87 protein-coding genes, 1 other RNA gene and 1 pseudogene (2 of these 89 only partly in view) are annotated in these 115,343 nt (G+C 72.0%); 39 read left to right on the forward strand and 50 right to left on the reverse strand.

Translation table 11 applies throughout. The annotated features are described in order from the left end of the window. Nucleotides 1-214 carry the 3' end of a nicotinate phosphoribosyltransferase gene (locus tag ACF1A1_RS20045; RefSeq protein WP_392001455.1) on the forward strand. It extends 1,133 nt beyond the left edge of the window, so only the last 214 of its 1,347 coding nucleotides appear in the window; its start codon lies beyond the left edge, outside the window; it ends in the stop codon at nucleotides 212-214. Nucleotides 215-330: 116 nt separating this feature from the next. After that, complete coding sequence (locus ACF1A1_RS20050) at nucleotides 331-918, forward strand: isochorismatase family protein (protein WP_392001457.1); 588 nt, start codon at nucleotides 331-333, stop codon at nucleotides 916-918. 91 nt (nucleotides 919-1,009) lie between these two features. Here ACF1A1_RS20050 and ACF1A1_RS20055 read toward each other — a convergent pair whose 3' ends face one another. Both ACF1A1_RS20055 and ACF1A1_RS20060 read right to left on the reverse strand, forming a co-directional pair. Then, nucleotides 1,010-1,342, reverse strand: coding sequence for a hypothetical protein (locus ACF1A1_RS20055; protein WP_392001459.1), 333 nt, complete (start codon nucleotides 1,340-1,342; stop codon nucleotides 1,010-1,012). Nucleotides 1,343-1,499: 157 nt separating this feature from the next. Next, on the reverse strand, nucleotides 1,500-3,848 hold the full coding sequence (locus ACF1A1_RS20060) for an immune inhibitor A domain-containing protein (RefSeq protein ID WP_392001460.1): 2,349 nt from the start codon (nucleotides 3,846-3,848) through the stop codon (nucleotides 1,500-1,502). Nucleotides 3,849-4,198: 350 nt separating this feature from the next. On the opposite strand from ACF1A1_RS20060, the gene ACF1A1_RS20065 reads away from it, so the two are divergent. Further along, nucleotides 4,199-4,468 (forward strand): hypothetical protein, encoded by a 270-nt coding sequence (locus ACF1A1_RS20065; protein ID WP_392001462.1) that lies wholly within the window; start codon nucleotides 4,199-4,201, stop codon nucleotides 4,466-4,468. Nucleotides 4,469-4,528: 60 nt separating this feature from the next. On the opposite strand, the gene ACF1A1_RS20070 is transcribed toward ACF1A1_RS20065, so the two are convergent. Next, complete coding sequence (locus tag ACF1A1_RS20070; RefSeq protein ID WP_392001463.1) at nucleotides 4,529-5,221, reverse strand: RDD family protein; 693 nt, start codon at nucleotides 5,219-5,221, stop codon at nucleotides 4,529-4,531. Between the two features lie 99 nt (nucleotides 5,222-5,320). Continuing rightward, complete coding sequence (locus tag ACF1A1_RS20075) at nucleotides 5,321-7,102, reverse strand: RDD family protein (RefSeq protein WP_392001464.1); 1,782 nt, start codon at nucleotides 7,100-7,102, stop codon at nucleotides 5,321-5,323. A 250-nt stretch (nucleotides 7,103-7,352) separates the two neighbouring features. On the opposite strand from ACF1A1_RS20075, the gene ACF1A1_RS20080 reads away from it, so the two are divergent. Beyond that, nucleotides 7,353-7,829 (forward strand): SsgA family sporulation/cell division regulator, encoded by a 477-nt coding sequence (locus ACF1A1_RS20080; protein ID WP_392001465.1) that lies wholly within the window; start codon nucleotides 7,353-7,355, stop codon nucleotides 7,827-7,829. 14 nt (nucleotides 7,830-7,843) lie between these two features. Here ACF1A1_RS20080 and ACF1A1_RS20085 read toward each other — a convergent pair whose 3' ends face one another. Further along, nucleotides 7,844-9,250, reverse strand: coding sequence for an FAD-binding oxidoreductase (locus tag ACF1A1_RS20085; RefSeq protein ID WP_392001466.1), 1,407 nt, complete (start codon nucleotides 9,248-9,250; stop codon nucleotides 7,844-7,846). Nucleotides 9,251-9,342: 92 nt separating this feature from the next. Between ACF1A1_RS20085 and ACF1A1_RS20090 the strand changes: the two genes are divergently transcribed. Then, nucleotides 9,343-10,806, forward strand: coding sequence for a tetratricopeptide repeat protein (locus ACF1A1_RS20090; RefSeq protein ID WP_392001468.1), 1,464 nt, complete (start codon nucleotides 9,343-9,345; stop codon nucleotides 10,804-10,806). A 7-nt stretch (nucleotides 10,807-10,813) separates the two neighbouring features. Here ACF1A1_RS20090 and hppD read toward each other — a convergent pair whose 3' ends face one another. Then, nucleotides 10,814-11,959 carry a 4-hydroxyphenylpyruvate dioxygenase gene (gene hppD / locus ACF1A1_RS20095; RefSeq protein ID WP_392001469.1) on the reverse strand — a complete coding sequence of 382 codons (1,146 nt, stop codon included), beginning with the start codon at nucleotides 11,957-11,959 and terminating at the stop codon, nucleotides 10,814-10,816. Nucleotides 11,960-12,081: 122 nt separating this feature from the next. Between hppD and ACF1A1_RS20100 the strand changes: the two genes are divergently transcribed. The 5 genes from ACF1A1_RS20100 to ACF1A1_RS20120 all read left to right on the forward strand — a co-directional run bounded on the left by ACF1A1_RS20100 (nucleotide 12,082) and on the right by ACF1A1_RS20120 (nucleotide 16,279). Continuing rightward, a complete protein-coding gene (locus ACF1A1_RS20100; RefSeq protein ID WP_392001471.1) occupies nucleotides 12,082-12,585 on the forward strand; it encodes an Lrp/AsnC family transcriptional regulator in 504 nt (167 codons plus the stop codon). A gap of 5 nt (nucleotides 12,586-12,590) precedes the next feature. Further along, nucleotides 12,591-13,238, forward strand: a complete 648-nt coding sequence (locus tag ACF1A1_RS20105) for an ABC transporter permease (RefSeq protein ID WP_392001473.1) — start codon at nucleotides 12,591-12,593, stop codon at nucleotides 13,236-13,238. Next, nucleotides 13,231-14,469 carry a betaine/proline/choline family ABC transporter ATP-binding protein gene (locus ACF1A1_RS20110; protein ID WP_392001475.1) on the forward strand — a complete coding sequence of 413 codons (1,239 nt, stop codon included), beginning with the start codon at nucleotides 13,231-13,233 and terminating at the stop codon, nucleotides 14,467-14,469. The genes ACF1A1_RS20105 and ACF1A1_RS20110 overlap by 8 nt, the downstream gene beginning before the upstream one ends. Before the next feature lie 71 nt (nucleotides 14,470-14,540). Continuing rightward, a complete protein-coding gene (locus ACF1A1_RS20115) occupies nucleotides 14,541-15,329 on the forward strand; it encodes an ABC transporter permease (protein WP_392001602.1) in 789 nt (262 codons plus the stop codon). Beyond that, entirely contained in the window at nucleotides 15,326-16,279 is a 954-nt protein-coding gene (locus ACF1A1_RS20120; protein WP_392001477.1) for a glycine betaine ABC transporter substrate-binding protein, read from the forward strand. The genes ACF1A1_RS20115 and ACF1A1_RS20120 overlap by 4 nt, the downstream gene beginning before the upstream one ends. 137 nt (nucleotides 16,280-16,416) lie before the next feature. Here the strand turns inward: ACF1A1_RS20120 and ACF1A1_RS20125 are convergent, their stop codons facing one another. The 5 genes from ACF1A1_RS20125 to ACF1A1_RS20145 all read right to left on the reverse strand — a co-directional run bounded on the left by ACF1A1_RS20125 (nucleotide 16,417) and on the right by ACF1A1_RS20145 (nucleotide 22,839). Further along, complete coding sequence (locus ACF1A1_RS20125) at nucleotides 16,417-17,208, reverse strand: PDZ domain-containing protein (RefSeq protein ID WP_392001479.1); 792 nt, start codon at nucleotides 17,206-17,208, stop codon at nucleotides 16,417-16,419. Nucleotides 17,209-17,595: 387 nt separating this feature from the next. Continuing rightward, nucleotides 17,596-18,237 carry an IclR family transcriptional regulator gene (locus tag ACF1A1_RS20130; RefSeq protein ID WP_392001480.1) on the reverse strand — a complete coding sequence of 214 codons (642 nt, stop codon included), beginning with the start codon at nucleotides 18,235-18,237 and terminating at the stop codon, nucleotides 17,596-17,598. 327 nt (nucleotides 18,238-18,564) lie between these two features. Then, complete coding sequence (locus ACF1A1_RS20135; protein WP_392001482.1) at nucleotides 18,565-20,367, reverse strand: DEAD/DEAH box helicase; 1,803 nt, start codon at nucleotides 20,365-20,367, stop codon at nucleotides 18,565-18,567. Between the two features lie 142 nt (nucleotides 20,368-20,509). After that, entirely contained in the window at nucleotides 20,510-21,970 is a 1,461-nt protein-coding gene (locus ACF1A1_RS20140) for an MFS transporter (protein ID WP_392001483.1), read from the reverse strand. A 116-nt stretch (nucleotides 21,971-22,086) separates the two neighbouring features. Beyond that, nucleotides 22,087-22,839, reverse strand: coding sequence for a helix-turn-helix domain-containing protein (locus ACF1A1_RS20145; protein WP_392001485.1), 753 nt, complete (start codon nucleotides 22,837-22,839; stop codon nucleotides 22,087-22,089). Nucleotides 22,840-23,060: 221 nt separating this feature from the next. Between ACF1A1_RS20145 and ACF1A1_RS20150 the strand changes: the two genes are divergently transcribed. Genes ACF1A1_RS20150 through ACF1A1_RS20160 form a run of 3 tightly spaced genes read left to right on the forward strand, consistent with a single transcriptional unit; the run spans nucleotide 23,061 to nucleotide 25,507 of the window. After that, nucleotides 23,061-23,732, forward strand: a complete 672-nt coding sequence (locus ACF1A1_RS20150; protein WP_392001486.1) for a DUF4097 family beta strand repeat-containing protein — start codon at nucleotides 23,061-23,063, stop codon at nucleotides 23,730-23,732. Nucleotides 23,733-23,747: 15 nt separating this feature from the next. Beyond that, nucleotides 23,748-24,719: an ATP-binding cassette domain-containing protein gene (locus ACF1A1_RS20155; RefSeq protein WP_392001488.1), complete on the forward strand. Its 972-nt coding sequence runs from the start codon at nucleotides 23,748-23,750 to the stop codon at nucleotides 24,717-24,719. Then, on the forward strand, nucleotides 24,716-25,507 hold the full coding sequence (locus ACF1A1_RS20160; protein WP_392001490.1) for an ABC transporter permease: 792 nt from the start codon (nucleotides 24,716-24,718) through the stop codon (nucleotides 25,505-25,507). The genes ACF1A1_RS20155 and ACF1A1_RS20160 overlap by 4 nt, the downstream gene beginning before the upstream one ends. A gap of 334 nt (nucleotides 25,508-25,841) precedes the next feature. On the opposite strand, the gene ACF1A1_RS20165 is transcribed toward ACF1A1_RS20160, so the two are convergent. From ACF1A1_RS20165 to ACF1A1_RS20215, 11 genes are all read right to left on the reverse strand, one after another. Next, a complete protein-coding gene (locus ACF1A1_RS20165) occupies nucleotides 25,842-27,020 on the reverse strand; it encodes an SUKH-4 family immunity protein (RefSeq protein WP_392001492.1) in 1,179 nt (392 codons plus the stop codon). Between the two features lie 293 nt (nucleotides 27,021-27,313). Next, nucleotides 27,314-27,451, reverse strand: coding sequence for a hypothetical protein (locus tag ACF1A1_RS20170; RefSeq protein ID WP_392001493.1), 138 nt, complete (start codon nucleotides 27,449-27,451; stop codon nucleotides 27,314-27,316). Further along, nucleotides 27,448-29,757 (reverse strand): xanthine dehydrogenase family protein molybdopterin-binding subunit, encoded by a 2,310-nt coding sequence (locus tag ACF1A1_RS20175; RefSeq protein ID WP_392001495.1) that lies wholly within the window; start codon nucleotides 29,755-29,757, stop codon nucleotides 27,448-27,450. Before ACF1A1_RS20175 ends, ACF1A1_RS20170 begins: the two co-directional genes overlap by 4 nt. After that, complete coding sequence (locus ACF1A1_RS20180; protein ID WP_392001497.1) at nucleotides 29,754-31,463, reverse strand: (2Fe-2S)-binding protein; 1,710 nt, start codon at nucleotides 31,461-31,463, stop codon at nucleotides 29,754-29,756. Before ACF1A1_RS20180 ends, ACF1A1_RS20175 begins: the two co-directional genes overlap by 4 nt. Continuing rightward, nucleotides 31,460-32,353, reverse strand: a complete 894-nt coding sequence (locus ACF1A1_RS20185; RefSeq protein ID WP_392001498.1) for an FAD binding domain-containing protein — start codon at nucleotides 32,351-32,353, stop codon at nucleotides 31,460-31,462. Before ACF1A1_RS20185 ends, ACF1A1_RS20180 begins: the two co-directional genes overlap by 4 nt. 308 nt (nucleotides 32,354-32,661) lie before the next feature. Then, on the reverse strand, nucleotides 32,662-34,341 hold the full coding sequence (locus ACF1A1_RS20190) for a beta-N-acetylhexosaminidase (RefSeq protein ID WP_392001499.1): 1,680 nt from the start codon (nucleotides 34,339-34,341) through the stop codon (nucleotides 32,662-32,664). Nucleotide 34,342: 1 nt separating this feature from the next. Then, nucleotides 34,343-35,200 carry a carbohydrate ABC transporter permease gene (locus ACF1A1_RS20195; protein WP_392001500.1) on the reverse strand — a complete coding sequence of 286 codons (858 nt, stop codon included), beginning with the start codon at nucleotides 35,198-35,200 and terminating at the stop codon, nucleotides 34,343-34,345. After that, a complete protein-coding gene (locus ACF1A1_RS20200; RefSeq protein WP_392001502.1) occupies nucleotides 35,197-36,147 on the reverse strand; it encodes a carbohydrate ABC transporter permease in 951 nt (316 codons plus the stop codon). Before ACF1A1_RS20200 ends, ACF1A1_RS20195 begins: the two co-directional genes overlap by 4 nt. A gap of 86 nt (nucleotides 36,148-36,233) precedes the next feature. Next, the gene (locus ACF1A1_RS20205; protein WP_392001503.1) at nucleotides 36,234-37,526 is read right to left on the reverse strand and encodes an extracellular solute-binding protein; all 1,293 of its coding nucleotides are present in this window, start codon (nucleotides 37,524-37,526) and stop codon (nucleotides 36,234-36,236) included. Nucleotides 37,527-37,745: 219 nt separating this feature from the next. Next, complete coding sequence (locus ACF1A1_RS20210) at nucleotides 37,746-38,027, reverse strand: DUF3039 domain-containing protein (protein WP_392001505.1); 282 nt, start codon at nucleotides 38,025-38,027, stop codon at nucleotides 37,746-37,748. A gap of 29 nt (nucleotides 38,028-38,056) precedes the next feature. Continuing rightward, nucleotides 38,057-38,629, reverse strand: coding sequence for a YqgE/AlgH family protein (locus ACF1A1_RS20215; RefSeq protein WP_392001506.1), 573 nt, complete (start codon nucleotides 38,627-38,629; stop codon nucleotides 38,057-38,059). A 269-nt stretch (nucleotides 38,630-38,898) separates the two neighbouring features. Here ACF1A1_RS20215 and murA point away from each other — a divergent pair, with 269 nt between their 5' ends. Beyond that, nucleotides 38,899-40,245 carry a UDP-N-acetylglucosamine 1-carboxyvinyltransferase gene (murA, locus tag ACF1A1_RS20220; protein ID WP_392001507.1) on the forward strand — a complete coding sequence of 449 codons (1,347 nt, stop codon included), beginning with the start codon at nucleotides 38,899-38,901 and terminating at the stop codon, nucleotides 40,243-40,245. A 155-nt stretch (nucleotides 40,246-40,400) separates the two neighbouring features. Here the strand turns inward: murA and ACF1A1_RS20225 are convergent, their stop codons facing one another. The 9 genes from ACF1A1_RS20225 to ACF1A1_RS20265 all read right to left on the reverse strand — a co-directional run bounded on the left by ACF1A1_RS20225 (nucleotide 40,401) and on the right by ACF1A1_RS20265 (nucleotide 52,584). Beyond that, nucleotides 40,401-40,682, reverse strand: a complete 282-nt coding sequence (locus ACF1A1_RS20225) for an HU family DNA-binding protein (RefSeq protein WP_004000874.1) — start codon at nucleotides 40,680-40,682, stop codon at nucleotides 40,401-40,403. A 320-nt stretch (nucleotides 40,683-41,002) separates the two neighbouring features. Then, complete coding sequence (locus tag ACF1A1_RS20230; RefSeq protein ID WP_392001508.1) at nucleotides 41,003-42,418, reverse strand: NAD-dependent malic enzyme; 1,416 nt, start codon at nucleotides 42,416-42,418, stop codon at nucleotides 41,003-41,005. A 322-nt stretch (nucleotides 42,419-42,740) separates the two neighbouring features. Beyond that, entirely contained in the window at nucleotides 42,741-45,101 is a 2,361-nt protein-coding gene (locus ACF1A1_RS20235) for a HelD family protein (protein WP_392001509.1), read from the reverse strand. Between the two features lie 211 nt (nucleotides 45,102-45,312). Beyond that, nucleotides 45,313-46,086 (reverse strand): anti-sigma factor family protein, encoded by a 774-nt coding sequence (locus tag ACF1A1_RS20240; RefSeq protein WP_392001510.1) that lies wholly within the window; start codon nucleotides 46,084-46,086, stop codon nucleotides 45,313-45,315. 50 nt (nucleotides 46,087-46,136) lie between these two features. Continuing rightward, entirely contained in the window at nucleotides 46,137-46,658 is a 522-nt protein-coding gene (locus ACF1A1_RS20245) for a sigma-70 family RNA polymerase sigma factor (protein WP_010039908.1), read from the reverse strand. A gap of 539 nt (nucleotides 46,659-47,197) precedes the next feature. Then, a complete protein-coding gene (locus tag ACF1A1_RS20250; protein WP_392001511.1) occupies nucleotides 47,198-47,794 on the reverse strand; it encodes a CGNR zinc finger domain-containing protein in 597 nt (198 codons plus the stop codon). Between the two features lie 251 nt (nucleotides 47,795-48,045). Then, the gene (locus tag ACF1A1_RS20255) at nucleotides 48,046-49,224 is read right to left on the reverse strand and encodes a uroporphyrinogen-III synthase (protein ID WP_392001604.1); all 1,179 of its coding nucleotides are present in this window, start codon (nucleotides 49,222-49,224) and stop codon (nucleotides 48,046-48,048) included. A gap of 117 nt (nucleotides 49,225-49,341) precedes the next feature. Continuing rightward, on the reverse strand, nucleotides 49,342-50,736 hold the full coding sequence (locus ACF1A1_RS20260; protein WP_392001513.1) for a nitrate/nitrite transporter: 1,395 nt from the start codon (nucleotides 50,734-50,736) through the stop codon (nucleotides 49,342-49,344). A gap of 882 nt (nucleotides 50,737-51,618) precedes the next feature. Next, nucleotides 51,619-52,584: a LysR family transcriptional regulator gene (locus ACF1A1_RS20265; RefSeq protein ID WP_392001514.1), complete on the reverse strand. Its 966-nt coding sequence runs from the start codon at nucleotides 52,582-52,584 to the stop codon at nucleotides 51,619-51,621. A gap of 83 nt (nucleotides 52,585-52,667) precedes the next feature. Here ACF1A1_RS20265 and ACF1A1_RS20270 point away from each other — a divergent pair, with 83 nt between their 5' ends. From ACF1A1_RS20270 to ACF1A1_RS20300, 7 genes are all read left to right on the forward strand, one after another. Next, nucleotides 52,668-54,071, forward strand: a complete 1,404-nt coding sequence (locus ACF1A1_RS20270) for an MFS transporter (protein ID WP_392001516.1) — start codon at nucleotides 52,668-52,670, stop codon at nucleotides 54,069-54,071. 129 nt (nucleotides 54,072-54,200) lie between these two features. Next, nucleotides 54,201-55,499 carry an ABC transporter substrate-binding protein gene (locus tag ACF1A1_RS20275; RefSeq protein ID WP_392001517.1) on the forward strand — a complete coding sequence of 433 codons (1,299 nt, stop codon included), beginning with the start codon at nucleotides 54,201-54,203 and terminating at the stop codon, nucleotides 55,497-55,499. Further along, entirely contained in the window at nucleotides 55,496-56,461 is a 966-nt protein-coding gene (locus ACF1A1_RS20280; RefSeq protein WP_392001519.1) for a carbohydrate ABC transporter permease, read from the forward strand. The genes ACF1A1_RS20275 and ACF1A1_RS20280 overlap by 4 nt, the downstream gene beginning before the upstream one ends. After that, nucleotides 56,458-57,279 (forward strand): carbohydrate ABC transporter permease, encoded by an 822-nt coding sequence (locus ACF1A1_RS20285; protein WP_392001521.1) that lies wholly within the window; start codon nucleotides 56,458-56,460, stop codon nucleotides 57,277-57,279. Before ACF1A1_RS20280 ends, ACF1A1_RS20285 begins: the two co-directional genes overlap by 4 nt. A gap of 11 nt (nucleotides 57,280-57,290) precedes the next feature. Beyond that, the gene (gene yicI, locus ACF1A1_RS20290; protein ID WP_392001522.1) at nucleotides 57,291-59,540 is read left to right on the forward strand and encodes an alpha-xylosidase; all 2,250 of its coding nucleotides are present in this window, start codon (nucleotides 57,291-57,293) and stop codon (nucleotides 59,538-59,540) included. Beyond that, nucleotides 59,540-60,547: a LacI family DNA-binding transcriptional regulator gene (locus ACF1A1_RS20295; protein WP_392001523.1), complete on the forward strand. Its 1,008-nt coding sequence runs from the start codon at nucleotides 59,540-59,542 to the stop codon at nucleotides 60,545-60,547. The genes yicI and ACF1A1_RS20295 overlap by 1 nt, the downstream gene beginning before the upstream one ends. A gap of 35 nt (nucleotides 60,548-60,582) precedes the next feature. Beyond that, the gene (locus tag ACF1A1_RS20300) at nucleotides 60,583-63,492 is read left to right on the forward strand and encodes a glycoside hydrolase family 3 C-terminal domain-containing protein (RefSeq protein WP_392001525.1); all 2,910 of its coding nucleotides are present in this window, start codon (nucleotides 60,583-60,585) and stop codon (nucleotides 63,490-63,492) included. Nucleotides 63,493-63,567: 75 nt separating this feature from the next. Here the strand turns inward: ACF1A1_RS20300 and ssrA are convergent. The 5 genes from ssrA to ftsE all read right to left on the reverse strand — a co-directional run bounded on the left by ssrA (nucleotide 63,568) and on the right by ftsE (nucleotide 67,637). Further along, nucleotides 63,568-63,971: a transfer-messenger RNA gene (gene ssrA, locus ACF1A1_RS20305) on the reverse strand. 128 nt (nucleotides 63,972-64,099) lie between these two features. Beyond that, entirely contained in the window at nucleotides 64,100-64,633 is a 534-nt protein-coding gene (gene smpB / locus ACF1A1_RS20310; RefSeq protein ID WP_392001527.1) for an SsrA-binding protein SmpB, read from the reverse strand. 127 nt (nucleotides 64,634-64,760) lie between these two features. After that, nucleotides 64,761-65,930 (reverse strand): S41 family peptidase, encoded by a 1,170-nt coding sequence (locus ACF1A1_RS20315; protein WP_392001528.1) that lies wholly within the window; start codon nucleotides 65,928-65,930, stop codon nucleotides 64,761-64,763. A gap of 68 nt (nucleotides 65,931-65,998) precedes the next feature. Continuing rightward, nucleotides 65,999-66,916, reverse strand: a complete 918-nt coding sequence (gene ftsX / locus ACF1A1_RS20320; RefSeq protein WP_392001530.1) for a permease-like cell division protein FtsX — start codon at nucleotides 66,914-66,916, stop codon at nucleotides 65,999-66,001. Nucleotides 66,917-66,947: 31 nt separating this feature from the next. Beyond that, nucleotides 66,948-67,637 (reverse strand): cell division ATP-binding protein FtsE, encoded by a 690-nt coding sequence (gene ftsE, locus ACF1A1_RS20325; protein WP_067235911.1) that lies wholly within the window; start codon nucleotides 67,635-67,637, stop codon nucleotides 66,948-66,950. A 249-nt stretch (nucleotides 67,638-67,886) separates the two neighbouring features. On the opposite strand from ftsE, the gene ACF1A1_RS20330 reads away from it, so the two are divergent. Further along, the gene (locus ACF1A1_RS20330; protein ID WP_392001532.1) at nucleotides 67,887-68,078 is read left to right on the forward strand and encodes a hypothetical protein; all 192 of its coding nucleotides are present in this window, start codon (nucleotides 67,887-67,889) and stop codon (nucleotides 68,076-68,078) included. A 124-nt stretch (nucleotides 68,079-68,202) separates the two neighbouring features. Here the strand turns inward: ACF1A1_RS20330 and ACF1A1_RS20335 are convergent, their stop codons facing one another. The 4 genes from ACF1A1_RS20335 to ACF1A1_RS20350 form a co-directional block, all read right to left on the reverse strand. Further along, the gene (locus ACF1A1_RS20335) at nucleotides 68,203-69,111 is read right to left on the reverse strand and encodes a hypothetical protein (protein ID WP_392001534.1); all 909 of its coding nucleotides are present in this window, start codon (nucleotides 69,109-69,111) and stop codon (nucleotides 68,203-68,205) included. 304 nt (nucleotides 69,112-69,415) lie between these two features. Further along, on the reverse strand, nucleotides 69,416-70,522 hold the full coding sequence (gene prfB / locus ACF1A1_RS20340) for a peptide chain release factor 2 (protein WP_392001535.1): 1,107 nt from the start codon (nucleotides 70,520-70,522) through the stop codon (nucleotides 69,416-69,418). Between the two features lie 112 nt (nucleotides 70,523-70,634). Continuing rightward, on the reverse strand, nucleotides 70,635-71,879 hold the full coding sequence (locus ACF1A1_RS20345; protein ID WP_392001537.1) for a serine/threonine-protein kinase: 1,245 nt from the start codon (nucleotides 71,877-71,879) through the stop codon (nucleotides 70,635-70,637). Nucleotides 71,880-72,006: 127 nt separating this feature from the next. Beyond that, on the reverse strand, nucleotides 72,007-73,722 hold the full coding sequence (locus tag ACF1A1_RS20350) for a protein kinase (RefSeq protein ID WP_392001538.1): 1,716 nt from the start codon (nucleotides 73,720-73,722) through the stop codon (nucleotides 72,007-72,009). A gap of 381 nt (nucleotides 73,723-74,103) precedes the next feature. Between ACF1A1_RS20350 and ACF1A1_RS20355 the strand changes: the two genes are divergently transcribed. The 9 genes from ACF1A1_RS20355 to ACF1A1_RS20395 all read left to right on the forward strand — a co-directional run bounded on the left by ACF1A1_RS20355 (nucleotide 74,104) and on the right by ACF1A1_RS20395 (nucleotide 91,495). Further along, nucleotides 74,104-77,583 carry an FHA domain-containing protein gene (locus ACF1A1_RS20355; RefSeq protein WP_392001540.1) on the forward strand — a complete coding sequence of 1,160 codons (3,480 nt, stop codon included), beginning with the start codon at nucleotides 74,104-74,106 and terminating at the stop codon, nucleotides 77,581-77,583. Nucleotides 77,584-77,986: 403 nt separating this feature from the next. Further along, nucleotides 77,987-79,366 (forward strand): ABC transporter substrate-binding protein, encoded by a 1,380-nt coding sequence (locus ACF1A1_RS20360; protein ID WP_392001542.1) that lies wholly within the window; start codon nucleotides 77,987-77,989, stop codon nucleotides 79,364-79,366. Nucleotides 79,367-79,373: 7 nt separating this feature from the next. Continuing rightward, entirely contained in the window at nucleotides 79,374-80,720 is a 1,347-nt protein-coding gene (locus ACF1A1_RS20365) for a carbohydrate ABC transporter permease (protein ID WP_392001543.1), read from the forward strand. After that, entirely contained in the window at nucleotides 80,717-81,598 is an 882-nt protein-coding gene (locus tag ACF1A1_RS20370) for a carbohydrate ABC transporter permease (RefSeq protein WP_392001545.1), read from the forward strand. The genes ACF1A1_RS20365 and ACF1A1_RS20370 overlap by 4 nt, the downstream gene beginning before the upstream one ends. A gap of 213 nt (nucleotides 81,599-81,811) precedes the next feature. Next, a complete protein-coding gene (locus tag ACF1A1_RS20375) occupies nucleotides 81,812-84,073 on the forward strand; it encodes a CDP-glycerol glycerophosphotransferase family protein (RefSeq protein ID WP_392001546.1) in 2,262 nt (753 codons plus the stop codon). Between the two features lie 64 nt (nucleotides 84,074-84,137). Continuing rightward, nucleotides 84,138-86,342, forward strand: coding sequence for a CDP-glycerol glycerophosphotransferase family protein (locus ACF1A1_RS20380; protein ID WP_392001547.1), 2,205 nt, complete (start codon nucleotides 84,138-84,140; stop codon nucleotides 86,340-86,342). Between the two features lie 8 nt (nucleotides 86,343-86,350). After that, complete coding sequence (locus ACF1A1_RS20385) at nucleotides 86,351-88,582, forward strand: CDP-glycerol glycerophosphotransferase family protein (protein WP_392001548.1); 2,232 nt, start codon at nucleotides 86,351-86,353, stop codon at nucleotides 88,580-88,582. Between the two features lie 2 nt (nucleotides 88,583-88,584). Next, complete coding sequence (locus ACF1A1_RS20390) at nucleotides 88,585-89,868, forward strand: hypothetical protein (RefSeq protein WP_392001605.1); 1,284 nt, start codon at nucleotides 88,585-88,587, stop codon at nucleotides 89,866-89,868. 73 nt (nucleotides 89,869-89,941) lie between these two features. Further along, nucleotides 89,942-91,495: a hypothetical protein gene (locus tag ACF1A1_RS20395; RefSeq protein WP_392001550.1), complete on the forward strand. Its 1,554-nt coding sequence runs from the start codon at nucleotides 89,942-89,944 to the stop codon at nucleotides 91,493-91,495. Nucleotides 91,496-91,571: 76 nt separating this feature from the next. On the opposite strand, the gene ACF1A1_RS20400 is transcribed toward ACF1A1_RS20395, so the two are convergent. Continuing rightward, nucleotides 91,572-91,985 carry an organic hydroperoxide resistance protein gene (locus tag ACF1A1_RS20400; protein WP_392001552.1) on the reverse strand — a complete coding sequence of 138 codons (414 nt, stop codon included), beginning with the start codon at nucleotides 91,983-91,985 and terminating at the stop codon, nucleotides 91,572-91,574. A 141-nt stretch (nucleotides 91,986-92,126) separates the two neighbouring features. Between ACF1A1_RS20400 and ACF1A1_RS20405 the strand changes: the two are divergent. Together ACF1A1_RS20405 and ACF1A1_RS20410 are read left to right on the forward strand one after the other, a co-directional pair. Then, nucleotides 92,127-92,606 (forward strand): annotated as a pseudogene (locus ACF1A1_RS20405) (MarR family winged helix-turn-helix transcriptional regulator); the annotation flags it as partial. A gap of 223 nt (nucleotides 92,607-92,829) precedes the next feature. Next, complete coding sequence (locus ACF1A1_RS20410; protein ID WP_392001554.1) at nucleotides 92,830-93,759, forward strand: ADP-ribosylglycohydrolase family protein; 930 nt, start codon at nucleotides 92,830-92,832, stop codon at nucleotides 93,757-93,759. 164 nt (nucleotides 93,760-93,923) lie between these two features. Here ACF1A1_RS20410 and ACF1A1_RS20415 read toward each other — a convergent pair whose 3' ends face one another. Then, complete coding sequence (locus tag ACF1A1_RS20415; RefSeq protein WP_392001555.1) at nucleotides 93,924-94,550, reverse strand: TetR/AcrR family transcriptional regulator; 627 nt, start codon at nucleotides 94,548-94,550, stop codon at nucleotides 93,924-93,926. 444 nt (nucleotides 94,551-94,994) lie between these two features. Here ACF1A1_RS20415 and ACF1A1_RS20420 point away from each other — a divergent pair, with 444 nt between their 5' ends. Then, nucleotides 94,995-95,912 (forward strand): ABC transporter permease, encoded by a 918-nt coding sequence (locus tag ACF1A1_RS20420; protein WP_392001557.1) that lies wholly within the window; start codon nucleotides 94,995-94,997, stop codon nucleotides 95,910-95,912. Continuing rightward, entirely contained in the window at nucleotides 95,905-96,744 is an 840-nt protein-coding gene (locus ACF1A1_RS20425; RefSeq protein ID WP_392001558.1) for an ABC transporter ATP-binding protein, read from the forward strand. The genes ACF1A1_RS20420 and ACF1A1_RS20425 overlap by 8 nt, the downstream gene beginning before the upstream one ends. A gap of 189 nt (nucleotides 96,745-96,933) precedes the next feature. On the opposite strand, the gene ACF1A1_RS20430 is transcribed toward ACF1A1_RS20425, so the two are convergent. Next, on the reverse strand, nucleotides 96,934-101,877 hold the full coding sequence (locus tag ACF1A1_RS20430; RefSeq protein ID WP_392001560.1) for an NAD-glutamate dehydrogenase: 4,944 nt from the start codon (nucleotides 101,875-101,877) through the stop codon (nucleotides 96,934-96,936). Between the two features lie 570 nt (nucleotides 101,878-102,447). Here ACF1A1_RS20430 and ACF1A1_RS20435 point away from each other — a divergent pair. Then, a complete protein-coding gene (locus tag ACF1A1_RS20435; protein WP_392001562.1) occupies nucleotides 102,448-103,014 on the forward strand; it encodes a DJ-1/PfpI family protein in 567 nt (188 codons plus the stop codon). 99 nt (nucleotides 103,015-103,113) lie between these two features. On the opposite strand, the gene ACF1A1_RS20440 is transcribed toward ACF1A1_RS20435, so the two are convergent. Continuing rightward, nucleotides 103,114-103,773: an HAD family hydrolase gene (locus tag ACF1A1_RS20440; RefSeq protein ID WP_392001564.1), complete on the reverse strand. Its 660-nt coding sequence runs from the start codon at nucleotides 103,771-103,773 to the stop codon at nucleotides 103,114-103,116. Between the two features lie 88 nt (nucleotides 103,774-103,861). Then, nucleotides 103,862-104,377, reverse strand: a complete 516-nt coding sequence (locus ACF1A1_RS20445; RefSeq protein ID WP_392001566.1) for a DUF6912 family protein — start codon at nucleotides 104,375-104,377, stop codon at nucleotides 103,862-103,864. Between the two features lie 338 nt (nucleotides 104,378-104,715). Between ACF1A1_RS20445 and ACF1A1_RS20450 the strand changes: the two genes are divergently transcribed. Then, nucleotides 104,716-105,327 carry an Rv3235 family protein gene (locus ACF1A1_RS20450; protein ID WP_392001567.1) on the forward strand — a complete coding sequence of 204 codons (612 nt, stop codon included), beginning with the start codon at nucleotides 104,716-104,718 and terminating at the stop codon, nucleotides 105,325-105,327. 66 nt (nucleotides 105,328-105,393) lie between these two features. On the opposite strand, the gene secA is transcribed toward ACF1A1_RS20450, so the two are convergent. Next, on the reverse strand, nucleotides 105,394-108,207 hold the full coding sequence (gene secA / locus ACF1A1_RS20455; protein WP_392001569.1) for a preprotein translocase subunit SecA: 2,814 nt from the start codon (nucleotides 108,205-108,207) through the stop codon (nucleotides 105,394-105,396). A gap of 281 nt (nucleotides 108,208-108,488) precedes the next feature. Here secA and ACF1A1_RS20460 point away from each other — a divergent pair, with 281 nt between their 5' ends. Continuing rightward, nucleotides 108,489-109,073, forward strand: a complete 585-nt coding sequence (locus ACF1A1_RS20460; protein WP_392001570.1) for a GNAT family N-acetyltransferase — start codon at nucleotides 108,489-108,491, stop codon at nucleotides 109,071-109,073. 86 nt (nucleotides 109,074-109,159) lie between these two features. Continuing rightward, nucleotides 109,160-110,332 carry a winged helix-turn-helix domain-containing protein gene (locus ACF1A1_RS20465; RefSeq protein WP_392001572.1) on the forward strand — a complete coding sequence of 391 codons (1,173 nt, stop codon included), beginning with the start codon at nucleotides 109,160-109,162 and terminating at the stop codon, nucleotides 110,330-110,332. Nucleotides 110,333-110,343: 11 nt separating this feature from the next. On the opposite strand, the gene ACF1A1_RS20470 is transcribed toward ACF1A1_RS20465, so the two are convergent. The 4 genes from ACF1A1_RS20470 to ACF1A1_RS20485 all read right to left on the reverse strand — a co-directional run. Beyond that, nucleotides 110,344-111,090: a response regulator gene (locus ACF1A1_RS20470; protein WP_389523773.1), complete on the reverse strand. Its 747-nt coding sequence runs from the start codon at nucleotides 111,088-111,090 to the stop codon at nucleotides 110,344-110,346. A gap of 205 nt (nucleotides 111,091-111,295) precedes the next feature. Beyond that, on the reverse strand, nucleotides 111,296-111,991 hold the full coding sequence (hpf, locus tag ACF1A1_RS20475) for a ribosome hibernation-promoting factor, HPF/YfiA family (RefSeq protein WP_392001574.1): 696 nt from the start codon (nucleotides 111,989-111,991) through the stop codon (nucleotides 111,296-111,298). A gap of 302 nt (nucleotides 111,992-112,293) precedes the next feature. Then, nucleotides 112,294-113,433, reverse strand: coding sequence for a ComF family protein (locus ACF1A1_RS20480; RefSeq protein WP_392001576.1), 1,140 nt, complete (start codon nucleotides 113,431-113,433; stop codon nucleotides 112,294-112,296). A gap of 266 nt (nucleotides 113,434-113,699) precedes the next feature. Next, nucleotides 113,700-115,343 carry the 3' portion of an LpqB family beta-propeller domain-containing protein gene (locus ACF1A1_RS20485; protein ID WP_392001577.1) on the reverse strand. 189 nt of this gene lie beyond the right edge of the window, so only the last 1,644 of its 1,833 coding nucleotides appear in the window; its start codon lies beyond the right edge, outside the window — the gene reads right to left on this strand; it ends in the stop codon at nucleotides 113,700-113,702.

Below are 115,343 nucleotides of genomic sequence, written 5' to 3' on the forward strand. Positions count from 1 at the left end.
CGTCGGCACGGGACCGGTCCCCGCCGAGCTGGCCGACCGGCAGCTGCTCGTCCAGCTGGTCAAGGGCGGCGGGGTGGTCGCCCGGGAGCCCCTGGACGTCGTCCGCGACCGGCACATCGCCGCCCGGGCCGGCCTGCCGCTGTCCGCTACACAGCTCTCCCGAGGGGAACCCGTCATTCCGACGGAGTACGTACAGGGGCGTTCGGGTAGCTAGGGGCTGTCGGACACCCCGCGGGGCCCGGGCCGGCCGGCACTCCGGCCGCACCCCTCCCGCACCGCCGCCGAAGTCTCTAGGCTCGTAACTTCACACACCGTCGAAGGACACCCACCATGCGCCGCGCCTTGATCGTCGTAGACGTGCAGAACGACTTCTGCGAGGGGGGCAGCCTCGCGGTGGCCGGGGGTGCCGACGTGGCCGCCGCGATCACCGAGCTGATCGGGCAGGCCCCCGCCGGTTACCGGCATGTCGTCGCCACCCGCGACCACCACATCGCACCCGGCGGCCACTTCGCCGACAACCCCGACTACGTCCACTCCTGGCCCGCGCACTGCGTCGCGGGCACCGAGGGCGTGGGCTTCCACCCGAACTTCGCCCCGGCGGTCGCCTCGGGCGCCATCGACGCCGTCTTCGACAAGGGCGCCTACGCGGCGGCGTACAGCGGCTTCGAGGGCGCCGACGAGAACGGCGTGAAGCTGGGCGACTGGCTGCGGGCGCGGGAGATCGACGAGGTGGACGTCGTCGGCATCGCCACCGACCACTGCGTCCGGGCGACCGCGCTGGACGCGGCACGGGAGGGCTTCCGTACGCAGGTGCTGCTCGACCTGACCGCCGGAGTGGCCCACGAGACCACCGAGCGGGCGATCGAGGAGATGCGGACGGCGGGCGTCGAACTGTCCGGCAAGCCGGTGGTGCAGTAGCCGCCCGCCCGGTGGCCCCCGTCCCCCGCGGAGACCGTCACGGACCGGCTCGGGGCCGCGTGGGAGTGGTGGTCCGCCGCCGAGGAGGGGCCTACGGCTGTGCCGCCGGTCGCCTCAGCAGGGACCGGATCGGCCGCCACAGCTCCGGGACCGAGGCGACAGCGTTGTCGGGGGCCGTCCGCCATATCAGGCCGTCGGGGTGGTGCAGGACCGCCGTGATCTCGTCCGGGGTCGGCGGCGCGGCGTTCCCCCGCAGGTAGACGGCGCGCAGACCGAGGTTGCGGAGCCTGGTCAGGGCTCGGGCGCGGTTCTGGGCGAGGACGAGGACGCGCACTCCGGTGGCGGCGTCGACGGTGGGGCTGGGCAGGTTCAACGCCACCACCACCGTGCCGTTCGGCAGCTTGCAGAAGCCTCCTGCGGCCATGCGGTCACACCCCCGTGCGTATCGATGTCGAAGCCGGTGTCGGTACCGGCGTCCCTGCCGGTGTCAATAAGAGAAGCACAGGAGGCACCTAAACACGATCGGCGGCGACCCGCCAGGGGGTCGCCGCCGATACGCGTCTGACCTGTGGAAACGTCGGCTACTTCGCCGACGGTCCGACCTTGACCGTGATCGTGGAGCCGCTCAGGGGCTCCTTCACGATCTTGATCGAGGTGTTGGTGTCAGTGACCCGCACGCCGGCCAGCGGGTTCGACGCGTCGTAGTAGGTCGACCGGCCGTCGTCGAAGACCGGGACGCCCGGACGCGCCTTGATCCTGGTGGCGACGTCCGCCTGGTGCAGCGTGATCGCGTCCGTCGGGTACCAGCTGAAGGTGGAGTCGAAGGACTGGATGCGGTTGCGCATCAGGGTGCCGTCGGACCACTTCAGCGGGGCCGGGTGGGAGTCGACCGGCAGGATCAGGCCCTCGCCCGGGTGCTGGCTGGTGTTGTCGTCCGCCTGGGAGGTGTCCCACTTCCAGATCAGCAGGCCGTTCTGGTACGGGTAGTGCTCCACCCAGTCCGGACGGGTCGCGGCGAAGCCGTAGTTGTACGGGCCGACCTTGAGGGTCTTGTCGTACGAGACGTACTGGCGGTTCTCGGCGATGTAGAACTGCTCGTAGTCGTCCGTGATGGCCGCGCCGATGCGGGTGAAGCCGCCGGCCGTCCAGGCCGCGTCCGCGGTCTCCGCGTCGTCGGAGAAGAGGGGGGCGCCGTCGGCGGTCACCGTGATCCGGTCGGCCGCGAAGCCCTTCTGGGCCACGCCGCCGTCGGTGGCGTAGCGGAAGCGCAGGCCGATCTTCTGGCCCGCGTAGGCGTCCAGCGGGAACGTCAGCTTCTGGTAGGCGTCGACCGTGCCGGTGAGGGCGGGCTTGCCGCTGCCGTCGCGCGGGATGGCGGAGCCGTCGGCCAGCTTGCCGTCGACGGGCGTCCAGTTGGCGCCGTCGGTGGAGACCTCGGTGTAGAGGTAGTCGTAGTCGGCCTCGATGTCCCACCAGCCGTCCAGCGTCAGCGCCGCCGACGACGTGCCGGTCAGGTCGACCGAGCGGGTCAGGGTGTTGCGCAGGTCGTCGCCGCTGCCGGAGTACCACTGGGTCGCGCCCTGGGCGGGGACGACCACGTCGGTGGTGACCGTCTTCTTCGGCAGTTCGACGATGAGGGCCTGCGGGTTGGCGGTGTTGTACTCCGCCACGCCCAGCTTGTGGGTGGACTTCACGCCCGCCTTGGCGACCTCGTAGTCGAGCCAGCCGAGCTGGAGCTTGTCCCAGGAGTTCATGTCGCCGGGCAGGTCGCCGATGGAGTCCTTGCCGGTGCCGAGCCAGGAACCGGACGACATCAGGGTCCAGAAACCGGTGGAGTTCTCGCCGCCGCCGGAGGTGTCGTACTCGTCGGGCAGGCCGAGGTCGTGGCCGTACTCGTGGGCGAAGACGCCCAGGCCGCCGTTCTCCGGCTGGATGGTGTAGTCGCCGACCCAGATGCCGGTGTCGCCGATCTGGGCGCCGCCGAGCCTGTTGGTGTCGGGGCCGGTGGAGCCGGCGTCCGTGCCGAAGGCGTACCAGCGGTGGGCCCAGATGGCGTCCGCGCCCTGGGCGCCGCCGCCGGCGGACTCGTCCTCGCCGGCGTGCACGATCTGGAAGTGGTCGATGTAGCCGTCGGACTCGTTGAAGTCGCCGTCGCCGTCGAAGTCGTAGCGGTCCCACTGGTCGAACTCGGCCAGCTCCGCCTTGATCTCGGCGGGCGTGTCGCCCGCGGCCTCGCGCTCGGCGACCCAGGCGTTGACGCCGTCCTGCACCGCGTACCAGGCGCCGGTGGGTGCGTCGTTGGAGCCGTAACGGGCCTCGTTGTAGGGGACCTTGACCCAGTCGGTCACTTCGCCCTCGACCGAGTAGCGGCCCGAGGACTGCTTCTCGTAGTACTTCTTCAGCGACTCGACGTCCGCGCCGGTGCCGAAGTAGAGGTCCTGGAAGTGCTTCTGGTCGTAATCCGCCTGCCAGGCCGTGCTGTTGTTCTGGGTGCGGTCCGGCTGGGCTATCTGGTTGTGCAGCGGGCCGGGGGTGCCGCCGTAGCGGCTGTCGATCCGGTCGCCGAACTCGACGAGGATCGTGAAGATCTTGTCGGTCTTCTCGCGGCCCAGCTCGACGTACTTGCTGTCGCCCTTGCGGCTGTCGAGCTCGACGACCTTGGAGCCGTTCCGCTCCTCGACCGTGGCCTCGCCGGATATGACCTGCTTGAGGGCTTCCTCGCGCTGGGCCTCCTGCGTCTTGCTGAGCGGCCCGTCGAAGTCGTGCTCGTGGGCCTTCGCCGGCTGCGGGTCGTGCCGGTCCACCGCCGGGGCCTTCGCCGGCGCGCTGTCGGCCGCCTGTGCCACGGCGAACGTCGAGAACGTCGCCGAGGCCGCCGCGAGGGCGACGACCGTGGCGGCCGTCCTGAACGTCCAGGATCTGCTGGTCACTTGATGCCTCCCCTAACGCGCCCCTGTCGCGCGGAAGGGGGATCCATGTCAAGGGAAGTCCGCGCGCGGTTATACGCGTGTAGTCAAGTGCCGTCATTTGACTACTGGTTCAGCAGAAAAGACAGACCTTGACTTGGACAGGTCAACGCATTATTGGGAGCCGACGTTCGCATTGCGGACACACGACCGTGGGGTGACGGGCGCGCGGGCCGTCCACGGAGTGGACGTCATGACTCCGTGCGCCCCCTGTGCACCGGCACCGTGGGTTAGGTCACGCTTACTGCCCGGTCCCCTCGGGCATGCAGGCGATTAGAGTCGAGACTGCCCCCGCTTCCGAGGACACGATTGCCATGCCTCGTCCGACTGTCGCACAGCTCACCTACGGTTCCTGCACCGTGATCCTCTCGGCGCTCGCCATGCTGGCGCTGTCCCAGACGAGTTCCGGCTCGCTCATCGCGGTCATCTCCGTCACCGCGGTCGCCCTCGGCGTACTCGTCGCCATGACGGTCCCGGCCCCCCGGCGGGCGCCCGTCGTCGTGGCGCGCTCCACCGCGGACGAGCCCGTACCCGCCTCGGTCGCCGCGGCGCCCGAGCCCGTCCGGGAACACTCGGCACCCTGAACTCCGCTTCGGAGGGCCCCCGCCCGCGCGGCGGTGGCCCTCCTCGGTGCTGTCGGCGCGTCAGGTGGTGCTGACCACCACCGTCTTGGCGGCCTTGTCGTGCAGCCCCTGCTTGTAGGGCTTGTCGAAGAAGCTCCAGCCGCCGCTGACCGCCGTCCACAGACAGGCGCAGCAGAACGCGAACGGCAGCCACAGCACCAGGGCCCTGATCAGCGAGGTCTGCGCGGACGGCGTCGAGCCGTTGTCCAGGTTGGCCACCCGCATGCCCAGCCACTTCTTGCCCAGCGTCTGCCCGGACCGGGCGGTCATGGCGGTGTCGTAGGCGACGTAGAGCACGGCGGCCACCAGGGACTGCGCGAGTGACTTGCCGACCTCGACGCGGTCGCCGTCCATCTCGTACTCGTTGACCCCGAAGCCCCACGTCAGCAGCCCGACGACGATCCCCACCAGGACCATGTCGATGATCCTCGCCAGCGTCCGCTTGCCGCTGTCGGCCAGCGGGGGCATGCCCGCGAGCGGATCGGCCGGGTAGCCGCCGTACGGGTCGCCGCCGTAGGGGCCGCCCCCGTACGGCGGTGGCTGCTGCCCGCCGTAGGGCGGCTCCTGGCCGCCCGGACCGCCGTACGGCCTGTCGTACGGCGAACCCTGCGGGCCCTGCCCCTCACCGTGCGGGGGCTGCTGCGGGGGCTGCTTCCTGAACGGATCGTCCTGCGGCGGCTCGCCGCCGGAACCGGGGGGCGGTTCGGTCGTCATGGCCCGAGTCGACCGCGAACCCGGCGTCCGCGCATCCGGCGAGCGGCCGTCCGGGGTACGAAATTCCCTGGGCCTCTTGCGGTAGGGGGCGGTGGCCGGTCAGCCCGCCACGAACGTGTGCGCCGCCTTGTCGTGCCAGCACTGGCGCCACGGCCTGTCGAACAGGCACCACAGGACGCCCAGGACACCGACGCCGAGCAGACCGGGCACGCTGTAGACGAGCCAGCGGCGCAGGGCCGCGCCGAAGGACGGCGGCTCGTGGCCCTCGATGTCCCGCACCTCCAGACCGAGCAGTTTCTTGCCCAGCGTGCGCCCCCACTTGGCGGTCGGCAGCGCCTCGTAGACGATCCCGAAGACCAGCAGCACGGCGAGGACGATGCCGAGGTACGCCGACGTCGTGCCGTCCAGCAGCCAGACGGTGACGGTCTCTCCGGTGAGCTTGGCCTCGTCGATCTTGTCGTTGACGTGCTCGACGGCCCTCGTGCCGAGCGGGACGGCGGCGGCGGAGGTGACGGCGCCGAGGACGAGCGTGTCGACGAGGCGGGCGGCCAGCCGCTTGCCGAGACCGGCCGGGCGGGCCTCGGCCTGACGCCGCGCGGCCGCCTGGAAGAGGTCCTCGACCGGCGGCTTCCAGGGGGCGACCGGCTGGTCGTCCCCCGCCCCCGCCAGCCGGTGCACCTGCTGCGCCCAGGAGGGCTGGCCGCCGCCGGGGCCGGGGCTCATGGGCGTGGCGGCCTGCGCCGCCGGGGTCACGGGGGCCGCGGGCTGAGGAGCGGCGGACTGCTGGGGGAAGGAGGGTGCGGGCGCCTGGGCGGCGGGCTGGGCGGTCCGCGGGCCGGCGGGTGCCTGCGGGGCGGGTACGACGGCCTGGGCCTGGGCGGCCTGCGACGCCGCGGCGCGCTCGGCGGCGGCCTTGCCCGCGCCGAAGCCCGGCTTGGCGGCGGGGGCGGCGGTGCCCGCGGAGCCCGGAGCGCCGGAAGCGGGGGCGCCACCGGCGCCGGGCGCGCCGACGGGACCCTGGGCGCCGTAACCGGCCGCCGGGACGGCGGGGCCTCCGGAGCCGGCCGCGCCGACCGGTCCCTGGGCGCCGTAACCGGCCCCCGCGGCCGCCGCCTCGGCAGTTCCACCGGCACCCGCCGCACCCACCGGACCCTGCGCGCCGTAACCGGCCGCCGCCGATGTCCCGGGGGTCCCCGGCGTCCCCGGCGTTGCCTGGCCCGGGCCCGTGGGTGCGCCCGTGCCCGCGGGCCGCGCGCCCGGTGCCCCGCCCTGGTGGGGTGTGCGCGGGCCCGGCGCGCGGAAGGTCATGGTGCCGTCGTCGGAGGCGGGGCCGACGGGGCCGGAGGCGGCGGACGGGGTGCCCGCGGGCGCGGATCCGGCCGTCGGGCGGCGGAAGACGAACGTGCCCTCCGACCTGCCGTCACCCTCGCCGGCGTCCGGCGCCGGAGGGATCGTCGCCGTGCCCTCGGTGCTGGCCGACCGCCCGTCCGGCTGGGCCGCCCGCACACGCGGGTCCGGCCCCTGCGGGCTCCCCCAGGACACCCTGCGGTCCTGGTCACCGCCGAAACCGGACTGGTGGGAGCGGTCGGCGCCCCACGCGGACGGCCGTTCGGGACCGCTGCCGGGCTGCCCGGCCGGTACGGGGTCCTCGTCGAAGAAGTGGGGGCCGGTCTCCTCGACCGAGGGGGCGGAGGCCGGGGAAGCCGTCGGCTGCGCGCCGGGCGGGGGCGCGAGCGGCTCGCCGTCGGACGGCGCCGGGCGGCTGGTGCCCGGCACCCAGGCGGCACCGTTCCAGTACCGGACGTATCCAGGGATGGACGGGTCCGGGTAATACCCTTCGCGGGGCCTGTCGTCGCCGGGGGCCGGGGTTGGGGCGCTCATGTCCGTCGTCCCGTATCTGCTCGGGGGTGGGATGGGGGCCTCCACATCTATCAGACGAGCGCAACCCCCACCGCCAGTCCCGCCGTACCCACTCCTTTCCGGGCAACCGCGTGCACGCCCTTCACACGTTCGGAGCGCGGTGGCCTCCCGGACGAAAAAAGTTCTCGGAACCCGCGTAATGCTCCGGGCCCCGGCCGGCTCTCCCCTGCGTACGGCTCACGTACGGATCAGTACCGAGAGGAGAACGGACATGCACCCCACCGTGGTGGAACGCGAACTGGAGCTCACGCTCGTCCTGTCGCCGGAGCACGGCATCCCGGTCCCGGCCCGGCTCAGCTACCGCAGCGACGACCCCTTCGCCGTGCGCGTCACCTTCCACATCGACTCCGGGCACCCGGTCGACTGGACGTTCGCCCGCGACCTTCTCGTGGAGGGCGTGTTCCGGCCGTGCGGGCAGGGAGACGTGCGGGTGTGGCCGAGGAAGGTGAACGGACGCGGCGTCGTGCTGATGGCGCTGAGTTCACCCGGGGGCGACGCCCTGCTGGAGGCGCCCGCCGCGCAGGTCTCGTCCTGGCTGGAGCGGACGCTGCGGGTGGTGCCCCCGGGGACCGAGGGCGCGCGGCTCGGCATCGACGACGCCGTGGCCGAGTTGCTCGCCCCCACGGCGGCCGACGACCTGCGGCTGCTCGGCCCGTGCCCGTTGGACGAGGCCCCGGACGGGGAGTGAGCCGTGGGGGACGCTCAGAAGAGCTTGCCCGGGTTGAGGATGCCCAGCGGGTCGAAGGCCGCCTTGATCGCCCGCTGCATCTCCAGGCCGACCGGGCCGATCTCGCGCGCCAGCCACTCCTTCTTCAGCACGCCCACGCCGTGCTCGCCGGTGATGGTGCCGCCGAGCTCGAGGCCGAGGGCCATGATCGCGTCGAAGGACTCCCGGGCGCGCCGGCACTCGTCGGGGTCGGCCGCGTCGAAGCAGACCGTCGGGTGGGTGTTGCCGTCGCCCGCGTGGGCGACGACCCCGATGGTGAGCCGGTACTTCTCGGCGATGCGCTCGACGCCCTCGAGCATGTCGCCGAGCCGCGACCGGGGCACGCAGACGTCGTCGATCATCGTCGTGCCCTTGACGGCCTCCAGCGCGACGAGCGAGGACCGCCGGGCCTGGAGGAGCAGTTCGGACTCGGCCGCGTCCTCCGCCGGGACGACCTGGGTGGCGCCGGCGGCCTCGCACAGCGCGCCGACGGCGGCGAGGTCGGCGGCCGGGTCCGCGGTGTCGAAGGCGGCGAGCAGCAGCGCCTCGGTGGTCTCGGGCAGGCCCATGCGGGTCAGGTCGTTGACGGCCTTGACCGTCGTACGGTCCATCAGTTCGAGGAGGGACGGCACGTGTCCTCCCGCCATGATGTGACAGACCGCGTCGCAGGCGGCGGCGCCCGACGGGAACTCGGCGGCCAGGACCAGCTGAGCGGGCGGCCTCGGTTTCAGCGCCAGCACGGCCCGTACGACGATGCCGAGCGAGCCCTCGGAGCCGACGAAGAGGCGGGTCAGGTCGTATCCGGCGACGCCCTTGGCGGTGCGCCGGCCGGTGGACATCAGGCGGCCGTCGGCGAGGACGACGTCGAGGCCGAGGACGTACTCGGCCGTCACCCCGTACTTCACGCAGCACAGGCCGCCGGAGGCGGTGCCGATGTTGCCGCCGATCGTGCACATCTCCCAGCTGGAGGGGTCGGGCGGGTAGTACAGGCCGTGCTCGCCGACCGCGCGGGAGAGGGCCGCGTTGACGACGCCCGGTTCGACGACGGCGATGCGGTCGACGGGGTTGATCTCCAGGATCCGGTCCATCTTCGTCAGGGACAGCACGACGCAGCCGTCGCAGGCGTTGGCGGCTCCGGACAGGCCCGTGCGGGCGCCCTGCGGAACGACCGGTACGCGCAGCGCGGAGGCGGTGCGCATGACGTGCTGGACCTCCTCGACCGTGCGCGGCAGCACGACCACGGCCGGGGTGCCGGCCGGGCAGAAGCTCGCCATGTCGTTGGCGTACGAGGCGGTGACGTCGGGGTCGGTGAGGACCGCGTCGGCGGGCAGGCCGTCGAGCAGCCGGTCCAGGAGGTTGCCGGTCGCTTCGTCACGAGGAGCTTCGATACGGCTCATGATCACAGCGTCGCACCCGGGGCCATCGGTGTGAACCCCGTCTGCGGCACCCGGCGGATGCCCGGCCGACGACGTCGTCCTGACGCACAGTGAGCGCCATGGACAGCACCATGAAGACCGAAGCCGCGGACCGGCCGCCGGAGGACCGGCCACCGGAGCCGGAGACGTCCGCCCCGCGCGCGGGGGCCCGCTCCCGGGTGCGCCGCCGGGTACTCCTCGGCGCGCTGGCCGGATGCCTGGTGCTGGGCGGGATCCTCGTCCTCCTGCCCGGTGAGGAGCGGCGGCCGGCGCCCGGACCGGCGCCGGGCGCGCAGGCGCACTCGGCGGTCCGTACCGGGGTGGCGGCCGCGCTGCCCGACCTGGCCGCGCTGATCGGCGAGCGGGAGACGTATCTGCGCACGCATCCCCGGGACGCCCGGACCTGGGCGGTGCTCGGCTCGGCCTACGTCGAGCAGGGCCGGCGCACCGCCGACGTCGCCGTCTTCTACCCCCGGGCCGAGCGGGCCCTGCGCACCTCGCTGAAAGTGCGCCCCCAGGGCAACGCCGAGGCCCTCATCGGCCTGGCCGCCCTCGCCAACGCGCGCCGCGACTTCCGGGCGGCCAAGTCCTGGGGCGAGGCGGCGCGCGCGCTGGCGCCGAAGCGGTGGACGACGTATCCGCAGCTCATCGACGCCTACACCGGGCTCGGCGAGTACAAGAAGGTCCCGGCCACCCTCGACACGCTGATGGAGCTGCGCTCGGGACCGGCGGTGAAGGCGCGGGCGGCGGCCGTCTACCGGGACCTCGGCTGGCGCGAGGACGCGGCGGCCGCGCTGTCGGACGCGGCGGCCGGGGCGTCCTCGCCCGCCGAGGAGGCGGCGTGGCAGGAGCGGGCCGGGCAGCTCGCGTGGGAGCGCGGCGACCGGGAGGCGGCCCTGCGCCACTTCCGGGCGGCGGTGCGGCTCGACCCCGACCAGCGGGCCGCGCAGGCCGGGCAGGGCCGGGCGCTGGCGGCGCTCGGGCGCACGTCGGAGGCGCTGAACGCCTACCAGGTGGCCGTCGCCGCCCAGCCGCAGCCGCAGTACGCGCTGGAGCTGGGCGAGCTGTACGAGTCGATGGGGCTCAAGGAGGCGGCCCAGGTGCAGTACGACCTGGTGCGGGAGCGGGTGCGCGCGGACGCGGCCGGCGGGGTGGACGGGGAGCTGGTCCTCGGCCAGTTCGAGGCCGACCACGGGGATCCGGCGTCGGCGGTGCGGCGGCTGCGCGCCGAATGGCGGCGGCAGCCGGGGATCGCGGTCGCGGACGCGCTGGGATGGGCGCTGCACCGCGCCGGCCAGGACAAGGAGGCACTGCGGTTCGCCGTGATCGCCACCGACGAGGCGCACGGCGGTGCGGTGCGCAGCGCGCCGTACTCCTACCACCGGGGCATGATCGAGCGGGACCTGAAGCGGTACGGGCCGGCCCGGCGGTTCCTCGAGGAGGCGCTGCGGATCAACCCGTACTTCTCCCCGCTGCACGCGCGCACGGCCCGGACGGCCCTGACGGAGCTCGGCGAGCCGCCGCTGACGGACCCGCCGAGCTGACTGTGGCCTACAGGTTGCCGCGCTTGGCCTGCTCCCGCTCGATCGCCTCGAAGAGGGCCTTGAAGTTGCCCTTGCCGAAGCCCATAGAGCCGTGCCGTTCGATGAGTTCGAAGAACACGGTCGGACGGTCCTGGACCGGCTTGGTGAAGATCTGCAACAGGTAGCCGTCCTCGTCGCGGTCGGCGAGGATCTTCAACTCGCGCAGGGTCTCCACGGGGACGCGGGTGTCGCCGACCCACTCGCCGAGGGTGTCGTAGTAGGAGTCGGGCGTGTCGAGGAACTGGACTCCGGCCGCGCGCATCGTCCGGACCGTCTGCACGATGTCGTTGGTGTTCAGCGCGATGTGCTGCACGCCCGCGCCGCCGTAGAACTCCAGGTACTCGTCGATCTGGGACTTCTTCTTGGCGAGGGCGGGCTCGTTGATCGGGAACTTGACCTTCAGGGTGCCGTCCGCGACGACCTTCGACATCAGCGCGCTGTACTCGGTGGCGATGTCGTCGCCCACGAACTCCTTCATGTTCGTGAAGCCCATGACCTTGTTGTAGAAGCCGACCCACTCGTCCATCCGGCCGAGCTCGACGTTGCCGACGCAGTGGTCGACCGCCTGGAAGGTGCGGTGGGCGGGCGGTTCGACCATCGGCCTCGCGGCGACGAAGCCGGGCAGGTACGGGCCGTCGTAGCCGGAGCGGTCGACCAGGGTGTGGCGGGTCTCGCCGTACGTGGCGATCGCGGCGAGGACGACGGTGCCGTGCTCGTCCTTCAGTTCGTACGGCTCGGCGACGGAGCGGGCGCCGTGCTCGATGGCGTAGGCGTACGCGGCGCGCGCGTCCGGGACCTCGATGGCGAGGTCGATCACGCCGTCGCCGTGCTCGGCCACGTGCTGCGCGAGGAAGTGGCCCCAGGTGGTGGACGGCTTGATCACCGAGGTGAACACGAAGCGGGCGGAGCCGTTCTCCAGGACGTACGCAGCGGTCTCGCGGCTGCCGTTCTCCGGTCCGGAGTACGCGACCAGCCGCATGCCGAAGGCGGTGGAGTAGTAGTGCGCCGCCTGCTTGGCGTTGCCCACGGCGAAGACGACCGCGTCCATTCCCTTGACCGGGAAGGGGTCGGCCTGCCGGGCGGTGTCGGGAGCGTGGTGTGTGGTCTGCGTCATAGCCGAAGCCTCGCCCTGCCCGGCAAGGTGCGCAACACTTCGCTTGTCCGCTGGGCAGTCTGCTCAGCGGTACGGCGGTTCCGGCGGACTTTCTGTACAGGGTGACCATCTCGGAGGCGGGCATGGCGATCGATCATCTGGACGGGCGGATCATCGTGCTGCTGGCGCGGGAACCGCGCATCGGCGTGCTGGAGATGTCACGGCGGCTGGGGGTCGCCCGGGGCACCGTGCAGGCACGGCTGGACCGGCTTCAGTCGAATGGCGTCATCCGCGGATTCGGTCCCGAAGTGGACCCGGCGGCCCTCGGCTACCCGGTCACGGCGTTCGCGACGCTGCAGATCCGGCAGGGGCAAGGGGCCGACGTGCGGGCCCACTTGGCGACCGTCCCGGAGGTGCTGGAGCTGCACACCACCACCGGCAGCGGGGACATGCTGTGCCGTCTGGTGGCCCGCTCCAACGCCGATCTCCAGCGGGTCATCGACCGGGTCGTCGGTTTTGATGGGATCGTCCGGGCCTCCACCGCGATCGTGATGGAGAACGCCGTTCCGCTGCGGGTCATCCCGTTGGTGGAACAGGCGGCGGGGCAGGCCCCGGACCGGGAAGGACCGGGTCGACCTGCGGGGTGAGGCGTGTGAGCTTCTGGGAGTACCTGGGCAACCGGCACCAGCAGTTGCTCACCGACGCCTACCAGCACGCGAGCGCCGTGTTCCAGTGCATGGTCGTGGCGACCGTGCTGGGGGTGCTGATCGGGGTCGTCACCTACCGCAGCGGCTGGGCCGGTGCCCTCGCCACCACCGCCACCTCCACGATCCTCACCGTCCCGGCCCTCGCGATGATCGGTCTGCTGATCCCGGTGGTCGGCCTGGGCGTGCCGCCGACGGTGACCGCGCTGACGCTGTACGGGCTGCTGCCGGTGGTACGGAACTCGATCGTGGGCCTGCGGGGCGTCGACCCCGCCCTCGTGGACGCGGCCAGGGGCATCGGGATGTCCCGGCCGATGCGGCTGGCGCGGGTCGAACTGCCGCTGGCCTGGCCGCCGATCCTCACCGGTGTCCGGGTCGCCACGCAGATGCTGATGGGCATCGCCGCCATCGCGGCGTACGCCTCCGGGCCCGGCCTCGGCAACGAGATCTTCCGCGGGATCGCCTCCCTGGGCAGCGAGAACGCCCTCAACCAGGTCCTCGCGGGCACGCTCGGGATCATCGTCCTGGCCCTGCTCTTCGACGCCGCGTACGTCCTCGTCGGGCGGCTGACGATTCCGAGGGGGATCCGTGCCTGAGACCGGCACCCACGGAGCGACGATCGAGCTGGAGAACCTCACCAAGCGCTACCCCGGCAATCCGCAGCCGTCGGTGGACAACGTCACCATGGAGATCAAGGCGGGCGAGACCGTCGTCTTCGTCGGGCCGTCCGGCTGCGGGAAGTCGACCACCCTGAAGATGATCAACCGGCTGATCGAGCCCAGCGGCGGCCGCATCCGCATCGACGGCGAGGACGTCACCGACATCGACCCGGTGAGGCTGCGCCGCAAGGTCGGGTACGCCATCCAGTCGTCCGGTCTCTTCCCGCACATGACCGTCGCCCAGAACATCGCGCTCGTCCCCAGGATGACCGGCTGGCCGAAGGCGCGGATCCGGGACCGGGTGGAGGAGATGCTCGGCCTCGTCGGGCTGGACCCCGGGGAGTTCCACGGCCGCTATCCGCGCCAGCTGTCCGGCGGACAGCAGCAGCGCGTGGGCGTGGCGAGGGCGTTGGCGGCGGATCCGCCGGTGCTGCTGATGGACGAACCGTTCGGTGCCGTCGACCCGATCACCCGGGACCATCTCCAGGACGAGCTGATCCGGCTCCAGCAGGAGCTGCGCAAGACGATCGTGTTCGTCACCCACGACTTCGACGAGGCGATCAAGCTGGGCGACCGGATCGCGGTGCTGCGCGACCGCTCGCACATCGCGCAGTTCGACACCCCGGAGGCGATCCTCACCAACCCGGCGGACGACTTCGTGTCGGGGTTCGTGGGCGCGGGGGCGGCGTTGAAGCGGCTGAACCTGACCCGCGTACGGGATGTCGGGGTCACCGACTGTCCGACGGTGGGCGTGGACGACCCGCTCCAGACGATCTTCAACCGGCTCCGGAGCAGCGGCACCAACGAGATCCTGCTGCTGGACAGGCGGGGCCGGCCCTACAAGTGGCTGCGGCGCGGCGACCTGATGCGGGCCAAGGGCTCGCTGGCCCGCGCGGGGACGCTGGTGCACTCCACCGTGACCAGGGACGCGACGCTGCGGGACGCGCTGGAGGCGGTCCTGACGGACAGCACCGGGCGGGTCGCGGTCACCGGGCGGCGTGGCGCGTACACCGGGGTCGTCGACATGGAGACGCTGCTGAACTCCGTGCACGAGCTGCTGGAGGCCGACCGGCTGGAGGCGCTGGAGGCACAGCACGAGCTGGAGGAGGCGCGGGCCGCGCAGACCCACGCGGAGCAGGAGGGGCACGGCGGGGAGGTGAAGGCGTGACGGCCCCCGAGCTGAACGCGCCACGGGACGAGCAGCCGCGCGACGGGTCGCGGGACGGGCTGCTCGACGGGCTGCGGGAACGGGAGGAGGCCGAGGCGTCGCCGCCCCCGGCGCCCGCCCGGCGACGGGTCACCTGGCAGAAGCTGACCGTCCTGCCCGCCTTCCTGGTCGCGCTCCTGCTCGGCACCTGGCTGTGGTTCCGGCAGGCGGACCTGGACGCGATCTCCGAGAACGCGCTGTCCGGCGGGCAGGTGACGACGGCGCTGTGGCAGCACGTCGAACTGACGGTGATCTCCACCTTCTTCGTGCTGGTCATCGCGATCCCGCTGGGCGTCCTGCTCACCCGCGGGGCGTTCCGCAGGGCCACCCCGGCGGTGATGGCCGTCGCCAACACCGGTCAGGCGACGCCCGCGATCGGCCTGCTCGCGCTGCTGGTGATCTGGCTGGGCACGGGCATGAGGGCGGCCCTGATCGGCATCATCGCCTACGCCGTCCTGCCGGTGCTCGCCAACACCGTCGCGGGCCTGAGGGCGAACGACCCCACGCTGCTGGAGGCGGCCCGCGGTATCGGCATGTCCCCGCTGGGCGTGCTCGCGACGGTGGAGCTGCCGCTGGCGGTCCCGCTGATCCTGGCCGGCGTCCGTACGGCCCTGGTCCTGAACGTCGGTACGGCGACCCTGGCGACCTTCGGCGGCGGCGGTGGGCTCGGCGTGCTGATCACCACCGGCATCACCAACCAGCGCATGCCGGTCCTGGTGCTGGGTTCGGTCCTCACCGTCGCCCTGGCGCTGCTGGTGGACTGGCTGGCCTCGCTGGCGGAGCTGCTGCTGCGGCCGCGGGGGCTGGAGACGGTCGGATGAGGCGCCGGGTGTGGCCGGCGGGGGCGCTGGTGCTGGCCTCGGGCTGCGGGCTGACCAGCGGCTCCCCCATGGTCGACGACGTCGGGCCCGGCTCGATCGGACGGGGCGAGCCGCTCAGGGGCGCCCACCTCACGGTCACGTCCAAGTCGTTCACCGAGAACCTGATCCTCGGCGCGATGGTGGGCATCGCCTTCGAGGCGGCCGGCGCGGACGTCCTGGACCGCACCGGCATCCAGGGTTCCATCGGCTCCCGCGAGGCGGTCCGCAAGGGCGACGCCGACGCCTCGTACGAGTACACGGGCACCGCCTGGATCACGTACCTGGGCAACAGCGAGCCCATCGCCGACCCGCGGCGGCAGTGGCAGGCCGTGCGCGACGCCGACCTGAAGAACGGGCTGACCTGGCTGCCGCCCTCGGAGCTGAACAACACCTACGCGCTGGCGATGAACCAGGCCAACCACCGGAAGTACGGCACGAGGACGCTCTCGGACGTGGCCGCGCTGTCGAAGTCGGACCCCGGCGCCGTGTCGCTGTGCGTGGAGGGCGAGTTCGCCAACCGGGCGGACGGGCTGCCGGGCATGCAGAAGGCGTACGGGATGGACGTGCCGGCGTCCCGCACCACGCAGATGGACACCGGGATCATCTACACGCAGGCGGCGAAGGGGAGTTGCACGTACGGGGAGGTGTTCACGACCGACGGGCGCATCAGGTCGATGAAGCTGGTGGTGATGGCCGACGACAGGAAGTTCTTCCCCAACTACAACGCGGCGCCCCAGATCAACTCCCGGACGCTGGAGAAGTGGCCGGCGATCGCGGACGTCCTCGACCCGATCACGAGGAGACTGAACAACGCGGTGGCGCAGGAGCTGAACGCGAAGGTGGACGTGGAGGGGGAGGATCCGCATCAGGTGGCACTGGAGTGGATGCGGGAGGAGGGGTTCGTGACGTAGGGGGTGGTGGGGTGGCCCTTCGCGGTGTGGGGGTCGCGGGGTGAGGTTCGCGGTGTGGCGTTCGCCCTCTGGGGATCGCGGTCAGCGGATCGCGGTCAGCGGATCGCGGTCTGGGGATGTGGCGAGCCGGGGGCCGGCTAGCAGCTCGGGACGGACCCCGTGCCCTTCTCCAGCGCGACCAGGGAGGCGACGGCACCCTTGAGGGTGGTCACCGGGATCAGCCGCAGGCCCTTGGGCAGCTCGGCCTTGGCCTCGGCGCACTCGTCCCTCGGCACGAGGAAGACGGTGGCGCCGTCCCGGCGGGCGGCCTGCGTCTTCAGCGCGACCCCGCCGACCGCGCCGACGGTGCCGTCGGCGTCGATGGTCCCCGTGCCGGCGACGGTACGGCCGCCGGTGAGGTCGCCGCCGCTGCCGTCGCCCTCCAGCTTGTCGATGATCCCCAGGGAGAACAGCAGACCGGCGCTGGGTCCGCCGACGTCGGCGAGCTTCAGCGTGACCTTGATGCCGTCGTCGGTGCGCTTGAGGTACGTCAGCGCGGCCCCGGTCGCGGCGTCCTGGGACTCCTTCATCTGCTCGGTGTTGTGCCGCTCGATCTGCTCGGTCGTCTCACCGCTGGGATACACCGAGTCCCGCGGCATGACCGCCTGGTCGCTCCTGAACCAGCCGTCGATCACATCACCCAGGGAGACGTGCGCGTCCGGGCCGGTCGCCACGATGGTCGTCATCCGCAACTGCCCACGGGTCTCCCGCGTGGGCGCACCCGAGATCGTGATCACCGGCGTGCCCTTGTGGGCCCCAAGCACATCCGCCGTCGTCCCCGGGTACGCCACCGAGAACGGCAACGGCGCGAGCCCCGCGGTGGCGACCAGTGCCACGAGGGGAACCGCACAGACAGCGAGGGCGCGGGGGCGCGTGAGGCGTGAGAGCACGGAGCCAATCTAACGCGAGCCCTCTGACCCCGACCCGCGGGCATGTGGTCCACCCACACAACCTGCCCCGCAGCCGCGGCAACCGGGCCGCTGGGACGGCACGCAGCGGCACCCCGGGACGCCGGGCCGCACGCCCCACCCGCCGACAGCCCCGCCCGCGCAACTGCGGGCAATCGTGCCGCCGGGGCGGCACGGGTGGGCGCAGCGGCACCCCGCGACGCCGGACCGCGCGACCCACCCGCCGGCACCGGCCCCGGCGGACCCCTCACGCAACGCTCAGCTCACGGACCCGCACCGATCCCGATCCCGGTCCACATGTCACGCGACGCCCAACTCACCGACCCGCACCGACCCCGCCGCACACCTCACGCACGTCTCCCGCACGTCTCACCTCAACGCCTCCGCGACCTCCCGCGCCGCGTCCACCACGCGCTGCCCCACCCGCTCCGGCACCGCGTCGGCCAGCATCACCACCCCCACGCTGCCCTCGACACCCGTCACCCCCAGCAGCGGCGCGGCCGCACCGCTCGCGCCCGCTTCCAGCTCCCCGTGGGTCAGCGTGTAGCCGGGGTCCTCCAGCGACCGCTGCCGCGCGGCGAGAATCGCCCTGCCCGCCGCCCCCCGGTCCAGCGGATGCCTGAACCCGGCCCGGTACGCCACGTGGTAGTCCGTCCACGTCGGCTCGACGACCGCGACGGCCAACGCCTCCGACCCGTCGACGAGCGTCAGATGCGCGGTCGCCCCTATGTCCTCGGCCAGCGAACGCAGCGCGGGCAGCGCAGCCTCCCGCACCAGCGGATGCACCTGGCGGCCCAGCCTCAGCACCCCCAGCCCGACCCGGGCACGTCCGCCCAGATCACGTCGTACGAGGGCGTGCTGCTCCAGGGTGGCGAGCAACCGGTACACGACGGTCCGGTTCACGCCCAGTTTGTGGGAAAGCTCGGTGACGGTCAGGCCGTGGTCCGTGTCGGCCAGCAGTTTGAGGACCCTCAGTCCTCGATCGAGCGTCTGGGAGGTCTCCGCGGTCACGACGCCCACTCCTTAGTGGTGAGGTCGACGGCCCCCTCGCGGCGGATGCGTCACCGAGTCCCGTCGGCGACGCGCTTCAGAGGCCGCCGATCGGCAGGTGGGCCCGGCGTGTCCGGGCCCAGTCGCTTCACGGCTGCGCTCCGCGGCGGCGCTGCCACGGGGCGTGTGCGTAGCGGGACAGTAGCGAAGCAGGTTCGCTGAGCGGAAGGCTCCGTCCAGAATCCGGTCAATGGCCGGCAAGGACTACCTCTGTTTGTCACGATACGTACGGCGCACCACGCAGTGGCCCCAAGGAATACGCGCCCCGCCCCCTTCACGCGGCGGGCGTCACTTCATCCGGGTCGCCCACTCCTGCACCTTGGCGATCCGCTGCCGCAGCTGTCCCGCCGTCGCCTCCGCGCTCGGCGGCCCGCCGCACACCCGCCGCAGCTCGGTGTGGACGACCCCGTGCGGCTTGCCGCTCTGGTGGACGTACGCGCCGACCATCGTGTTGAGCTGCCGGCGCAGCTCCATCAGCTCCTTGTGCGAGACGACCGGCCGCCGCTCGGCGGGCAGCTCCAGCAGGTCGGCCTCGGTGTCCGGCTTCTTGCGGCTGTGCGCGATCTGCTTGGCCTGCCGCTTCTGGAGCAGCAGCTGCACCTGCTCGGGCTCCAGCAGGCCGGGGATGCCGAGGTAGTCCTGCTCCTCCTCGCTCCCGGGGTGGGCCTGCATGCCGAACTCGGCGCCGTTGTACATGACCCGGTCGAAGACGGCGTCGGACTCCAGCGCCTCGAAGGGCAGCATGTCCTGCTCGCCGGTGTCCTCGTCCTGCTCCCGGTTCGCCTCCTCCATCTCCTTCTCGGACTCGGCGTACGGGTCCTCCTCGTCCCCGCCCTTCTTGGGCTTGTCCAGGACGTGGTCGCGCTCGCGCTCCATCTCGTTGGCGAAGCCGAGCAGGTCGGGCACGGTCGGCAGGAACACGGAGGCGGTCTCGCCCCGCCGCCGGGACCGCACGAAACGCCCGACGGCCTGGGCGAAGAACAAGGGTGTCGAGATCGTCGTCGCGTACACCCCGACCGCGAGCCGGGGCACGTCGACGCCTTCCGACACCATCCGCACCGCGACCATCCAGCGGTCGGTGTTGTTGCTGAACTCGTCGATGCGGTTGGAGGCTCCGGCGTCGTCGGAGAGGACGAGCGTCGCCTTGGTCCCCGTGATCTCCCGGATCAGCTTGGCGTAGGCGCGCGCCGAGTCCTGGTCGGAGGCGATGACCAGCGCCCCCGCGTCCGGGATGGCCTTCCTGACCTCGGTGAGCCGCTGGTCGGCGGCGCGCAGCACGCTGGGCATCCACTCGCCGCGCGGATCGAGGGCCGTACGCCAGGCCTGGCTGATCGCGTCCTTGGTCATCGGCTCACCGAGCCGGGCGGCGATCTCGTCACCGGCCTTCGTCCGCCAGCGCATGTTGCCGCTGTAGGAGAGGAAGATGACGGGCCGGACGACGTGGTCGGCGAGCGCGTTGCCGTACCCGTAGGTGTAGTCGGCGGCGGACCGCCGGATCCCGTCGTTCCCCTCCTCGTACGTCACGAAGGGGATGGGGTTGGTGTCGGAGCGGAACGGCGTACCGGTCAGCGCCAGCCGCCGCGTGGCCGGCTCGAACGCCTCCAGACACGCCTCGCCCCACGACTTGGAGTCACCGGCGTGGTGGATCTCGTCGAGGATCACGAGGGTCTTGCGCTGCTCGCTCCGGTTGCGGTGCAGCATCGGCCGTACGCCGACGCCCGCGTACGTCACCGCGACACCGTGGTAGTCCTTGCTGAGCGGCCCCGCGCTGTACTCGGGGTCCAGCCGGATCCCTATCCGCGCCGCCGCCTCCGCCCACTGCTTCTTCAGATGCTCGGTCGGCGCGACCACGGTCACCTGCTGCACGACGTGGTGGTGCAGCAGCCAGGAGGCGAGGGTCAGCGCGAAGGTCGTCTTGCCGGCGCCGGGGGTGGCGACGGCGAGGAAGTCGCGCGGCTGCTCCTGGATGTACTTCTCCATCGCCCCCTGCTGCCAGGCGCGCAGCTTGCTGGCGGTGCCCCAGGGGGCGCGGCCCGGGAAGGCCGGTGACAGGTGGTGGGAGTGGGAGGAGGAAGCGGCGGTGGTAGTCACGGTCTCCGGTTCGTGGGTCGTGCGGCTCGGGTCTCGGCTACGTATGACAACCGGGCCACCCTACCGGCGGCCCGACCCCGTCACCGCGCGAACCGGGCCGGGTCGCCCCCGGGTGGGATTCACGTCACAGAGGTCTCTTGGCTCACGGCTGTCGCAGCCGTGTCGTCACCCAGGCCCCGACCAGCGCGACGCCGGCCATCGGCAGGAAGACGGCGGCGAAGGCGGCCGGGTGCGAGCCGGTGGCCTGTGCGGCGGCGTGGGTGACGGTGCCACCGCCGAGGGCGGCGAAGGCGGCCCCGCCCGCCGCCAGCAGGAGGACGTTGGACAGGCCGTCCGAGATCTGGAGCGCGGCGGAGTTGGTGCCGGCCTCCTCGGGGGCGGAGAGCTGGAGCAGCAACACGCTGGTGGAGGAGATCACCAGTCCCATCCCGAAGCACCCGAACGCCCAGGCGACGGCGACGGTCCAGGCGGGCACGGCGTCGATGAGCACACTCGGCGCGGCGGCGATGGCGGCGGCCACCAGCAGCATCCCGACGGTCATCAGCCGCTCCCGGTACGGCTCCACGCGCGGCCGGGACTGCACCCACGAGGCCAGCGCCCAGGTCCCGCCGCCGGCCGCCAGCGAGAACCCGGCGAGCGTCGGACTGAGGCCGCGCTGCGTGACGAGCATCAACGGCACGAAGGACTCGGCAGAGATGAAGGACCCCGCCGCGACACCGCGCAGCAGCACGACCGACGGCAGCCCGCGGGCCGCCCGGTAGGTGCCGCGCGGCAGGAGTCCGCGCACGGCGGGCAGGAGCAGCGCGCCGCCCGCGAGGGCGGGGAGCACGGACAGGGGCCGCAGATCCTGGGCGGCGTACTGGAGCAGGCCGGCGCCGAGGGAGATACCGAGGGCGAGCCGGATGCGCCGCGAGTCGAGGGAGCCGTCCCCGGCCCCGTCGACCGGCCCACCCGCTCGCCGCCGTATCTGCGGCAGCGCGAGCGCGAGCGGCAGAACGACGAGCACGGGAATGCCGACGAACACCCACCGCCACCCCAGATGCTCGGTCACCGCCCCCGCAGCGAGCGGCCCGACGACCGACGGCACGACCCAGCTCGCCGCGAACGCCGCCATGATCGCCGGCCGCAGCCGCTCCGGATAGACCCGCCCGACGACGACGTACAGGGCGACGATGACGAGCCCGCCTCCGAACCCCTGCACGGCCCGCCCGAGAATGAACAGCCACATGACCCCGGCGGTCCCGGACAGCAGCAGCCCAGCGGCGAAGGCGCCGATCCCACAGGTCAACGGCCCCAGCGGCCCCCGCCGATCGGACCACTGCCCCGCCAGCACCATCCCGAACAGGCTGGTCGTGAAGTACCCGGAGAAGGCGAAGGCGTACAACGACACACCGTCCAACTCCCGCGCCGCCACCGGCATCGCCGTCCCCACGGCGGTCGCCTCGAAGGCGATCAACAAGACGACGGAGACGATTCCGACGCTCAGCGCGCGGTACGACCGCCCGAGCACGGTCTGGCCGGAGGACGGACGGGACGGACTCGACGGACTGGAGCTCTCGTCTGCGTCGGCGACACCGGTGTCGCGGGGTTCGGGCACGGCCATGCCCGCCAGAGTAAGGCCCACAACCGACATTGACCCCTGTCCGTGGACGGGCCTGCGCCTGGTCCCTTGGTCGTACGTCCCACCCCGCCCGCCACGGCCTCGAGTGCACTGCCCCGTCAGCGATGCGAGGCCGGCTCGGCAGTGCCGCCCGAGGTGGTTGCGGGTTTCGTGTGGAGGACTTCGCGGGCCTGGTCCGCGGCGCGGGCGATGCTCTCCGAGATGAAGTCGAGGAAGCGGGCGATGTTCTCGAGGCGGGCGGCGGCCGGGGTGCCTGGGCCGAGGACGCCGACGCCCTGCCGTGCGATCTCGACGAGCTGGGCGGTGGACCGGGCGCTGGCCATCATCGACTGGTACCAGATGTCGTCGTCGACGACGTAGCGCTCGCGGCGGCGTTCGTCGCGTTCCCGGCGTACGAGGCCCTGGCTCTCGAGGAATGCGATCGATTTGGAGATGGACGCCGGGCTGACCCGGAGGCGCTGGACGAGTTCGGACGCGGTGAGGCTGCCCGCGTCGGTGGTGCAGAGGCAGGCCAGCACCCGGGACATCATCTTGGGCATGCCCGATTGCATGAGGACGGTGGTGAACGTCTCCTCGTACTCGCGCACCGCCTCGGCGTCGCGTCCGTGGGCCTGCCCGGGCGCCTCCGGCCCTCGGGGCGCGGTCTGCCTGCGCCGGTGGGCGCGGCGTTCGGTGGCACGGTGGGCGAGGTCGGCGCGGTAGGCGGTGGGGCCGCCGTTGCGCATGACCTCGCGTGTGATCGTCGAGGTCGGACGGTCGAGGCGTCTGGCGATCTCCGCGTAGGCGAGGCCGTCGGCCAGTCCCAGCGCGATCTGCTGGCGTTCCTGCTGGGTGAGTCTGCCTCCCGGCATCGCGGCCTCCTTCGTGGTCCGTGGCGTCTCCAGTATAGCGTTCACTCTTAAATCATTGCAACGAAGAGGGCAGGCGTTGTTGCGTTAGATTCCATACCATTGCAACGAATTCATGCATCTGAGCAGCATTAATAGCGATGACGAGCAACGAGCTTGTTGCCGATCTCTTAAATGCAACGTAGCGTTTCCAACATCGGAAACAACGCCCGAAGGAGCGCACGATGCAGAAGTTCGACACCCCCACCCCGGTCTCGGCCGTCCTCGACATCCCGGCGGGACGCATCCGGTTCATCGCCGCCGACCGGGTCGACACGACGGTCGAGGTCCTGCCCGCGGACGCCTCGAAGGGCCGCGACGTGAAGGCGGCGGAGCAGATCGACGTCGCGTACGGCGACGGCGTCCTGCGGATCGAGGCCCCGGCGGCGAAGAACCGGATCCTCGGCGCTTTTGGATCCCTCGAGGTGACGGTCCGGCTGCCCGCCGGCTCCCGCATCGAGGCGAAGGCGGCCGACGGCGAGTTCCGGGGCGTCGGACGGCTCGGCGACGTCACCTTCGAGGGCGCGCGGGGTTCGGTCAAGCTCGACGAGACGGCGAGCGCCCGCCTCACCCTCCTCGCCGGTGACATCTCGGTCGGCCGCCTGGGCGGCCCCGCGGAGATCAGCACCCAGAAGGGCGCCATCCACATCACCGAGGCCGTGCGCGGCACGGTCACGCTGCGCACCGAACACGGCGGCATCTCGGTCGGCGCCGCCCACGGAGTCTCCGCCTCCCTGGACGCCGGCACCGCCTACGGCCGGATCCACAACGCGCTCGGGAACACCGACGGCGCCGCCGCCGGCCTGAACATCCACGCGACCACCGCCTACGGCGACATCACCGCCCGCAGCCTGTAAGAAGGAGCACCCCTCATGACCGACCTGGCCATCGCGGCGAACGGGCTGCGCAAGTCCTACGGCGACAAGACCGTCCTCGACGGGGTCGACCTGGCCGTCCCGGAAGGGACGATCTTCTCCCTGCTCGGTCCGAACGGCGCCGGCAAGACCACCGCCGTCAAGATCCTCTCCACCCTCGTCTCCCCCGACCCCTCCTCCGGTGCGATCCACGTCGGCGGCCACGACCTCGCCGCCGCCCCGCAGGCCGTGCGTGCCGCGATCGGCGTCACCGGGCAGTTCTCCGCCGTCGACGGGCTGATCACCGGCGAGGAGAACATGCTGCTCATGGCGGACCTGCACCACCTCTCCAAGCGGGAGGGACGGCGGGTCGCCGCCGAGTTACTGGAGCGCTTCCACCTCACCGAGGCCGCGAAGAAGCCCGCCTCCACCTACTCCGGCGGCATGAAGCGCCGCCTCGACATCGCCATGACCCTCGTCGGAGACCCGCGGATCATCTTCCTCGACGAACCGACCACCGGCCTCGACCCACGCTCCCGCCACACCATGTGGCAGATCATCCGCGAGCTGGTCACGGGCGGCGTCACCGTCTTCCTCACCACCCAGTACCTGGAGGAGGCCGACGAACTCGCCGACCGCATCGCCGTGCTCAACGACGGCAAGATCGCCGCCCAGGGCACCGCCGAGGAGCTGAAGCGGCTCGTCCCCGGCGGACACGTGCGGCTCCGCTTCACCGACCCGGCCGCGTACCAGAACGCCGCCTCCGCCCTGCGCGAGGTGACACGCGACGACGAATCCCTCGCGCTGCAGATCCCCAGCGACGGCAGCCAGCGCGAGCTGCGCTCCGTCCTCGACCGGCTGGACTCGGCCGGCATCGAGGCCGACGAGCTGACCGTGCACACCCCCGACCTCGACGACGTCTTCTTCGCCCTGACCGGCGGCGCCGACGTGCCCGCGCAGCCCAACCAGCCCAAGGAGGCTGTCCGATGAGCTCCCTCTCCCTCGCCGTACGCGACTCCTCCACGATGCTGCGCCGCAACCTCCTGCACGCGCGCCGCTACCCGTCCCTCACCCTGAACCTGCTGCTCACCCCGATCATGCTGTTGCTGCTCTTCGTCTACGTCTTCGGCGACACCATGAGCGCGGGCATCGGCGGCGGCGCTCCGGACCGCTCCGAGTACATCGCCTACATCGTCCCGGGCCTCCTGCTGATGACCATCGGCAGCACCGTGGTCGGCACCGCGGTCTCCGTCTCCAACGACATGACCGAGGGCATCATCGCCCGCTTCAGAACGATGGCGATCCACCGCGGTTCGGTGCTCGTCGGACACGTTGTCGGCAGCGTGTTGCAGTCGATCATGAGCGTGGTCCTCGTCGGCGTCGTCGCCGTGGCCATCGGCTTCCGGTCCGCCGATGCCACCGTCCTGGAGTGGCTCGCCGCGTTCGGACTGCTCGTGCTGTTCGCCATGGCGCTCACCTGGATCGCGGTCGGCATGGGCCTGAGCAGCCCGAACGCCGAGGCCGCCAGCAACAACGCGATGCCCCTGATCCTGCTGCCGCTCCTCTCCAGCGCCTTCGTCCCCCTCCACGCGATGCCGGGCTGGTTCCAGCCGATCGCCGAGTACCAGCCGTTCACGCCCGCCATCGAGACCCTGCGCGGCCTGCTGCTCGGCACCGGGATCGGCCACAACGGGTGGCTCGCCGTCGTCTGGTGCCTGGGCCTCGCGGTGCTCGGCTACCGCTGGTCGACCTCGAAGTTCGGCCACGACCCGAAATAACCGCCATGACAACGCGGGCCCACCTCCCGCGACCCGTCCCACCCGAGGGCGGCGTACACCGACACCCGTCGGCGTACGCCGCCCCGTTCGTGAGCACGGAGGACGTCGTCCCGGCCGCTGGACCACTCGGTGATCGGCGACCGGCCGGGAGCTGAGGGACGGCGGCATCGCCCCCGGTGCGCGTGCGGCGCGCAGGGTGGTCTCGGACCGGCTCGGTGCGAGCGGTGAGCCGGACTGGTCGCGGCGCGCGATCACCGATGCGGGTGGGGCCCCGACCGCACCACTGCCCAAGGGCCGACAGGTGCCGGGACGGTCGGCGACCCGTGCGGTGTTCCTACCCGTACAGCCCGCCGCCCACCTCGTCGCCGAACACCCCCGGCCAGTACCGCCACCCGTCGTCGCCGGCCACCGACGGAGTCGGGTCGCAGGACAGCGGGTCGAGGGCGGTCAGGGTGCGGGTCATGGTGGCGGCCAGTTGGTCGTACGCCTCGGTCAGGGCGTGGTCGGTGTCCAGGGATCTCGCCCGGTGGATCAGCCAGAGGGTGAACGCCAGGGTCGAGATGTCGGCGTTGAGCGGGCGCAGGGCCGCCTCGGACTCGCTCCAGGCGAGGACCGCGCCCGTCGTGCCGTCGACGACGAGGCTCGTGTCCTCCAGGAGGTGGCCGAGGCGGATCAGGCGGGTCGCGCCTTCCGGGAGAGGGGCGTCGGGGTCGTCCGCCCAGTGCTCGGTGAGGGTGGGCAGCGGCGCGTCGGTGTCGAGGTGGAACCAGACGCACTCCTCCGGCAGGCCCACCTCCCGCAGGAAGCGGCGGGTCGGCTCGTGGGTGAGCGCGGACGGGAAGTCGACGTCCTCGAAGCGGGCGAGGGCGCGGGAGCCGAACTCCTCGTCGAGGAGGCGGGGCGGGAGGTCCAGGGCCAGCCCCGAACGGGTGCCGGGGCCCGCGATCAGGGCGAGGGGGCGGATCACCGCGGCCAGACGCCAGAACGGCGGCACCTCACCGGCCGTACCGGACTCGTACAGCGCCAGGAGCTGCGCCGTCGCCTCCGCCACCGCCTCGGGTCCGAACCGGCCCGCGTACGCCGCGAACTGGCCTCGCAGCGCCGCCAGTTCGTCCGCCGCCGTCGCGAACCTGACGAGCGTCTCCAGGGAGGGCGCGAGCGGACGGCGGTCCATCAGGTCGGGGCGGGCGTGGAAGAAGTACGCCGTCGTGATTTCGCCCGTGGCGCCGTCCAGCAGCACCGACTCGGTCTCGGGGCCCGCCGGGCCGACGAGTCCGCCGATGACCAGCTGTTCGCGCAGGTCCGCCGCCAGGCGGCCCTGGGGGTCGCCCGTCGAGTCGCCCACCGTGCGCAGGCCGTCCGCGCGCAGCGCGTCGAACGTCAGCAGCCCGCCGACGCCCGGCAGTCCCGGGCCGGTCAGCCAGCGGCGCGTCGGCGCGTGCGTGACGTACCGATCCAGCTCGGCCTCGGTGAAGGTGATCACCGCGGCGCCGGTGGTACCGGTCGTGCCCATCGATCCCCCGTGCGTGAAGTGTGCCGTCCCCCGCGGCAGACCGTGCCCGCCGCGGTTCCACTTCCTCGAACACTACGCGGCACCACTGACAACGGCCCCGTACGAGAAGACGTCGGGCCACGCTCGCGCGTTCCCTCCCCACCGGGATCGCCCCGACCGTCTCCCCCGCCGTCGGCTCCGTGGCGTCCGGCACGGGTCCGGTGCGCGGGGTACGAACGGAAGGCGAGGTTCCGCACCGCGGGCGGCCACGGTCCGGTCCGCGCCGCGGTCGTCCGTCCCCCGCACGACCCCGTTCAGGTCAGGTAGACGCCGCCCAGCACGACCACGACCGCCGCCAGCACGAACAGCAGGATCCAGAACAGCAACTTTCCCGCGCTGGGCGGGGGTTCGTAGCGCTGAGGCTCCCCCGGCCCCGGCTGCGGCCCGCTCACTGTGCCGTCACCACCGCCGCCTGCGGCCTTATCGGCAGCCGGTTCACCGGGCGGCCTGTCGCGGCGCGTACGGCGGAGGCGATGGCCGCCGGGGAGGTCACGACCGGGACCGCGCTGACCGCCTTCGCGCCGAAGGGGGCGACCACGTCCCGCTCCTCGACCAGCTTGACGATCCGGATGTCGGGCGCGTCCAGGGCCGTCGGGAGCGCGTACCCCGTGAGGTCGGGGTGGCGGATCAGGCCGCGCGGGGTGCGGAGGTTCTCGGTGAGGGCGATGCCGACGCCCTGGGTGACGCCCGCCTCGATCCGGGCGGTGAGCTGCGCCGGGTTGAGGATCCGGCCCACGTCCTGGGCGACCGCCAGCTCCACGACCCGTACCGAGCCCAGTTCGATGTCGACGTCCACGACCGCGCGGATCGCGCAGAAGGCGAGGCCGACGAAGGCGTCGCCCTGGCCCGCGCCGTCCAGCGGCTCGGTGGGATGCGGGCGGCACTGGGCCGTCGCCCACAGTTCCTTGCCGACCAGTTCTTCGGTGACCGTGGTCGACAGGACACCGTCGTACGAGGTGATCTTGCCGTCGGTGATCTGGAGCAGTTCGGTGGACATGCCGAACTTGTGGGCCAGGGGCTGCAGGAGCTGGGTGCGGACCATCTTGGCCGCACGTTCCACCGCGCCGCCCGAGACCCAGGTGTGGCGGCCGCGGCAGCCCGCGCCGGCCGGCGGCTGGTCGGTGTCCACGGGCGCCACGTGCACCTCGTCGACGCCGAGCGTCTCCTGGACGATCTGCCGGGCCAGCGTCGTGAAGCCCTGGCCGGTCTCCACCGCCGCGCACAGCACGGTGGCGACGCCGTCCTGGACCTTCACCGTGGCCGTGGAGACCTCGTCCGCGCCCTCCGCGCCGAGCATGTGCACCATGCCCAGGCCGTAGCCCACGCCCCGGCGCACCGCGCCCGGTTCGCCCGCGCCCTCGGGGCCGCCGGGCAGCAGCCAGTCCTCCTCCGGGCCGTCCTTGGGCAGGGGCGGCAGCGGGAACTCCTGGACGGCCTGGAGCAGCTCGGCGACCGGCGCCGGGCAGGTCACCGTCTGGCCGGTGGGGAGCACGTCACCGGTGGCCATGGCGTTGCGCAGGCGCAGCTCGGCCGGGTCGACGCCCAGTTTCTTCGCCAGCTTGTCCATCTGCGCCTCGTAGGCGGCGCAGACCTGCATGGCCCCTTCGCCGCGTACGTGCCCGGACGGCGGGTTGTTGGTGCGCACCGCCCAGCCCTCGATGAAGGCGTTCGGGACGACGTAGGGGCCGCAGGCGAAGGAGACGGCGGCGGCCAGGGCCTCGGCGGAGGTGTCGGCGTACGCGCCCGCGTCCAGCAGGATCTGTGCCTCGACCTTGACCAGCCTGCCCTCGGCGTCCGCGTGGTGGCGGTATCTGAGCAGCGTGGGATGGCGGTGGGCGTGGCCGAGGAAGGACTCCTCGCGGGTCGCCGTGAGCTTCACGGGACAGCCGGTCCTGAGCGCCAGCAGGCCGAGCGGGAGCTGGAAGCTCTGGTCCTCGCGGTCGGCGGTGGCGCCGGGCACCCCGGTGACGACGATCTTCACCCGATCGGGTGCCAGGCCGTAGCAGGCGGCGGCGGTGTCGCGGTCGGCGTGCGGGTCGGTGGAGGCCAGGTAGAGCTCGACGCCGCCGTCGGGGCGGGGCACCGCGAGACCGGCCTCGGCGCCGATCGGGGCCGGGTCCGCGCGGCCGATGCGGTACAGGCCCTCGACGACGACCTCGCCGGCCGCCTCCGGGTCGCCGTGCCGCAGCGGGATGTGCCGGATCAGGTTGCCGTCGGGGTGCAAGGGCTCGGCCTCGAAGGCCTGCTCGGGGTCGGTCACCGGGTCGAGCACCTCGTACTCGACGATGACGGCCGCGGCGGCCATCCGCGCGGTGTCGGGGTGGTCGGCGGCGACGGCCGCGATGGGTTCGCCGTGGTGGCGTACGACGTCGGAGGCGAACACCGGGCGGTCGGCCTTGCCGCGTCCGTGCAGCGGGCTGCCGGGCACGTCCTCGTGGGTGACGACGGCCCGTACGCCGGGCATCTCGCGCGCGTGGGAGGTGTCGATGGAGACGATGCGCGCGTGCGCGTGCGGGGAGCGCAGCACGGCCGCCCACAGCAGGCCCTCGGCCCACAGGTCGGCCGCGTACGGGAAGGTGCCCTCGGTCTTGGCACGGGCGTCGGCGGGCGGCAGGGACGCGCCGAGGCCGTGCGGGATCGGCTCGGGGGCCGGGGCGGCCTCCGCGGGGGTCGTCGCGGTGGCTGCTTCGTTGCTCACGCCTGGCCTCCGTCCTGGCCGTACGCCGGGTCATGGGGGTGCGGCTGGTTGGGGTTCTCGAACGCCGACACGTGGACGCCACCGGCACCCGGACCCGCCTGGTGGGGGATGCGGGCCTCGTCGCCGTCCGTGTCGGGGTCCCCCGTCGCGTGCGCCTCGCGTTCGGCGACGACGTCCCTGACGGCCTGGAGGACGCCCCGGTAGCCGGAGCAGCGGCACAGGTTGCCGCACAGTGCCTGGCGGGCCTCCAACTCGGTGGGCGCCGGGTTGCCCTCCAGGAGGTCGTGCACGGTCATCGCCATGCCGGGCACGCAGAAGCCGCACTGCACGGCCCCGCACCGGGCGAGCGCCCGCTGCACGTCCGAGGGCTGTCCGTCGACGGCCAGGCCCTCGACGGTACGGATCTCGCTGCCGGCCGTGGTGACGGCGGGCACCAGGCAGGAGGCGACGAGCCGCCCGTCCACCTGCACGTTGCAGGCCCCGCACTCGCCCTGTGAGCAGCCGTCCTTGGCGCCCGCGAGCCCGAGCCGCTCCCGCAGGACGTAGAGCAGCGACTCGCCGATCCACGCGTCGGTGACCGGGCGGTCGGAGCCGTTGACGCGCAGGACGTAGGAGGCGAGGGGGTGTTCCTCGTGGTGGGGCGGGGCGGCTTCGGCCTCGGCGCCGGCGTCCGCGCTCTCGCCGTCCGCGGGTTCCGTGCCGTCCACGCGCGTGGAGGCCGCCGTGACGTCGTCGGCCGCCGCTTCGGCCCGCGGGGCGGCGGGCTGCGCGCCGGACGCGTGGGCGTCCGGGGCCGCGTCGGTCCCGGCGGGCGCATCGGCCGGCGGCTCGTCGGCACCGTGGCGCGGGGTCTCCGGGGCGTGCACGGCGTCCACCGCGTTCGCGGCCTCGTGGAGGGCCAGTGCGGCTTCGTGGGCGGCCTCCGTGGCCTCCTGCGCGGCTTCCACGGCCTCGTGGACGGCCTCGGCTCCCGCGCCGGCGCCGGGAGCCTCGGCGGCTTCGGCGGCGGGCGGGAGGGGCTCGTACGGCCGGTCGGCGGGGGCGTGCCCGAAGGCGGGCGCGTCCGGCGTGGCGCCGGGCGCCCGCTCGGCCTCGCCGGCACCGGGAGCGGCGCCGGCGCCGGCCGGGTCCGGCTGCTGTCCCCACGCGCCGTCGGACGGGTGCGCGGGTCCGGTCGCCCAGGGCGCGGGCGCGCCGCCCGGCAGGGTCGCCGGAGGAGTGCCGCCCCACTGTTCGACCAGGGACGACGTGGTGAACTCGCCCGATTCGTCCGGGAGATCACCACCGGCGACGGGGATCGACCACTGCCCGGTCACGTCGTGCCCGGGGGCCGGGGCGTGGGCCGCCGCGGTGTCGTCGAACGTCCACTGTCCGGTCGCGCCCGGGTGGTACGTGAACCGGTCGTCACCGGCCGACTGACCGTCCGCCGGGGCGGGCCACTCGGTGCCGCCGGCCGGGGCCGCCCACGCGCCCGAGCCGGTCGCGGCGGGGTCGGTCCCCTCGTGGTCCACCGTTATCGGTGGCGGCACGTACCCGTGCCCGGGGGCCGCGAGCGGGCTGTCGCCGCGCCCGGCCAGGAGGGCGTCGATGCCTCCCTCGGGCAGCTTCACGAAGGCGGTGGCGCCGTCGTCGTAGTCGCCCTGCGGCAGCGGGTCCCAACGGCCGCCGCCCTGCGGCGTGCCCTGTTCCTGCTGGTCGTCGGTCACGTCAGCGCCCTCCCCAGTGCTCGTCGGGCCAGCGCGGCGACGGTGCGCCGCAGGTGCAGTACGGCGGGCGGAAGCGGTTGCACGGAGCCGTCCTCGGCGGGGACCGGGTCGGGGATGCAGGCCGCGGCGACGTACTCGCCGAAGGCGTTGAGGGCCTCGGGGACGATCGCGCGGTTGTTGTCCCAGTCGATGAGCCGGGCGACCCACTGCTCGGCCTCCAGGGGCCGCAGCGGCATCGGCGCTATGGCGCCGACGGCGCACCTGACTCCGCGCCGGGCGGGGTCGAGGACGAGGGAGACGGAGGCCACGGCCCGCCCGGGGCCGGTGCGGCCGGTCGCCTTCAGGAAGACCTGAGGGGCGTGCAGCAGTGGCACGCGCACGTACCCGATGAGTTCGCCGCCACGCAGCATGTCCATGCCGGCCAGCAGGTGCGACACCGGGATCTCCCGGCGGGCTCCGCCCGGGCCCGCGATGATCAGCGTCGCCTCCAGGGCGGCCAGGACGGGCAGCGCGTCACCCGTGGGGGACGCCGAGGCGATGTTGCCGCCCAGGGTGCCCGCGTTGCGGATGTGCGGGGGTCCCGCGGCGCGCGCGGCTGCCGCGAGCGCCGGGATGAGGGCGGCGAAGTCGGGGCGGCCCATCCGCGCGTGCGTGAGTCCGGCGCCGAGCAGGGCGTGACCGTCCTGGTACTGCCAGCCGCGGATCTCGCTGATCCGGCCGAGACCGACCAGCGCGGCGGGCCTCAGCTGCCCGGAGTTGACGGCGGCCATCAGGTCGGTGCCGCCCGCCACGGGCACGGCGGCGGGCATGGCCGCGAGGGCCGCCACGGCCTCGTCCAGCGTCGTGGGCAGCGTGACGGCCTGCGCCGCCCGTGGTGCGTGCGTGGTCAAACCGGCTGCCCCTTCCCGCTGCCCCACCTGGTCCCACCTGTGTTGCCGTACGGTACGTGCTGACAGGGCGGACGTGGCAACTCTGGCACATCTTCGCAAGGCCCGAACGCGGGGGTCCGCTAGGAGGCATTCGCCCACCTCACCTGGGAGATGGTCCGTTTTCGCACGGCATCACCGATGTGCTCGAATTTGCCACTCTTCGGTGACACTGTCGGGGTTTTTCCGTGATCCTTTCCGTGCTCCTCCCGTGCCCCTTCCGTGCCGCTCCAAGCTCCCGCCCTCCGGGACGCGGCGGACTCCGGGCCCGGCTACCGGTTCGGGGGCGGCCCGTCGACCGGGCGTCCGAGCACGCCGGGCCGCTTCTGCCACGGCCGGGGACCCTCCGGCGGCCGGTAGGCGACACCCAGGGCGTCAAGTCGCGCGTAGTGGGCGCCCATCCGCCGCTCGAAGTCCGCGAAGTCCCGTTCCCCGGGGGCGGGCAGGCCGCTCCAGGCGACCTCGGCGAAGGCCGCGAGGCGGGGGAAGACCTGGTAGTCCACGCGCGCGTGGTCCTCCATCACCTCGGTCCACACGTTGGCCTGCGCGCCCAGCACGCGGACCGCCTCCTCGGGCGTCAACTCCGGTGGAACGGGTTCGAACCGGTAGACGTCCTCCAGGGTGCGCACATATCCGATCGGCACCGGTTCGTCCGGTCCGTCGGCCTGCCGGTGGTCCAGGTACACCCGCTGTTCGGGGCACATGACGACGTCGTGCCCCGCGCGCGCGGCGGCGATCCCGCCCGCGTAACCGCGCCAGGACGACACGGCCGCGCCCTCGGCGAGACCGCCTTCCAGGATTTCGTCCCAGCCGATGAGCCGACGCCCGCGCGCGGAGAGCCACTTGTCGAAGTGCGCGACGAACCACGCCTGGAGTTCGTCCTCGTCGGCGAGCCCGAGTTCCTTCATCCGGGTCCGCGCCGCCGGTGACCGCCGCCACTGGTCCTTGGGACATTCGTCACCCCCGATGTGGACGAACTCCGAGAACGCGGCGGCGTCCGCCGGGAACAGCTCCAGCACTTCCTCGAACACCCCCTCGTAGAAGCGCAGGGTGTTGTCGGTGGGGGCGAGTACGTTGGGATTGATTCCCCAGGTGTCCCAGACGGAGAGGGCGGTGGTGTCGATGACGTCGGTGTTGCCGAGTTCCGGATACGCGGCGATGGCCGCCTGCGAGTGGCCTGGCACGTCGATTTCGGGGACCACGGTGATATGCCGCTCGGCGGCGTAGGCGACGATCTCCCGGATGTCGTCCTGCGTGTAGAAGCCCCCGTGCGGCTTCTCGTCCCACAGCGGTGAGGCGCGGTGGCCGAATTTGGTCCGTGACCGCCAGGAGCCGATCGCGGTCAGCCTCGGGTACCGCCTGATCTCGAGACGCCAGCCCTGGTCGTCGGTCAAGTGGAAGTGGAGGACGTTCAGTTTGTGCGCGGCCATCAGGTCCAGGTAGCGCAGGACGCCTTCCTTGGGCATGAAGTGCCGGGCGACGTCGAGGAGGAGGCCGCGCCAGCGGAAGCGGGGGAAGTCCTCGACGGTGACCTCCGGGAGGAGCCAGTCCCGGCCCGGCCGCAGCGGGGCCCGGCGGAAGGCGTCGGGGCCGAGGAGCTGCCGGAAGGTCTGCGCGCCCCACAGGACGCCGGCCGCGCTGCCGCCCTGGATCAGGCGGTCGTGGCCGTCGACGACGACCCGGTAGCCCTCCGGGGGCAGGTCCGGCTCGATGCTCAGCGCGATACGGGACTCCGAGTCGCCGTGCTCCGGCAGGACCAGCCCGGTCGCCGCGCCGACCGTCGCCCGCAGCCAGCGTGCGACACCCTCGGTGCCCGGCCCCGGCACCAGCCGTGTCTGCTCGTCCAGGCGGGTCTGCTCGTCCGGGCGTGCCTGCTCGTTCGGGCGGCCGCGGCCGGCGGGGTTCCGGGTGATGCGCCGCGGCGCCGGAATCAGCTCCGTCGAAGACGTCATGTCAGTCCTTCACCGCTCCGCCGAGGCCGGAGACGAGTCGCCGTTGCACGAGTACGAAGAACACCAGCACCGGAATCGTCATCACCGTGGATCCCGCCATCACGCCGCCCCAGTCGGGGTCGTCCGGCTTGTAGAACACCAGCAGGGCCATCGGCAGCGTCGACTGCGACGTGTCGCTGATGATGAACGACTTGGCGAACAGGAAGTCGTTCCAGGCGGAGATGAAGGAAAACACGCTGGTGGCCACCAGACCGGGCAGGACGAGCGGGAAAAGGATCTGCCACAGGAATCGGGCGCGGCTCGCCCCGTCGAGGTGCGCGGCCTCCTCCAGGGCCTCGGGGACGCCTTTCACGAAGCCCCTCAGCATCCAGATCGCGAACGGCAGTGAGAAGGCGATGTGGGGCAGGATCAGCGCCCCCAGGGTGTTCAACTGGCCGATGTCGCGCATGAGGAAGAACAGGGGGATCGTCAGCGCTTCCACGGGCACCATCTGGGCCACCAGAAACATGATCAGCAGGGTGGTCCGGAAGCGGAAGCGGAATCGCGTGACGGCGGTCGCGGCGAGAAACGCGATCACCGCCGAAGCGATCACCACGGTGCCCGCCACGACAAGGCTGTTGAGGAAGTAGCGGCCGAATTCCTGCTGCCCGAACACCCGCCGGAAGGAATCCAGGGAGGGCGAGAGCGTCCACGGCCGCGGCTCGCTCGACTCGATCTCCCCGGCCGGTTTGAGGGCGCCGAGCACCATCCAGTACAGCGGGAAGGCGACGACGGCGGCGACCAGCAGGGCGCAGGCGTCCGCGGCGGTCCGCCACGGGCGCCGCACAAGTCCGCTCGAAAGAGTCCGTGGAAGATTCACAGCTTTTCCCCCTGACGACGGAGCAGTCGCAGGTACACCAGGGTGACGGCGAGCAGGATCAGCAGCATCACGACGCCGATCGCCGCACCGAGGCCGTACTGCGAGGACGCGAAGGCCTCTTGGTAGGCGTAGACGTTCAGGACGAGGTTCTGGCCCGCGATGCCGCCGCCGTTGGTCATGACGTAGATCTGGGTGAAGACCTTGAAGTCCCAGATGACCGACTGGATGGTGACGACCACCAGGATCGGCCGCAGCATCGGCGCGAGGACGGACCGCCAGATCCGCCACCGCGAGGCGCCGTCGAGCGCGGCCGCCTCCAGCACCTCGGCCGGTACGGCGCGGATGCCGGCGTAGACCGTCACCATCACGAACGGGAAGGAGCACCACACCACTTCGAGCAGGACCAGGAAGAAGGCGCTGTAGCGGCCGTACGTCCAGGAGTGGTCGCCGAGGCCGAGCACCCGGTTGACGGGACCGAAGTCGGGGTCGAACAGGAACAGCCAGACCGTCGAGCCGGTGACCGCAGGGGTGGCCCAGGCGCCCAGCGCGGCCAGCATCAGCGCGAGCCGGGGCAGGGCCCGCACGCCCGTGAGGAGCACGGCGAGTGCGCAGCCGACGGCGAGCGTGCAGACCACGCAGGCCGCCGCGAAGACCACCGTCGCCGGCAGCACCTGCCGGAACCGGTCGTCGGCGAAGACGTCGGCGTAGTTGCCCAGGCCCCGGAAGACGGTCGGTTCGCCGCCGCTGACCTGGGCCTGGGTGTAGCGGAAGAGGGAGATCAGACCGAGCTGGTAGATCGGGTAGCCGAGCAGCGCGGCCAGGACGACGAGGGCGGGGGCCAGGTAGAGCCAGGGAGTCCGGTCGGCGGCGCGTCGGGAACGGCGCCGGTCCCCCCGGCACCGCCGGAGTCGCGCGGTACCGCGCGCCCCGCGACGAACAGCCCGCACCCGCCCGCGATCCGGGTCCCTCGAGCCGTGGGGCGCCGGTCCGCCGGTCTCGGACCCGGCCGGAACGGCGCCCTCGGTCAGCGGCGTCACCCGGCGGAGCCGAACGCGTCGTTCATCTTCCGCGCCGCCTCCGCCGAGGCGGCCGCCACGTCCTTCCGGCCGCTGACGATCTCCTGGAACATCGTCGGCAGGACCAGCTGGGAGTCGATCCGCGACCAGGCGGGCGAGGCCGGCACGAACCTGGTGCCCGCCGCCAGCGTCCGGGCGAACGGCTTCACGAACGGCTCCCGCGCCGCCGCCCTGTCGCGTTCGTCCGTGAAGGTCGGCAGGAAGCCCATCGCGTCGAAGAGCCGCGCCTGGGTCCGCTTGGAGGCGAGCGCCTCCATCAGCTCGACGGCGAGGGTGCGGTGCGAGGTGCTCTTCAGGACGCCGATGTTGTTGCCGCCCGCGAAGGCCGGCGCGATCGAGCCGGACGTCACGCCGGGCAGCGGCACGACCGCGTACTTGCCCTTCACCTTGCCCGCCTCCACGGCGGTGTGGCTGAAGTCGCCGCCGATCGCCATGCCCGCCCTGCCCGCGGCGAAGGCGGTGACGGTGTCGTTGCCGCCCATGCCCGCGCACTTGGCGGCAGGACAGTTGTCGTCGGTGAAGAGGGAGGTGTACGCCTTGATGCCCTTCCGGGCGGCCGGGCTGTCGATGGCGGCGGTGTACGAGCCGTTGCGGCCGGTGGCGATCTCGCCGCCGTAGGCCCAGACGAAGGGCATCGCGCCGTAGGTGTAGGCGCCGCCGACGACCAGGCCGTACAGGCCGGGCCTGGCGGCGCGGATCGCGCGGGCCGTGGTGGCCAGTTCGGCCATGGTCCTCGGGACCTCGAGGCCGAGTTCGGCGAAGACGTCCGTGCGGTAGTAGAGAGCGCGTACGCCGACGTAGAAGGGGGCGCCGTAGATCCTGCCGTCGACGGTGACGGACTGTCTGGCGGTGGGGTCGGTGCTCCTGCTCTCCTTCCAGGCGGTGAACTCCTCGGTGACGTCGAGGAGTCCGCCGTCCCTCACATGGCCCGCGGTGTCGGTGTTGCCGTACTCCATCACGTCCGGGGCGGACTCCGGGTCGTTGAAGGCGGCCTTGACGCGCTGGGCGCGGGTCTCGACGGGGATGTACTCGACCTCGACCTCCGTGCCGTCGTGGGCCTTCTCGAAGGCGGCCACCACGGAGTCGACGACCTTCCGCTTGGGATCGTTGCCGACCTCCTGGAAGAGCCACACGCGCAGCGTGCCGGTCTTCTCGTCCTTGCCGGAGGAGGAGTTGGCGGAGGTCTGGGGGGCGCAGGCGGCGGTGACCAGGACGGTCAGCAGCGCGGCGATGCGGACGGACGGCTTCATGGAGCGTTCCTCCGATGGTGTTGCAACATGCGCAATGATGGTTTCGCTGTGCACAACATTCGGGAGGCTAGGGACTGCGGGAACACGGCCACAAGAGGTCTCAACCACTCTGTGACCGGCGGACGCACTCCGCGCAACGCGGCCAGGGCGACAAAACGACACGGAGGCCCTCAGAGCGCACCGAAGCGCGCCCTGAGGGCCTCCGCGAAGTTCAGGCGGTTACTTGTCGCCCTTGCCCTTGTCGTCCCCTCCGGAGCCCATGGAGTCGTAGATCTCCTTGCACATCGGGCACACGGGGTACTTCTTCGGGTCACGGCCGGGCACCCACACCTTGCCGCACAGCGCCACGACGGGCGTCCCGTCGAGGGCGCTCGCCATGATCTTGTCCTTCTGGACGTAGTGCGCGAAGCGCTCGTGGTCACCGTCGCCGTGCGACACCTGCGGCGTCGGTTCTACGAGGGTCCCCGTACCGGTGCCGCGCTCGGGCTCGAGAGTGCTCATACCGCCAAGAATACTGAAGCTCACTCGCATCAGTTGAGCGAAGGGTCGTCCGGGTACGTCGCCACCATCGCCAGCTCGTTGCGCTGGCGGCGCAGCACCTCGCGCCAGAGTGTCTCGGGGGACGGCGAGGACACGTCGCCCGGCTCGGACTCCACGACGTACCAGGCGCCGTCCACCAGCTCGTCCTCCAACTGGCCGGGGCCCCAGCCGGCGTACCCGGCGAAGATCCGCAGGGACCCCAGCGCCGAGGCGAGCAACTCCGGCGGGGCCTCCAGGTCGACGAGGCCGATCGCGCCGTGCACCCGCCGCCAGCCCAGGGGGGCGCCGTCGACGGAGGAGTCGCCGGGGATCACGGCGACGCCCAGCGCCGAGTCGAGGGAGACCGGGCCGCCCTGGAAGACGACGCCCGGCTCACCGGTGAGGTCCGCCCAGTCCTCCAGGATGTCGCCCACGCCCACCGGCGTCGGGCGGTTGAGGACGACACCGAGCGAGCCCTCCTCGTCGTGGTCGAGAAGGAGCACCACCGCACGGTCGAAGTTCGGGTCCGCCAGGGCGGGCGTTGCCACGAGCAGCCGCCCTGTGAGCGAGGACACCTCGGTCATGCCAGACATGATCCCCCATCTTCCCTCCGCATGGGGAGGCAATGCGGCGAGCCGGGTGAGGGGCAGGTCGGGCGCACGGATGCGGTCCGGGCGCACGAACGCGACGGCGGCCCCGCGGTGACCCCATGTGCCCGGCGGGGAACGGTTCGTGTTGTGACACAGCTATGACGTAGCTGCGCGGTACTTGGGCTTACTTGAGGGGGGCGCGCGGCCATTACTCTGTCCTCTCCGGCCCTGACCCACTCCACACTCCACGGAACGCGAGATACATGACCGTCAACGGCTCTGACGACGTACTGCTTGTCCACGGCGGAACCCCGCTGGAGGGCGAGATCCGTGTCCGCGGTGCGAAGAACCTCGTACCCAAGGCCATGGTCGCCGCCCTGCTGGGCAGTGAGCCGAGTCGGCTGCGCAACGTTCCGGACATCCGTGACGTGCGGGTCGTACGCGGCCTGCTGCAACTGCACGGGGTGACGGTCCGTCCGGGCGAGGAGCCGGGCGAGCTGGTGATGGACCCGACCTACGTCGAGAGCGCGAACGTCGCCGACATCGACGCGCACGCGGGTTCCAGCCGTATCCCGATCCTGTTCTGCGGGCCGCTGCTGCACCGGCTCGGACACGCCTTCATCCCGGGCCTGGGCGGCTGCGACATCGGCGGCCGGCCCATCGACTTCCACTTCGACGTGCTGCGCCAGTTCGGCGCGAAGATCGAGAAGCGGGCGGACGGCCAGTACCTGGAGGCCCCGCAGCGGCTGCGCGGCACGAAGATCCGGCTGCCGTACCCGTCCGTGGGCGCCACCGAGCAGGTGCTGCTGACGGCCGTCCTCGCCGAGGGCGTCACGGAACTCTCGAACGCGGCCGTCGAGCCGGAGATCGAGGACCTGATCTGCGTCCTGCAGAAAATGGGCGCCATCATCGCGATGGACACCGACCGCACCATCCGCATCACCGGTGTGGACAAGCTCGGCGGCTACGACCACCGGGCCCTCTCGGACCGTCTGGAGGCCGCCTCCTGGGCGTCCGCCGCGCTGGCGACCGAGGGCAACATCTACGTCCGCGGCGCCCAGCAGCGCTCGATGATGACGTTCCTGAACACCTACCGGAAGGTGGGCGGCGCCTTCCGCATCGACGACGACGGCATCCGCTTCTGGCACCCCGGCGGCCAGTTGAAGTCCATCGCCCTCGAGACGGACGTCCACCCCGGTTTCCAGACGGACTGGCAGCAGCCGCTGGTCGTGGCCCTGACCCAGGCCACGGGCCTGTCGATCATCCACGAGACGGTGTACGAGTCCCGCCTCGGCTTCACCTCCGCGCTGAACCAGATGGGCGCCCACATCCAGCTCTACCGCGAGTGTCTCGGCGGCTCGAACTGCCGCTTCGGTCAGCGCAACTTCCTGCACTCGGCGGTCGTGTCCGGCCCGACCAAGCTCCAGGGCGCCGACCTGGTCATCCCCGACCTGCGCGGCGGCTTCTCGTACCTGATCGCCGCCCTCGCCGCCCAGGGCACCTCCCGGGTCCACGGCATCGACCTCATCAACCGCGGCTACGAGAACTTCATGGAGAAGCTCGTGGAACTGGGCGCGAAGGTCGAGCTGCCGGGCAAGGCGCTCGGCTGACGGTCGTCGTGCCGCCCGGTCGAGCGCCGCTCGACCGGGCACCATCTCGAACGCCCGTACGACGTCGTACGGCGATGGGGCGGCCGCCCTGACCGGGTGGCCGCCCCATTGGCGTGACAGAGCCTCGTACGCGATCTGCGGCGTACGGGTGAGGCCTACTTGCCCTTGGCCGCTTCCTTGAGCTTGGAGCCCGCGGAGACCTTCACGCTGTAGCCGGCCGGGATCTGGATCGGGTCGCCGGTCTGCGGGTTGCGCGCGGTGCGAGCGGCACGGTGGGTGCGCTCGAAGGTCAGGAAGCCGGGGATGGTGACCTTCTCGTCGCCCTTGGAGACGATGTCGCCGACGACCTCGGCGAACGCGGCCAGCACGGCGTCGGCGTCCTTGCGGGTCACCTCGGCGCGGTCGGCCAGCGCGGCCACCAGCTCACTGCGGTTCATGTTGTTACTCCCGTGTTCTTCTTGCCGTTGAGGCGTGCCACGCGGCGGAGCCGCATGTTGGGCACAGCGAAGTCGTTGTGCTCGCGCCCAGGGACGCATCCTGCCCCTACCTGCGGCGGGAAAGCCAATCCGGCACCCGCAGGAGTCGTGAGAACACCCTTGGGAGTCACACGAAGAGCGCTTTGCTCGGCCGCAACCCTAGAGGGCGGCCGACGACGCGAGGTTCCACGACGCGCCGTCGCGGGGGCCGCCGTGGCGATCCTCACAACCCCCGCACGCCCGCGGGGCCCCGGCACCGGGGCCCGCACGGGCCGCGGTCCTCAGACCGTGACGCCCGCGGCCTTCGCGGCCTCGCGCACCGCGCCGGCCACCGCACCCGCGACCTTGTCGTTGAAGACGCTCGGGATGATGTAGTTGGCGTTCAGCTCGTCCTCGGTCACCACGTCCGCCAGCGCCTTCGCGGCCGCGAGCATCATCTCGGTGTTGACCGTGCGGGACTGCGCGTCCAGCAGACCGCGGAAGACGCCCGGGAAGACCAGCACGTTGTTGATCTGGTTCGGGAAGTCGGAGCGGCCGGTGGCCACGACGGCCGCCGTCTGACGGGCGATCGCCGGGTCGACCTCGGGGTCCGGGTTCGCGAGCGCGAACACGATCGCGTCGTCGGCCATGGCGGCCACGTCGTCGCCGTCGAGGACGTTCGGGGCGGAGACGCCGATGAAGACGTCGGCGCCGCGCACGGCCTCCTTCAGCGTGCCGGTGAGGCCCTCGGGGTTGGTGTTGTCGGCGATCCAGCGCAGCGCCGAGCCGGGAGCGGCGTCCACCAGGTCCTCGCGGCCGGCGTGGACGACACCGTGGATGTCGGCGACGACGGCGTTCTTGACGCCCGCCGCGATCAGCAGCTTGAGGATGGCCGTACCGGCCGCGCCGGCGCCGGACATGACGACGCGGATGTTCTGGATCGCCTTGTCCGCGACACGGAGTGCGTTCGTGAGGGCGGCGAGGACGACGATCGCGGTGCCGTGCTGGTCGTCGTGGAAGACGGGGATGTCGAGGGCCTCGCGCAGCCGGGCCTCGATCTCGAAGCAGCGGGGGGCGGAGATGTCCTCGAGGTTGATGCCGGCGAAGCCGGGGGCGATCGCCTTGACGATCTCGACGATCGCGTCGGTGTCCTGGGTGTCCAGGCAGATCGGCCAGGCGTCGATGCCGGCGAACCGCTTGAACAGGGCCGCCTTGCCCTCCATGACCGGCAGCGCGGCCTTGGGGCCGATGTTGCCCAGGCCCAGCACGGCGGAGCCGTCCGTCACGACCGCAACGGAGTTGCGCTTGATGGTGAGGCGGCGCGCGTCCTCGGGGTTCTCGGCGATCGCCATGCAGACGCGGGCCACACCCGGCGTGTAGACCATGGACAGGTCGTCACGGTTGCGGATGGGGTGCTTCGACGCCATCTCGATCTTGCCGCCGAGGTGCATCAGGAACGTACGGTCGGAGACCTTCCCGAGCGTGACGCCCTCGATGCCGCGGAGCTGCTCGACGATCTCCTCGGCGTGCGCGGTGGAGGTGGCCGCGATGGTGACGTCTATCCGGAGCTTCTCGTGTCCGGACGCGGTGACGTCGAGGCCGGTCACCGAGCCTCCGTGGGACTCGACGGCCGTGGTGAGCTGCGAGACCGCGGTTCCGCTCGCCGGCACTTCCAGCCGGACCGTCATCGAGTAGGAGACGCTGGGCGCCGTTGCCATGGCCGACTTCCTCTGCTTTCACCTGTGACGCTGGATCCGTCCGATCGTCGCACCTACTGCCTGGTAGGCGTTAGCCGCGTCCGATTGCGAACGTTGTGTTCACAGGGAAGTCCACGAGAAAGAGGCCCACATCACATCGGACGTGGGCCTCTTCCTACGTTCATGACACCGACCCGCCATGCTCGCCTCGCGGCAAGTGGTCGCTCGTAGCGACGAAGGTTGGGCCCGGGGGCTTGGATCGGGCCGGTGCCACGTCCAGGCTAACAAACGGATCCCCCAAGGCCATTCCCGTCCGCGGAGTTCACAGGAACGGCCCGTCCGCTCAGTCCCGCAACAGGTCGGGCACGCCCCGGGCGTCGGGCTGGTCCCGCTCGTCCGAGACGACCGTGAGCTGCTGGGTGGCCCGGGTCAGCGCGACGTACAGCACCCGCAGGCCGGCCGGGGACTCGTCGGCGATCTCCGCGGGCGACACGACCACCGTCGCGTCGTACTCCAGGCCCTTGGCCTCCAGGCTGCCGAGGGCGACGACCCGGTCGCCGAGCCCGGCGAGCCAGCGCCGGGCCTCCTCGCGGCGGTTCATGGCGACGACGACGCCGACGGTGCCGTCGACCCGCTCCAGGAGGCGTTCGGCCTCCGCGCGGACGGTCGCGGCGAGGGAGCCGGTCACGGCCGTGAAGCGGGGGACGACGCCCGTGGAGCGGACCGCGGACGGGGCCTCGGCGCCGGGCATGGCCAGGGCCAGCACCTTCGCGGCCAGCTCGGCGATCTCGGCCGGGTTGCGGTAGTTCACGGTCAGCTGGAAGCGGCGGCGCGGGCGGGTGCCGAGGGCCTCGTCGCGGGCCTCGGCGGCCTCGTCGGGGTCGGACCAGGAGGACTGGGCCGGGTCGCCGACGACCGTCCAGGTGGCGTGCCGGCCGCGGCGGCCGATCATGCGCCACTGGAGCGGGGTGAGGTCCTGGGCCTCGTCGACGATGACGTGGGCGTACTCGGTGCGCTCCTGGGCGAGGCGCTCGGCCCGCTCGCGCTGCGACTCCTCGCGGACCGGCATCAGCTCCTCCAGGCCGGTGAGCTGGTCCAGCGGGTCGAGCTCGCGGCGCTTCCTCGGGCGGGCCGGGGCGCCGAGGATCGCCTGGAGCTCGTCGAGCATCGCGACGTCGTGCACGGAGTGGCCGTCCCGCTTCAGGGAGCGGGCGACCTTGCGGACCTCGCCGGGGTTGAGGATCCGGCGGGCCCAGCGGCCGAGCCGCCGCTCGTCGGCCATGGCCGCGAGGACGGCCTTCGGGGTCAGCTCGGGCCACCAGGCGTCGAGGAAGGCGGTGAAGGAGTCCTCGCTCGTCACGTCCTCGTCGAAGGACGAGCGCAGTTCGGCGGCCAGCTCGGGGTCGGTGTGGCGGCCGGCGGCGCCGGAGCGCTCCCAGAGGGCGTCCAGGAGGAGCTTGCGGGCGCGGGGGCGCAGCAGGTTCACGGGGGCGGTGCCGCCGAGGGCGGTACGGCGGACGCGCTCCAGGTCCTCGGCCTCCAGCTCCAGGCGGCGGCCGAAGGCGACCACGCGCAGACGGGCGGGCGGGCCGGAGGGGGCCGTGTCCCCGGGGGTGTCGAAGGTGAGCTGTCCGGCCGCGGGAGCGCCCGGGCGGCCCTGTTCGAGAGCCCCCCGCGCCGCCTTCCGCAGGACCTTGAGCATGCGGTACGAGCCCTTCGCGCGGGCCACCGCCGGAGAGTCGTACAGGGTGGCCTCGACACCGTCGACGAGGGAGCCGACGGCGCGGATGGCGACCTGGCCCTCCTCGCCGAGGGAGGGCAGCACGCCCTCGGTGTACGCGACGAGCAGCGGGGTCGGCGAGACGATCAGGATGCCGCCCGCGTAGCGGCGCCGGTCCTGGTAGAGGAGGTACGCGGCCCGGTGCAGGGCGACGGCCGTCTTTCCGGTGCCGGGGCCGCCCTCGACGTACGTGACGGAGGCGGCGGGGGCGCGGATGACCAGGTCCTGCTCGGCCTGGATGGAGGCGACGATGTCGCGCATGGTGTGGCTGCGGGCCTGGCCGAGGGCGGCCATGAGGGCGCCGTCGCCGATGACGGGCAGTTCGTGGCCGTCGAGGAAGGCCTTCAGCTCGGGGCGCATGAGGTCGTCCTCGACGCCGAGCACCTTGCGGCCCTTGGAGCGGATCACCCGGCGGCGCACGACACGGCCGGGGTCGACCGGCGTGGAGCGGTAGAAGGGGGCGGCGGCGGGGGCCCGCCAGTCGATCACCAGCGGGGCGTAGTCCTCGTCGAGGACACCGATGCGCCCGATGTGCAGGGTCTCGGCGATGTCGGCGGTGTTGTCGTCCCGCACGGCGCCGTCGGCGGGCTCCACGGCGGTGTAGGCGCCGTCCGGGCCCTTCTTGCCGTCCTTGCCGAGCAGCAGGTCGATCCGGCCGAAGAGGAAGTCCTCGAACTCGTTGTTGAGGCGGTTGAGGTGGACGCCCGCGCGGAAGACCTGCGCGTCCCGCTCGGCCAGGGCGCCGGGCGTGCCGACCTGGCCGCGGCGGGCCGCGTCGTGCATGAGGAACTCCGCTTCGTGGATCTTCTCCTCGAGGCGCAGGTACACCCGGTCCAGGTGTTCCTGTTCAATGCTGATCTCCCGGTCCCGAACTGAGTCCTGGACCGGTCCGACCGCGGTTTCCTGCTGAGCCTGAGCGGCCACCGGGCCCCCTTCTGACGTGCTGGGCAGCCGTCAACCGTACGCGAAAGGGCACCCGAGAAGCGAGGGGCCCGCCCGACGGAAAACCGCCGGGCAGGCCGGGTCGTGCGTGTGTCGTGCGTCCGGCGTTCGCCGGTGTCCCTCCGACGGCCGTCAGCCGGCCGTCGGGCGTTCGTCCGGGGGTTCTGTCCGGAAGTCTGTCCGGGGGTCTGTCCTAGTTGTCGATCTCGACGAGCTTCTTGCCCTCGAAGGTCATGACCTCGAAGTGGTCGATCTCGTTCGGGCTGAGGGCCGCGCCGCCCTGGACGTAGAGCGGGTTCTTGGCCTGATCGGTCTTGGCGGTGGGGAGGCCGTACCCCCATTCCGGGACGGACCAGGACGAGATGGTCTCGCGCTCGCCGTTGGTGCCGACGGCGATGAGCGAGCACTTGTTGGGGCCCGCCACGTTCTTGAGCTCGACGACGGCCTCGGTGCCCCAGGCCTTCTCCTGCATGGCGACGGTCGCCGTCACCTTGGTGCTCGCGTCGGTGGCCGTGACCTTGTCGGTGAAGGTCTCGAAGACCGTCTTGGCGGGGTTGCTGTCCGCCAGGACTCTGGGGGCCTCGCCGCTGTCACCGCCGCTCGTCGCCACGGCCACGAGCGGGCCGCCGACGATCAGCGCCGCGGCGGCCGCGATCATGTAGAAGCTGCGCCGGCGCTTCTGGGCGCGGCGGTCCGCGACCTCGTCGACGAGCTTCTCCACGAGGCGCGGGCCGGGCTTGGCGGACAGGGACTCACCGATCGCGGGGGTCCCGGAGCCGGGCAGGTCCGCGAGGGCGGCCAGCATGGGCTCCATCCCGGCGAGTTCGTCGAGCTGCTGGGCGCACCACTCGCAGCCGGCGAGGTGCGCCTCGAAGGCGGTCGCCTCGGCGTCGTCGAGGATGCCGAGGGCGTAGGCGCCGACGGTCTCGTGTTCGCTCGGGCTCGGAGATCCCACAGACCCCTGCATGGGACCAGACATACCCGGCCCACCTGCTCCGAACCCCCCGTACATGCTCATCACGCCGTCACCCCCCGCTCCTCGAGAGCCAGCTTCATCGACCGCAGGGCGTAGAAAACCCTCGAGCGCACGGTGCCACTGGGTATCCCCAGCGTCTCGGCCGCCTCATTGACGGTACGCCCCTTGAAGTACGTCTCGACGAGCACCTCCCGGTGTGCCGGGGTCAGGTCGTCGAGTGCGTCCGACAACGTCATCAGCCACAGCGCCTTGTCGATCTCGTCCTCCGCGGGGATGACCTCCAGCGGCGACGGGTCGACCTCCTGCGGCCGGGCCTGCCGGCTGCGGTGGCCGTCGATGACGATGCGGCGTGCGACCGTCACCAGCCAGGGGCGTACCGATCCGGTCGCTCGATTGAGCTGTCCGGCGTTCTTCCAGGCACGGATGAGTGTCTCTTGCACGACGTCCTCGGCGCGCTGCCGGTCTCCGGCAACCAGACGAAGGACATACGCAAGCAGGGGTCCGGCATGCTCCCGATACAGAGCACGCATCAGCTCCTCATCAGGTTCCGAGGGCTGGGACATGCGATGTCGGGCCCTCGATCCACGTTCATTGGCCACGGCCGCATCCTTGCGCACGCCCACCTCCGGTGTCCGGGGGTTCCCCCGAGTCGGTCGCTCCACCACGGTTACGGAAGGGGCCCGTTGAGTGTTCAAACCCGGCTGACAGTTTTCTTCCGGGTGTCGTGACGAGGGGGACATGAGCGCACATTCCCGCCCCTCTTCCTTTACGTTTCCGCCACATGGTCAAGGCGGCGCGCGCTGCCCGCCGAGCCGCGAAGGTAAACGGCGTGTAATCGAAATCACTTCGACAGCGCTGTCACGAACACGACATAGCGGACAGGGGAGTTGGGGCGTGAGGGTGACGGAGGGTCGGGCGGACACCTGAGGGAGAGTCGGGCGGCCACCGGAAGGAGGGCCGGCGGACGCACGGCGGAGGGTCGGGCGGCCATCCGGCAGAAGGCCGGCGGGCGCGCGCGAAGAGCCCCGCGGGCACCCGGCAAGAAGGCGGCGAACGCATCGCGAACGGCCCCGCCGGCACCTGACGGGCGGCGGCGGAGGCGTCACGCGCGGGTGGGCGCGGTCCTCCTGCGGTGCCGGGCGACCCGCTCCCGGTTTCCGCAGACCTCGCTGGAGCACCAGCGTCTGCGGCGTCCCCGGGACGTGTCGACGTACACGATCGGGCAGTTGTCCCCCGCGCACTGCCGCAGGCCCGTCCGCGCGGCGGGATCGGTGAGCAGTTCCACCGCGTCCCGGGCGACCGCGGCGAGCAGCGCGGCGCACTCCGGGGGGCCGTCCAGCTCCCGCACGAGCGTGCCGTCCTCGCCGCGTGCGGCCCGCGGGGCCGGGGGCGCGGTGCGGGCGGCGTCGTTGACGCGGGCGAGGGCGAGGTCGTAGGGGCGGACGTCATCGGACAGCCAGGCGTGCACCAGTTGCCCGACGCTCCCCCGCAGTTCCCGGAAGGCCACCGGCCAGGAGGGGTCGGCGTGCGTCAGCGGGGTGCCCGGCGGGACGAGTCCGGCGCCGGTGATCCACGCGCACAGCGGCGGGACCGCGTCCAGCCGTTCGAGGGGGTGGGTGGTGGCGAGGAGGTCCAGGCAGACCCGTCCGGCGTCGAACCGCAGGTCGTAGGGGGACGGGGGCGTACTACCCAGTGCCATGTGCCTGTCACCGCCTAGGGAAGGCTCCTTGGGGAAGCGTTCCTCTCACAGTGCCGGGTGGAGGCGCGTCGCCGGAACCCCCCGTACCGGGCGCGGGTCCGGGTATTCGGCCCGGCCGAGGCCCGCGGCCGAGGCCCGTCGAGGGCCGAAGCGGGGGCCGGGCGCGGCAGTCCCCGGTGAGGGCGACCGTGCGGGTCGCCCTTCCGCCCGGCCCAGGTGCCGCCGGCACCCGCCGGTCGCCCCACCCCCGCTCAGGCGTCCGCGTACTTCGCGTCCGCCGCGGGGTCCAGCGCCAGCCGGTACCCCCGCTTCACCACCGTCTGGATCAGCTTCGGCGCGCCCAGCGCGGTCCGCAGCCGGGCCATCGCCGTCTCGACGGCGTGCTCGTCGCGCCCCGCCCCCGGCAGTGCCCGCAGCAGGTCGGCGCGGGGCACGACCCAGCCCGGCCGGCGCGACAGCGCCCGCAGCAGGGACATCCCGGCCGGCGGTACGGGCTTCAGGCAGCCGTCGACCAGGACCGCGTGGCCCCGGATCTCCACCCGGTGTCCGGCGACCGGCAGGGAGCGGGCCCGTGCGGGCAGTTCCTGGCACAGCAGCTGGACGAGCGGCCCGAGCCGGAACCGCTCCGGCTGGACGGTGTCCACGCCGTGCGCCTGGAGCGGCAGCGCGGTGACCGGGCCGACGCAGGCCGGCACGACGTCGTGGTGGAGGGCGGACAGCAGCTCGGACAGCAGCCCCCGCTCCTCCGCCCGCGACAGCAGCGAGGCGGCGGCCGGCGCGCTGGTGAAGGTGACCGCGTCCAGCCCGCGCGAGACGGCGGCGTCCAGGAGCCGGTCGAGCGGCGAGATGTCCTCCGGCGGCATCCACCGGTACACGGGCACGCCCACGACCTCCGCTCCCCCGGCCCGCAGCGCCTCCACGAACCCGGGCAGCGGCTCACCGTGCAGCTGGACGGCGATACGGCGGCCGTCGACGCCCTCCTCCAGCAGCCGGTCGAGCACCTCCGCCATCGACTCGCTCGACGGCGACCACTCCTCCGTGAGGCCCGCGGCGCGGATGGCGCCCTTGACCTTGGGCCCGCGCGCGAGGAGCTCGACGTCCCGCAGCCGGGCGATCAGCTGCTCGCCGAGCCCCCAGCCGTCGGCGGCCTCGACCCAGCCGCGGAAACCGATGGCCGTGGTGGCCACGACGACGTCCGGCGCCTGGTCGAGGAGGTCCTTGGTGGCGGAGAGCAGTTCGCCGTCGTCGGCGAGCGGCACGATCCGCAGGGCGGGCGCGTGCAGCACCGCAGCCCCGCGCCGCTGGAGCAGCGCTCCGAGCTCGTCGGCCCGGCGCGCGGCGGTCACGCCGACGGTGAAGCCGGCGAGGGGCCCGTGCTGCTCGGGCGCCGGGGCGCTGGCGTCGTTGTCCGGTCGCTGCTGTTCGTACATGGCTCTCGTCCCGCACTCGAGTCGTTGCACCTGCACCAGGTAGTGCACCTGCATGCCGATCGAGCCTGTCAACGGTGCGTGACAGGCTCGGTTCGGCTTCATGTCGCCAGTGTTACGTCACACCTCGGCATAGCTGAGCTGCTGCTTCGCCTCGGAGGTGGCGCCGGAAGCGGTGATCCGGCCGGCCGGGCGGCGAAGGTATACGGCCCAGGTGACCGCGAAGCAGGCGGCGTAGTAGACGAGGAAGGCGACGAACGCGCCGGTTCCGGAGCCGTAGGAGAGGAAGGACTGCCGGAAGGCCATGTTGATGCCGACACCGCCGAGCGCGCCCACCGCCCCGATGAGCCCCATGGAGGCACCGGAGAGGCGACGGCCGTAGCTCGCGGCCTCCTCGCCCTCCAGCCCCCTGGCGACGGCCTTCGCCTGGAAGATGCCGGGGATCATCTTGAACGTCGACCCGTTGCCGAGGCCGCTGAGCACGAACAGCACGACGAAGACGGCGACGAAGAGCGCCAGCGACTTCTGCATGCTGGCCCAGACCAGGATGGCGGTGGCGGCGGCCATGCCGACGTAGTTGTAGAGGGTGATGCGGGCGCCGCCGTAGCGGTCGGCGAGCCAGCCGCCGAGGGGGCGGATGAGGGAGCCGAGGAGCGGGCCGATGAAGGTGAGGTAGGCGGCCTGCAGCGGCGTACGGCCGAACTGGTTGGTCAGCACCTGCCCGAAGGCGAAGCTGTAGCCGATGAACGACCCGAAGGTGCCGATGTAGAGGAAGGACATGATCCAGGTGTGGGCGTCCTTCGCGGCGTCCTTGGCGGCGCCGGTGTCGTTCTTCACGGACGACAGGTTGTCCATGTACAGCGCGGCCAGGGTCGCGGCGATGACGATCAGCGGGATGTAGATCCCGAGCAGCACGTGCGGGCCGCCGCTGGCGCCGATGATGGCGAGGGCGACGAGCTGGATGACCGGGACGCCGATGTTGCCGCCGCCCGCGTTGAGCCCGAGCGCCCACCCCTTCTTACGGAGCGGGAAGAAGGCGTTGATGTTGGTCATGGAGGAGGCGAAGTTGCCGCCGCCGATGCCCGCCAGCAGGCCGACGAGGAGGAAGGTGTTGAACGAGGTCCCCGGCTCCATCACGGCGAACGCGGCGATCGTGGGGATGAGGAGCAGGCCGGCCGAGATGATCGTCCAGTTCCGGCCGCCGAAGACGGCGACCGCGAAGGTGTACGGCACCCGCACGACGGCCCCGACCAGCGTCACCACCGACGTCAGCAGGAACTTGTCCGCCGGGGTCAGCCCGTACTCCGGTCCCATGAAGAGCACCAGCACGGACCACATGGTCCAGATCGAGAAGCCGATGTGCTCGGAGAGGACGGAGAAGAGGAGGTTGCGCCGGGCGATCTTCTCGCCGCCGGCGTTCCAGAACGCCTCGTCCTCCGGATCCCACTGCTCGATCCAGCGACTGCCCCGCTTAGGGGAAGTCGGGGGTGCGGGGGCTGTACCAGGGGCTGTCATGACGCCTCCACGTGCTCCGGGACTCGGGTGGTTCGCGGTGATGAGCGGTGATGAGTCCCGAAGGTAGGGAGGGCTCGTTTCCGGTCTGTGCCTGTGGGTGACCGGAAGGGAACGTTGCTCTCACCTCCGGCGGGGGCGGGGTGAGAGGTCGCGACCGGGCCGGAACCGGTTCGGCGACGGGGCCGGCTGGTGGCAAGGGTACGGGCCTGCGCTCATGTACCGTCCGGCCGGCCCGACGAGGTCGGGGGGCGGGAGGCCCTGGTGACGGTTCCGGTGAGGTGACGGTGACGAAGGACACGGCGTGGGCGTCGGCCTTCTTCAGCACGTCGAGGGCCTCCGGGGTGCGCGTCGGGTCGGGGCCGTCGTCGAGGTCGCGCGCGGCACCCGGTCGGCCGTGGCCGCGGGGCGGGGGCGGCCTCGGGACGGGGGCGGCCGCGGGGCGGAGGCGGCCGCGGGGCGGAGGCGGTGGTCGGCGCGGGGGCGGTGGTCGGCGCGGAGGCGGTGGTCGGCGCGGGGGCGGGAGCACACGTTGGCGGGCGTTCGCGGGTCTCGCCGGCGCTCTGGCCGGGGATCCGGCGGGCGCGTGGCCGACGCCCGCCGACGCGGAGATCGCCGCCGAGATCTCCCGGAGTCGCGGAGCCTGACACCCGCCTCCTCCAGGCCGAGGCCGTCGCCGGCGAGCAGCTGGGCTGGGAGGGTGCCCTGGCGACGATCGTGGACGCCGGGCGGAGCGGCCGGCCGTCGAGGCGGCTCGGTGCGGTCGCCGGGTGACGGGCGGGCGTCGGACGGCGGACCGGCGGACCGGTGGCCGGCTGGCAGGTGGGCCGCCCGCCACCGGTCCGCCGGCTGCCGTCGCAGGCATCTCGCCCCATGCGCGATGCCCTATTGGTCCGCAGAGGCCAGGTTCATGTCCATGGCCGGAATCCATCCCTTGACGGGACGGTCGAGCCACGACTCGGCGAACCCGAGTTCGACCGCCGCCCGGCGCAGTGCGTCGAGGGCCGGATGAGCCAGCCCCTTGCGCCACACCAGTGACACGGGGGACAGCGGGACCGGGTCGACGAGCGGTCGCAGCACCGTTCCCGGCATGGCCGGAAAACCCACCACCACGAGGATCGGATGGGCGTCCTTCGCCATGATGCGCTGGAATTCCTCGATCCCGACGGCCAGCGGGGCGGGCGGCGCGAGTTCGATGCCGCGCCCCTCGAACAGCAGACGGGCGAGGTCGGTCCACTCCGGCGTCCGCGGGTTGCCGGCGCCCGCGTACACCGTCTCCCCCGCCAGCGCGGCCAACGGCACCTGCGCCGACGCCGCCAGCCGGTGGCCCTCGGGCAGCAGGACCGCCATCGGCTCCAGGCGCACCAACTGGTGGTCGAGGCGGGCCCGCAACGCCGGGTCCAGGCCCGCGTACCGGCCGAACGACGCGTCCAGCCGCCCCGCGCCGATCTCGACGGCGGCGCCGGTCAGGCCGCTCTCGTAGCGGGCCATCAGCTCGTGCTCGGGGGCGAGTTCACGCGCCCGGTACAGCACCCGGCGGCCGGTCTCCAGACCCGGCGAGTTCAGGTCGACCAGCAGCGGGCGGGCCTGGCGGAAGGCGGCGAGCAGGTCGTCCTGCGCCTGGAGGACCCGGCGCGCGTGGGGCACCAGCCGCTCCCCGTCCGGGGTGAGCGTCACCTGCCGGGTGGTCCGCACGAACAGCTCGGCGCCCAGCTCGCGCTCCAGCCGCCGTACGTCCCGGCTGAGCGCCTGCTGGGCGACGTAGAGACGGGCCGCGGCACGTGTGAAGTGGAGTTCCTCCGCCACGGCGAGGAAGGCGCGCAGGAGTCGGGGGTCGAGGTGAGCGGGCATCCCGTGAACTTACAACGCAGGTGCGTGAATCGGTGCCGAGAAGGTGTTGGACCGCTTGATCAACGGCGGGCGACGGTGGAGCCATGCCGCACCTGCCGCAGTCCGCACCCGACCGGGCCCCCCTCCTCACGGTCACCGCCGACACCCTCGTCGCCGTCGACTTCACGCCCAGAGCCCGCACCCGCACCCGCACCCGCACCGGAGCCCGCGCCCGCACCCGATCCCGCACCGAGACCCCCACCGGGACCCGCCCTGGAGCCCGCGCCCGCACCCACACCCGCACCCGACCCGCCGGCCCCTACCGCCGCCTTCTCGCCCTGCCCGGCGCCCGCGCCTTCACCGCCGGGAACCTCCTCGCCCGCCTGCCCATGGGCATGTTCGGCGTGAGCGCGGTCGTGATGATCGCCGGTACGCGCGGTTCGTACGCCCTCGCCGGCGCCGTCACCGCGACCGGGCTCGCCGCGTCCGCGCTGGTCGCGCCGTGGATCGCACGGCTCGTCGACCGGTACGGGCAGGCCAGGACCGCCGTACCGGCCACGCTGTTCGCGGTGCTCGGAAGCCTCGCGCTGGTGCTGTGCGTGCGCGGCGGCGCACCCGACTGGACCCTGTTCGCCGCCCAGGTCGCCACCGCCACGACCCCCAACACCGGCGGTATGTCCCGCGCCCGCTGGAACCACCTCCTGAAGGGCGACCCGGACGCGCTGCACACCGCCAACTCCTTCGAACAGGCCGCCGACGAACTGTGCTTCATGCTGGGCCCGGTCCTGGCGGCCTTCCTGTGCGGCACGTTCTTCCCGGAGGCGGGCACGCTGGTCGCCGCGGTGCTGCTGGTGACGGGCGTCCTGCTGTTCACCGCCCAGCGTTCGACCGAGCCGCCCCCGCACCCCCGCACCACCGGCGGGGCCCCGCTCCGCGCGCCCGGGATCCCGCCGCTGCTCGCGGTCTGTCTCGCGCTGGGGGCCGTGTTCGGGGCGACGGAGGTCGTCACGATCGCGTTCGCGGACGCGCGGGGGCATGCCGCCGCGGCCGGGATCGTCCTGGCGCTCCAGGCGGCCGGCTCGTGCGCGGCCGGGCTGCTGTACGGGGCGGTGCGGCCGTCCGGCCCGGCGGCCCGGCGCCATCCGTGGACGGTGGCCGCGATGACCGTGCTGCTCCCCCTCCCGCTGCTCGCGGCCACCGTCGCCGGCTCGCTCCCGCTGCTGGCGGGCGCCCTGCTGATCGCCGGGATGGCGACCGCGCCGACCATGGTCACCACCATGGCCCTGATCCAGGAACGCACCCCCGAGGGCCGTCTCAACGAGGGCATGACCCTGGCGGTGACCGGCCTGCTCGGCGGCATCGCCTGCGGCAGCGCGGCCGGCGGCTGGGTCGCCGAGCACGTCTCCCCGGCGGCCGGATACGGCGTGCCCGTCGCGGCGGCCGGAACCGCCCTGCTGCTCTCCCTCACCGTCCTCGGCCGCCCGGCCGAATCCCGCGCACCCCATTGACGGCCGTACGGCGGACACCTACCTTCGCCCGTCGAAGCGCTTCGACGTCACGCATCGAATCGATTCGACACACCCGGCGTGACGACCGTTCCTGCCCCGAGAACCATCCGGCTCCCCTGGAGGCACAGGATGTTGACGGCACGAAGGCGTGTGGTGGCGAGTGCGGCGGCGGTCCTCGCGGGGACCCTGCTCCTGGCCTCCTGCGGTGACTCGGACGGCGGCGGCTCCTCCGACGCCAAGACCCTGCGGCTGTGGCACTACGAGGCCCCGAACAGCGCGATGGGCGCCGCCTGGGCGGAGGCCGTCAGGGAGTTCGAGGCCCAGCACCCGGGCGTGAAGGTGAAGTTCGAGGAGAAGAGCTTCGAGCAGATCCAGAAGACCGCCCCGATGGTCCTGAACTCCTCCGACGCCCCCGACCTCATGGAGTACAACAAGGGCAACGCGACGGCGGGCCTGCTCTCCAAGCAGGGGCTGCTGACCGACCTGTCCGCCGAGGCGACGAAGCGCGGCTGGGACAAGCTCCTCAGCGCGGGCGTGCGCACCACCAGCCAGTACGACACCGACGGCGTGATGGGCTCCGGCAAGTGGTACGGCGTGCCCAACTACGCCGAGTACACGATGGTCTACTTCAACAAGGACCTGTTCGCGAAGTACGGGATCGCCGAGCCGAAGACGTTCGACGACCTGGTCTCGGCGATGGACACCTTCGTCGACAACGACGTCACCCCGCTCGCCAACTCCGGCGCCGAGTACCTCGCCCAGCAGTACGTCTACCAGCTCGCCCTCTCCAGGGCCGACCGCTCCTGGGTCGACTCCTACGAGCTGTACAAGGGCAGGACGGACTTCCACGACGCGGCCTGGACGTACGCGGCCGAGACCTTCGCCGACTGGGTGAAGAAGGGGTACGTCGCCAAGACCTCCAGCGGCACCAAGGCCGAGGAGGCCGGCGTCTCCTTCATCCAGGGCAAGGCGCCCGTCCTGTTCTCCGGCAGCTGGTGGTACGGCCGCTTCCAGGCCGAGGCGAAGTTCGACTGGAGCACCACCCTGTGGCCCGGCTCGAACCTCACCCTGGGCTCCGGCGGCAACCTGTGGGTCGTCCCCGAGAACGCGAAGAACAAGGACCTCGCCTACGACTTCATCGACATCACCATGTCGAAGAAGATCCAGAACCTCCTCGGCAACAAGGGCGGCGTCCCGGTCGCGGCGGACGCCGCCGCCATCACCGACCCCAGGGCGAAGAAGCTCATCACCGACTTCAACACCCTCTCCGACCGCGACGGCCTGGCCTTCTACCCCGACTGGCCGGTCCCCGGCTTCTACGACGTCCTCGTCTCCGAGACCCAGAAGCTGATCACCGGCAGCGCGACACCGGACGCCTACCTGGACGCGTTGCAGGAGGCGTACGACAAGGGCGCGCCGAAGCGATGACGGTGACCGTCGAGCGGGGCGGGCGGGTGACCGGCAAGGAGGACCGGGCGGTTCACCCGCGCCGCCCCCGTGACTCCTACGCGCTGTTCCTGCTTCCGGGCGCCCTCGCCTTCCTGGCGGTCGTGGTCGTCCCGTTCCTGATGAACACGGGCGTGAGCTTCACGGACTGGCAGGGGGTGGGCAGCCCCGAGTGGTCCGGGCTCGCCAACTACCGGGAGCTGATGGACGACTCCGAGTTCTGGGAGTCCTTCCGGCACAGCCTCTTCATGGTCGTCGCCATGGCCGTCGTACCGACGGCGATCGGACTGGTCCTGGCGGCCGCCCTGTTCGACTACGTCGGCAGGCACTTCGGCACCCGGATCGCCGCCGTGCTGCGCGCCTGCTTCTACCTCCCGCAGGTGCTGCCGATCGCGGTCGCCGGCATCGTCTGGAGCTGGATCCTCGCCCCCGAGAACGGCTCGCTCAACGCGTTCCTGAAGGCGATCGGCCTGGGCTCCTGGCAGCGGGACTGGCTCGGCGACCCCGACTTCGCGCTGTACAGCGTGATGGGCGTGATGGTGTGGGTGCAGATCGGCTTCCCGCTGGTCGTGTTCATGGCCGGCCTCCAGCGCGTCGACCCGCAGCTCCACGAGGCGGCCGAGCTCGACGGCGCCGGCTGGTGGCGCCGCTTCCGGCACATCACGCTGCCGCAGATCCGCCCGGAGACCTATGTCGTCCTGACCTGGTGCACGATCGCCGCGCTCAAGGTGTTCGGCGCGGTGTACGTCCTGACCAAGGGCGGCCCCGGCGGCGCGACGAACGTGCCGTCCTACTTCTCCTTCACCACGTTCTTCGAGAAGACCCAGGTCGGCTACGGCGCCGCGGTCTCCACCGTACTGACCGTGATCATCCTCGCCCTGTCACTGGTCGGGCTGAAGCTCCAGACCAGGGCGGAGGACGCGGAGGAAGGGGCGCGCACATGACCGCCGTCCGTCGCTACCCGGTGCTGGTCGCCCTCTGCCTCGCCGCCCTCTTCATGATCGTCCCGTTCCTGATCGTGGCGGTGAACGCGGTCAAGTCCCCGGCGGAGTACTCCCAGAACGGGCCGCTCAGCCTCCCCGACGGCCTCTACCTGGACGGCCTGAAGGACTTCTGGGAGCGCGTCGACTACAGCCAGAAGCTCGTCAACTCGGTCCTGATCAGCGGCTCGGTCGCCGTCCTCGCGGTCGTGCTGTCGGTGCTGAACGCGTACGCGATCGGCATCGGGAGGATCAAGGGCCGCGCCTGGGTGCTGGCCTTTTTCGTCCTGGCGAACATGCTGCCGCAGGAGGCGCTGGTCTACCCCGTCTACTACCTGAGCAAGCAGGCCGGCCTGTACGACACCCGGCTCAGCGTGATCATCGTGTTCACGGTGATCCAGGCGGCCTTCGGCACGTACCTGCTCTCCTCGGTGCTGGGCCGGTTCCCCCGCGAGATCATCGAGGCCGCGCGGATCGACGGCGCGACCAAGTGGCAGGTGCTGTGGCGGATCGTCGTCCCGGTCAGCCGGCCCACCCTCGGCGTGCTCCTGGTCTTCTTCTTCGTCTGGACCTGGAACGAGTTCCTGCTCCCGCTGGTCATGCTGATCTCCAACGACAACCAGACGGTGTCGGTGGCCCTCGGCGTCCTCCAGGGCCAGCGCCTGATGGACGCCACGATGACCAACGCGGCCGCCCTGCTCGGCGTGCTCCCGGCGCTCGTCTTCTTCCTCCTCTTCCAGCGGACGCTCACCCGCGGCATCGCCGTGGGAGCCGTGAAGTAAGGACCCCCCACATGAAGTTCACCGATGGTTACTGGCTGCTGCGCGAGGGCGTCACGGCCGCCTACCCGGCCGAGGTCCTCGACGTCGGCGAGTCGGACGGCGTCCTGGAGATCCACGCGCCCACCCGGCCCATCCGCTCGCGCGGCGACCTGATGACGGGACCGGTCATGACGATCACCGCCCACACGCCGATGCCCGACGTCATCGGCCTCACCCTGACCCACCTCACCGGTGAGCAGCCGCGTGAGCCCGCCTTCGAGCTCACCGAGGGCGAGGCCGTCCCCCAGGTCTCCTACGACGACGAGCACGCGACCCTGACCTCGGGCGCGCTGTCGGTACGGGTGGCCCGCGGCGGGCCCTGGCACGTGGAGTTCCTCGCCCACGGCCGCGTCCTCACCTCCAGCGGGCCCAGGAGCATGGGCATCATGCGGGACGCGACCGGCGCCCACTACCTGCGCGAGCAGCTCGGCCTCGGCGTCGGCACGAGCGTCTACGGCCTCGGCGAACGCTTCGGCCCGCTGGTGAAGAACGGCCAGGTCGTCGACATCTGGAACGCCGACGGCGGCACCGCCACCGAACAGGCCTACAAGAACGTCCCGTTCTACCTGACCGACGCGGGCTACGGCGTCTTCGTCGACCACCCGGGCAAGGTCTCCTTCGAGGTCGGCTCGGAGACGGTGTCGAGGGTGCAGTTCAGCGCGCAGACCCAGGAGCTGACGTACTACGTCATCCACGGCCCCACCCCGAAGGACATCCTGCGCAAGTACACGGCCCTCACCGGCCGTCCGGCGCTCCCGCCCGTCTGGTCGTTCGGCCTGTGGCTGTCGACGTCCTTCACGACGTCGTACGACGAGGAGACGGTGACCTCCTTCATCGAGGGCATGCGGGAGCGCGAACTGCCCCTGTCCGTCTTCCACTTCGACTGCTTCTGGATGCGGGAGTTCCACTGGTGCGACTTCCGGTGGGACCCGCGGGTGTTCCCGGACCCGGAGGGGATGCTGGCCCGGCTCAAGGCCAAGGGCCTGCACGTGTGCGTGTGGATCAACCCGTACATCGCCCAGCGGTCGCCGCTGTTCGCGGAGGGCAAGGCGCTCGGGCACCTGCTGAAACGCCCCGACGGCGGCGTCTGGCAGTGGGACCTGTGGCAGCCGGGCATGGCGCTCGTCGACTTCACCAGCCCGGCCGCCCGCGACTGGTACGCGTCGAAGCTGGAGGCACTGCTCGCGCAGGGCGTCGACTGCTTCAAGACCGACTTCGGCGAGCGGGTCCCGGTCGACGTGGTCTGGTCCGACGGCTCCGACCCGGAACGGATGCACAACTACTACACCTACCTCTACAACCGCACCGTCTTCGACGTGCTGCGCAAGCACCGCGGCGAGGGGGAGGCGGTCGTCTTCGGGCGGTCGGCGACGGCCGGCAGCCAGCAGTTCCCGGTGCACTGGGGCGGCGACTGCGAGGCGACGTACGAGTCGATGGCCGAGTCGCTGCGCGGCGGGCTCTCGCTGGGCCTGTCCGGGTTCGGCTTCTGGAGCCACGACATCGGCGGCTTCGAGGGGACGCCGACACCGGCGCTGTTCAAACGGTGGCTGGCCTTCGGACTGCTCTCCTCGCACAGCCGGCTGCACGGCTCCTCCTCGTACCGGGTGCCCTGGCTGTTCGACGAACAGTCCGTGGACGTGCTGCGGCACTTCACCCGGCTGAAGCTGCGGCTCATGCCCTACCTGTACGAGGCCGCGCGCGTCGCCCACGAGGAGGGCACGCCGGTCATGCGGGCGATGGTCCTGGAGTTCCCCGACGACCCCGGCTGCGCGCACCTGGAACGGCAGTACATGCTCGGCCCCGACCTGCTGGTCGCGCCCGTCTTCGACGACGAGGGGGACGTCACCTACTACGTCCCCGAGGGCACCTGGACCCACTACCTCACCGGACGCACGGTCACCGGGCCGCGCTGGGTGCGCGAGCGGCACGACGTCCTCAGCCTGCCGCTGCTGGTGCGGCCCGGCGCGGTCCTCCCGGTGGGCGCGCACGCCGACCGGCCCGACTACGCGCACACCGACGGGGTCACGCTGCGCGGCTACGGCCTTCGGCGCGGCGCCCAGGTGACGGTGCGGGTCGGGGAGGTCACCTTCACCGTCGTCCGGGAGGGCGACACCCTGCGGGCCTCCTCCAGCGATCCCTCGGCGCCCTGGGCACTGGCGGCCGGGGACCGTCTGGCGCGGGCGCGGGCGGGCACCGGCTTCCTCACCCTGGAGCTGCGCTGATGGTGAAGATCACCGACGTGGCGCGGCACGCCGGGGTCTCCCCCAGCACCGTGTCCTACGCGCTCAGCGGCAAACGCCCGATCTCCGAGGAGACCCGGCAGCGGGTCGAGGCGTCCATCCGCGAGCTGGGATACCGGCCGCACGCCGGCGCCCGGGCCCTGGCCAGCAGCCGCTCCAACGTGCTCGCGCTGGTGGTGCCGCTGCGGACCGGCATCCACGTCCCGGTCGTCATGCAGTTCGCGGTGTCGGTGGCGGTGGCCGCCCGGCGCCACGACCACGACGTCCTGCTGCTCACCCAGGAGGAGGGCGAGGACGGCCTGAGCAGGGTCGCGGACACCGCGCTGGTGGACGCCCTGATCCTGATGGACGTCCAGCTCCGCGACCCCCGGCTGCCGCTGCTGCGCTCCCTCGACCGGCCCTGCGTGATGATCGGGTTCCCGCACGAGGCGGCCGGGCTGACCTGCATCGACCTGGACTTCCGGGCGGCGGGCGAGGCCTGCGTGGAGCATCTGGCGCAGCTCGGGCACCGGGTGGTGGCGCTGGTCGGTTCCCCGCCGGAGGTGTACGTGCGCGGGACGGCGTTCGCGCAGCGCGTGGTGCAGGGGTTCACCGCGGCCGCCGACCGCGGCGGGCTCGCCTCGGCCGTCCACCCCTGCGAGGCCACGCCCGCCGCCGCGCGCCGGGTGGCGGAGCAGCTCCTGCGCGAGCAGCCGGCGCTGACGGGGGTGGTCGTCCACAACGAGGCGGTCCTGGAGCCGCTGATCGACGCCTTCGAGCAGCTCGGGCTGCGGGTGCCCGGCGATCTGTCGGTCACGGCGATCTGCCCCGACGAACTCGCCGAGGGCCTCCGCGTGCCCGTCACCTCCGTCGCGCTGCCGTCCGCGGAGGTGGGCACACGGGCCGTCGACCTGCTGATGGCGAAGCTGGCCGGGGACCAGGTGCCGGAGGCGACCCTGCTGCCGCCCCGGCTGACGCAGCGCGCGAGCACGGCACCGCGCCCCGCCTGACCTGTTGTGCAAGGCCCTACCGAAGGAGCCGTGACATGAAGGGCACGAGAAGAAGACCCGGAGGCACGCTCGTCCTGGCGCTCGCACTCGTCGCGAGCCTCGCCGCGGCCGTCCCCGCGACGGCCGGTCCCCTCCCCTTCCGGGATCCGTCCCGCTCCGTGGACCAGCGGGTCGACGACCTCCTCGGGCGGCTGACCCTCGCGGAGAAGATCTCCCTCCTCCACCAGCACCAGCCCGCGATCCCGCGCCTGGGCATCCGGTCCTTCCGCACCGGCACCGAGGCCCTGCACGGCGTCGCCTGGCTCGGCGAGACCACCGTCTTCCCGCAGGCCATCGGCCTGGCCTCGACCTGGGACCCGGAGCTGATGGAGCGGGTCGGCTCGGCGGTCGGCGACGAGGCGCGCGGCTTCCAGCGGGAACGCCCCGACGGCTGGGGCCTCAACCTGTGGGCGCCGGTGGTGAACCTGCTGCGCGACCCGCGCTGGGGCCGCAACGAGGAGGGCTACAGCGAGGACCCGGAGCTGACCGGCGCCGTGTCCACCGCGTACGGGAAGGGCCTGACGGGCGGCGACCCCGACCACCTCAAGACCGCGCCCACCCTCAAGCACTACCTGGCCAACAACAACGAGTGGCACCGCACGACCACCTCCTCCGAGCTGCGCCCGCGCGTGGCCAAGGAGTACGACGAGGCGGCCTTCAGACCGGCGATCGAGGCGGACGCGGCGACCGGCGTGATGTCCTCCTACAACCTGGTCAACGGCCGCCCCGCGACGGTGAACCCGGACCTGAACGACGTCGTGCGCACCTGGACCGACCGCGACCTGCTGAACGTCACCGACGCCTTCGCCCCCGCCAACCTCCCCGGCGACCAGCGCTACCACCCCACCCTCGCCGAGGGCGACGCGGCCGCCCTGAAGGCGGGCATCGACAGCTTCACGGACAACGGCGCGGACTCCGGCCCGACGGTCACCGCGGTCACGTCGGCCCTGGAACAGGGCCTGCTGGCCGAGTCGGACATCGACACGGCCGTCTCGCACATCCTCTCCGTGCGGGTCCGCCTGGGCGAGTTCGACCCGGGCGGCGGCCGGTACGGCGCGATCGACAAGTCGGTGATCAACAGCCCGGAGCACCGGCAACTGGCCCGCGAGGCGGCGACCGAGGGCGCGGTCCTGCTGAAGAACCAGGCGCGCGCACTCCCCCTGAAGGCGTCGGAGAAGGACGTGGCCGTCGTCGGCCCCCTCGCCGACACCCTCTACACCGACTGGTACTCGGGCACCCTCCCCTACGCCGTCACCCCCGCCGACGGCATCGCCGCCAAGCTCGGCAGGGACGTCACCATTAGCGAGGGCGTGGACCGGATCACGCTGAGGAACACGGCGACGGGCAGCTACGTCACGGCGGGCACGGGCACGGCGGGCGCGGCGCTGACGGAGAGCGCCGCATCACCCACCCTCGAGGCCCGGTTCGACGTGTTCGACTGGGGCCAGGGCGTGCTGACCCTGCGCTCGGCGGCCAACGGCCGCTATGTCGGCTACAACTGGTCGAACTTCGTCAACGACCAGGTCCAGCCCGGGGGTTGGTTCGCCCAGCAGCAGTTCAAGCTGGAGGCACAGCCGGACGGCACGTACCTGCTGCGTTACGCGGGCTACGAGACCGAGGAGCCCTGGTGGTCGAACCCGGTCTACCTCGGCCCGACGGGCTCGGACGGCACCCTCGGCCTGGTGCCGAAGGAGCAGGCCGCGCACTACGCGAAGGACGTGGTCAGAAGCGGCCTGAGCGAGGCGGTCGCCGCGGTCAGGGGGAGGGACACCGCGGTCGTCGTGGTCGGCTCCAACCCCTCGATCAACGGCCGTGAGGCCCACGACCGCACCGACATGGCCCTGGCCCCCGCCCAGGAAGCCCTGGTCAGAGCGGTCCGCAAGGCCAACCCGAACACGGTCGTGATCGTCGAGAACAGCTACCCGACCACGCTCGGGTCGCTCCAGAAGGAGGTCCCGGCCGTCCTGTGGACCTCCCACGCCGGCCAGGAGACGGGCAACGCGCTGGCCGACCTCCTCTACGGCGACGCGAACCCCTCCGGCCGACTGACCCAGACCTGGTACCGCTCGGAGGCGGACCTGCCGTCGATCCTCGACTACGACATCATCAAGTCCGACCGCACCTACCAGTACTTCACGGGCCGCCCCCTCCACCCCTTCGGCCACGGCCTGTCGTACACGACCTTCCGCTACGGCGGGCTGCGGCACGTGAGCGGCGGCTACGAGGTGAAGGTCACCAACACGGGCAGCCGGGCCGGCGACGAGGTCGTGCAGCTCTACACCCACCAGCGCGCCTCCCGTGACAAGCAGCCCCTGAAGCAGCTGAAGGCGTTCCAGCGGGTGTCGCTGAAGCCGGGCGAGACGAAGACGGTCCGCCTGAGGCTCACCCCGTCCGACCTCGCCCACTGGGACGTCACCCGCTCGAAGTGGGTGGTCGAGACGGGCACGTACGACATCCTGGTCGGCGCCTCGTCGTCGGACATCCGCAGCAGCGCGTCCTGGCAGGTCAGAGGCGAGACCATCCCGCCCCGGGACCTGTCGGCGGCGACCCGCGCCGAGAACTTCGACGACTACGCCGGCACCCGCCTCGTCGACGAGTCCACGGTGCGCGGTACGGCGGTGGAGGCTACGGCCGACGGTTCCTGGCTCAGCTTCGAGGACACGCGCCTCGGGGCGGGCGCCACCCGCCTCACCGCCCGCGTGTCCGGCACCTCACCCGGCACGATCGAGGTCCGCCTGGGCTCGCCCACCGGCCCCGTCGCCGGTACGGCCCACACGGCCGGGACGGGGTCGCCGTACACGTACGAGACGGTCACCGCGGACCTGTCGGCAGCGGCGAAGGGCCGTAACGACGTGTATCTGGTGCTGAGCAAGGGGCTGCGCCTGTCGACGTTCGGCCTGCGCTGAACGGGACGGGGGACATGCCCCCTCATGGCAGAAGCCCCGCTGCTCGCAAGCAGCGGGGCTTCGCCCACATGGGATGAGTGGAGATGGCGGGAATCGAACCCGCGTCCAACGGTGCGGAACCAGGGCTTCTCCGTGTGCAGTTCGCTTCGCTTTTCTCGGCCCCGGCGATCACGCGAACAAGTCGCCGACGGGCCCAGTCACTGTGTGATTTCCCTCTTCACCCCGTGACCGGGATCGAGGTTTAGTTCCCTAGCTGATGCCAGGATCCGGGTCGGGAACGAGCCCGGGCTGACACTCCCTTAAGTAAGGGGCAGTTGCCTAGCTACCTGATCAGGCAGCGAGGGCGAACTGCGTCGCCTTGGGAGAATCGCTCTTAACAGTGGCGATTATTTTTTTCGGCCTGTGGTTTACGAGATCATGGCCGCTTCCTCGACACGCTTCCCCTGCTTCGACAGCCGCTGTCGAAACCGATCATCCCCATGTTGATTTTTCAATCGTCGTGCCCGCTGTGAGGCACAGGTGCCATCGTACGTGACCAACGCACGCCGATGCCAGCCTATTCCCGCCGGGCGGTGAACGGCCGGCGGGCCGCGCGGTGAACGGCCGGCTACGCGCCGCGCTGGCGCCGCTTCGCCGCCGCGATCACGCGATCCGCGTCCCGGCGGTCCTGCTTCTCCCGCAGGGTCTGCCGCTTGTCGTACTCCTTCTTGCCGCGCGCCAGCGCGATCTCGGCCTTCGCGCGGCCGTCCTTGAAGTACAGGGCGAGGGGCACGATCGTGTGACCCGTCTCCTCGGACTTCACCGCCAGCTTGTCGATCTCCTCGCGGTGCAGCAGCAGCTTGCGCTTGCGGCGCGCGGAGTGGTTGGTCCAGCTGCCCTGGCTGTACTCGGGGATGTGGGCGTTGTGCAGCCACGCCTCACCCCGGTCCACCTGGACGAAGCCGTCGACCAGCGAGGCACGGCCCTGGCGCAGCGACTTCACCTCGGTGCCGGTGAGCACCAGACCGGCCTCGAAGGTGTCGATGATCGCGTAGTCGTGCCGGGCCTTCTTGTTCTGCGCGACCATCTTGCGCTGGCCGTCCTTGGCCTTGCCCGCAGCCGGCTTGCCCTGCTTCGGCTGGGACTCTTTCGGTACGTACATGCCCTTGCTCATAGTGCGGCCATTTTCGCACCCCAGGGGGGTCCGAGGGAAAGCCGATTACGCACGATCACCCAGGGTCGCGAAGCAGGCCGCGGGAAGCTTTCCGGGCGAGGGTCCCCGGTCCGGCTCAGGACGCGTCGCCGAGCCCGCTCAGCACGGTCTCGGCCCGCTCCAGGGCCCGGTCACCGGTCTCCAGGTCGGGGGTGATGCCGGTGCCGTCGACGGTGCGGCCGGAGGGGGTGCGGTAGTGGCCGACGGTCAGCTCGGCGACGGAGCCGTCGGGCAGCCGGCTCGGCATCTGCACCGAGCCCTTGCCGAAGGTGCGGGAGCCCACGACGACCGCGCGGCCGCGGTCCTGAAGGGCCCCGGTGAGCAGCTCCGCCGCGCTCATGGTGCCGCCGTCGACGAGTGCCACCAGGGGCTTCGCGGTGTCGCCGCCGGGCTCGGCGTGCAGGGCGCGCTGCTCGCCCTCGACGTCGTAGGTGGCGACGAGGCCGCCGTCGAGGAAGGCGGAGGCGGTGGAGACGGCCTCGGTGACCAGGCCGCCGGAGTTGCCGCGCAGGTCCAGGACGATCCCGCCGTCGGCGGGAGCCCGGTGCACGGCGGTGCGGACGGCGTCGCCCACGCCCTTGGTGAACGCGGCGACGGTGATCACGGTGACACCCCCGGCGAGCCTGCGCACGGTGACCGAGTCGGTGGACAGGCGGGCCCGGCGCAGGGTCTCGGTCCACGCGCGCGTGCCGCGCTGGAGGCCGAGACGGACGGTGGTGCCGGCGGGCGCGTCCGTGGCGTCACCGCGCAGTAAGGAGACGACCTCGGTGACCGGACGGCCGTCGACCGCCTTCCCGTCGACGCTGCGCAGCCGGTCGCCCGCGCGGAGCCCGGCGGCGGCCGCGGGCGACCCGGACTGCACCCCGGTCACCTCGATCCGGCCGTCCCGCTCGCGCCGCGCCTCCAGGCCGACACCGGTGTACCGGCCGTCGAGGGACTCCTCGAACTCCTCGTACTCGCCCTCGGAGTACACCGCGGCCCAGCGGTCCCCGCTGCGGCTGACGGCGCGCTCGGCGGCCTCCAGGGGGGATTTTCCGGCGGCCATCGCCTCCTCGGCGGCCCTGGTCACCGCCTCGGGGTGACTGGTGGGGGCCGCCGCGCGAGCCCGGTCGGCCGCGGCCCCGCGGCCGTCGCCCGGCAGTGCGCCGGTCGCCGCACCCGCGACGAGCACGCTCGCGAACACCAACGTCAGGGCGGCCCCGCGGCCGAGGCGGCGGGGCGGACAGAACGGGTCACGGCCTGACATGGCGGTGAGTCTAGGGGAACGCGAAGGGGCCGTACGGTCGGTCGACCGTTCGACCCCCTTGGCATGCGTCACACCTTCAGGTACTTGCGCAGCGCGAAGAACGCGGCCAACGCGGGCATCAGCAGGCTGGTGGCGAGGATGAGCGGGAGCTTCGTCAACACGGCGTCCCAGCCGATGAAGTTGATCAGACTCAGCTTCTCGGACAGGGCCAGACCGTGGTCGATGATGAAGTACCGCGCGATCACGAGGAATCCGCACGCGACCGTGCCGCCGATGAGCCCGGCGACCGCCGCCTCCGCGATGAACGGAGCCTGGATGTAGAAGCCGGAGGCGCCGACCAGCCGCATGATCCCGGTCTCACGCCGTCGGCTGAACGCGGAGACGCGCACCGTGTTGACGATCAGCATCAGCGCGACGACGAGCATCAGCGCCATCACCGCCCGCGCGGCCCAGTTCATGCCGTTGAGCAACTCGAAGAGATTGTCCAGAATGCCCTTTTGGTCCTGCACGGACTGCACACCGTCGCGCCCGTCGAAGGCGGTCGCGATGACCTGGTACTTCTCCGGGTCCTTCAGCTTGATGCGGTACGACTCCTGCATCTGGTCCGGCGTGAGCGAGGCGGCCAGCGGCGAGTCGCCGAACTGCTCCTTGTAGTGCTTGTACGCCTCGTCCTGCGACTCGTGGGTGACCTTGTCGACGACCCCCATCTTCTTCAGGTCGGCGAGGATCTGGTCCTTCTGGTCATCGGTCACCGCGCCCTTGGCGCAGTTGGGATCGGACTCGGCGTCACTCTTGTTGCAGAGGAAGATCGAGACGTTGACCTTGTCGTACCAGTAGCCCTTCATCGTGCTGACCTGGTCGCTCATCAGGAGCGACCCGCCGAACAGGGCGAGCGACAGGGCGACGGAGACGATGACGGCGAAGGTCATCGTCAGGTTGCGGCGAAGACCGACACCGATCTCCGACAGTACGAACTGGGCGCGCATGGCGGGTTGTTCAGGCCTTTCCGTGGACGGGTCAGTGCTGGTAGCCGTAGACGCCGCGTGCCTGGTCGCGGACGAGGCGGCCCTTCTCCAGCTCGATGACGCGCTTGCGCATCTGGTCCACGATGTTCTGGTCGTGCGTCGCCATCACCACGGTCGTACCGGTCCGGTTGATCCGGTCGAGCAGCTTCATGATGCCGACGGAGGTCTGCGGGTCGAGGTTGCCGGTGGGCTCGTCGGCGATCAGCAGTTTGGGCCGGTTCACGAAGGCCCGCGCGATGGCCACGCGCTGCTGCTCACCACCGGAGAGCTCACCGGGCATCCGGTCCTCCTTGCCGCCGAGCCCGACGAGGTCGAGCACCTGCGGCACGGACTTGCGGATCTCGCCGCGCGACTTGCCGATGACCTCCTGCGCGAAGGCGACGTTCTCCGCCACCGTCTTGTTCGGCAGGAGCCGGAAGTCCTGGAAGACGGTCCCCAACTGGCGGCGCATCTGCGGCACCTTCCAGTTGGACAGCCGAGCGAGGTCCTTGCCCAGGACGTGCACCTGACCGTGACTGCACCGCTCCTCGCGGAGGACCAGCCGCAGGAAGGTGGACTTTCCGGAGCCGGAGGACCCCACGAGGAACACGAACTCGCCCTTCTCCACTTCCAGGGACACATCCCTGAGTGCGGGGCGGGTCTGCTTGGGGTAGACCTTGGAGACGTTGTCGAATCGGATCACGGATGCACCACGGGTCGCCGGGGGTAGATGAGCGTGACCATACGCGAACCGGGTACACGCGCGCAGGCACCGGTTGCGGTTGCGCGGGGGTTGTGCCCTTTTGTACCGGGCGGGACTTCTTGAGGGGCCGCGGGGGCAGCTCCCTCGGCGCCCGCGCAACCTCCGGAGGAACCTGGCACAGTGGGTGGGGGAACGTTCGCGCCTCCGCGAGCGTTGTGTACGTGGAACCGGTGCAAGGAGGGCGAGCGCATGACGTACGACCGGCTGGTGTGCGCTAACTGCGCGGCGCCCGTGAGCGAGGGCCGGTGCCCCGTGTGCCGTGCGAACCGCGAGCGGATGCAGCAGGACAACTTCTTCGCGGGACTCAACCCGATGGCGCTGATCGCGCTGCTGGCGGTGCTGGTGGCGGCGTTGGCGCTCCTGGCCCACCAGACCGCGTAGTCGTACGCGTCGTACCGGACCCGGCCGGCCACCACGGCCGATCATCACGCCGAAGGGGCCCGGAGCCGAACAGCTCCGGGCCCCTTCGCGTGGGCACGTACGGTGCGTACGGGCGCGACTACCCTCAGGCAGCCGCTCCGCCGCGGCCCTCGACCAGGCGCGGCAGCACACGGAAGCCGATGCCGCCGGCGATCATCGTCGCGGCGCCGATCAGCAGGAACGCGGTCTGGCCGGCACCGGTCTCGGCCAGCTCGTCGCCACCGCCCTGGGCGACCGCCTCGGAGGTGGAGTCCGAGGTGTCGGTCAGCGCGGAGCTGCCGGCCTCCTGGGCGGAGGTGCCGTCGGGGGTGGTGCCGGAACCGCCGGTGGAGGAGGAGCCGCCCGTGGTGGAGGCGGAACCGCCGGTGGTGGAGTCCGAACCGCCGGTGCTGTCCGAACCGCCGGTGCTGCTGGAGCCACCGGAGTTGCTCGAACCGCCCGAGTTGCTGGAACCGCCCGAGTTGCTGGAACCACCGGAGTTGCTGGAACCACCGGAGTTGTTCGAGCCGCCGGAGTTGCTGGAACCACCGGAGTTGCTGGAACCACCGGAGTTGTTGGAACCGCCCGAGTCGCTGGAGCCACCGGAGTTGTTCGAACCACCGATCGAGGCGCTGCCACCGATCGAGGCAGCGCCGCCGATGGACACGCTGCCGCCGATCGAAGCGGCACCGCCCTCGGACGAAGCGCCACCCTCGGACGAGGCACCGCCCTCGGAGGAAGCACCGCCCTCGGAGGAGGCGCCGCCTTCGGACGAGGCGCCGCCCTCGGACGACGAACCCTCGCTCGACGTGCCGCCGTCGGTGCAGACGACGATGGAGCAGTCGTCGTTACCGCCCGAGGTGCCGCCGTCCTCCTCACCGGAGAGGGTCTCGATCAGGCTGCTCTCACCACCGTCGACGGCGTTGGCGGCGCCCGCCACCGTCAGCGAGGCGCCCGCGGCGATCACGGCGCCGGCGGCAATGCGCGCGACCCGGATCCGCGTCTTCTTGGTCATATGGTTGCTACCCCCAGTAGCCGAATTGTCGATGAGGCCGCGCCCGGGACGGTGATCAACGGAGGTAGCTGAGATTTAGCGAGCCCCCCGGTTCACATGCGTCCCAGAGATACGCATGCCACACTTCACCCTTCCTATTTTTTGAAGCAGCGTCAAGGTCATTGCGTACGCAATGTCCAAGTCAGGACGCTTTGCCGGAAGTTGAACCTGTGAGTGTGATGCAAAACCCAGACATCCCGACCACGGCCGGGAAAGGAAAAAGGTAACTGCCCCCGATTCGAGGGCAGTTACCTTGTCGACAAACCTACTTCTCCTGCTGCTTGCGCCAGCGAATCCCGGCCTCCAGGAACCCGTCGATCTCACCGTTGAACACGGCCTCGGGGTTGCCGACCTCGAACTCGGTGCGCAGGTCCTTGACCATCTGGTACGGGTGCAGGACGTACGAACGCATCTGGTTGCCCCAGGAGTTGCCACCGTCGCCCTTCAGGGCGTCCATCTTGGCCTGCTCCTCCTGCCGGCGCCGCTCGAGCAGCTTCGCCTGCAGAACGTTCATGGCCGTCGCCTTGTTCTGGATCTGCGACCGCTCGTTCTGACAGGAGACGACGATGCCGGTGGGGAGGTGGGTGAGACGCACCGCGGAGTCGGTGGTGTTCACGCCCTGGCCGCCGGGACCGGAGGACCGGTACACGTCCACCCGCAGCTCGGACTCGTCGATCTCGATGTGGTCGGTCTGCTCGACCACGGGGAGCACCTCGACACCGGCGAAGGAGGTCTGCCGACGCCCCTGGTTGTCGAAGGGCGAGATGCGGACCAGCCGGTGGGTGCCCTGCTCGACGGAGAGCGTGCCGTAGGCGTACGGCACCTGCACGGCGAAGGTGGTCGACTTGATGCCGGCCTCTTCGGCGTACGACGTCTCGTAGATCTCGGTCTTGAAGCCGCGCTGCTCGGCCCAGCGCAGGTACATGCGCTGGAGCTTCTCGGCGAAGTCGGCGGCGTCGACGCCACCGGCCTCGGCCCGGATGTTCACGAGCGCCTCACGGGAGTCGTACTCACCGCTGAGCAGCGTCCGGACCTCCATCTCGTCCAGCGCCTTCTTCACGGAGGCAAGCTCGGCCTCGGCCTCGGCGCGGGTGTCCGGGTCGTCCTCCTCCTCGGCCATCTCGAACAGCACGGCGAGATCGTCGATCCGGCCGCGCAGCGCGTCGGCCTTCCTGACCTCGGCCTGGAGGTGGGAGAGCTTGCTGGTGATCTTCTGCGCCTCGTCCGGGTTGTCCCACAGGGACGGCGCGGCCGCCTGCTCCTCGAGCACGGCGATGTCTGCCCTCAGCTTGTCGAGGTCCAGAACGGCCTCGATCGACTCCATGGTCGAGGAGAGGGACTTGAGCTCTTCGGATACATCGACGACTGCCACGCTCCCAGCGTAACGGCTCCGCCAAGCGGGGAGCGCCGGTGACGGCGGCTCCGCCGGGCGGGGACGCCGGTGACCACCGGACCCGGTCGGTCGCGAGGTGCGTCATCCCTGGTCAGGGCGTTGCCGGTGCCGAGCTCTCCGTGTCCTGGGGCCTCGCCCCCGCGTCGTCGCCCGAGGTCGCAGCCCAGGTGCCGGCGCCCACCGCGGCCACCAGGACCGCCGCCGCCACGCCGAGCGTGATCCGGCGGCGGCGTGTGGCGGCGCGGTTGCGGGCGGAGCCGGGCCGGGGCGTCCCCGCCGCCCGCGGCACGCGCGCCGTGCCGTGCGCCCCGCCCGCCAGCTCGTCGGGCGCGGGCACCCGCATCGACGTGTGCGTGTCCCGGTTGGAGTCCGGTTTCGCGCCGGGCACCAGCGGGACCGAGCCCCGCCGCTGTCGTCCGGCAGGCGCGGGGGACGCGGCGGAGGACCCCGTCTCCTCCGGCTCGCCCTCCTCCGTCTCCGTGTCCGGCTCGTCCACGTCCAGCGGCGGCATTCCCGCAAGCGTCGGCAGCTGCTCCCGCAGCCGTGCCGCCAGCTCGGACGCCCGCAGCCGCGAGGCCGGCGCCTTCGCCAGGCACTGCACGATCAGCTGCCACAGCTCGTCCGGGATGCCGGGGAGGGGGGCGACGGTCTCCGTGACGTGCCGGCGCAGTACCGCGCCCGGGTGTCCGCCGCCGAACGGCGTGAAGCCCGCCAGCAGCTCGTAGAGGACGGTCGCGAGCGCGTAGATGTCCACCGAGGCGCGCGGCGGGAGGCCCTCCACGATCTCGGGGGCGAGGTAGTCCGGCGTACCGATGATCTTGGTGGCGCGGGTCCGCTTCGGGGTGTCGATCAGCTTGGCGATCCCGAAGTCGGTCAGCAGGGCGCGGTGCGAGCCGCCGGGGCCCAGCGGGCCCTGCATGTCCAGCAGCACGTTCTCCGGCTTCACGTCGCGGTGCACGACCCCGGCCGCGTGCGCGGCGGCGAGTCCCTCGGCGACGTCCGCGACGATCGCCACGGCGGCCTCGGGCGCGAGGCGCCGGTCGCGCTCCAGGCGGGTGCGCAGGTCCGTACCGCGGACGAGGTCCATGACCAGCGCCAGGTCGTTGCCGTCGACCACCAGGTCGCGTACGGAGACCACGTTCGGGTGCTCCAGGCCGAGCAGGGCGGTGCGCTCCTGGACGAAGCGTCCGACGAGCTCCTCGTCGGACGCGAGGTCCTCGCGCAGCAGCTTGACGGCGACGGGTCCGTCGGGCCCCTCGCCCAGCCACACCGTGCCGGCGCTGCCCCGGCCCAGGATCTGGTGGGCGGTGTACCGGCTGCCGATCTTCCGTGCCAAGACTGCTCCTACAGACGCGTGTTGCCGACAAAAGTACGCGTCCGACGAGCCAACCTTCACCGCGGAGACGGAAATCACCCGTCAGTTGTCGACAAATCCCCGAACTCGCGGTCCGTCCGGGGCGGTGTCAGGCGCCGCTCGAACCGCTGCCCGAGCCGCCGACGGAGTCGGCCAGGTCCCCGATCCACCCGGCGGCCTTCTCGAACCAGTCGCCGAGCTGCTGCCAGTAGCCCTTGCCGGTGCCGATCCACTCCTGGAGCGGGCTCAGTTCCCAGATCAGCCACCCGGCGACGACCAGGATGACGATCGTGAACAGGCAGCCCTTCAGGCAGCCGAGCCCGGGGATCTTCATCGGGTTGGCGCTGCGCTGGCGGGGCTGCCGGGGCTCCCTCGGCTCCCGTGGCTGCCGGGGTTCCGGCGCGGGCCGCTGCCGCGGCTGCTGGGGCTGCGGCGCGTACCGCTGCGGCTGCTGCTGGGGCTGCTGCGGCGGTGCGTACGGCTGCGGCTGGCCGTAGCCCTGCGGCTGGGGCCGTTGCTGCGGGCGCTGCTGGGGCCCCGGCTGCTGCTGCGGGCGGGCGACCTGCCGCTGGGGGCGGCGGCGCAGCGGGTCCTCGTTCGGGTCCAGGTACTGGATCTGCGTCTGCTCGTTGCGGTCGCGGGCGGCGCGCAGCTGCGTCTGCCAGGGGTGCGGCTGCTCCGGCTGCTGGTCCTGCTGCCCGTGCTGGCCGGGCTGACCGGGCTGGTGCGACGGCACCGGCGGCAGGACGGCCGTCGGGTCGGCCGCGCCCGCCGGGACACCGGTGTGGGGCAGGACCGCGGTGGGGTCGGCGGCGCCGGGCGGGTTGGTGCCGGGGCCGGAGGTGTGCGGCAGGACGCTGGTCGCGGCGTTCGGGTCGTAGGCGCCGGCCGGGGCGCCCGGCACGGTCGCGGGCGCCGGGTCGGGGGCCAGCAGATGGCCCACGCCCTCGGCGGCGGCGATCTGCATCGAGTTCGCGTGCACCCCGACGCCCTCGGCGACGACGCGCAGCGCGCGAGCGAGGTTCTCGGCGCTGGGGCGCTCGTCGGGGTTCTTGCGCAGGCAGCGCTCGATGACCGTCCACAGCGGGTCGGGGACCGTGGACGGGCGGCGCGGCTCGGCGCTGAGGTGCTGGTGGAGGACTTCCAGGGCGGAGCCGCCGCTGAACGGCGGACGGCTGGTGACCAGCTCGTACAGCAGGATGCCGGCGCCGTAGATGTCGACGGCGGAGGTCTGCGGGCGGCCCTCGGCGGACTCCGGGGCGACGTACGCGGGCGTGCCGACGAACTCGCTGGTGCGGGTCAGGCCGGGGGAGTCGGCCAGGCGGGCGATGCCGAAGTCGGTGAGCAGCGGGTGCATCTCGCCGCCGTTCTGCATCAGCAGGACGTTGGCCGGCTTCAGGTCGCGGTGGACGACGCCGTCGGCGTGGCTGGCGGCGAGCGCGTCGGCGATCTGCGCGGTCAGCAGCGCGGCGCCGACCGGTGAGAAGGGGCCGTTCTCGCGCAGGTAGCGGTGCAGGTCGGGGCCTTCGACGAGGTCCATGACCAGCGCCAGCAGGTCGCCCTCGACGACCAGGTCGCGGACCCGGACGATGTTCGGGTGCGTCAGGCGCAGCAGTACGGAGCGCTCCCGCAGGAAGCGCATCACGACATCGGCGTCGCTGGCGAGCTCCTCCTTGAGGACCTTGATGGCGACGGTCTCCCCGGGCTGACCGGGCACGGCCGCCTCGGCGCCCGCGGTCTCGCGCTGGCGGGCTCGCCAGACGGTGCCCGTGGCGCCGCGTCCGAGCGGCTCCTCGAGCAGGTACTTGCTGCCGACTGGCCGCACGTCACGTGCTCCCTGCTGATCGCTTGCCGGTATTCCGACCCACTTGTTTCCGACCCACTGTAGTGCCGTGTCCCCGACACCGGGCTGTCGTCTTCCTGTGGGCCCTGCGTACGGATACGCGCCCCTTCCCGTCCATGTTCGAAGGAAAGACGCTTGCCTCGGTCCGTTGGTTGCCGGAGGCGGACGTGACCGATCTCAAGCGGTCACCGCCGGGTCATCGGTCAGGCACTTTTGCGGGCAGAGCCGACCAATCAAGATCACTTGTCTCCCGGTGGCGGGCGCATTGTCAGTGACAGGTGCGAGGATGCGTGCAGTACTGGCCGACGTGCTCGTGCGGGGTGGGGGAAGTCCGCGCCCGGGCAGAAGGGACCGCTGACGGCGATGCAGATCCGGCTGACCGTCGTAGACCCGCAGGGCCCGCCCGCCGGGGCGCGGGACCGTGCCGCGAGCTGCGACGTGCTGGTCACGGCGCCCGCCGGCACGGCTCTGGCCGCGGTGGCGTCCGCCCTGGCCGCGGCGGTCTGCGGAGAGGGTGGCACTGCTCCGTCCGGGGGAGCCCAGCCCGTGCTGTACGCGGGCGCGGAGCGGCTCGACGCCGGGCGCTGCACGCTCGGCGAGCCGCCGCTGACCGACGGCGCCGTGCTGTCCCTGGGCGCCCCGGCGGACCCCGAGCCGCATCCGGAGGTCGACGACGCCCCGGCCCGGCTGGACGTGGTGGCCGGCCCGGACGCGGGCGGGGTGCATCTGCTGCACGGCGGTCAGATCCGCGTGGGCCGCTCCGCCGACGCCGACGTCCCGCTCGACGACCCGGACGTCTCCCGTCTGCACTGCGCGGTGACCCTCGGGGCCGACGGCCGGGTCACGGTCGCCGACCTCGGCTCCACCAACGGCACCACCCTGGACGGCACCCGCGTCCAGACCCGCCCCCTCCGCTTCGTCCCCGGCGCGCTGCTCAGGGTCGGTGAGTCCGCCCTGCGGCTGGCGCCGCCCGGCGGGGCGGGGGCGCGGGTGGCGACGACACCGGACGGCGAGGGGCACGTCCGCGTGCCGTGCGGGGGCGCGGCACCCGACGACCCGCCTGCGCCCGCCCCGGGCGCGGCACCCGCGCGCGGGACGAGCGGTGCCGTCGCGGACACGGCGGGACCGCCGGCCGCGGGGCACCCGCGCGAGACGGACACCACCACCGCGAGCACGCCTCCCCCACGCGGGACCGGCGGCGCCGACGCCCCTGCCGGCCGCACCGGCCACGCCTACGGCTCGGTCGACTGGAGCGGCTCCGCCCCCACCCGCGGCGAGCGCGCGTCCCGCGCGGGGCACGCGCCCGTGGTGCCGGGCCAGGGCGGCGCCCCGCACATCGAGAGCCGCGCCGCCACGCGGCGGCCCCCGACCGCGGGCGACGGCTCCGGGGACACCCACGGCGGCCGCTCGGGCCTCGGCTCCTTCACGACGGCGGACGAGGCCCGCGGACCGCACGTCCCCGCACCACGCGCGGAGACCACCCCGCCGCCGCACGACGACGAGGGCGGCGCCGCAACCGGCCGCAAAGGCACCCCCCTGCGCGGCACCGACATACCCCAGGGCCTCCGCAAACGCGGCGGCCTCTCCGCGTGGGCCCGGCGCCTGACCGGCGGACGCGGCGGCGACCAGGAGCCGGCCGAGCCGGACACCCACCCCGGGGAACCGGCCGGCGCGGCGGCGGAACCCGCACCCGGCGCCTCCCCCGTACCGGACACCTGGCCGGACCCGGCCACGCTGCTGCTGGCCGCGCTGGGCCCGGGCCCCCGTCTGTGGGAGCGCGGGCCGGGTCACCCGGAGGCGCTCGCGGTCCGGCTCGGCACGGCGGACCGGGCGGCGCCCGACGGCTCGGGGATGCTGCCCGCCGTACCGGTGACGGCGGGCCTGCGCGAGGTCGGTGCGCTGGGCCTGGCCGGGCCGCGCCCGCGGCTGGCCGGGCTGGCGCGCGCGGTGCTGGCGCAGCTCGCCGCGCTGCACTCCCCGGACCTCCTGGAGATCGTCCTGATCAGCACGGACCGCGCGCGTTCCGAGGAGGAGCGCACCGCCGAGTGGTCCTGGCTGGGCTGGCTCCCGCATCTGCGTCCCGCGCACGGCCAGGACTGCCGTCTCCTCCTCGCCTACGACCGGGACCAGGCCACGGCCCGCGCCGACGAACTCCTGCGCCGCCTGGAGGACCACTTCGCCGACACCGGGGCCACGGCACCGGTTCCCGCGCCCCGAGGCACCGGCCGCCGCCCCTCCTGGGCGGTGGCGGACGACGCCGGGGACGGCTTCCCCGGCCCGTACACGGTCGTCGTCGTGGACGGCGACCCCGGCGGCGCCGACCTGCGCGAGGCGATGGCCCGGCTGGCGACGGCGGGCCCCCGGGCCGGCATACACGTGGTGTGCCTGGCCGAGACGGCCGCCGCCTCGCCCGCGTCGCCGGTGACGGACACGTACGAGGCGGCCTGTGCGGCGGCGCCCACGTTCCGCGCGTGCGGGGCGGTCGTCCTGCTCAGCGGGGACGTGGCGACCGCGCTGCGGCTGCTGCGGGTGGTGCCGGCCGGGTCGGAGCGGGAGCGCCCCGGCCCGGTGGGCCACGGCACGGTCGGTGCCGTGGACGCGGTGTCCGCGGCCTGGGCGGAGCGTTTCGCCCGGGCACTGGCCCCCCTGCGCCCGGACGGCGCGGGCGGCGGCGAGCGCCCCGCGCGGGTGTCGGCGCCACTCCCCCAGTCGGCGCGGCTCCTCGACGAACTGGGTCTCGCCAGGGCGACCCCGGCCTCCCTGATGGCCCGCTGGGCCGACGCGGCCGACGACGCCGAGGCGCTGGGCGGCCGGGCCTGGGCGGTGCTCGGCGCCGGACCGCGCGGCCCGGTCACCGTGGACCTGGCCGCCGAGGGCCCCCACCTGCTGATCGAGGGCCCGGCCGGTAGCGGCCGTACGGAGCTGCTGCGGGCGGTCGTCGCCTCGCTGGCCGCCGCCGAGCGCCCCGACCGGCTGGGCATCGTCCTGCTCGACGGCCGGGACACCGTGGGCAAGGGCGGCGGCCACGGCGACGGCCTGCGCGTCTGTACGGACGTACCGCACGTCACGACGCATCTCACCGCCAACGACCCGGTGCGAATGCGGGAGTTCGCGCAGTCGCTGAGCGCCGAGCTGAAGCGGCGGGCCGAGCTGCTCGGGCGGTCCCACTTCACCGAGTGGCACACGCACCGCGCGGTCTCGGGCCGCATCGTCCCGCAGCGGCAGCCGGGCGGCACGGGAGCCGGCGCCGCCGACCTCGACACCCCGCCCAGCTCGACCCTGCGCCTGCGCCCCAAGGCGGCGGCCCGGCAGCGGACGGAGGCGGCACCGCCGCTGCCCCGCCTGGTGGTCGTCGTCGACGACCTGGACGCCCTGGTCTCGCCCGCCCTCGGCTCCCCCGGCCGGCCCGCCGCGGGTTCCGTCATGCGCGCGCTGGAGGCGGTGGCCCGCGACGGAGAGCGGCTCGGCGTCCACCTGGTGGCGGCGGCCGGCCCGGGGGGCCGTACGGCCGAGTCGGAGCCGGCCCGGCAGGCCACCCTGCGGATCACCCTCGACGCCCCCGGCTCGGGCACCGAGGAGCCGGCCCCCGGCCGCGGCCGCCTGCAGAGCGCGGACTGCCGTCTCACCCCCTTCCAGGGCGGCCGTGTCACGGGCCGCATCCCCCGCACGGCGACCCTGCGCCCCACGGTGGTCCCCCTGGAGTGGCAGCGCATGGGCGACCCCCCGACCCGCAGACCCGTCCGCGAACTGGGCAACGGCCCGACCGACCTCGCCCTCCTGGCGAGCGCACTCGAACGGGCGGCACGGGAGGTGTCGGCGGTGGAGGTGCCGTCGCTGCTGTAAGCCGTCGCCCTTTCGGCCCCGTGCTTTCGGCCCCGTGAGACCGTGCATGCCTCCCGCGGCCCGTGCGGCCGTGCCCTTCGGGTGTTTCCCGCCCTGAGTTGCCGTGGGCTTCCCGCCCTGAGTCGCGGCGCCGGTCACGGCAACTCAGCCCGTCCGGCGATGGAGGACGAGGCCGTTCAGGCCGAAAGCGGGGGTCTGCGGGCTGCAAGCCCCCGGCGAGGTCCGCACCAACTCCCCGCACGCCTCCCGCCAACGCCGGCGCAGCGCCCCGCGTCCCGTCACGACGCGGTCACGATCCCCCTCTTGACACGCCATGCGCTCTTGCCGACCCCCAGCACCCGGCGTAGACCAGTGCCACGGGACAGCGCTCGACGTTCGACGAGGAACGAAGAACGGGGCAGTGATGCGCAGCAGGAGCCACACCATCCGGACACGCAGGACCGTGAAGACAGCCGCCACGCTGCTCGCGGGAGCCCTCGCGCTCTCGCTCACCGCGTGCGGCGGCGACGACGACAAGAGCGGCGGAAGCGAGAGCAGCCCGAGCAAGGAGACGGGCAGCACCCTCACCCTCCCCAAGCTGAACGGCACGACGCTCGAGGTGGCCGCCGTGTGGACGGGCCCCGAGCAGGCCAACTTCAAGAAGGTCCTGGCGGAGTTCGAGAAGCGCACCGGCGCGAAGGTCACCTTCGTGCCCGCGCAGGACCCGATCATCAACTTCCTCGGGTCGAAGATCGCGGGCGGTCAGCCGCCGGACGTGGCGATGCTGCCGCAGCCGGGCGCCATCCAGCAGGCCGTGGACAAGAAGTGGGCCAAGCCGCTGGGCGCCGAGGCGAAGGCGGAGCTGGCGAAGAACTACTCGCAGGGCTGGCAGGACCTCGGCACGGTCGACGGCACCCAGTACGCCGTCTACTACAAGGCCGCCAACAAGTCGCTGATCTGGTACAACGCCAAGGTCTTCGAGAACGCGGGCGCGAGTGAGCCCAAGACGTGGGACGAGTTGCTGACGACCGCCCAGACGGTCTACGACTCCGGCGTCACCCCGTTCTCGATCCCGGGCGCGGACGGCTGGCCGCTGACCGACTGGTTCGAGAACGTCTACCTCTCCCAGGCGGGCCCGGAGAAGTACGACCAGCTGGCCAAGCACGAGATCAAGTGGACGGACCCCTCCGTGAAGGAGGCCCTGACCACGCTCGCCCAGATCTGGGGCAAGAAGGACTACGTGGCGGGCGGCGCCGACGGCGCTCTGCAGACGCAGTTCCCCAACGCCGTCACCCAGACCTTCACCGGCGGCGACCAGCCCAAGGCCGCGATGGTCTACGAGGGTGACTTCGTGCAGGTGAACATCGCGCAGACCGAGGCGAAGGTGGGCACGGACGCGAAGGTGTTCCCGTTCCCGGCGGTCGGCGACACCGCGCCCGTGGTCTCCGGCGGTGACGCGGCGGTGATCCTCGAGGACTCGAAGGGCGCGCAGGCGCTGGCGACCTTCCTGGCCTCGCCGGACGCGGCGGAGATCCAGGCCAAGCTGGGCGGCTACCTCTCGCCCAACAAGAACGTCGACCCGGCCGCGTACCCGAACGACGTGCAGCGGACGATCGCCGAGGCGCTGATCGAGGCGGGCGACGACTTCCGCTTCGACATGTCGGACCAGGCCCCGCAGGCCTTCGGCGGCACGCCCGGCAAGGGCGAGTGGAAGGACCTCCAGGACTTCCTGAAGAACCCGACGGACGTGGCCGGCACCCAGGCGAAGCTGGAGTCGGACGCGGCGACGGCGTACGGGAACTGATCCGGGGATGGCGTCGAAAACGGCGGCGGGGGCTCCCGGGGCCCCCGCCCCTCCTCGCTCGCGCAAGAGCGTGACCGGCACCCGCAGGACGGTGGCAGCGCTGTTCCTGCTGCCCGCCCTGGTGCTGCTGGGCGCGCTCGTGGTCTACCCGATCGGGTACTCGGTCGTGCGCAGTTTCTACGACCAGTCCGGCGACGGCTTCGCCGGCATCGACAACTACAGGGCCCTGTTCACGGACGACGGCATCCGTACGGCGCTGAAGAACAACGTGCTGTGGGTGGTGTTCGCGCCGACGGTCGCGACCGCGCTCGGTCTGATCTTCGCGGTGCTGACCGAACGGGTGCGCTGGGGCACGGCGTTCAAGCTGGTCGTCTTCATGCCGATGGCGATCTCGATGCTCGCCGCCGGCATCATCTTCCGGCTGGTCTACGACCAGGACCCGGACAAGGGTGTCGCGAACGCGGTGTGGGTCGGTGTGCACGACACGTTCGCTCAGTCGTCGGCGTTCCCCAAGGCCCACCCGGGCCGCGAGTCGCCGCTGCGACCCGAGAGGGGCGGCGGCTTCATCACCAGGGAGCCCGTCCGCGCGGGCGACCCGGTCGCCCTGCCCCTGGTCGGCGTCGCCCCCGACCTGATGCCCGACAGCGCGGAGAAGGCCGTACGGGCGCAGCCTGAGCCGGGCAAGGTCACCGGCACGACCTGGCAGGACTTCACCCGCGGCAAGGGCGTCGGGACCCTCGGCGCCCCGGACCCGTCCGAGCTGGGCTACCCGGGGATGCGGATCGAGGCGGTCAAGGACGGCAGGGTCGTCGCCTCGACGAAGGCCGCCGGCGACGGCACGTTCACCCTTCCCGAGGCGGCGGACGGGGCCCTGCTCCGGCTGCCCGCCGACAACTTCGAGGAGCCGTACAACGGTCTGGACTGGCTCGGCCCGTCGCTGGTCACCCCGGCGATCATCGGGTCGTACATCTGGATGTGGGCGGGCTTCGCGATGGTGCTGATCGCGGCCGGTCTGGCGAGCGTGCCGCGGGAGCTGATGGAGGCGGCGCGGGTCGACGGGGCGAACGAGTGGCAGGTGTTCCGCAGGGTCACGGTGCCGCTGCTCGCACCGGTCCTCGCCGTCGTCGTCGTGACCCTGATGATCAACGTCCTGAAGGTGTTCGACCTGGTCTTCATCATCGCCCCCGGCTCCTCCCAGGACGACGCGAACGTGCTCGCCCTGGAGCTGTACCGCAAGGGCTTCTCCGAGGACCAGCCCGGTATCGCCAGCGCCATCGCGGTGTTCCTGCTGCTGCTGGTGATCCCGGTGATGTGGTTCAACATCCGTAGGCTCAGGCGGGAGGTGCGGCGATGACGACCTCCGTCGAGACCGTGCGGGCGAAGCAGTCGCTGGGCGCGAGGATCGTCGAGAAGCTGGGCGGCGGCCTGGTCCGCGTGTTCCTGATCGTCGTCGGGCTGTTCTGGCTGGTGCCGACGATCGGTCTGCTGGTCTCCTCGCTGCGCTCGCCGGAGGACATCGGCGCGAGCGGCTGGTGGGAGGTGTTCACGCAGCCGGCCCAACTCACCGCGGACAGCTACCAGAAGCTGCTGGAGAACAGCGACATCACCCACTCGATCGTGAACACGGTGCTGATCACGGTGCCGGCGACGGTCCTGGTCGTGGTCATCGGTTCGCTCGCGGGGTACGCGTTCGCGTGGATGGAGTTCCCCGGCCGGGACTGGTGGTTCCTGGGCGTGGTCGGCCTGTTGGTGGTGCCCGTGCAGGTGGCACTGATCCCGATCGCCGAACTGTTCGGCAAGGTCGGCCTGTTCGGCTCCGTCCTCGGTGTGATCCTGTTCCACGTGGGCTTCGGTCTGCCCTTCGCGGTGTTCCTGCTGCGGAACTTCTTCGCGGAGATCCCCCGCGAACTGCTGGAGGCGGCCCGTCTCGACGGCGCCGGTGAGCTGCGGCTCTTCGTGCGGGTCGTGATGCCGCTGGGCGGGCCGGCCATCGCCAGCCTGGGCATCTTCCAGTTCCTGTGGGTGTGGAACGACATGCTGGTCGCGCTGGTGTTCACCAACGCCGACAGCCAGCCGATCACGGTCGCCCTCCAGACGCAGGTACGGCAGTTCGGCAACAACATCGACGTGCTGGCGCCCGGCGCGTTCATCTCGATGGTGATCCCGCTGGCCGTGTTCTTCGCGTTCCAGCGGCAGTTCGTGTCCGGTGTGATGGCCGGCGCGGTCAAGTAGGCGGTGGCGCAAGGGGGGTGGGCCGTCACCGGTCCGCCCCTCGCCGTTCACCCGGTGTCCCCCGGATGCCGTAGGCGAACGTAACCAAGTCACTCCATCGGCCGTTCCCGGGCCAGGTCCTGTCTCCTCGTTCCCCGTCGTCCGCCCGGAGGGCGGGGCGGACGGGAACGCGACGGCAGGGGCCTACCGCCCGCGCCGACCCATGGATGCCCCTTGCCCAGGTTCAGTGTCATCATCCCCGCGTACAAGGTTCAGGCGTACCTGCACGAGTGCCTCGAATCGGTGCTGTCCCAGTCGTACGCCGATCTCGAGGTGATCGCCGTCGACGACCGTTCGCCGGACGCCTGCGGCGAGATCATCGACGAGTTCGCGGTGTGCGACCCGCGTGTGCGCCCCCTGCACCTGCCGGAGAACGTCGGCCTGGGCCGGGCGCGCAACGCCGGTCTGGCGCAGGCGACCGGCGACTACGTGCTGTTCCTGGACTCCGACGACACGCTCACCCCGGACGCGCTGGACGCGATCGCCGACCGGCTGAAGGAGACCGGCGAGCCGGACGTCCTGGTCTACGACTACGCGACCACGTTCTGGACGGGCGAGGCGGAGCGCAACAGGTTCGCCGCCCAGCTCACCGAGCAGGGCCCGGCGCCCTTCCGCCTGGAGGACCGGCCGGGCCTGCTCAGGGTGCTGATGGTGGCCTGGAACAAGGCCTACCGGCGGGATTTCGTGGCCCGCGTGGGCCTGACCTTCCCGCCCGGCTACTACGAGGACACCCCCTGGACCTATCCGGCGCTGATGACCGCCGAGTCGATCGCGACCCTGGACCGGGTCTGCGTGCACTACCGGCAGCGCCGCCGGGGCAGCATCCTGTCCACCACCAGCCGCCGGCACTTCGACGTCTTCGACCAGTACGACCGGGTCTTCGCGTTCATCGACGAGCGACCCGAACTCGCCCGCTGGCGGCCGGTGCTGTTCCGCCGCATGGTCGACCACCTGACGACCGTGTTCACCAGGCCGGGCCGGCTGCCCCGCGGATCGCGCGCCGAGTTCCTGCGCCGGGCCCGCGTCCACTACCGCCGTTACCGCGCCCCCGGCGCGCCCGTGCCGCTGCGCTCCCGGGTGCGGCACACCCTCGTCCACCTCGGCCTGCACCGCACCTACCGGGCCCTCCAGGCGGCCGCGACCCTGCGCCGCCGCACGCTCAAGCTCGCCACGAAACTCGCCCGCGCCCTGCGCGCGGGGCTCCTCCAGGCCCACTACCGGATCCAGCTGCGGCTGCCGCTGCGCGCCGACCGGGCCGTCTTCTCCGCCTACTGGGGCCGCGGCCACGGCTGCAACCCGGGCGCGCTGGAGGCCGCGTTCCGCAGCGTCGCGCCGCGGGTGCGCACGGCGTGGATCGCCCGCCCCGAGCACCAGCACACGATCCCGCCGGGCCCGCGCCCGCTGCGCCCCGGCACCGCCGCCTACTGGACGGCGCTGGCCCGCTCGAAGTACCTCGTGAACAACGTCAACTTCGACCGCCGTCTGGTCAAACGCCGCGGCCAGGTCTTCGTCCAGACCCAGCACGGCACCCCCCTCAAGCACATGGGCCTCGACCTCCAGGAGCATCCGGCGGCCGCCCGTGACATGGACTTCGAAGAGCTGCTGCGGGGCGTCGACAAGTGGGACTACGTCCTGTCCGCCAACCGCCACACCACCCTCACCTGGGAGCGCGTCTATCCCGGCGGCTACACCACGCTGGAGTACGGCTACCCCCGCAACGACGTCTTCCAGCGGGCGACGGCCGCGGACGTGGCCCGTCTGCGCGAGACCCTCGGCATCCCCCGCGACACGGTGGCGATCCTGTACGCGCCCACCCACCGCGACTACCGCCGCACCCAGCGCCCCGCCCTCGACCTGGAGCGGATCCTGCACCGCCTGGGCCCGCGCTTCGTGATCCTGGCCCGCGCCCACTACTGGCAGCCCGAGGGCCTGCCCCGCGGCGGCCGCGTCCTCGACGTCACCGGCCACCCCAGCGTCGAGTCCCTCTGCCTGGCCTCGGACGCCCTGGTCACCGACTACTCGTCGATCATGTTCGACTACGCCAACCTCGACCGCCCGATCGTCGTCCACACCCCCGACGACGACTGGGCGGCCTACCAGGCGGCCCGCGGCACCTACTTCGACCTGCGGGCCTTCCCGCCGGGCGCGGTCGCCCGCAGCGAGGACGAACTGATCGACATCTTCGCCACCGGCCACTGGTGCGGCTCCCGCTCCGCCCAGCTGCGCGCCGCGTTCCGCGAGCGGTTCTGCCCGTACGACGACGGACGCGCCGCCGAGCGCGTCGTACGGCACGTCGTGCTGGGCGAGACGGGGCAGCCGCCGGTCGTGCCGCTCGCCGAGCGCCGGCCCGTGCCGTCGGCGGCGGCGCCGACGCGCCCCACGCTCACCACCGTGCCGCAGCCGTCCGGTCCCCGCACCGTCAGCGAACGCCGCTGAGGGCCGTGGGCCCGCACGGCTGCCGGAGCAGGACCCTCAGGACCCTCCACAGAGAAAGAGCAGAATGCCCCGCTTCAGCATCATCGTCCCGTCCCATGGGGTCGCGGGCCGGCTGCCCCTGGCGCTGGACTCCGTCCTCGCCCAGTCCTTCGGCGACTTCGAGCTGATCCCGGTCTGCGACGCGCCCGACGCCCCCGCCGCGTCCGTCGCCGCCGGGTACGCCGAGCGGGACTCCCGGGTGACCCCGGTGCACTCGCCGCCGTCGGCGGGCCTCGCCGGGGCGCGCAACACCGGGCTCCGGGCGGCGACCGGCGCCTATCTGCTGTTCCTCGACGGCGACGACACCCTCGCCCCCGGCGCGCTGACCGCCCTGGACGCGCGCCTGGCCGAGACCGGCGAGGTCGACGTCCTGTACGCCGAGCACGAGCGCACGCCGTGGTGGGAGGGCGAGCCGGTCAACCCGGCGGCCCCGCTGCTGGCGCGGGCACCGAAAGGCGCCTTCGTCCCCGCCGAGACCCCCCGGGTGACCGGCGTGCAGCTCCCGGCGTGGAGCGCGGCCTACCGGCGGGCCTTCCTCACCGAGCACGAGCTGGCCTTCCCCGCCGGCCACTTCACCGACGTCGGCTTCGGCGGCCTGGTCACCCTGCGCGCCGAGCGGGTCGCGGTGCTGCGCCAGGTCGTCGTACGGCATCTGCTGCGGCGGCAGGGCAGCCGGCTCAACCTGCCGGTCGGGCACCACGGCGAACTGCTGGACCAGACGGAGCTGGTGCTGACGCAGGCGGCCGGAGTGTCCGCGGCGGACGCCCGGCCGGGTGCGCTCTTCGAGGAGCTGTTCGCCGTCGTCCTGAAGACGGCCGCGCATCCGGCGCGGCTGCCCGGGTCCGCCCGGCGGGCCTTCTTCCGCCGGGCGGGCGCACTGTACCGGCGTCATCGTCCGGCCGGTTTCCGCAGGCCGGGCGGGAAGCTGGGGGTGCAGCACCGGCTGCTGGCGGCGGGGGCGTACACGGCGTTCCGCGCGCTGCGGGGAGCCCACCGGAAGGCGTCGGTCGCCGCCCAGCGCGTCCCCCGCCCCCGGGGGCTGCGCACCCGCCTGTACTACCGGCGCCAGCTGCACCGCCGTATCGACCCCCACCTGGCGGTCTTCTGCGCCTACTGGGGGCGCGGGTACGCCTGCAACCCGGCCGCGATCCACGCCAAGGCCGCCGAACTCGCCCCGCACATCCGCTCGGTGTTCCTCGTGGAGCCGGACCAGGCGCACACCGTGCCGGAGGGGGTGGACCACGCCGTGATCGGCAGCCGCCGCTACTGGCAGTTGCTGGCCCGGGCCAAGTACCTGGTCAACAACGCCAACTTCGCGGACGGCGTGGTCAAGCGCGAGGGCAGCGTGCACGTGCAGACCCAGCACGGCACCCCGCTGAAGAAGATGGGCGTCGACCAGTCGACGTACCCGGTGGTGGCCGCCGCGACCGGCAGCTTCACCAAGCTGCTGGGCCGGGTGGACCGCTGGGACCACAACCTCTCCTCCAACACCCACTCCACCCATGTGTGGGAGCGCGCCTTCCCCGGCTCGTACGAGCACCTGGAGTACGGCTATCCGCGCAACGACGTCTTCTACACGGCGACCGCGGAGGACGTGGCCCGCGTCCGGCGGCAGCTCGGGGTGCCGGAGGGCAGCACGGCCGTCCTGTACGCCCCCACCCACCGCGACTACCGGACCGGTTTCGACCCGGGCCTGGACCTGGAGGCCTTCTGCGAGGCCGTCGGCGAGGACGTCGTCGTCCTGCTGCGCGCCCACTACTTCTACGACCGGGGCGCGCGCCCGAGCACCGGCCGGATCATCGACGTCACCGGCCACCGCTCCACCGAGGACGTGTGCCTCGCCGCCGACGCGCTGGTCACCGACTACTCGTCGATCATGTTCGACTACGCCAACCTCGACCGCCCGATCGTCGTGTACGCCGACGACTGGGACGTCTACACCGAGACGCGGGGCGTCTACTTCGACCTGATGGCGGCCCCGCCCGGCCCGGTCGCCCGTACGCCCGAGGAGCTGGCCCGGGTGTTCCACGACGGCTCGTACGCGGATGACGGGTCGGCCGCGCTGCGCGCCGCGTTCCGCGCCCGCTTCTGCCAGTTCGACGACGGGCGGGCCGCCGAGCGCGTGGTGCGCCGGGTGCTGCTCGGCCAGCCCCCGGAGGCGATCCCGCCCGTGCGGCCGCTCACCGAGCGCGTCCCGGCCCCCGCCGCCGCCCCCCTCGTAAGGAGCTGACCCCCGCAGTGCCCCGCTTCAGCATCATCGTCCCCTGCTTCAAGGTGCAGGGCTTCCTGCGCGAGTGCCTCGACTCGGTCCTGGAGCAGTCCTACCGGGACCTCGAGGTGATCGCCGTCGACGACCGCTCCCCCGACGGCTGCGGCGCGATCCTCGACGCGTACGCGGCCCGCGACGAGCGGGTGCGGGTCCTGCACCTGCCGGAGAACGTCGGCCTCGGCCGCGCCCGCAACGCGGGCCTGCCGCACGCGAGCGGCGACTACCTCTTCTTCCTCGACAGCGACGACACCCTCACCCCGGGCGCGCTGCGCGCGATGGCCGACCGCCTCGACGAGAGCGGCGACCCGGACGTGCTGGTCTTCGACTACGCCCGCGCCTACTGGTGGGGCGGCACCCGCCGCAACGCCCTCGCGCACGTCCTCGCCGACTGCGGCGACGGCACCTTCACGGCGGCCGAGCACCCCGAGATCCTCGACCTGCTGATGGTCGTGTGGAACAAGGTGTACCGGCGGGACTTCGTCGAGCGGAACGACTTCCGCTTCCCGCCCGGCTACTACGAGGACACGCCCTGGACGTTCCCGGTCATGCTCAGCGCGGAGCGGATCGCCACGCTGGACCGGATCTGCCTGAACTACCGCCAGCGCCGCCAGGGCAACATCCTGTCCACCACCAGCCGCAAGCACTTCGACATCCACGACCAGTACGAGCGGGTCTTCGCCTTCGTCGACTCCCGCCCGGAGCTGGCGCACTGGCGGCCCTGCCTGGCCCGCAAGATGGGCGAGCACTGCCTGGACATCCTGGCCAAGCCGGACCGGCTGCCGCCGTCGGACAAGGCCGAGTTCTTCCGCCGTACGGCCGCGATGTTCCGTACGCACCGGCCGGCCGGGCCGGTTCCCGACGAGCTGCGGGTGCTGGAGGGCGGTTACCCGGCCTACCGGGTCAGGCGGCTGGCCGAGCGGGCCGGCCGGGAGCTGGCCCGGCGCGGGGGGCAGGTGCGGGGCGCGGCCGGGGCGCGCGTACGCCGGGGTCTGAGCGCCGTGCAGGCCCGGCGCCCGCTGGATCCGCACCTCGTCGTGTACTCGGCGTTCTCGCACCGGGGCGTGCTCGGTGATCCGGGGGCCGTCTACCGCACGGCCCGGGAGATCGCCCCGCAACTGCGGGGGGTGTGGGTGGTGCGGGACGAGGAGACGGCGGCGCGGCTCCCGGACGGCGTCGAGCACGTGCTCCTCGACTCCCCCGCGTACCGGCGCGTGACCGCACGGGCCGGCTTCTTCGTCAACAACGTCAACTGGCCCGGCACGCTGGTGAAACGGCCCGGCAGCGTCCACATCCACACCCACCAGGGCACCCCGCTGAAGTACATGGCGGCCGACCTGCTGGACAAGCCCGGCGCCCGGTACGGCGTGGACGTGCCGCAGATGCTGCGCCGCGCCGACCGCTGGGACTACAGCCTGGTCGCCAACCTGCACTCCGAGCTGGTGTGGGAGCGGGCGTATCCGTGTCACTTCACGTCGGCGCGCACCGGCAGCCCGCGCAACGACGTGCTGGTCGACGCCGGTGCGGGCCGGGGGGCGGCCGCGGGTGCGGGTGCGGCGGTGCGTGCCCGGCTCGGCATCCCCGCCGGTCACACCGTCGTGCTGTACGCGCCGACGCGCCGCGAGTACCGGCGGGGCGGGCACATCGACCGGATCGACCTGGCCCGGTTCGCCGCCGACCTCGGCGAGGACCACACCCTCGTCGTCCGCCTGCACCCGTCGCTGGCGGCCGGCCCGGCGCGCGGCATGGGCCTGGCCGAGCTGCACCGGCGCGGGATCCTCGTCGACGCGACGGACGAACCGCACGTCGAGGACGTCATGCTCGCCTCCGACGTCCTGGTCACCGACTACTCGGCCCTGATGTTCGACTACGCCAACCTGGACCGGCCGATCGTCGTCCACGCCGACGACTGGGACGCGTACGCGGCGAGCCGGGGTGCCTACTTCGACGTCACCGCCGAGGCGCCCGGCCATGTCTCGCGCAGCTACCGGGAGCTGGCCTGGCTGTTCGCCTCCGACAGCTGGCGGGACGAGGAGTCGGCGCGGCTGCGGGCGGCCTTCCGCGGGCGGTTCTGCGCGTTCGACGACGGGCGGGCCGCCGAGCGGGTCGTACGGACGCTGCTGCTGGGCGAGCCGATGCCGGAGCGGGTGTCGGTGCGGCTCCCCGGTCAGGCCACCGCCCGCGACCTGCTGGCGTCCACGTGAGGCTGCGCCCGCGGCCGCGCACCTGGGTGCTGGTCCTGGCCGTGGGGTTCGCGTTGCTCCAGCTCGCGAACGTCACCGGCCGGGCCACCCCGGACAGCAAGAACTACCTGTCCTACGCGCTGAGCCTGCGCGGCGACGGAAAGTGGGAGGCGGCGGCCGCGACCATCGACCACGCGTGCGAGGGGGCGGCCTCGACCGCCGCCCGCCGGCAGAGCGTGGACGTGGTCCGCTTCCATCGCGCCGACCCCACCGGGCGGGTCATGGCCGAGTGCCGGTCGCGGGAGTGGCGGAACGTCGGGGCGCGGCTGGCGGCGGGGCAGACCGGCGGGCACACGGTGCCGTTCATGCCGGAACGCTTCATGCGGATCTTCGAGGTGCGGCCCGGCTACCCGGTGTTCCTCGTCCCCTTCGTCACCGTGTTCGGCGTGACGTGGGGTCTGTGGGCGGCGGGCGTCGCGGTGACGGTGGCGGGCGGGGTGCTGGCCTTCCTGGCCCTGCGGACCCTGCGCGTGCCCACGCCCCTCTGTCTGACCGGGCAGGCGCTGTACCAGGTCCTGCCGTGCGGCACGACCGCCATGCGCCCGATGACCGAGGGGCTGATGCTGGCGCTGACGCTGGCCGCGGTGTGGGGGTGCGCGCTGGCCCTGGACGGGCGGGTGCGGGCCGGGGCGTGGCTGGTGGGCGGGGCGCTGGCCGCCCTGTTCACCGTGAAGCACTCGCAGGCCCTGTTCCTCGGGGTGTGCCTGGCGGGTGCGGGCGCGCTGATCGCCGTACGGCGCCGTCGGCGCGGCCGGCCGGTGGGGCGCGGGGTCGTCGTGGTCGCCGTCACGGGTGGGTGCGGGGTGCTCGGGACGGTGCTGCTGGCGCGGCTGCTGCACTACCCGTCGGAGACGGAGAGCCTCCAGGACCTGCTGACCCACCACTTCACCCGGCCCGACCGCACGCGGGTGTGGGGGGAGTTCTTCCAGCTCCAGGGGAACTTCTGGGTGGAGTGGCTGCGGCGCCAGCTGTGGGAGCCGCTGTTCCTGGCGGCGCTCGCGGCCGGGGCGTGGGGGGCGGTGCGCGGGCGGCACCGGGCGGCCGGTGCCTTCGTGCTCGCCGCCGCCTGCACCGGGTTCCTCACCCAGGCGGGGCATCCGGACATCAACATCTGGGGCGGCCGGCTGATCGTGCTGGCGTGGCTGCTGCCGGTGCTGGGCGTGCCGCTGCTGCTGGAGTCCCTGGTCCGGGAGCGGATCGCGCTGCCGGTGCGGGAGAGGCCCGACCGGGCTCACTCGATGAGGTGACGGTCGGCAAGGCCGTTGACCCGGGCGGGAACATACGGCCAATGCCTCCCATGTCCCTGCTTCCAGCGGTCCGATGAGCGTCGGCGTCCTCACCCGGCGTCCCGCGCGCGGTGCGACGGCGCTGCGCGGCGGGCGCGTGGGGCGTCCGACCCCGTACCAGGTCTTCGGGTTCCTGTTCTGGCTGGTGATGTCGCTGGCGTACTGGCGGGTGCCGCTGTGCTGCGACGCGGGCCAGCACGCGGCGGTCGTCGAGCGTCTGAAGGCCGATCTGCTGAACCCGCGCCATCCGATGGCGGACCTGCCGGGCGCGGGCAGCCCCTACTACTCGCCGTACGCGGTGGCCGAGGGCGCGGTCGCCCGGCTGACGGGGCTGACGGGCTGGGAGGTGCTGCGGGTCGCCGGGCCGGTGAACCTGCTGGTGCTGCTGACCGGGATCGGCCGCTTCACGCGCGTGCTGACGCCCCGGCCGTGGGCGCCGGTGCTGGCCCTGGCCGCGATGACCCTGCTGTGGGGCACCGAACGGGCGTGGTGGAGCGGCTACCTGGGCCTGATGTCGATGACCGGCAACCTCGGCTATCCGTCCACCTGCGCCATCGGGCTGGCCTTCTGGGCGTGGGCGCTGACGGCCGCACGCGCGCGGGACGGGCGGCGGGTGCGGTTCGTGGGGCCGGGCGGGCTGCGCGGCCTGCCCGGGTACGCGGCGCTGGGCGCGCTGTACGGGGTGATCGTGCTGGTGCATCCGATCACGTCGATCGCGGCGGTGACCGGGGGCGCGGCCTTCGTCCTGGGGTGGCAGCGGGGGTGGCGGCCGGCGGTGGCGCTGCGGTGGGCGGTCGTGGGTGCCGTGGCGCTGCCGGTCGCGGTGGCGTGGCCGTACTTCGACGTGTTCGCGCTGGCGGGCGACGGCAGCGTGGACGCGATGCACCGGCGACTGTACGAGCAGCTTGTGGGGCATTTCGGACTGGCGCTGCTGGGGCTGCCGGCGTTGTGGCTGCGCGGGCGGCCCTCGGCGCGCGACCCGTTGGTGCTGATGTTCGCCCTCGACTGCCTGGTGGTGTCGTACGGCTGGGTCAGCGGCCACTACACCTACGGGCGGATCCTAGGGCTCACCCTCGTGCCGCTCCAGTTCGCGCTGGCGGTGGAATTGGCGGCGCCCCGGCCGTGGGGCACGGGGCGCAGGGTGCTGGGGGCGGTCGCGGCCGGCGGGGCCTGCCTGGGCTTCCTCACCGTGCACGCCGGGGCGGTCGTACCGCGCGCACTGGATCCCGTGGGTTTCGAGCAGCCGCCGCACTGGCCCTCGTACGACTGGGCCGCGCGGCACATCGGGCCCGGCGAGGTGGTGATCACCGACGGGTACTACGCCGTCCACGCGATCGCCGGGTACGGGCCGAACCTCGCCGCTCCCGCCTGGCCGGACGCGGCGCTGGAGGAGCGGGAGCGGCTGCGCCGGCTCGCCGACGTCCGCGCCTACCTCGACCCGGCGTCGACCCGCGCCGAGCGGTGGGCGATCGCCCACCGCCACCGCGTCCGCTGGCTGCTGCTCACGCGCGGGCGGCCGGTGCCCGAGGAGGCGGTGGTGGTGGCGCGGAGCCCGCGGACGGGCGAGGTGCTGGCGCGGGTCGGGTGAGGTCCCCTACCGGGATCTGCCGGGGCCGGGATCCGCCGTGGCCCGGCGGGGCTCACTCGGGAGGTTTCCCGTGGGCCTACTCGATGACGACGTCGACCTCGATGTTGCCGCGGGTGGCGTTGGAGTAGGGGCAGACCTGGTGGGCCTGCTCGACCAGCTTGCGGCCGGTCGCCTCGTCCACGGTGTCCGGCAGCTCGACGCGGAGCGCGACCTTGAGGCCGAAGCCCTCGCCCTGCTTGCCTATGCCGACCTCGGCGGTCACGGCGGCGTCGCTGACGTCGACCTTCGCCTGGCGGCCGACCAGGCCGAGGGCGCTGCCGAAACAGGCCGCGTACCCGGCGGCGAAGAGCTGCTCGGGGTTGGTGCCCTGACCGTCTCCGCCCAGCTCCGCCGGCATGGCCAGCGCGAGGTCGATCCTGCCGTCGGAGGAGACGGCGCGACCCTCGCGGCCGTGGGTGGCGGTGGCGACTGCGGTGTAGAGCGCGTCCATGGATGAACCATCCCTCTCGGAAATCGGTGTCAGGGGGCGGCCGGCCCTCGCGCTTCCGCGTCCGGGCCGCCTCGCGACCCCAAGTAGAGCACACAATTAAATTGTGCACAACTAAATGGCGGTAAGAGCTACGCTGGAGACATGACCCCGACGTCGATCCCCGCCGCCGCTGCCGACGCCCCCGAGGAGAACTGGCTCCGCCTGGACCGCCAGATCTGCTTCTCCCTGCACGCCGCCTCGCGTGCCTTCAACGGCGTGTACCGCGTGATCCTCAAGGACCTCGGGCTGACCTACCCCCAGTACCTCGTGATGCTGGTCCTGTGGGAGGAGGGCGAGCTGCCCGTCAAGAAGTTGGGCGAGCACCTGCGGCTGGACTCCGGCACGCTGTCGCCGCTGCTGAAGCGGCTGGAGTCGGCCGGGCTGGTGCGGCGCGAGCGCAGCGCCCGCGACGAGCGCTCGGTGGTGGTCCGGCCGACCGAGGAGGGCACGGCGCTGCGCGAGCGGGCACTGCGGGTGCCGCGCCGGATCGCCGGCGCCACGGGCTTCGACCTGGAGGAGATCAGCGAGCTGCGCGAACGCCTGGACCGGCTCACCAGCGCACTGGACTCGGCGGCGTTGGAGGACGACACCGCGGAGTGGGACGCGGTGGCGAGGGAGGGGGCGGCGGCCGTGGAAGCGGCGACGATGGTGGAAGGGGCCACGGCGGTGGAAGGGGCCACGGCGGTGGACGGCGCCGCGGCGATCGGGGGTGCGGCGGCCGTGGAGGGCGAGTCGGCCGTGAAAGGCGAGACGGGACGCCGGTGAGGGCGGGAGCCGGCGGACGTCGGCTTCTCGGGCTGCCGGAATGATCGATCCCGTGCGCGCCGTGGGCGCCGTCGTCGGTTCTGCCGTGGGGGACGCGCTGGGCGCGCCCTTCGAGTTCGGGCCGGAGGGCGCCTTCTCCGCCCGTTTCCCCTCCGCCGGACACGGCGGCGAGATGTGCGGGGGCGGTGGCTGGGACCCGGGCGAGGCGACCGACGACACGCAGATGGCGGTGCTCGTCGCGGAGTCGCTGCTGGACCGCGGCGGGCTGGAACCGGCGGACGTCTTCCGGCGGTTCCAGCGGTGGGCGGCCGCCGAGCCCAAGGACATCGGCCTGCAGACCGAGGCGGTCCTCGGCAGCGGCGACCCGTGGGACATGGCCGCCGCCCTGCACTTCCAGAGCAACGGGCGGGGGGCGGGGAACGGCGCGTTGATGCGGGCCACCACCTCCGCCGTGTACTTCGCGGACCGGGGCCGCGCCGCCACCATGGCCGCCGCCCGCCGCCTCGCCGCGCTCACCCACGGCGACCGCGCGGCCTGGGAGGGCACGGCGATCTTCCACGAGCTGCTGCGGACCGCCCTGTCGGGAGCCGACCCGCTGGCCGCCCTCCCGGACACCCTGGCCGAGGTGCATCCCGACCACCGCGTGCGCTACGCGACCGTCCTCGCCCCCGACTGGCACCCCGACCTGGCCACCGAGTTCAACGGCGCCGTCTGGCCCTGCCTCGGCTCCGCCGTCTGGGCCCTGCGCACCACCACCTCCTACGAGGACGCCGTCCGCGCCGCCGTCGACCTCGGCGGCGACACGGACACCGTCGCCGCGGTCACGGGCGGCCTCGCCGGCGCGGTGTACGGCGCCGGGGCCGTCCCGGAGCGGTGGTCCCGGGTCCTGCACGTCCCCCTGCCCGGCTTCGGCGACCGTGTCCTGCGCACGGCGGATCTCCACGAGCTGGCGCGGCGGCTCGGGGAGTAAGGCGGCGCGGAGGGGGCGTCGCACGGGGGACGCGCGAGGGGACGGCGCAGAGGAGATCCCCTGCGGGAGCGCGCCAGAAGACGACGGCAGATGACGCGGCAGGGGTCGCCGGCGCAGACGCGGGTGGGGGCGCGGGTGGGGGCGCGGCGGCCGGGCAGCCGGACTCAGAGCGCCTTGATCGCCTCGGCCGTCGCCCGGGCCAGCGCGTCCAGGTACCTCTTGGGCAGCTTCGGGCTGCGGATCACCACCGAACGCCAGTAGAGCGGACCCGAGATCAGGTCGAGGGCCAGTTCGCGGTCCAGGTCCTCGCCGACCTCGCCGCGCTGCCTCGCCGCCGCCACGATCTTCAGGGCGACCCCCTCCTGCCCGTCCCGCAGCGTCTTCTGCATCGCCTCGGCGATCTCGGGGTTGCGGGCCGCCTCGGCCTGGAGGTCCGGGATGATCTGCGAGGCCACCGGATGGCGCAGCGCCCGGGACGTCACCTCGTACAGCACCCGCAGGTCGCCCTCCAGGCTCCCCGTCTCCGGCGCGGGCAGGCCCTGCACGGCGATCGCCGAGACGATGTCCAGGACGAGGTGCAGCTTGGAGCGCCAGCGCCGGTACACCGCGGTCTTTCCCACTCCGGCCCGCCGGGCGATGCCCTCGATGGACATCCGGGCGTAGCCGACGGTCGCCAGTTCCTCGAAGACGGCCGCCCGGATGGCTTCCGTCACATCCTCCCGGAGCACGGCCGCTCCCGCGGGGGTCCGGCGGCGCGGACGCGTCTGGGGCCCGTCGGCGTTCGTCGTCATGCGGACCAGCATAGGGCGTTGCGACGATACGGACCCGTCCCCACGAAAAGGTCGCGCGCCTCCGCGACGAACAAGGTCCCGGTCTCCACGACGGAAAACGTCGCGACTGCACCACGAAGAGATCTCGCCTCCACGACGAAGAAGATCTCGCCTCGACCACGAAGAAGGCCCACGGAGAAGGTCCCGCCTCCTCGCCGGGACGGTCTCGCCCCGGCGGCGGAAACGGTCCCGTCCTCGCGGCGGGGGAGGTCTCGGCGCCGCGACGAAACCCCGCCGCCGCGACGACGAAACGGTTGCGTTCCGACGCCCGATCGGCCTACGCTCACGTTGCGACGATACGGTCCCGTCCCGACGTAAGAAAACGTCAAGAGAAGCGTAAGGAAACGCCGTCCGACGGCGGCCGGCCTCACGCACACCCCCTCCCCCCGAGTGAAAGCAGCGGATGTGAGCCAGGTCCTCAGCACACCGCCCCAGACGCGGCCAGTGGTCCACGAAGACCTCGCGGCCCTCGCGGCCCGGCACGGCCTCTCGGTCAGCGGCGCCCGCCCGTCCCTGCCCGAGTACATCCGCCGGCTGTGGGCGCGCCGCCACTTCATCAGCGCGTTCGCCACCGCCAAGCTCACCGCGCAGTACAGCCAGGCGAAGCTCGGCCAGGTCTGGCAGGTCATGACCCCGCTGCTGAACGCGGCGGTGTACTACTTCATCTTCGGTGTCCTGCTGGAGACCAAGAAGGGCGTGGCGGACTTCATCCCGTTCCTGGTCACGGGCGTGTTCGTGTGGACGTTCACGCAGAGTTCGATCATGGCGGGCACCCGGGCGATCTCCGGCAACATCGGTCTGGTGCGGGCCCTGCACTTCCCGCGTGCCGCGCTGCCGATCTCGTTCTGTCTGCAACAGCTCCAGCAGCTGCTGTTCTCGATGGCCGCGCTGGTGATCATCCTGCTCTGCGTCGGCGTTCCGCCCGCGCCCTCCTGGCTGCTGGCGGTGCCCGCCCTGGTGCTCCAGTTCGTCTTCAACGCGGGCGTCTCGATGATCCTGGCGCGCCTCGGGGCGGAGACGCCGGACATCGCCCAGCTGATGCCGTTCGTCCTGCGCACCTGGATGTACATCTCGGGCGTGATGTGGAGCATCGACAACCTGCTCAGCAAGCACAGCGACCTGCCGGCCTGGGTCGGCGACCTGCTGCGGGCCAACCCGGCGGCCGTCTACATCGACCTGATGCGCTTCGCGCTGATCGACACGTTCACCGCGCGCCAGCTGCCCCCGCACGTCTGGGCCTGGGCGACCGGCTGGGCCCTGCTCGTCGGCGTCGGCGGTTTCATCTACTTCTGGAAGGCTGAGGAGACGTACGGCCGTGGCTGACAACACAGGGCTCACCGAGCCGACCGACGAGCCGATCCCCACCGTCGTCGCGGACGGCGTCGACATCGTCTACCGGATCAACGGCACCGGCGCCGGCCGCGGCTCCGCGACCGCGGCGCTGAACCGCATCCTGCGCCGCAAGCAGGCCGAGAAGGCGGCGGGCGTGCGCACGGTGCACGCGGTCAAGAACGTCTCCTTCGTCGCCTACAAGGGCGAGGCGATCGGCCTGATCGGCACCAACGGATCCGGCAAGTCGACGCTGCTCAAGGCGGTCGCCGGCCTGCTGCCGGTGGAGCGCGGCAAGATCTACACCGACGGCCAGCCCTCCCTCCTCGGCGTCAACGCGGCCCTCATGGGCGACCTGACCGGCGAGCGCAACGTCCATCTCGGCGGCCTGGCGATGGGCATGTCCCGGGAGCAGATCAGGGAGCGCTACCAGGAGATCGTCGACTTCTCCGGCATCAACGAGAAGGGCGACTTCATCTCCCTGCCGATGCGCACCTACTCCTCCGGCATGGGCTCCCGCCTGCGCTTCTCCATCGCGGCCGCCAAGGACCACGACGTCCTGCTCATCGACGAGGCGCTGTCCACCGGTGACGCGAGGTTCCAGGCGCGTTCGGCGGAGCGCATCCAGGAGATGCGCGCGCACGCGGGCACGGTCTTCCTGGTCAGCCACAGCAACGCCGCGATCCGCGACACCTGCGACCGGGTGCTGTGGCTCGAGCGCGGCGAGCTGCGCATGGACGGCCCGACGGAGGAGGTCATGCAGGCCTACGAGGCGTTCACCGGCGACAAGCCGAAGAAGAAGCCGCGCCCGCAGCCGGCCGCCTGAGAAGCCGCTCGAGCCGGCCACCCGAGAACCCGCTCGAGCCGGCCACCCGAGATCCGCCCACGGCAGCCCGCTGAACCCGGCTGCCTGAAGTGGCGCACTCACGCAAGAGGGCGCCCCCCGATGCCTCGGGGGGCGCCCCTCCGCGTGCCTACGCCCTGGGCCTGTTCCTTACTGCCCTGGGTCTGTTCGCTACGAATGCGTCCGCAGCAGCGTCCGCATCGTCCGCATCGCCACCGACAGGTTGGCCAGGTCGAACGTCTCCGACCCCTGGATCTCCTCCAGCGTGGCGCGCGCCCGCCCCAGGATCGCCGCGTTCCTCTGCTCCCAGGCCTTGAAGCGCTGCTCGGGGGTCGAGGAGCCGTTGCCGACGGCCAGGACGTCCGCGGTCAGCGCCGCGTGGGCCGCGTACAGGTCCTCGCGGATGGAGGCACGGGCCATCGACTGCCAGCGGTCGGCGCGCGGCAGCTCGATGATGCGGTCCATGAGCTGCGTGATGTGCAGACGGTCGGCGAGGTCGTAGTACACCTCGGCGACGTCCAGCGGGTCCTTGCCCATGCGGTCGGCCACCGACACGATGTCGAGCGCCGGGAAGGCCGACGAGAACCCGGCGACCCGCGTGGCGACCTCGTCGGGGACGCCGGCGCCGGTCAGCTCGTCGTAGATCTGCTGCCACCACTCCAGGTCAGCGCCGCGCAGCAGCTTCGTCAGCTGCGACCAGACCTGTTCGACGCGGTCGGCGAAGAAGTCGACGGTCTCGGCGATCAGGATCGGCTGCGGCCGGTTGTTGAGCAGCCAGCGCGTGCCTCGCTCGACCAGGCGGCGCGAGTGGAGACGGATGCGGGTCTGGACGGCGGCCTCGACCTGGTTGTCGAGGGCCTCCACCGCGTCCCACACGGGCGCCGAGCGGAAGATCGTCCGGGCCGCGGTCTGCGCCCGCACGATCTCCTCCAGCGAGGCGCCGGTCTCCTCCCGCAGCCGGTGCAGGTAGGTCGTGCCGCCGGTGTTGACGGTGTCGTTGACCAGGACGGTCGTGGTGATCTCGCGGCGCAGCGGGTGGTGCTCGATCTGCTCGGCGAACTGCTCGCGCAGCGCCGTCGGGAAGTACGCGTACAGCAGCCCGCGCAGGTAGGGGTCGTCGGGCAGTGAGGTGTGCAGCAGCTCGTCCGACACCGTGATCTTGGTGTACGCCAGCAGCACGGCCGTCTCCGGGCCGGTCAGGCCCTGGCCGGCGCCGAGGCGCTCGCGGATCTGGCGGTCGGTGGGCAGGAACTCCAGCGCCCGGTCGAGGCGGCCCGTGCGGACCAGGTGGCGCATGTAGCGCTGCTGGGCGTGGAGCATGTCCTTGGACTGGGCGAGGGCGTTGGCGATGGCCGTGTTCTGCGCGTAGTTGTTGCGCAGGACGAGCCGGCCGACCTCGTCGGTCATCTCGGCGAGCAGCTTGTTGCGCTGCTTGACGGTCATGTCGCCGTCGGCGACCAGGCCGTTGAGCAGGATCTTGATGTTCACCTCGTGGTCGGAGGTGTCCACGCCCGCGCTGTTGTCGATGGCGTCCGTGTTGATCTTGCCGCCGCCGCGGGCGAACTCGATCCGGCCGAGCTGGGTCAGGCCCAGGTTGCCGCCCTCGCCGACGACCTTGACGCGCAGGTCGGCGCCGTCGACGCGGATGGCGTCGTTCGCCTTGTCGCCGACGTCGGCGTGGGACTCCGTGGACGACTTCACGTACGTGCCGATGCCGCCGTTCCACAGCAGGTCCACCGGCGCCTTGAGGATGGCCTTCATCAGGTCGGCCGGGGTCAGCTTGGTGACGCCCGCCTCGATGCCGAGGGCCTCGCGGATGTGCGAGTTGACCGGGATCGCCTTCGCCGTACGGGGGAAGACGCCACCGCCCGCCGACAGCAGCGCGGTGTCGTAGTCGGCCCAGCTGGAACGCGGCAGTTCGAACAGACGGCGGCGCTCGGCGTACGAGGTCGCCGCGTCGGGGCGCGGGTCGATGAAAATGTGCCGGTGGTCGAAGGCGGCGACCAGCCGGATGTGCTCGCTGAGCAGCATGCCGTTGCCGAACACGTCGCCGGACATGTCGCCGACGCCGACGACCGTGAAGTCCTCGGCCTGCGTGTTCACGCCCAGCTCCCGGAAGTGCCGCTTGACGGACTCCCACGCGCCGCGGGCGGTGATGCCCATGCCCTTGTGGTCGTAGCCGGCGGAGCCGCCGGAGGCGAAGGCGTCCCCGAGCCAGAAGTCGTACGACTGCGCGACCTCGTTGGCGATGTCGGAGAACGTCGCCGTGCCCTTGTCGGCGGCGACCACCAGGTAGGTGTCGTCCTCGTCGTGCCGGACCACGTCCGCCGGGGGCACGACCTCACCGGCGACCATGTTGTCGGTGATGTCGAGCAGCGCGGAGATGAACGTCTTGTAGCTGGCGATGCCCTCGGCCATCCACGCGTCGCGGTCCACGCCCGGGTCGGGCAGCTGCTTGGCGACGAAACCGCCCTTGGCGCCGACCGGCACGATGACGGTGTTCTTCACCATCTGCGCCTTGACCAGGCCGAGGATCTCGGTGCGGAAGTCCTCACGCCGGTCGGACCAGCGCAGACCACCGCGCGCGACCTTCCCGAACCTGAGGTGCACGCCCTCGACCCGGGGCGAGTACACCCAGATCTCGAAGGCGGGGCGCGGCGCCGGCAGGTCGGGGATGGCCTGCGGGTCGAACTTCATGGAGACGTAGGCGTGCGGCGTGCCGTCCGCGGCCTTCTGGAAGAAGTTGGTGCGCAGGGTCGCCTTGATGACGGTGAGGAAGGACCGCAGGATCCGGTCCTCGTCGAGCGAGGCCACCTGGTCGAGGGCGGCGTCCAGCTCCTCCAGGAGGGCGTCGACGATCTCGTGGCCGGCGCGCTGCCGTTCCGGCGACATCCGCGCCTCGAACAGCGACACCAGCAGCCGCGTGGTGTGGACGTTCGTGCGGAGGGTGTCCTCCATGTAGTCCTGGCTGAAGGTGGAACCGGCCTGCCGCAGGTACTTGGCGTACGCGCGCAGCACCATCGCCTGCCGCCAGGTCAGCCCGGCGCCCAGCACGAGGGCGTTGAAGCCGTCGTTCTCCGCCTTCCCGGTCCAGGTCGCGGCGAACGCCTCCTGGAACCGCTCGCGCCCGTCGTCGCCGAGGTGGTCGCCGTTGCCGCCGCCCAGGGAGCGGGGGATGCGCAGGCCGAAGTCGTAGATCCAGGCGACGCTGCGGTCGGCGCGGCGCAGCTCGTACGGACGCTCGTCGATGACCTCGACGCCGAGGCGGTTGAGGACCGGCAGCACGGCCGACAGGGAGATCGCGTCACCCCTGCGGTAGATCTTGAAGCGGCGCTCGTCGGGGCCGGCGCCGACCGGCTCGTACAGGCTGAGGGCGAAGTTCCGCTCCTCGTCGAGCCGTTCGAGGTGGACGAGGTCGGCGACCGCGGAGCGCGGGGTGTGGTCGGCCTTGTAGCCCTCGGGGAAGGCGTTGCTGTAACGGCGCAGCAGTTCCGCGGCCCGTTCCTCGCCGAGTTCGGCGTTGAGCGCCTCGGAGAACGCGTCGGCCCAGGAGCGGGCCGCCTCGACCAGCCGGGCCTCGATGCGCTCCTTGTCGCTGTCGGACAGCTCCGGCAGTTCGGTGCCCTGCGGGACGCGGACGACGAAGTGCAGGCGGGAGAGGATCGACTCGGTGTTCCAGGCGGTGAAGTCGACGCTGATGCCGCCCAGTTCCTCCTTGAGGATGTCGATGATCCGCAGCCGGACGCCGGTGGTGTAGCGGTCGCGGGGCAGGTAGACAAGCGCGGAGTAGTAGCGGCCGTACTCGTCCTGCCGCAGGTAGAGGCGGAGCCGCCTGCGCTCCTGCAGGTAGAGGACGGACGTGACGATGGACCGGAGTTCGTCGACCGGCGTCTGGAACAGCTCGTCGCGCGGGTAGGTCTCCATGATCTGGAGCAGGTCGCGCCCGTCATGGCTGTTGGGCGAGAAGCCGGCGCCCTCCAGTACCTCGTCGACCTTGCGCCGGACGACCGGCACGCGCAGCACGGACTCGGTGTAGGCGGCGGAGGAGAACAGGCCGAGGAAGCGCCGTTCCCCGACGACGTTGCCGTCCGCGTCGAACTTCTTGACGCCGACGTAGTCGAGGTAGGACGGCCGGTGCACGGTGGCCCGGCTGTTGGCCTTGGTCAGCACCAGCAGCTTGTGCTCGCGCGCCTTGGCGCGGGCGTCGGCCGGGAGCCGCTCGAAGGAGGGGCTGACGGGGTGGCTGTCGCCGTCGGCGTGGTGCGGGTCGGAGCGCAGGATGCCGAGGCCGGTGCCGGGGACGGCGGCCAGGGAGTCGTCCTCCCGCAGCTGGTACTCCCGGTAGCCGAGGAAGGTGAAGTGGTCGGCGGCCAGCCAGCGCAGCAGCTCGCGGGCCTCCCCCACCTCCGGCGGGGCGAGGTCGCGGGGGACGGGCTCGTCCTCGAGCCGGTCGGCGATGCGCAGGGCCGCGTCCCGCATCTTCTCCCAGTCCTCGACGGCCTCGCGGACGTCGGACAGGACGCGCAGCAGGTCGGCGGTGATCTGCTTGAGGTCGGCGCGGTCGGTCTCGCGGTCCATCTCGACGTGGATCCACGACTCGACGTGCGCGTCGTGCGGGAGGCCGGCGGAGGGTGCCGCGGCGAGCACGTCGATGAGCTTGCCGGTGACGTCGCGGCGGACCACGACCTGCGGGTGGACGACGAGGTGGATGCCCCGCCCCTGCCGGGTCAGCTCGTTCGTCACCGAGTCGACCAGGAAGGGCATGTCGTCGGTGACGACCTCGACGACGGAGTGGCTGCACGTCCAGCCGTTCTCCTCGACGGTCGGGGTGTGGACGCGCACGTTCGCGGTGCCCTGCGGCCGGTTCTCGGCCAGCCGGTAGTGGGAGAAGGCGGCTCCGAAGATGTCGACCGGGTCGCGGTCGGTGAGGTCTTCCGGGGCGGTGTGCAGGTAGTAGCGCTGGAGGAACGAGAGCACGGAGTCGTGGTCCGGGATCCCCGGAGTGCCCTCGCCCGTCGTCCCGGTCGGTAGGTGCCCCCCGACCGGGCTGTTCTCAGCGACCCGGGCCGCCCTCTCGAGCAGCTCGGCCTTGGCTTCGTCCAGCTTGGTCTGCATTGTCCTCTGGCTCCTGTCGCGCGCCGTTGCGTGACGTAGAAGAAAGTACGGTCTCTTCTCCTGTGACGTAACGCCGTGACGCGGGGTCTCCGGTCTGCTCCGACGCTATGCCGCAAGGTGAGATGAGCGGGGGGTTATCAGCCATTCTCGACGCCACCCCGGGGTGTGACGCCGCTCTCGGCGCCGCCTGCTCCGGGGGTGTGTACGGCGTCCTGGGGGCCCTTGCGACCCCGGCCCGCCCGCGAGGATCAGCGACTGCCGCCCGGCCACGGATGTCGTCCGCGGTCACCGGGCGCGGGGCAGGGGCCACAGCGCCCCCGCGGGATATCGCGCTGATCACGCCACCAAGGCTATCGCTCCCGACCGGGGGCCCGTCATGAGCCGTATGTGTACAAAACAGGGGGTGGAAGTTTGACGTTCTGCACAGAGGCGGGGAGCGGGATGGTGTGTGAAGGGAAAAGTCGACGTGAGCCCCGCCCGCGGGCACTCTGAAAGCACCCACCTCTTGGCAGGGCCGCCCCCAAGAGGCACGTTGCTGGAAGAGCGCCCGCCCGAGAGGAGCCGCCCGACATGACCGCGAAGATCCTCATCGTCACCGGCGACGCAGCGGAGTCCCTGGAGGTCCTCTACCCCTACCAGCGCCTCCGCGAGGAGGGCTACGACGTCCACATCGCGGCCCCCGCCCGCAAACAGCTCCGGTTCGTCGTCCACGACTTCGAACCCGGCTTCGACACCTACACCGAGAAACCCGGCTACACCTGGCCCGCCGACCTGGCCTTCTCCGAGGTCGACCCCGGCCAGTACGCCGCCGTGGTCATCCCCGGGGGACGCGCCCCCGAGTACCTGCGCAACGATCCCGAACTCCGCAAGATCCTCAAGTCGTTCTTCGACGCGGACAAGCCGGTCGCCCAGATCTGTCACGGCCCCCTCCTCACCGCCGCCACCGACAGCCTGCGCGGCCGCCGCGTCACGGCGTACCCGGCGCTGGAACTCGACATGCAGACCGCCGGCGCCACCTTCCAGGACACCGAGGCGGTGGTCGACGGCACCCTGGTCTCCTCGCGCGCCTGGCCGGACCACCCGGCCTGGATGCGCGCCTTCCTCACCGTGCTGCGCGCGAAGGCACCGGCGACCTGACCCACCCGTACCCGGCTTCGGTGCGGCGCCCCCACGGGCGTCGCACCGAGGGGTCGCCGCACCCAGAAGGCGTCGCACCCCACCGGCCGCGCGCCCACGTCAGGCGGCCATCGCCTCCGCCACCTCGACGGCCTCCTCCAGCGTGTCCACCACCGGCACCCCCACCTCCTCGAGGCTGGCCCGGCCGTGCGAGCCGCCGGTGTACAATACGGCCCGCGCCCCCACGTGCAGCGCCGCCACCGCGTCGTCGGCGGCGTCCCCGATCACCACCGTGCGCTGCGGGTCGACCGCGGCCAGCGCCTGGAGGTGGCGCACCATGTGCTCCGCCTTGCTGCCCCCGGACGGTCCGGTCCGCCCGTCGACCCGGAGGAAGTGCGGCTCGATCCCGAAGCCGCGCACCAGCGGAACCAGCTCCTCGTGCACGTACATGCTCAGCAGCGACTGGCTGCGCCCCGCCGACCGCCACTGCCCGAGCAGCTCGGCCGCTCCGTCGGTGAGCGCGCACCGCACCCGGTGCTCGGCGTAGTACCGGTGGAAGACGTCGTCCATGACCTCCCACTCGGCGTCGGTGGGCAGTCTGCCCATCAGCCGCTCGTAGAACTTCGGCACCGGCACGCAGTACAGCGCCCGGTACCGCTCCAGCGTGATCGGCTCCAGCCCCAACTCGACGAACGCCGCGTTCGTCGCCCCGATGATCGCGTCGTTGTCGTGGAACAGCGTGCCGTTCCAGTCCCAGACGATGTGCGCCGACTTCCCCATGCCCGTAAACGTACCCGCCGCCACTGACAATCCGGAGAGCGCCGACCCGACACCCACGGGTCGCCGCCGGTCGCCGCCGACGGTGGCCTCAGTCCCCGGAGCCCACGAGGTTGGGGATCTCCTGCGTGGCGAACCACAGCAGCTCATGGTCCTCGGCGCCGTCCACCACGAACTGCGCGTCGTCGTCCCCGCCGTCCGCCGCCGGCAGCGCCTGGGCCGCCGCGGCCACGTCCGCCTCCGCGTCCCCGGCGTCGACGTGCACCGCGGCCGCCTTGGACAGCGGTACGGCGCCGGCCACCCGCACCTCGCCGAGCGCCGCCGGGTCGAGCCCACGGTCCGGATCGGCCACGGCCGCCCCGTCGGGCACGTCCACGGCGACCACGACCCGGCGGCGCGGTGCGCCCGGGTCCGCCGCCAGCAGCCGCAGCGAGGCGAGCGCGGCCCGGCCGAGGGCCGCGTACTCCAGTTCCTCGATGTCGTCGGAGAGGTACCACTCGCGCAGCGCGGGCGTGACGGCGTACGCGACCAGCGGCCCGGCCCCCAGCTCCCCCGTTTTGTGCGCCTCGGCGAGACCGGGGAGGGTCAGGGGGACGTAGACGCGCATGGTGGGCCGCTCTTTCCTGGTCGGAGACTCCGCTCGAGGCCCCGGGGAGGGCAGGTCCCGCACCTCCGGAGCGCCTTCAGGATACGTGCGGGAGTCCCCTTTCGGGCCCCCGCCGAACCCCCCGCACCCGTCAACCCCACGGCCCCCGCCTCACCCCGCGCCCGCCCGCCCGCTCGCCGTTTCCGGCCCTCCGGTCACCCTGATAGGTGAATCTCCCCGGACCCCTCCAGAGACTCCCCGCGCGCTTGCCGTCACGGACCGCGCCCCCGTACAAGATCCGCAACAGAAAGTTACCGCCCGGTAGAAACAGTGGCCGGGCCAACGGAACGGGGACACCCATGAACAAGGTCATGACCAGGGCCCAGCACACCCCCGGCACCCGCCCGCCGGGCCGCCGCGACACCCGCCGCCCCACCGGCACCCCACCCCGCACCACACCCCACGGCAGCCGCCCACCCGGAACACCCGGCAGCTCCCCCCGCACCCGCCCCACCGACAACCGCCCCGCGACCACCAGCACCCCCACCGCCGCGCCCCGCACGACCCCGCGGCCCAGCTCCCCCACCGTCGCGGGCCGCAGGCCCCCCGCCCAGCCCCCGCACCCCCACCCCCGCCCCACCGACCTCTTCGCCGACCGCCTCCTCGCCGTCCTCAGCGGGCAACGCCCCGTCCACTCCATGCTCCGCCACACCCTCGGCCGCGCCTACGACGACCTGGCACACCTCGCCGAACGCGGTCCCCTGCGCACCACCCGTGGCACCCGCCCCGTCATCCGCGACATCGGCTACGACATGCCCCGCCCCGGCGCCATCGAGGCCTTCGCCCGCATCGGTGCCGGCGACCGCCTGCGCGCGATGGCCTTCCGCCTGGAACTCGGCACCGACCACCGCTGGCGCTGCACCGCCGTCGAACTGGGCGGCCCCCGCAGGCCACCCATGACGGAGGACTGACCCCGGAAAAGCAGAAGGGCCGGACCACCCTCGGGTGACCCGGCCCTCCTCACGCCCTACGGAGCCTCACTTCTTGCGGCGCCGCCCGGCCTTCGCCTGCTTGCGCCGCTCCGCGCGCGTAAGACCGTCGGCCTCCGAGCGAACCGGCTCGCCGTCACTGTCGAAGTCACCCTCGATGGTGCCGCCCTCGCCGTCCACCGTCGGCGCCGAGAAGTGCAGATTCCGCCGCTGCGGAACGTCCAGCCCCTTGGCACGGATCTCCGGACGGCCGTTCGCCTGCGCCGGCACCACGTCCTGCTTCTCCATGTCGACCGGCGCGGCGTCCTCGACCGGAACCTCCTCGACCTGCTGCTCCACCTGGACCTCCAGGTTGAACAGGTAGCCGACGGACTCCTCCTTGATGCCGTCCATCATCGCGGTGAACATGTCGAAGCCCTCACGCTGGTACTCGACCAGCGGGTCCTTCTGCGCCATCGCGCGCAGGCCGATGCCCTCCTGGAGGTAGTCCATCTCGTAGAGGTGCTCGCGCCACTTGCGGTCCAGCACCGACAGCACGACCCGCCGCTCCAGCTCACGCATGATCTCGGAGCCGAGCTGCTCCTCACGCGCCTGGTACTGCTCGTGGATGTCGTCCTTGATGGACTCCGAGATGAACTCGGCCGTCAGACCGGCCCGGTCACCCGCCGCCTCCTCCAGCTCCTCGACGGTGACCTTCACCGGGTACAGCTGCTTGAACGCGCCCCACAGACGGTCCAGGTCCCAGTCCTCCGCGAAGCCCTCGGCGGTCTCCGCGGCGATATAGGCGTCGATCGTGTCGTCCATGAAGTGCTGGATCTGCTCGTGCAGGTCCTCACCCTCCAGGACGCGGCGCCGCTCACCGTAGATGACCTCACGCTGCCGGTTGAGGACCTCGTCGTACTTCAGGACGTTCTTCCGCGTCTCGAAGTTCTGCTGCTCGACCTGCGACTGGGCGGACGCGATCGCGCGCGTGACCATCTTGTTCTCGATCGGCACATCGTCCGGCACGTTCGCCATGGACATCACACGCTCGACCATCTGCGCCTTGAACAACCGCATCAGGTCGTCACCGAGCGACAGATAGAAACGGGACTCACCCGGGTCACCCTGACGGCCGGAACGACCCCGCAGCTGGTTGTCGATACGACGCGACTCGTGCCGCTCGGTACCCAGCACGTACAGGCCGCCGAGCTGCTCGACCTCCTCCTTCTCCGCCCTGACGGCCTGCTCGGCCTTCTCCAGGGCGGCCGGAAGGGCCGCGGCCCACTCCTCGATGTGCTCCTCCGGGTCGAGGCCACGCTGACGCAGCTCCGCCTCGGCGAGGTCCTCCGGGTTGCCGCCGAGCTTGATGTCCGTACCACGACCGGCCATGTTGGTGGCGACGGTCACGGCGCCCCTGCGGCCGGCCTGGGCGACGATCTGCGCCTCACGCTCGTGCTGCTTGGCGTTGAGCACCTCGTGCTGGATGCCTCGCTTGCTGAGCTGCTGCGACAGGTACTCGGACTTCTCGACCGACGTCGTACCGACGAGGATCGGCTGGCCCTTCTCGTGCTTCTCGGCGATGTCGTCGACCACCGCGTCGAACTTGGCGACCTCGGTGCGGTAGATCAGGTCCGACTGGTCCTTGCGGATCATCGGCTTGTTGGTCGGGATCGGGACGACACCGAGCTTGTAGATCTGGTGGAACTCGGCGGCCTCGGTCATCGCCGTACCGGTCATGCCGGACAGCTTGTTGTACAGGCGGAAGAAGTTCTGCAGGGTGATCGTGGCGAGCGTCTGGTTCTCGTCCTTGATGTCCACCCCTTCCTTCGCCTCGATCGCCTGGTGCATGCCCTCGTTGTAACGGCGGCCGGCGAGGATACGACCCGTGTGCTCGTCGACGATCATGACTTCGCCGTCGATGACGACGTAGTCCTTGTCCTTCTTGAAGAGCTCCTTCGCCTTGATGGCGTTGTTCAGGTAGCCCACCAGCGGCGTGTTCACCGACTCGTAGAGGTTGTCGATGCCCAGCCAGTCCTCGACCTTGCTGACACCGGACTCGTGGATGGCGACCGTGCGCTTCTTCTCGTCGACGTCGTAGTCGCCGGTCTCCTCGAGACCCTTCAGCGGGTTGCCGGGCTCACCGCGCTTGAGGCGCGTCACCAGCTTGGCGAAGTCGCCGTACCACTTGGTGGCCTGGTCGGCCGGACCGGAGATGATCAGCGGCGTACGGGCCTCGTCGACGAGGATCGAGTCGACCTCGTCGACGATCGCGAAGTTGTGGCCGCGCTGGACGAGCTCGTCCTTCGACCACGCCATGTTGTCGCGGAGGTAGTCGAACCCGAACTCGTTGTTCGTGCCGTACGTGATGTCGCAGTTGTACTGCTCGCGGCGCTGCGCCGGCGTCATGTTCGCCAGGATGCAGCCGACGCTCAGCCCCAGGAACCTGTGGACGCGGCCCATCATCTCGGAGTCGCGCTCGGCCAGGTAGTCGTTGACCGTGATGAGGTGGACGCCGTCGCCGGAGATGGCGTTCAGATACGCGGGCAGCGTACCCACCAGGGTCTTGCCCTCACCGGTCTTCATCTCGGCGACGTAACCCATGTGCAGGGCCGCACCGCCCATCATCTGGACGTCGTAGTGACGCTGACCGAGGACACGCTTGGCCGCCTCGCGCACCGTGGCGAACGCCTCGGGCAACAGGTCGTCGAGGCTCTCACCATCGGCGTACCGCTGCTTGTACTCATCGGTGAGGGCCCGCAGCTCGGCGTCGGAGAGGTCGACGAAATCCTCTTCGATGGAGTTGACCTGGTCCGCGATGCGGTGCAGCTTGCGCAGGATCTTGCCTTCGCCTGCACGCATGATCTTCGAGAGGACGGACACGGGGGTTGGTCTCCTTGCCGGTCGGGCCTGGGACGGTCGGTTTCCATTGGACTTACTGAGCAACGGCCATCGTATGCGAGGACCCCGCCACGCCGGGAGGCCTGGCGTGGCGAGGACCGCACACGGTCGCCCACGACTTCGATTTCGTTCTCCGAACTGGACAACGGCCGGGTGCCGCGGATGGTGCCGCGTCCGGCAGACGAATTGCGCGAATTGTGATCACCCACTCACACACCGCAAAGACATGGCGCCCCAGCGGCGCCCCCACGCAGAATCGGCCGATGCAGCCCGTCACCCTCACCACCGACCGCCTCGTCCTGCGCCCGGTCGGCCCCCAGGACGCCGACGCCGTCCACGCCGCCGCCCAGGACCCCGACATCCAGCGCTGGACCACCATCCCCTCGCCCTACCTCCCCGAACACGCCCGCAGCTTCACCGAAGAACTCGCCCCCGAAGGCTGGGCCAACAGCTCCATGTTCACCTTCGGCATCTTCCTCCCCGACGGCACCCTCGTCGGCGTCAACAGCCTCATCATGCGCTCCCTCGGCACAGCCGAGATCGGCTTCTGGACCGCCAAGGAACACCGCGGCCGCGGCTACACCACCGAGGCCGCCCTCACCGCCTCCCGCTGGGCCTTCACCGACCTCGCCGTCGACCGCGTCGAATGGCGCGCCGAAGTCGGCAACACCGCCTCCCGCGCGGTCGCGCAACACGCCGGCTTCACCCTGGAGGGCACCCTGCGCTCCGCCATCAACAACAAGGGAGTACGCCGCGACTGCTGGGTCGGCTCCCTGCTCCCGTCGGACCTGGGCCTGCCGTCGGCGGCACCGTACCTGCCGGCACCGGCCGCCCCCTCGCAGCCCTGAGCAGGAGCACAACGACCAGCCCCGCCTCCGCCCCCAAACCCGCAGCTCACCGCCCCTTGTCAGACCCACCCCCTATCGTGCGCACCATGACCACCGCGCGCCCGACCGCAGAGCTCTCCGCAGACGAAGCCCGCCGCATCGCCCTCCGGGCGCAAGGCTTCCTCGGCACGCCCGACCGCAGAGCCGGCGTCCGCGGCGTCCTGCGCCACCTCGGCGCCGTCCAACTCGACACCATCTCCGTCCTGGCCCGCTCCCACGAACTCATCCCGTACGCCCGCCTGGGAGCCGTGGGCCGCACCACGGTCGAGCACGCCTACTGGAAGGGCACCCACGCCTTCGAGTACTGGTCCCACGCCGCCTGCATCCTCCCCATCGAGGAATGGCCCCACTTCGCCTTCCGCCGCCGCGCCTACCGCAACCGCCCCCACTGGAACCACCACCTCCCCGACGGCACCTACGACCAGGTCATCAAACAGCTCCGCGCAGAGGGCCCCCTCACCGCCACCGAGTTGGGCGGCGCGAAGAGGACCAGCGAATGGTGGGACTGGTCCGGTACCAAGGTCGCCGTGGAACGCGCCCTGATGTACGGCGAGGTCGTCTGCGTCGAACGCCGCGGCTGGAAACGCGTGTACGACCTCGCCGAACGCGCCGTCCCGGCCGACCTCCTGCACGACGAACTCGACGACACCGAATGCCTGCGCCGCCTGGTCCGCCTGGCCGGCCAGTCCCTCGGCGTCGGCACCCGCGCGGACCTCGCCGACTACCACCGCCTCAAGGGCGAACAGGTGGACGCGGTGATCGCCGACTCCGGCCTGGTCCCCGTCACCGTCGAAGGCTGGGGAAAACCGGCCTGGGCCGACCCTGCAGCCCTCCAGACGCCCCCGCGCGGCCGCCACCGCACCACGCTCCTGTCCCCCTTCGACTCCCTCATCTGGGAACGGGCCCGCACCGAACGCATCTTCGGATTCACCCACCGCCTGGAGGCCTACGTCCCCAAGCAGAAGCGGGTCCACGGCTACTTCGCCATGCCGGTACTGGCCGGCGGCCGGCTCGTCGGCCGCGTCGACCCGGCCCGCGAGGGCCGCACCCTGGTCGCCAAGCAGGTCACCCTGGACGGCCCGAAGGCGGTCCCGGCCGTCGCGCAGGCCCTTGCCGAGGCCGCGACCTGGGTGGACTGCACGGACATACGGGTGGAACGCGTCGACGACCCACACCTGCGCGAACTCCTCACCAAGGAGATCGCCCGCACCCTCACCTGACCGCGACCGGGCTACCGGATCTCGAGGATCTTCTCCCGCATCGCGTACACCACCGCCTCCATCCTGGAGTGCAACTGCAACTTCTCCAGAATGTTGCGCACGTGGTTCTTCACGGTGTTCTCGGAGATGAACAACTCCTTGGCGATGTCCCGGTTGTTCATCCCCGTGGCGACGAGCTTGAGCACTTCCAGCTCACGGTCCGTCAACCGCGGCGCCGGCACCAGCCGGCGCTCGTCGGTCCGCTGGATCATCGACTTGAACTCGGTGAGCAGTTTCGACGCCATCGAAGGACTGATCTGCGACTGCCCGTCGGCCACCGCGCGAATCGCCGTGGCGACCTCGTCCGTGGAGATCTCCTTCAGGAGATATCCCGTCGCGCCCGCCTTGATCGCGTCATAGAGATCGGCCTCCTCATCGCTGATCGTCAACATGATGATCTTCGCGCTGGGAGCCACCTCCTTGATGGACGTGCACGCCTCGATACCACCGCGCTTCGGCATCCGTACGTCCATCAGCACGATGTCCGGCAGCAGATCGGCCGCCTTGTCCACGGCCTCGGCGCCGTCGCCCGCCTCGCCCACGACCTGGATGTCCTCCTCGGCCGCGAGCACGATCTCCAGTCCCCGACGGAACAGGGCGTGATCGTCCACCACAAGGACTCTGATCGGCTCCTTGCGGGGAGTGCCCGCATCCGGGCCCATGCCGACGACGCCGTCGACGGCATCCCCGTCATGCATCGGTCCGAAGCTGTCCGCCATCGTTCCTCCCCCTGAAGGCTGTGGCCGTGGTCGTGTGCCATCGCCAACGCAAGGCAACGGCCCACCGGTTGAGCCGTTGCCGCCATGATTCCATGCCCGGACGGCAACGCGGTGACAGAGCGGTGCGCGAAGGGGTCGCACACGGATGCCCCTGGGGGCGCACAAGCGCTCCAGGGGCACCTGCTCAGCTGTCACCAGGACCGGGTCACCCGCCCAGCGCGCCGCCCGCCTCGGGCGCGTGCGCCTGCGTGACCATCGTGTCCGTCCTGAGGTGGATCACGCCGTAGTCGTAGGCGTGCCGCCGGTATACAACGCTGGGTTCCTTCGTCTCGGAGTCGACGAAGAGGTAGAAGTCGTGCCCGACCAGCTCCATCTCGTAGAGGGCCTGGTCAAGGGTCATCGGGGCGGCGACGTGGGTCTTCTCGCGCACCACGAGGGGTCCGTCGCCCTGCACTTCCAGCGAACCGATCCTCTTGGTGGGCACGCTCTTTTCGGTCTCTTCGGCCGGGATGGGACGGCCGTTGCCGCTGAGGGTCGCGACGCCCGGGACGTGGTCCGAGACCTCCGCTGCCGAGAGTCGGCGTGCGCCGCGCCGCGTGTAACGCTTGTCGTGCTGCTTGCGCAGCTGGGCGTCCAGCTTCTCCGCCGCCAGGTCGAGTGCCGCGTACGGGTCGCTGGCCGCTGCCTCCGCCCGGATCACCGGACCGCGGGAGCGGAGCGTGATCTCCACTCGGTCGCTCCGGTCGGCCTGTCGGGGGTTGGGCTCCTTGGACACCTCGACGTCGAGGCTGATCACCTTGCCATCGAGCTTCTGGATCTTCTCCAGCTTCAGCTTCTCGGCCACGTGCTTGCGGAACCGCTCGGGCACCTCGGTCTTGCGGCCCTTGACGACGATGTCCACGCAGAACTCCGTTCCCGGATCGCTCCGCATCAACGGCGGAGCATCTCCCTTTTGCACCAGGCTCCGGTGAGCCCCGGAACCTCGGACTCGGTGACTTCCACCTCCTCCTCCCCCATGGGCGAGCTCTCCACCCCAGGTGCTGCGGGTGATTGCCGAAAACCGCAGCACGACATTCGGAATTGCGAGGGTGGCCTGCGGCTTTCCCTCACAACCGAACATATCTCGCCCGGACGGATGTCGTCACCCTCTACTGCGGCGTACCTCCGTTCAGGTGAATTGGCCCTCTCATTAGCTGCAACGACTCAAGTTCTCCGCCAGTTCCGGTTTATTTCGAAAGAGTCCGGCGGCGCCGCCACAACGGCCGCGCAGACCACCTCACCTGCGCCGCCCGCTCCCACCGGCCTCGCCGGCACCCGGCCCGCACCTCCCTCCCGTGCTCCGGACGGCCGTACCCCTCTGACTTCCCGAGTGACGCCCCCGTACACGGCCATCGCACCTTCACTACGTTCTGTCCACGCGACCGCCCCAGCAGCGGTCCCGGCCGCCACGGTTCCGGAGGGCCGACCGGTCCCCGGAACCGTGGCGGAGGGCCGCTCGGTCTCCGCCATGCGGGCGGTCCGCTCAGCCTCGGCCGCGACCGTCCCGGCCGGCCGCTCCTCCGGCAGCGTTCGGGCGGGCCGCTCGGTCTCCGCCATGCCGGCGATCCGCTCCGCCACCAGGGTTCCGGCGGTCCGCTCGGTCTCCACCGTCCCGGCGGGCCGCTCTGCCGCCACCGCCGCCCGCACCGCACGCGCCGCCTCCGCGAGCGAGGCACCCGTCGTGACGAGGTCGTCGACGAGTACGACCCGGCCCCCGCGCAACACGCGCGCGCCACCGGGCACCACCCCCAGCGCACCCACCAGGTTCTCCAGCCGCTGGCGCGAGTTGAGGCCCGACTGGTCGGCCACCACCCGCCGCTGCCGCAACACCGCCGCCACCCGCACCGACGCCCCCGCCCTGCGCAGCTCAGCCGCGGCCGCGAGGGCGATACGACGGGCGGGGTCATGACCGCGGGCCCGGACGGCTCGGGGGGTGGAGGGGACGGGGACGAGGAGTACGTGTCCGGGGGGTGGGGGCCCCTCCCCCTCCCCCACCTCCCCCAACCCCAACCCCACCCGCACCGCCCCCGCCAACGCCACTCCCAACGGTCGCGCCAGGGCCAGCGCCCCGCGCTCCTTGTGGGCCAGCAGCACGGCCCGTACCTCGTCCGCGTACCGGGCCGCCGCGTGCACGGCGGGCAGCCCGGGCGGCTCGGGCACCGGCCGCACCCGGCGCGGCGCGGTCCCGCAGAGTGCGGCGCTGCACTCGGGGCAGAGCACCGTACGGGCCCGTCCGCAGCCGCCGCACTCGGCCGGCAGGACGAGGCCGGTGAGCTCCTGCCACCATCGCCGAACGCCTTCCACGCCCACCACTGTGCCGCTGTGGGCAGCGGTCGGCCACCCCTGTGGATAACCGCCTGTGGACAAGTCTCGGAAGGACGGATCAAGACGGGTCGGCCGACGCGGACAATCGAGTCGGCCGAGGCAACAAGCCAGCCCAGCCGAGCAAAAAACCAGGTCAGCCGCGGAAAGCAATCACATCAGCCCCGCCGACCAACCGGATCACCGGACCACGGCCAAACCGCCAAACCCCAAAACCACCGGACCACCGGACCACCGAGTCCGCGAAATCACCCCGGATAGAACGCCACCGAAGCGGCTTCCTTCAAGGTCCGCCATCCGCTCCCCCCGGGCAACCACAGCAGCCCGTCCTTGGAGGTGGCGAAGAGGGGGGCCTCGCCGTCCTCGGAGGCGGCGATGCTGGTCACCTCGGTGAGGCCGGGCAGGGTTCCCGTTTCGGGGATGGAGCCGTCGCACTGCACGTACTGCACCTGCTCGATTCCGCCGGCCTCGCGCCCGACGACGACGAGCCGGCTGTCTCCGGCCCAGGACATGGCGGTGACCTGTTCCAGGTCGGGTGTCGCGGAGCGCAGTTCCTGGACGGAGACGGTGGGCTGCTCCGCGCTCGTGTCCCGTTCGATCCGCCCGATGAGCAGGGACTGTTTGCCGCCCTTGTCCACGACGAGCGCGATCCGTACTCCGTCGGCGGCGACGCGCACGGCGTTGATCCGCCCGTCCAGCCCGGGGGTGAGGACGTCGATGGGCCGGCCGCCGCCCTTCTCCAGCAGGAGCAGCCGCGGGGCGGCGAGGTCGCGGTCGGCGATCCACAGGTCGCCCTGGGCGTCCCAGCTGGGGGTGGTGAGCCGGTCGGTCTCGGTCTTGCCCTTGCTCTGCAGGACGGGTGTGCCGAGGGGGCTGCCGGCGACCGTGGAGGTGACGTAGAGGGCCTTGCCGTCGAGGGCGACGCCGGCGGCGCTGTGTTCGTCGCGGGCGACGGCCACGGATCGCAGGGCCTTGCCGCCGTCGCCGAGTGCTCCGGGGACGGCTTCGGCTTTCGTGCTGCTGCCGCCGTCGTTCGTCCGGCGGACGAGCCGGTGGCGGCCGTCGATGAAGTACAGGTGGTCGGGGCTCGTCTCCGCGCCGCGTTCGGCCACGGCCGTGACCCGGTCGTCGCCGAGGACGCACAGTTGTTTGCCGCCCGCGCGCAGCTCGACCTCGTCGACGGTCGGGGTGAGGCTCTGCAGCGTGAACAGCAGCTGTGCGGCCATTTCGTCGCACTTGCCGTGCCCGATGCGGGCCGCCTTGTCGTTGAGCGGGACGGTGAGTTTGTTCTGGTCGTCGGGGGTGAGCGCGGTGACGCCCTTGGTCAGCGCCGTGCCGGTGGGGAAGCTGGATCTGACGACGGGCCGCAGCCAGCTGGTGGGCCCGTTGAGCAGGGAGCGCACCATCTGGGTCATGGGGTCGACGCGTTCGCGCACGTAGACGGGGTCGGCGACGGCCATGGGCTGTCCGGAGCCGACGGCGGTGGTGTCGGAGGCGAAGTAGTACTTGTTGACGGACATGTAGTTGCGTTGGAAGTCCGACTTGCCCATGACGACGCCCTGGGGCAGTGCGTCGATGCGCCACTGTGCGGTCTTCTTGTCGCGCGTGAGGTGCACGGTCTGGTTGTAGGGGCCGGAGGCGGGCGCGTACGACTGCTGGGCGTCGACGGTGGCGATCTTGGTGCCGGTGAGGGTGAAGGTGAGGTCGTCGGCGTCCCCGCGGCCGCCGGACGGGTCGGCCTCGGTTCCTGGTCCGTCGGCAAGGACCGTCGTGGCGCGCTCGGGCTCCCATCGCTGCGCGGCCTTGGTGGTGAGGTACTGGCGGGCGGTGGAGTAGCGGGGGTCGTCGCTGGTCAGCGCTTCGAGGAAGCCTTGGACGATCTCCGATGGCGG

The sequence above is a fragment of the Streptomyces sp. NPDC014995 genome, assembly GCF_043080745.1.
In the GTDB taxonomy this organism is placed as follows: Bacteria; Actinomycetota; Actinomycetes; order Streptomycetales; family Streptomycetaceae; genus Streptomyces.

Coding starts and splice junctions, on each gene's coding strand:
- ACF1A1_RS20050 (WP_392001457.1), top strand. CDS start 331: ATGCGCCGCGCCTTGATCGTCGTAGACGTGCAGAACGACTTCTGCGAG.
- ACF1A1_RS20055 (WP_392001459.1), bottom strand. CDS start 1,342: ATGGCCGCAGGAGGCTTCTGCAAGCTGCCGAACGGCACGGTGGTGGTG.
- ACF1A1_RS20065 (WP_392001462.1), top strand. CDS start 4,199: ATGCCTCGTCCGACTGTCGCACAGCTCACCTACGGTTCCTGCACCGTG.
- ACF1A1_RS20070 (WP_392001463.1), bottom strand. CDS start 5,221: ATGACGACCGAACCGCCCCCCGGTTCCGGCGGCGAGCCGCCGCAGGAC.
- ACF1A1_RS20075 (WP_392001464.1), bottom strand. CDS start 7,102: ATGAGCGCCCCAACCCCGGCCCCCGGCGACGACAGGCCCCGCGAAGGG.
- ACF1A1_RS20080 (WP_392001465.1), top strand. CDS start 7,353: ATGCACCCCACCGTGGTGGAACGCGAACTGGAGCTCACGCTCGTCCTG.
- ACF1A1_RS20090 (WP_392001468.1), top strand. CDS start 9,343: ATGGACAGCACCATGAAGACCGAAGCCGCGGACCGGCCGCCGGAGGAC.
- hppD (WP_392001469.1), bottom strand. CDS start 11,959: ATGACGCAGACCACACACCACGCTCCCGACACCGCCCGGCAGGCCGAC.
- ACF1A1_RS20100 (WP_392001471.1), top strand. CDS start 12,082: ATGGCGATCGATCATCTGGACGGGCGGATCATCGTGCTGCTGGCGCGG.
- ACF1A1_RS20120 (WP_392001477.1), top strand. CDS start 15,326: ATGAGGCGCCGGGTGTGGCCGGCGGGGGCGCTGGTGCTGGCCTCGGGC.
- ACF1A1_RS20140 (WP_392001483.1), bottom strand. CDS start 21,970: ATGGCCGTGCCCGAACCCCGCGACACCGGTGTCGCCGACGCAGACGAG.
- ACF1A1_RS20145 (WP_392001485.1), bottom strand. CDS start 22,839: ATGCCGGGAGGCAGACTCACCCAGCAGGAACGCCAGCAGATCGCGCTG.
- ACF1A1_RS20150 (WP_392001486.1), top strand. CDS start 23,061: ATGCAGAAGTTCGACACCCCCACCCCGGTCTCGGCCGTCCTCGACATC.
- ACF1A1_RS20155 (WP_392001488.1), top strand. CDS start 23,748: ATGACCGACCTGGCCATCGCGGCGAACGGGCTGCGCAAGTCCTACGGC.
- ACF1A1_RS20160 (WP_392001490.1), top strand. CDS start 24,716: ATGAGCTCCCTCTCCCTCGCCGTACGCGACTCCTCCACGATGCTGCGC.
- ACF1A1_RS20165 (WP_392001492.1), bottom strand. CDS start 27,020: ATGGGCACGACCGGTACCACCGGCGCCGCGGTGATCACCTTCACCGAG.
- ACF1A1_RS20190 (WP_392001499.1), bottom strand. CDS start 34,341: ATGACGTCTTCGACGGAGCTGATTCCGGCGCCGCGGCGCATCACCCGG.
- ACF1A1_RS20205 (WP_392001503.1), bottom strand. CDS start 37,526: ATGAAGCCGTCCGTCCGCATCGCCGCGCTGCTGACCGTCCTGGTCACC.
- ACF1A1_RS20210 (WP_392001505.1), bottom strand. CDS start 38,027: ATGAGCACTCTCGAGCCCGAGCGCGGCACCGGTACGGGGACCCTCGTA.
- ACF1A1_RS20215 (WP_392001506.1), bottom strand. CDS start 38,629: ATGACCGAGGTGTCCTCGCTCACAGGGCGGCTGCTCGTGGCAACGCCC.
- murA (WP_392001507.1), top strand. CDS start 38,899: ATGACCGTCAACGGCTCTGACGACGTACTGCTTGTCCACGGCGGAACC.
- ACF1A1_RS20225 (WP_004000874.1), bottom strand. CDS start 40,682: ATGAACCGCAGTGAGCTGGTGGCCGCGCTGGCCGACCGCGCCGAGGTG.
- ACF1A1_RS20230 (WP_392001508.1), bottom strand. CDS start 42,418: ATGGCAACGGCGCCCAGCGTCTCCTACTCGATGACGGTCCGGCTGGAA.
- ACF1A1_RS20240 (WP_392001510.1), bottom strand. CDS start 46,086: ATGCAGGGGTCTGTGGGATCTCCGAGCCCGAGCGAACACGAGACCGTC.
- ACF1A1_RS20245 (WP_010039908.1), bottom strand. CDS start 46,658: ATGTCCCAGCCCTCGGAACCTGATGAGGAGCTGATGCGTGCTCTGTAT.
- ACF1A1_RS20250 (WP_392001511.1), bottom strand. CDS start 47,794: ATGGCACTGGGTAGTACGCCCCCGTCCCCCTACGACCTGCGGTTCGAC.
- ACF1A1_RS20255 (WP_392001604.1), bottom strand. CDS start 49,224: ATGTACGAACAGCAGCGACCGGACAACGACGCCAGCGCCCCGGCGCCC.
- ACF1A1_RS20260 (WP_392001513.1), bottom strand. CDS start 50,736: ATGACAGCCCCTGGTACAGCCCCCGCACCCCCGACTTCCCCTAAGCGG.
- ACF1A1_RS20265 (WP_392001514.1), bottom strand. CDS start 52,584: ATGCCCGCTCACCTCGACCCCCGACTCCTGCGCGCCTTCCTCGCCGTG.
- ACF1A1_RS20270 (WP_392001516.1), top strand. CDS start 52,668: ATGCCGCACCTGCCGCAGTCCGCACCCGACCGGGCCCCCCTCCTCACG.
- ACF1A1_RS20275 (WP_392001517.1), top strand. CDS start 54,201: ATGTTGACGGCACGAAGGCGTGTGGTGGCGAGTGCGGCGGCGGTCCTC.
- ACF1A1_RS20280 (WP_392001519.1), top strand. CDS start 55,496: ATGACGGTGACCGTCGAGCGGGGCGGGCGGGTGACCGGCAAGGAGGAC.
- ACF1A1_RS20285 (WP_392001521.1), top strand. CDS start 56,458: ATGACCGCCGTCCGTCGCTACCCGGTGCTGGTCGCCCTCTGCCTCGCC.
- yicI (WP_392001522.1), top strand. CDS start 57,291: ATGAAGTTCACCGATGGTTACTGGCTGCTGCGCGAGGGCGTCACGGCC.
- ACF1A1_RS20295 (WP_392001523.1), top strand. CDS start 59,540: ATGGTGAAGATCACCGACGTGGCGCGGCACGCCGGGGTCTCCCCCAGC.
- ACF1A1_RS20300 (WP_392001525.1), top strand. CDS start 60,583: ATGAAGGGCACGAGAAGAAGACCCGGAGGCACGCTCGTCCTGGCGCTC.
- smpB (WP_392001527.1), bottom strand. CDS start 64,633: ATGTACGTACCGAAAGAGTCCCAGCCGAAGCAGGGCAAGCCGGCTGCG.
- ACF1A1_RS20315 (WP_392001528.1), bottom strand. CDS start 65,930: ATGTCAGGCCGTGACCCGTTCTGTCCGCCCCGCCGCCTCGGCCGCGGG.
- ftsX (WP_392001530.1), bottom strand. CDS start 66,916: ATGCGCGCCCAGTTCGTACTGTCGGAGATCGGTGTCGGTCTTCGCCGC.
- ACF1A1_RS20330 (WP_392001532.1), top strand. CDS start 67,887: ATGACGTACGACCGGCTGGTGTGCGCTAACTGCGCGGCGCCCGTGAGC.
- ACF1A1_RS20335 (WP_392001534.1), bottom strand. CDS start 69,111: ATGACCAAGAAGACGCGGATCCGGGTCGCGCGCATTGCCGCCGGCGCC.
- ACF1A1_RS20355 (WP_392001540.1), top strand. CDS start 74,104: ATGCAGATCCGGCTGACCGTCGTAGACCCGCAGGGCCCGCCCGCCGGG.
- ACF1A1_RS20360 (WP_392001542.1), top strand. CDS start 77,987: ATGCGCAGCAGGAGCCACACCATCCGGACACGCAGGACCGTGAAGACA.
- ACF1A1_RS20365 (WP_392001543.1), top strand. CDS start 79,374: ATGGCGTCGAAAACGGCGGCGGGGGCTCCCGGGGCCCCCGCCCCTCCT.
- ACF1A1_RS20370 (WP_392001545.1), top strand. CDS start 80,717: ATGACGACCTCCGTCGAGACCGTGCGGGCGAAGCAGTCGCTGGGCGCG.
- ACF1A1_RS20380 (WP_392001547.1), top strand. CDS start 84,138: ATGCCCCGCTTCAGCATCATCGTCCCGTCCCATGGGGTCGCGGGCCGG.
- ACF1A1_RS20395 (WP_392001550.1), top strand. CDS start 89,942: ATGAGCGTCGGCGTCCTCACCCGGCGTCCCGCGCGCGGTGCGACGGCG.
- ACF1A1_RS20400 (WP_392001552.1), bottom strand. CDS start 91,985: ATGGACGCGCTCTACACCGCAGTCGCCACCGCCACCCACGGCCGCGAG.
- ACF1A1_RS20410 (WP_392001554.1), top strand. CDS start 92,830: ATGATCGATCCCGTGCGCGCCGTGGGCGCCGTCGTCGGTTCTGCCGTG.
- ACF1A1_RS20415 (WP_392001555.1), bottom strand. CDS start 94,550: ATGACGACGAACGCCGACGGGCCCCAGACGCGTCCGCGCCGCCGGACC.
- ACF1A1_RS20430 (WP_392001560.1), bottom strand. CDS start 101,877: ATGCAGACCAAGCTGGACGAAGCCAAGGCCGAGCTGCTCGAGAGGGCG.
- ACF1A1_RS20435 (WP_392001562.1), top strand. CDS start 102,448: ATGACCGCGAAGATCCTCATCGTCACCGGCGACGCAGCGGAGTCCCTG.
- ACF1A1_RS20440 (WP_392001564.1), bottom strand. CDS start 103,773: ATGGGGAAGTCGGCGCACATCGTCTGGGACTGGAACGGCACGCTGTTC.
- ACF1A1_RS20445 (WP_392001566.1), bottom strand. CDS start 104,377: ATGCGCGTCTACGTCCCCCTGACCCTCCCCGGTCTCGCCGAGGCGCAC.
- ACF1A1_RS20450 (WP_392001567.1), top strand. CDS start 104,716: ATGAACAAGGTCATGACCAGGGCCCAGCACACCCCCGGCACCCGCCCG.
- ACF1A1_RS20460 (WP_392001570.1), top strand. CDS start 108,489: ATGCAGCCCGTCACCCTCACCACCGACCGCCTCGTCCTGCGCCCGGTC.
- ACF1A1_RS20465 (WP_392001572.1), top strand. CDS start 109,160: ATGACCACCGCGCGCCCGACCGCAGAGCTCTCCGCAGACGAAGCCCGC.
- ACF1A1_RS20470 (WP_389523773.1), bottom strand. CDS start 111,090: ATGGCGGACAGCTTCGGACCGATGCATGACGGGGATGCCGTCGACGGC.